This is a genomic window from Streptomyces sp. NPDC029164, from assembly GCF_055563995.1.
Map to the genome: position 1 here is coordinate 18,301 of NZ_JBVHWW010000008.1, position 113,495 is coordinate 131,795.

General features: G+C 71.9%; 89 protein-coding genes, 1 pseudogene and 1 riboswitch. Of the genes and pseudogenes, 64 read left to right on the plus strand and 26 right to left on the minus strand.

Going from position 1 to position 113,495, the window contains the following annotated elements; all coding sequences use genetic code 11:
- Positions 1–112 precede the first annotated feature (112 nt).
- Both ACZ4VT_RS10010 and ACZ4VT_RS10015 read right to left on the minus strand, forming a co-directional pair.
- Positions 113–358, minus strand: a complete 246-nt coding sequence (locus ACZ4VT_RS10010; protein ID WP_467948196.1) for an antitoxin — start codon at positions 356–358, stop codon at positions 113–115.
- A gap of 23 nt (positions 359–381) precedes the next feature.
- The gene (locus ACZ4VT_RS10015; RefSeq protein WP_362801565.1) at positions 382–597 is read right to left on the minus strand and encodes a gliding motility protein; all 216 of its coding nucleotides are present in this window, start codon (positions 595–597) and stop codon (positions 382–384) included.
- Between the two features lie 207 nt (positions 598–804).
- On the opposite strand from ACZ4VT_RS10015, the gene miaA reads away from it, so the two are divergent.
- The 6 genes from miaA (at position 805) to hflX (ending at position 8,727) form a co-directional block, all read left to right on the plus strand.
- Positions 805–1,743 (plus strand): tRNA (adenosine(37)-N6)-dimethylallyltransferase MiaA, encoded by a 939-nt coding sequence (miaA, locus tag ACZ4VT_RS10020; RefSeq protein WP_467948198.1) that lies wholly within the window; start codon positions 805–807, stop codon positions 1,741–1,743.
- Between the two features lie 126 nt (positions 1,744–1,869).
- The gene (locus tag ACZ4VT_RS10025) at positions 1,870–2,388 is read left to right on the plus strand and encodes a hypothetical protein (RefSeq protein ID WP_467948200.1); all 519 of its coding nucleotides are present in this window, start codon (positions 1,870–1,872) and stop codon (positions 2,386–2,388) included.
- Between the two features lie 72 nt (positions 2,389–2,460).
- The gene (gene dapF / locus ACZ4VT_RS10030; RefSeq protein ID WP_467948203.1) at positions 2,461–3,336 is read left to right on the plus strand and encodes a diaminopimelate epimerase; all 876 of its coding nucleotides are present in this window, start codon (positions 2,461–2,463) and stop codon (positions 3,334–3,336) included.
- Positions 3,337–3,476: 140 nt separating this feature from the next.
- Complete coding sequence (locus ACZ4VT_RS10035) at positions 3,477–5,558, plus strand: RelA/SpoT family protein (protein ID WP_467948205.1); 2,082 nt, start codon at positions 3,477–3,479, stop codon at positions 5,556–5,558.
- A gap of 87 nt (positions 5,559–5,645) precedes the next feature.
- Complete coding sequence (locus tag ACZ4VT_RS10040) at positions 5,646–7,094, plus strand: M1 family metallopeptidase (RefSeq protein ID WP_467948403.1); 1,449 nt, start codon at positions 5,646–5,648, stop codon at positions 7,092–7,094.
- Between the two features lie 127 nt (positions 7,095–7,221).
- A complete protein-coding gene (hflX, locus tag ACZ4VT_RS10045) occupies positions 7,222–8,727 on the plus strand; it encodes a GTPase HflX (protein WP_362801581.1) in 1,506 nt (501 codons plus the stop codon).
- Between the two features lie 91 nt (positions 8,728–8,818).
- Here the strand turns inward: hflX and ACZ4VT_RS10050 are convergent, their stop codons facing one another.
- The gene (locus ACZ4VT_RS10050; RefSeq protein ID WP_467948207.1) at positions 8,819–9,988 is read right to left on the minus strand and encodes a trypsin-like serine peptidase; all 1,170 of its coding nucleotides are present in this window, start codon (positions 9,986–9,988) and stop codon (positions 8,819–8,821) included.
- A gap of 241 nt (positions 9,989–10,229) precedes the next feature.
- On the opposite strand from ACZ4VT_RS10050, the gene ACZ4VT_RS10055 reads away from it, so the two are divergent.
- From ACZ4VT_RS10055 to ACZ4VT_RS10075, 5 genes are all read left to right on the plus strand, one after another.
- On the plus strand, positions 10,230–11,636 hold the full coding sequence (locus tag ACZ4VT_RS10055) for a diaminobutyrate--2-oxoglutarate transaminase family protein (RefSeq protein ID WP_467948209.1): 1,407 nt from the start codon (positions 10,230–10,232) through the stop codon (positions 11,634–11,636).
- An 828-nt stretch (positions 11,637–12,464) separates the two neighbouring features.
- Entirely contained in the window at positions 12,465–14,594 is a 2,130-nt protein-coding gene (locus tag ACZ4VT_RS10060) for an IucA/IucC family protein (protein WP_467948404.1), read from the plus strand.
- A gap of 32 nt (positions 14,595–14,626) precedes the next feature.
- On the plus strand, positions 14,627–15,325 hold the full coding sequence (locus tag ACZ4VT_RS10065; RefSeq protein ID WP_467948210.1) for a GNAT family N-acetyltransferase: 699 nt from the start codon (positions 14,627–14,629) through the stop codon (positions 15,323–15,325).
- A 98-nt stretch (positions 15,326–15,423) separates the two neighbouring features.
- The gene (locus ACZ4VT_RS10070) at positions 15,424–17,370 is read left to right on the plus strand and encodes an IucA/IucC family protein (protein WP_467948212.1); all 1,947 of its coding nucleotides are present in this window, start codon (positions 15,424–15,426) and stop codon (positions 17,368–17,370) included.
- A gap of 52 nt (positions 17,371–17,422) precedes the next feature.
- Positions 17,423–19,393, plus strand: coding sequence for an ATP-dependent DNA helicase (locus ACZ4VT_RS10075; RefSeq protein WP_467948214.1), 1,971 nt, complete (start codon positions 17,423–17,425; stop codon positions 19,391–19,393).
- A gap of 61 nt (positions 19,394–19,454) precedes the next feature.
- On the opposite strand, the gene lexA is transcribed toward ACZ4VT_RS10075, so the two are convergent.
- A complete protein-coding gene (lexA, locus tag ACZ4VT_RS10080; protein WP_030709636.1) occupies positions 19,455–20,249 on the minus strand; it encodes a transcriptional repressor LexA in 795 nt (264 codons plus the stop codon).
- Between the two features lie 468 nt (positions 20,250–20,717).
- Here lexA and nrdR point away from each other — a divergent pair, with 468 nt between their 5' ends.
- The 3 genes from nrdR (at position 20,718) to ACZ4VT_RS10095 (ending at position 25,269) form a co-directional block, all read left to right on the plus strand.
- Positions 20,718–21,230, plus strand: coding sequence for a transcriptional regulator NrdR (gene nrdR / locus ACZ4VT_RS10085; protein ID WP_319728931.1), 513 nt, complete (start codon positions 20,718–20,720; stop codon positions 21,228–21,230).
- A gap of 169 nt (positions 21,231–21,399) precedes the next feature.
- Positions 21,400–24,285 carry a vitamin B12-dependent ribonucleotide reductase gene (locus ACZ4VT_RS10090; RefSeq protein WP_467948216.1) on the plus strand — a complete coding sequence of 962 codons (2,886 nt, stop codon included), beginning with the start codon at positions 21,400–21,402 and terminating at the stop codon, positions 24,283–24,285.
- A gap of 243 nt (positions 24,286–24,528) precedes the next feature.
- Positions 24,529–25,269, plus strand: a complete 741-nt coding sequence (locus tag ACZ4VT_RS10095; RefSeq protein ID WP_467948218.1) for a class I SAM-dependent methyltransferase — start codon at positions 24,529–24,531, stop codon at positions 25,267–25,269.
- A gap of 81 nt (positions 25,270–25,350) precedes the next feature.
- Here the strand turns inward: ACZ4VT_RS10095 and ACZ4VT_RS10100 are convergent, their stop codons facing one another.
- Positions 25,351–26,310 carry a DUF1152 domain-containing protein gene (locus ACZ4VT_RS10100; protein ID WP_467948219.1) on the minus strand — a complete coding sequence of 320 codons (960 nt, stop codon included), beginning with the start codon at positions 26,308–26,310 and terminating at the stop codon, positions 25,351–25,353.
- Positions 26,311–26,418: 108 nt separating this feature from the next.
- On the opposite strand from ACZ4VT_RS10100, the gene ACZ4VT_RS10105 reads away from it, so the two are divergent.
- The 5 genes from ACZ4VT_RS10105 (at position 26,419) to ACZ4VT_RS10125 (ending at position 31,629) form a co-directional block, all read left to right on the plus strand.
- Positions 26,419–27,258, plus strand: a complete 840-nt coding sequence (locus tag ACZ4VT_RS10105; RefSeq protein WP_467948220.1) for an arylamine N-acetyltransferase family protein — start codon at positions 26,419–26,421, stop codon at positions 27,256–27,258.
- Positions 27,259–27,290: 32 nt separating this feature from the next.
- Positions 27,291–27,896 (plus strand): YdbC family protein, encoded by a 606-nt coding sequence (locus tag ACZ4VT_RS10110; protein ID WP_319728923.1) that lies wholly within the window; start codon positions 27,291–27,293, stop codon positions 27,894–27,896.
- 73 nt (positions 27,897–27,969) lie between these two features.
- Positions 27,970–28,629, plus strand: coding sequence for a histidine phosphatase family protein (locus tag ACZ4VT_RS10115; RefSeq protein WP_467948221.1), 660 nt, complete (start codon positions 27,970–27,972; stop codon positions 28,627–28,629).
- Between the two features lie 11 nt (positions 28,630–28,640).
- Positions 28,641–29,558, plus strand: coding sequence for an ADP-ribosylglycohydrolase family protein (locus ACZ4VT_RS10120; RefSeq protein WP_467948222.1), 918 nt, complete (start codon positions 28,641–28,643; stop codon positions 29,556–29,558).
- Positions 29,559–29,724: 166 nt separating this feature from the next.
- On the plus strand, positions 29,725–31,629 hold the full coding sequence (locus ACZ4VT_RS10125; RefSeq protein WP_467948224.1) for a DUF4153 domain-containing protein: 1,905 nt from the start codon (positions 29,725–29,727) through the stop codon (positions 31,627–31,629).
- Between the two features lie 80 nt (positions 31,630–31,709).
- Here the strand turns inward: ACZ4VT_RS10125 and ACZ4VT_RS10130 are convergent, their stop codons facing one another.
- Positions 31,710–33,263, minus strand: coding sequence for an MFS transporter (locus tag ACZ4VT_RS10130; RefSeq protein ID WP_467948226.1), 1,554 nt, complete (start codon positions 33,261–33,263; stop codon positions 31,710–31,712).
- A 140-nt stretch (positions 33,264–33,403) separates the two neighbouring features.
- Between ACZ4VT_RS10130 and ACZ4VT_RS10135 the strand changes: the two genes are divergently transcribed.
- The 3 genes from ACZ4VT_RS10135 to ACZ4VT_RS10145 all read left to right on the plus strand — a co-directional run bounded on the left by ACZ4VT_RS10135 (position 33,404) and on the right by ACZ4VT_RS10145 (position 35,561).
- Positions 33,404–34,006: a TetR/AcrR family transcriptional regulator gene (locus tag ACZ4VT_RS10135; RefSeq protein WP_467948227.1), complete on the plus strand. Its 603-nt coding sequence runs from the start codon at positions 33,404–33,406 to the stop codon at positions 34,004–34,006.
- Positions 34,007–34,122: 116 nt separating this feature from the next.
- Positions 34,123–34,833 carry a ribonuclease HII gene (locus tag ACZ4VT_RS10140; RefSeq protein ID WP_467948229.1) on the plus strand — a complete coding sequence of 237 codons (711 nt, stop codon included), beginning with the start codon at positions 34,123–34,125 and terminating at the stop codon, positions 34,831–34,833.
- Positions 34,834–34,892: 59 nt separating this feature from the next.
- Positions 34,893–35,561, plus strand: a complete 669-nt coding sequence (locus tag ACZ4VT_RS10145; RefSeq protein WP_467948231.1) for a hypothetical protein — start codon at positions 34,893–34,895, stop codon at positions 35,559–35,561.
- Between the two features lie 261 nt (positions 35,562–35,822).
- Here ACZ4VT_RS10145 and ACZ4VT_RS10150 read toward each other — a convergent pair whose 3' ends face one another.
- Both ACZ4VT_RS10150 and ACZ4VT_RS10155 read right to left on the minus strand, forming a co-directional pair.
- Positions 35,823–36,452 (minus strand): hypothetical protein, encoded by a 630-nt coding sequence (locus ACZ4VT_RS10150; protein WP_467948232.1) that lies wholly within the window; start codon positions 36,450–36,452, stop codon positions 35,823–35,825.
- Between the two features lie 215 nt (positions 36,453–36,667).
- Positions 36,668–38,827, minus strand: a complete 2,160-nt coding sequence (locus tag ACZ4VT_RS10155; protein WP_467948233.1) for a RecQ family ATP-dependent DNA helicase — start codon at positions 38,825–38,827, stop codon at positions 36,668–36,670.
- Positions 38,828–38,949: 122 nt separating this feature from the next.
- Between ACZ4VT_RS10155 and ACZ4VT_RS10160 the strand changes: the two genes are divergently transcribed.
- The 7 genes from ACZ4VT_RS10160 to ACZ4VT_RS10190 all read left to right on the plus strand — a co-directional run bounded on the left by ACZ4VT_RS10160 (position 38,950) and on the right by ACZ4VT_RS10190 (position 49,363).
- On the plus strand, positions 38,950–40,215 hold the full coding sequence (locus ACZ4VT_RS10160) for a DUF4192 domain-containing protein (protein ID WP_467948235.1): 1,266 nt from the start codon (positions 38,950–38,952) through the stop codon (positions 40,213–40,215).
- A 251-nt stretch (positions 40,216–40,466) separates the two neighbouring features.
- Complete coding sequence (locus ACZ4VT_RS10165) at positions 40,467–42,455, plus strand: glycogen debranching N-terminal domain-containing protein (protein WP_467948237.1); 1,989 nt, start codon at positions 40,467–40,469, stop codon at positions 42,453–42,455.
- A gap of 117 nt (positions 42,456–42,572) precedes the next feature.
- Positions 42,573–43,319 (plus strand): NUDIX hydrolase, encoded by a 747-nt coding sequence (locus ACZ4VT_RS10170; RefSeq protein ID WP_351597784.1) that lies wholly within the window; start codon positions 42,573–42,575, stop codon positions 43,317–43,319.
- Between the two features lie 182 nt (positions 43,320–43,501).
- A complete protein-coding gene (locus ACZ4VT_RS10175; protein WP_467948239.1) occupies positions 43,502–45,292 on the plus strand; it encodes an ATP-binding cassette domain-containing protein in 1,791 nt (596 codons plus the stop codon).
- Positions 45,293–45,429: 137 nt separating this feature from the next.
- Positions 45,430–46,371 carry a FadR/GntR family transcriptional regulator gene (locus ACZ4VT_RS10180; protein WP_467948241.1) on the plus strand — a complete coding sequence of 314 codons (942 nt, stop codon included), beginning with the start codon at positions 45,430–45,432 and terminating at the stop codon, positions 46,369–46,371.
- Positions 46,372–46,739: 368 nt separating this feature from the next.
- Positions 46,740–48,338 carry an RNA polymerase sigma factor gene (locus ACZ4VT_RS10185; RefSeq protein WP_467948243.1) on the plus strand — a complete coding sequence of 533 codons (1,599 nt, stop codon included), beginning with the start codon at positions 46,740–46,742 and terminating at the stop codon, positions 48,336–48,338.
- A 98-nt stretch (positions 48,339–48,436) separates the two neighbouring features.
- Positions 48,437–49,363, plus strand: a complete 927-nt coding sequence (locus ACZ4VT_RS10190) for a serine protease (protein WP_467948244.1) — start codon at positions 48,437–48,439, stop codon at positions 49,361–49,363.
- Between the two features lie 136 nt (positions 49,364–49,499).
- Here the strand turns inward: ACZ4VT_RS10190 and ACZ4VT_RS10195 are convergent, their stop codons facing one another.
- Entirely contained in the window at positions 49,500–49,733 is a 234-nt protein-coding gene (locus ACZ4VT_RS10195; RefSeq protein WP_030016583.1) for a DUF7455 domain-containing protein, read from the minus strand.
- A 448-nt stretch (positions 49,734–50,181) separates the two neighbouring features.
- Here ACZ4VT_RS10195 and ACZ4VT_RS10200 point away from each other — a divergent pair, with 448 nt between their 5' ends.
- From ACZ4VT_RS10200 to ACZ4VT_RS10210, 3 genes are all read left to right on the plus strand, one after another.
- Entirely contained in the window at positions 50,182–52,302 is a 2,121-nt protein-coding gene (locus ACZ4VT_RS10200) for a DNA gyrase/topoisomerase IV subunit B (protein ID WP_467948246.1), read from the plus strand.
- 188 nt (positions 52,303–52,490) lie between these two features.
- Positions 52,491–52,976, plus strand: a complete 486-nt coding sequence (locus ACZ4VT_RS10205; protein WP_467948248.1) for a DUF485 domain-containing protein — start codon at positions 52,491–52,493, stop codon at positions 52,974–52,976.
- Positions 52,973–54,565, plus strand: a complete 1,593-nt coding sequence (locus ACZ4VT_RS10210) for a solute symporter family protein (protein ID WP_467948250.1) — start codon at positions 52,973–52,975, stop codon at positions 54,563–54,565. The genes ACZ4VT_RS10205 and ACZ4VT_RS10210 overlap by 4 nt, the downstream gene beginning before the upstream one ends.
- A gap of 6 nt (positions 54,566–54,571) precedes the next feature.
- On the opposite strand, the gene ACZ4VT_RS10215 is transcribed toward ACZ4VT_RS10210, so the two are convergent.
- The 3 genes from ACZ4VT_RS10215 to ACZ4VT_RS10225 all read right to left on the minus strand — a co-directional run bounded on the left by ACZ4VT_RS10215 (position 54,572) and on the right by ACZ4VT_RS10225 (position 58,251).
- Positions 54,572–55,285 (minus strand): response regulator, encoded by a 714-nt coding sequence (locus tag ACZ4VT_RS10215; protein ID WP_467948251.1) that lies wholly within the window; start codon positions 55,283–55,285, stop codon positions 54,572–54,574.
- Positions 55,282–56,883 (minus strand): sensor histidine kinase, encoded by a 1,602-nt coding sequence (locus ACZ4VT_RS10220; RefSeq protein WP_467948253.1) that lies wholly within the window; start codon positions 56,881–56,883, stop codon positions 55,282–55,284. The genes ACZ4VT_RS10215 and ACZ4VT_RS10220 overlap by 4 nt, the downstream gene beginning before the upstream one ends.
- Positions 56,884–57,015: 132 nt before the next feature.
- The gene (locus tag ACZ4VT_RS10225; protein WP_467948255.1) at positions 57,016–58,251 is read right to left on the minus strand and encodes a citrate synthase; all 1,236 of its coding nucleotides are present in this window, start codon (positions 58,249–58,251) and stop codon (positions 57,016–57,018) included.
- 80 nt (positions 58,252–58,331) lie between these two features.
- On the opposite strand from ACZ4VT_RS10225, the gene ACZ4VT_RS10230 reads away from it, so the two are divergent.
- On the plus strand, positions 58,332–59,492 hold the full coding sequence (locus ACZ4VT_RS10230; protein ID WP_467948256.1) for a citrate synthase/methylcitrate synthase: 1,161 nt from the start codon (positions 58,332–58,334) through the stop codon (positions 59,490–59,492).
- 32 nt (positions 59,493–59,524) lie between these two features.
- Positions 59,525–60,688: a CobW family GTP-binding protein gene (locus ACZ4VT_RS10235; RefSeq protein WP_467948258.1), complete on the plus strand. Its 1,164-nt coding sequence runs from the start codon at positions 59,525–59,527 to the stop codon at positions 60,686–60,688.
- A 51-nt stretch (positions 60,689–60,739) separates the two neighbouring features.
- Here ACZ4VT_RS10235 and ACZ4VT_RS10240 read toward each other — a convergent pair whose 3' ends face one another.
- The 3 genes from ACZ4VT_RS10240 to ACZ4VT_RS10250 form a co-directional block, all read right to left on the minus strand.
- A complete protein-coding gene (locus tag ACZ4VT_RS10240; RefSeq protein WP_467948260.1) occupies positions 60,740–61,504 on the minus strand; it encodes an alpha/beta fold hydrolase in 765 nt (254 codons plus the stop codon).
- A 10-nt stretch (positions 61,505–61,514) separates the two neighbouring features.
- Positions 61,515–63,557 (minus strand): restriction endonuclease, encoded by a 2,043-nt coding sequence (locus tag ACZ4VT_RS10245; protein ID WP_467948262.1) that lies wholly within the window; start codon positions 63,555–63,557, stop codon positions 61,515–61,517.
- Between the two features lie 107 nt (positions 63,558–63,664).
- Positions 63,665–66,121 (minus strand): DNA gyrase/topoisomerase IV subunit A, encoded by a 2,457-nt coding sequence (locus ACZ4VT_RS10250; protein ID WP_467948264.1) that lies wholly within the window; start codon positions 66,119–66,121, stop codon positions 63,665–63,667.
- 263 nt (positions 66,122–66,384) lie between these two features.
- On the opposite strand from ACZ4VT_RS10250, the gene ACZ4VT_RS10255 reads away from it, so the two are divergent.
- From ACZ4VT_RS10255 to ACZ4VT_RS10270, 4 genes are all read left to right on the plus strand, one after another.
- Positions 66,385–67,734, plus strand: coding sequence for a M16 family metallopeptidase (locus tag ACZ4VT_RS10255; RefSeq protein WP_467948406.1), 1,350 nt, complete (start codon positions 66,385–66,387; stop codon positions 67,732–67,734).
- Between the two features lie 20 nt (positions 67,735–67,754).
- Entirely contained in the window at positions 67,755–69,122 is a 1,368-nt protein-coding gene (locus ACZ4VT_RS10260; RefSeq protein WP_467948408.1) for a M16 family metallopeptidase, read from the plus strand.
- 217 nt (positions 69,123–69,339) lie between these two features.
- A riboswitch (cyclic di-AMP (ydaO/yuaA leader) is annotated at positions 69,340–69,498 on the plus strand.
- Between the two features lie 13 nt (positions 69,499–69,511).
- Positions 69,512–70,312 carry a M23 family metallopeptidase gene (locus tag ACZ4VT_RS10265; protein WP_467948266.1) on the plus strand — a complete coding sequence of 267 codons (801 nt, stop codon included), beginning with the start codon at positions 69,512–69,514 and terminating at the stop codon, positions 70,310–70,312.
- Positions 70,313–70,496: 184 nt separating this feature from the next.
- Positions 70,497–71,174: a GntR family transcriptional regulator gene (locus tag ACZ4VT_RS10270; protein ID WP_467948267.1), complete on the plus strand. Its 678-nt coding sequence runs from the start codon at positions 70,497–70,499 to the stop codon at positions 71,172–71,174.
- Between the two features lie 276 nt (positions 71,175–71,450).
- On the opposite strand, the gene ACZ4VT_RS10275 is transcribed toward ACZ4VT_RS10270, so the two are convergent.
- Positions 71,451–71,732, minus strand: a complete 282-nt coding sequence (locus ACZ4VT_RS10275; RefSeq protein WP_030012489.1) for an HPr family phosphocarrier protein — start codon at positions 71,730–71,732, stop codon at positions 71,451–71,453.
- 184 nt (positions 71,733–71,916) lie between these two features.
- On the opposite strand from ACZ4VT_RS10275, the gene ACZ4VT_RS10280 reads away from it, so the two are divergent.
- The 4 genes from ACZ4VT_RS10280 (at position 71,917) to ACZ4VT_RS10295 (ending at position 77,285) form a co-directional block, all read left to right on the plus strand.
- Positions 71,917–74,712 (plus strand): bifunctional acetate--CoA ligase family protein/GNAT family N-acetyltransferase, encoded by a 2,796-nt coding sequence (locus tag ACZ4VT_RS10280; RefSeq protein WP_467948269.1) that lies wholly within the window; start codon positions 71,917–71,919, stop codon positions 74,710–74,712.
- A gap of 50 nt (positions 74,713–74,762) precedes the next feature.
- Positions 74,763–75,365 (plus strand): DUF5998 family protein, encoded by a 603-nt coding sequence (locus ACZ4VT_RS10285; protein WP_030385644.1) that lies wholly within the window; start codon positions 74,763–74,765, stop codon positions 75,363–75,365.
- Positions 75,365–76,567, plus strand: a complete 1,203-nt coding sequence (locus ACZ4VT_RS10290; RefSeq protein WP_467948271.1) for an alkaline phosphatase family protein — start codon at positions 75,365–75,367, stop codon at positions 76,565–76,567. The genes ACZ4VT_RS10285 and ACZ4VT_RS10290 overlap by 1 nt, the downstream gene beginning before the upstream one ends.
- A gap of 67 nt (positions 76,568–76,634) precedes the next feature.
- Positions 76,635–77,285 carry a thymidine kinase gene (locus ACZ4VT_RS10295; RefSeq protein ID WP_467948273.1) on the plus strand — a complete coding sequence of 217 codons (651 nt, stop codon included), beginning with the start codon at positions 76,635–76,637 and terminating at the stop codon, positions 77,283–77,285.
- Between the two features lie 228 nt (positions 77,286–77,513).
- Here the strand turns inward: ACZ4VT_RS10295 and ACZ4VT_RS10300 are convergent, their stop codons facing one another.
- Together ACZ4VT_RS10300 and ACZ4VT_RS10305 are read right to left on the minus strand one after the other, a co-directional pair.
- The gene (locus ACZ4VT_RS10300; protein WP_467948275.1) at positions 77,514–77,717 is read right to left on the minus strand and encodes a hypothetical protein; all 204 of its coding nucleotides are present in this window, start codon (positions 77,715–77,717) and stop codon (positions 77,514–77,516) included.
- The gene (locus ACZ4VT_RS10305; RefSeq protein ID WP_467948277.1) at positions 77,714–79,120 is read right to left on the minus strand and encodes an 8-oxoguanine deaminase; all 1,407 of its coding nucleotides are present in this window, start codon (positions 79,118–79,120) and stop codon (positions 77,714–77,716) included. Before ACZ4VT_RS10305 ends, ACZ4VT_RS10300 begins: the two co-directional genes overlap by 4 nt.
- 549 nt (positions 79,121–79,669) lie before the next feature.
- Here ACZ4VT_RS10305 and ACZ4VT_RS10310 point away from each other — a divergent pair.
- The 5 genes from ACZ4VT_RS10310 to ACZ4VT_RS10330 all read left to right on the plus strand — a co-directional run bounded on the left by ACZ4VT_RS10310 (position 79,670) and on the right by ACZ4VT_RS10330 (position 86,596).
- Positions 79,670–80,863: an IS701 family transposase gene (locus ACZ4VT_RS10310; RefSeq protein WP_467948409.1), complete on the plus strand. Its 1,194-nt coding sequence runs from the start codon at positions 79,670–79,672 to the stop codon at positions 80,861–80,863.
- A 119-nt stretch (positions 80,864–80,982) separates the two neighbouring features.
- Entirely contained in the window at positions 80,983–81,525 is a 543-nt protein-coding gene (locus ACZ4VT_RS10315; RefSeq protein ID WP_467948279.1) for an SRPBCC family protein, read from the plus strand.
- 44 nt (positions 81,526–81,569) lie between these two features.
- The gene (locus tag ACZ4VT_RS10320) at positions 81,570–83,177 is read left to right on the plus strand and encodes a class I adenylate-forming enzyme family protein (protein WP_467948281.1); all 1,608 of its coding nucleotides are present in this window, start codon (positions 81,570–81,572) and stop codon (positions 83,175–83,177) included.
- A gap of 21 nt (positions 83,178–83,198) precedes the next feature.
- The gene (locus ACZ4VT_RS10325; protein WP_467948283.1) at positions 83,199–85,172 is read left to right on the plus strand and encodes an FAD/NAD(P)-binding protein; all 1,974 of its coding nucleotides are present in this window, start codon (positions 83,199–83,201) and stop codon (positions 85,170–85,172) included.
- Complete coding sequence (locus tag ACZ4VT_RS10330; RefSeq protein WP_467948285.1) at positions 85,169–86,596, plus strand: nitrosuccinate lyase; 1,428 nt, start codon at positions 85,169–85,171, stop codon at positions 86,594–86,596. The genes ACZ4VT_RS10325 and ACZ4VT_RS10330 overlap by 4 nt, the downstream gene beginning before the upstream one ends.
- A gap of 89 nt (positions 86,597–86,685) precedes the next feature.
- On the opposite strand, the gene ACZ4VT_RS10335 is transcribed toward ACZ4VT_RS10330, so the two are convergent.
- The 3 genes from ACZ4VT_RS10335 to ACZ4VT_RS10345 are packed head-to-tail and all read right to left on the minus strand — an operon-like array spanning position 86,686 to position 89,105.
- Positions 86,686–87,228: a carboxymuconolactone decarboxylase family protein gene (locus ACZ4VT_RS10335; protein WP_467948287.1), complete on the minus strand. Its 543-nt coding sequence runs from the start codon at positions 87,226–87,228 to the stop codon at positions 86,686–86,688.
- Positions 87,229–87,254: 26 nt separating this feature from the next.
- Positions 87,255–88,061, minus strand: coding sequence for an arylamine N-acetyltransferase family protein (locus tag ACZ4VT_RS10340; protein ID WP_467948289.1), 807 nt, complete (start codon positions 88,059–88,061; stop codon positions 87,255–87,257).
- 33 nt (positions 88,062–88,094) lie between these two features.
- A complete protein-coding gene (locus ACZ4VT_RS10345; RefSeq protein ID WP_467948411.1) occupies positions 88,095–89,105 on the minus strand; it encodes a 3-oxoacyl-ACP synthase III family protein in 1,011 nt (336 codons plus the stop codon).
- 181 nt (positions 89,106–89,286) lie between these two features.
- Here ACZ4VT_RS10345 and ACZ4VT_RS10350 point away from each other — a divergent pair, with 181 nt between their 5' ends.
- The 5 genes from ACZ4VT_RS10350 (at position 89,287) to ACZ4VT_RS10370 (ending at position 95,158) form a co-directional block, all read left to right on the plus strand.
- The gene (locus tag ACZ4VT_RS10350) at positions 89,287–90,267 is read left to right on the plus strand and encodes an NADPH:quinone reductase (RefSeq protein ID WP_467948291.1); all 981 of its coding nucleotides are present in this window, start codon (positions 89,287–89,289) and stop codon (positions 90,265–90,267) included.
- Between the two features lie 41 nt (positions 90,268–90,308).
- Positions 90,309–91,709: an FAD-dependent oxidoreductase gene (locus ACZ4VT_RS10355; RefSeq protein WP_467948293.1), complete on the plus strand. Its 1,401-nt coding sequence runs from the start codon at positions 90,309–90,311 to the stop codon at positions 91,707–91,709.
- A gap of 45 nt (positions 91,710–91,754) precedes the next feature.
- Complete coding sequence (locus ACZ4VT_RS10360; RefSeq protein ID WP_467948294.1) at positions 91,755–93,215, plus strand: MFS transporter; 1,461 nt, start codon at positions 91,755–91,757, stop codon at positions 93,213–93,215.
- Positions 93,216–93,258: 43 nt separating this feature from the next.
- The gene (locus tag ACZ4VT_RS10365) at positions 93,259–94,119 is read left to right on the plus strand and encodes a N5-glutamine methyltransferase family protein (protein WP_467948296.1); all 861 of its coding nucleotides are present in this window, start codon (positions 93,259–93,261) and stop codon (positions 94,117–94,119) included.
- A 64-nt stretch (positions 94,120–94,183) separates the two neighbouring features.
- Complete coding sequence (locus ACZ4VT_RS10370) at positions 94,184–95,158, plus strand: amidohydrolase family protein (protein WP_467948298.1); 975 nt, start codon at positions 94,184–94,186, stop codon at positions 95,156–95,158.
- A gap of 73 nt (positions 95,159–95,231) precedes the next feature.
- Here ACZ4VT_RS10370 and ACZ4VT_RS10375 read toward each other — a convergent pair whose 3' ends face one another.
- Complete coding sequence (locus ACZ4VT_RS10375; protein WP_467948299.1) at positions 95,232–96,266, minus strand: SMP-30/gluconolactonase/LRE family protein; 1,035 nt, start codon at positions 96,264–96,266, stop codon at positions 95,232–95,234.
- Positions 96,267–96,571: 305 nt separating this feature from the next.
- Between ACZ4VT_RS10375 and ACZ4VT_RS10380 the strand changes: the two genes are divergently transcribed.
- The 8 genes and pseudogenes from ACZ4VT_RS10380 to ACZ4VT_RS10415 form a co-directional block, all read left to right on the plus strand.
- The gene (locus tag ACZ4VT_RS10380) at positions 96,572–98,086 is read left to right on the plus strand and encodes a vanadium-dependent haloperoxidase (protein ID WP_467948301.1); all 1,515 of its coding nucleotides are present in this window, start codon (positions 96,572–96,574) and stop codon (positions 98,084–98,086) included.
- Positions 98,087–98,252: 166 nt separating this feature from the next.
- Complete coding sequence (locus tag ACZ4VT_RS10385; RefSeq protein ID WP_467948303.1) at positions 98,253–99,023, plus strand: 2,3-dihydro-2,3-dihydroxybenzoate dehydrogenase; 771 nt, start codon at positions 98,253–98,255, stop codon at positions 99,021–99,023.
- A gap of 64 nt (positions 99,024–99,087) precedes the next feature.
- Positions 99,088–99,765, plus strand: coding sequence for an isochorismatase family protein (locus ACZ4VT_RS10390; protein WP_467948305.1), 678 nt, complete (start codon positions 99,088–99,090; stop codon positions 99,763–99,765).
- Positions 99,762–101,639, plus strand: a complete 1,878-nt coding sequence (locus tag ACZ4VT_RS10395) for a chorismate-binding protein (RefSeq protein WP_467948307.1) — start codon at positions 99,762–99,764, stop codon at positions 101,637–101,639. The genes ACZ4VT_RS10390 and ACZ4VT_RS10395 overlap by 4 nt, the downstream gene beginning before the upstream one ends.
- Entirely contained in the window at positions 101,636–102,166 is a 531-nt protein-coding gene (locus ACZ4VT_RS10400) for a DoxX family protein (protein ID WP_467948309.1), read from the plus strand. The genes ACZ4VT_RS10395 and ACZ4VT_RS10400 overlap by 4 nt, the downstream gene beginning before the upstream one ends.
- Positions 102,167–102,169: 3 nt before the next feature.
- On the plus strand, positions 102,170–103,360 hold the full coding sequence (locus tag ACZ4VT_RS10405; protein WP_467948311.1) for a 3-hydroxybenzoate 6-monooxygenase: 1,191 nt from the start codon (positions 102,170–102,172) through the stop codon (positions 103,358–103,360).
- A 19-nt stretch (positions 103,361–103,379) separates the two neighbouring features.
- Positions 103,380–103,994 carry an NAD(P)H:quinone oxidoreductase gene (wrbA, locus tag ACZ4VT_RS10410; protein WP_467948313.1) on the plus strand — a complete coding sequence of 205 codons (615 nt, stop codon included), beginning with the start codon at positions 103,380–103,382 and terminating at the stop codon, positions 103,992–103,994.
- A 100-nt stretch (positions 103,995–104,094) separates the two neighbouring features.
- Positions 104,095–104,399 (plus strand): annotated as a pseudogene (locus ACZ4VT_RS10415) (hypothetical protein); the annotation flags it as partial.
- On the opposite strand, the gene ACZ4VT_RS10420 reads toward ACZ4VT_RS10415, so the two are convergent.
- The gene (locus ACZ4VT_RS10420) at positions 104,374–105,159 is read right to left on the minus strand and encodes a VOC family protein (RefSeq protein WP_467948314.1); all 786 of its coding nucleotides are present in this window, start codon (positions 105,157–105,159) and stop codon (positions 104,374–104,376) included. The pseudogene ACZ4VT_RS10415 and the gene ACZ4VT_RS10420 overlap by 26 nt on opposite strands.
- Positions 105,160–105,334: 175 nt before the next feature.
- Between ACZ4VT_RS10420 and ACZ4VT_RS10425 the strand changes: the two genes are divergently transcribed.
- Entirely contained in the window at positions 105,335–106,180 is an 846-nt protein-coding gene (locus tag ACZ4VT_RS10425; protein ID WP_467948316.1) for a sulfurtransferase, read from the plus strand.
- Positions 106,181–106,234: 54 nt separating this feature from the next.
- Here ACZ4VT_RS10425 and sepH read toward each other — a convergent pair whose 3' ends face one another.
- Entirely contained in the window at positions 106,235–107,293 is a 1,059-nt protein-coding gene (gene sepH, locus ACZ4VT_RS10430; protein ID WP_362855553.1) for a septation protein SepH, read from the minus strand.
- A gap of 487 nt (positions 107,294–107,780) precedes the next feature.
- On the opposite strand from sepH, the gene ACZ4VT_RS10435 reads away from it, so the two are divergent.
- Entirely contained in the window at positions 107,781–108,605 is an 825-nt protein-coding gene (locus ACZ4VT_RS10435; RefSeq protein WP_467948318.1) for a hypothetical protein, read from the plus strand.
- A gap of 33 nt (positions 108,606–108,638) precedes the next feature.
- Here the strand turns inward: ACZ4VT_RS10435 and ACZ4VT_RS10440 are convergent, their stop codons facing one another.
- Complete coding sequence (locus tag ACZ4VT_RS10440) at positions 108,639–109,976, minus strand: D-arabinono-1,4-lactone oxidase (protein ID WP_467948320.1); 1,338 nt, start codon at positions 109,974–109,976, stop codon at positions 108,639–108,641.
- Positions 109,918–111,183, minus strand: a complete 1,266-nt coding sequence (locus ACZ4VT_RS10445) for an MFS transporter (RefSeq protein WP_467948321.1) — start codon at positions 111,181–111,183, stop codon at positions 109,918–109,920. The genes ACZ4VT_RS10440 and ACZ4VT_RS10445 overlap by 59 nt, the downstream gene beginning before the upstream one ends.
- A gap of 170 nt (positions 111,184–111,353) precedes the next feature.
- Here ACZ4VT_RS10445 and ACZ4VT_RS10450 point away from each other — a divergent pair, with 170 nt between their 5' ends.
- Both ACZ4VT_RS10450 and ACZ4VT_RS10455 read left to right on the plus strand, forming a co-directional pair.
- The gene (locus tag ACZ4VT_RS10450; RefSeq protein WP_467948323.1) at positions 111,354–112,508 is read left to right on the plus strand and encodes a ferrochelatase; all 1,155 of its coding nucleotides are present in this window, start codon (positions 111,354–111,356) and stop codon (positions 112,506–112,508) included.
- A gap of 11 nt (positions 112,509–112,519) precedes the next feature.
- Positions 112,520–113,323 carry an inositol monophosphatase family protein gene (locus ACZ4VT_RS10455; protein ID WP_467948324.1) on the plus strand — a complete coding sequence of 268 codons (804 nt, stop codon included), beginning with the start codon at positions 112,520–112,522 and terminating at the stop codon, positions 113,321–113,323.
- Positions 113,324–113,495 lie beyond the last annotated feature (172 nt).

The window sequence follows — 113,495 nt, forward strand, 5'->3', positions numbered from 1 at the left end:
GTTACCCCCTCCCCCCCCTCGTCTGCTCCTCCACCCCCAACAGGAAACAGACCCCCCCCCCCCCCCCCCCCCCCCCCCCCCCCCCCCCCCCCCCCCCCCTTCGGGGACCGCGTCAGGAAGTGGCCGGCGGCGTCGTACCGCCGGGGGTGTCCTTGTGCGCGATCTTGCCCAGGGCGTCCTTCGCCTTGCCCGTACCGCTCGTGATCCGGTCGCTGTACTTGCCGTGGGTCTTGGAGTCCACGGCCTTGGCCACCTTGTCCAAGCCCTCGGCGATCCTGCCCTCGTTCTTCTGGGCGAGGTCGCCGACCTTGTCCTTCGCCGGGCCGAGCTTGGCCTTCAGATTGTCCAGCAGGCCCATGGGTCACCTTCCGTTGGCGGTCGCTACGTGCGGGCGCCCTCGCCGGCTTCGCTGTCCGCGGCCACCTCGGCCGACTGCTGCTTCGGGATCTCCACGGCTTCCGCCGCCGGAGCCTCCGCAACGGCCGGCTCGGCCTCGGCCTCTTCGGCCGCACCGGACTCCGCCGTCATGGCCTCGGCCGCGACCTCCTCGGTCGCGGCCTCGTCCTTACGACGAAAAAACCAGTCAAAAACGCCCATGTCTCCTCCTATAACGTTACTCGTGTGAGTGAAGTTCCGCCGTGGCCGAACCGGCCCCCACAAGGCGTACGCCGGGCATGCGCAAGGGGTACGCACGGCGCACACCGGGCCGGAACCTCGCCAGGGCAACGACCCCGCCCCCACCCCGTCACGTAACTCGATCGGGTACATGGCCGGGTCTTGACCAGGGGCTGCGAGACTGGGGCGGTGAGGAAAGCAGCCCCCGCCCCGCGGGTCATCGCCGTCGTCGGTCCCACCGCGGCAGGAAAGTCCGACCTTGGCGTCGCCCTGGCCCGCCGATTCGACGGCGAGGTCGTCAACGCCGACTCCATGCAGCTGTACCGGGGGATGGACATCGGCACCGCCAAGCTGACGACCGAGGAGCGCGGCGGTGTCCCGCACCACCTCCTCGACATCTGGGACATCACCGACACCGCGAACGTGGCCGAATACCAGCGCCTGGCCCGCGTGGAGATCGACAAACTGCTCGCCGAGGGCCGTACGCCCGTCCTCGTCGGCGGCTCCGGCCTGTACGTCCGCGGCGCCCTGGACGTCATGGAGTTCCCCGGCACCGACCCCGAGGTCCGCGCCCGGCTGGAGGACGAGCTCACCCTGCGCGGCTCCGGCGCCCTGCACGCCCGCCTCGCCGCCGCCGACCCGGCCGCCGCCCAGGCCATCCTGCCCAGCAACGGCCGCCGCATCGTGCGCGCGCTGGAGGTCATCGAGATCACCGGACGCCCCTTCACGGCCAATCTGCCCGGCCACGAGTCCGTCTACGACACCGTGCAGATCGGCGTCGACGTCGCCCGGCCGGAGCTCGACGAACGGATCGCGCTGCGCGTGGACCGGATGTGGGAGGACGGCCTGGTCGACGAGGTCCGTGCGCTGGAGGCCCGCGGGCTGCGCGACGGAATCACCGCTTCCAGGGCGCTCGGCTACCAGCAGGTGCTCGCCGCGCTCGCCGGGGAGTGCACCGAGGACGAGGCCAGGGCGGAGACCGTCCGGGCGACCAAGCGGTTCGCCCGCCGCCAGGACTCCTGGTTCCGCCGCGACCCGCGCGTGCACTGGCTCAGCGGAGCCGCCGCCGACCGGGGGGAACTCCCCGGACTCGCGCAGTCGTTGGTCGAACGAGCGGTCACAGCCTGATCACGTGATGGCATCGGGACGCCCCGGGCGCCGGTTGCGGGGCCGGGGGCGTGCCATCATCAAACTCCTGCGGGTGCGGTCACCTGCGGTGAATGGCGGCGCACTGAGTCCGAGTGGGGAGGGCGCGTGGCGATGGAGGCCGGCCCTCGCGACACCGGGCGGGACGACACCCGGCGGGAAGCGGATCCGACGCTTCTCGACGGGACGGACGAGCCCGCAGGCCTCGGGCTGCCCGCGGACCCCGCGCGGCTGACCCCCGACGGCCCGGACGCCCCGGACACCGCCGAGGCCGAAGCGGCCGCCGTCCCCGAGTTCGAGGTCGAGCTGCGCCCGCAGCGCCGCCTGCGCCTGTGGCAGATCGCCCCCATCGCGATGCTCGCCGCCGCCGGCTCCCTGATGTTCGCCTTCCCGCTCGCGTTCGAATTCGGCGACGGCGGAGCCGTGGTCGCCATGCTCGGCTTCCTGATCAGCTGCTGCGCCGGAGGCTGGGGGATGATGGCCGCCCGACGGGTCGGCTACACGTGGCCCGGGCTCCCGGTCCGGGGGAGCGGCCGCCGCCCCGACTGGCGCATGGTCGCTCTGTACGCCGTGATCGCCCTCGCCGTCGTGTCCCTCGCCGTGTACCGGGTCGCCCGGCTCCGCTGACCGGCCCTCCCGCACCGGTCCGCGTACTGGACCGCGCGGCACCGCTGAGCTGCGCCTCGATACCATGGGCGGGTGACGCAGCGCACCCTCTCCTTCCTCAAGGGCCACGGCACCGAGAACGACTTCGTGATCGTCCCGGACCCGGACAACGCCATCGAGCTGCCCGCGTCCGCGGTCGCGAAGCTGTGCGACCGACGGGCCGGGATCGGCGCGGACGGCGTCCTGCACGCCGTCCGGTCCGCCGCCCACCCCGAGGCGGCCCACCTCGCCGGCGAGGCGGAGTGGTTCATGGACTACCGCAACAGCGACGGCTCCATCGCCGAGATGTGCGGCAACGGTGTGCGCGTCTTCGCCCGCTACCTCCAGTACGCCGGCCACGTCGAGCCCGGGGATCTGGCCATCGCCACCCGCGGCGGGATCAAGCGCGTCCACCTGGACAAGACCGGCGACGTCACCGTCTCCATGGGCCGCGCCGAACTCCCCGAGGGCGAGGTCACGGTCAGCGTCGGCTCCCGGAGCTGGCCCGCGCGCAACGTGAACATGGGGAACCCGCACGCCGTGGCCTTCGTTGAAAGCCTCGACGACGCCGGGACCCTGTACACCGCCCCGCCGTTCAGCCCGGCGTCCGCCTACCCGACGGGTGTCAACGTCGAGTTCGTCGTCGACCGCGGCCCCCGCCACGTCGCCATGCGCGTCCACGAGCGCGGTTCCGGCGAGACCCGCTCCTGCGGCACCGGCGCCTGCGCCGTCGCCGTGGCCACCATCCGCCGCGACGGCGTCGACCCGGCCGTCACCGGCGCACCGGTCACGTACACCGTCGACCTCCCGGGCGGAACCCTGCTCATCACCGAACACCCCGACGGGCAGATCGACATGACCGGACCGGCCGTGATCGTGGCCGCGGGCGAGTTCGACGAGGCCTGGCTCACCGAAACGGCCTTCGCGTGAAGCTTCCCTCTAATGGGTGATCCGTTTCACGCTGAGCGAGAGGTGGACTGCGCCACGTGGTGGGGTCGGTAACATCAGGCACCGGCCCTGAGGGCTCACCCCATGCCCGCCACCGCCGGTCGAAGCCGCCGGAGGTGCCCATGAGTGCAGAGGCCACGAACCCCGAAGCACACCCCGAAGCGCGCCCTGAGCTCCGCAGACGGGGCCGGACCAGGCTCGATCTGCGCCGGCTCGGGCGCGCGGCCCTGCTCGGGCCGACGTCCCGGGACCGGCTCCCGGACGCCATCGGCCACGTGGCAGAGGCCCACCGTGCCCACCATCCGGACGCCGATCTGTCCCTTCTGCGAAGGGCGTATCTCCTCGCGGAGACCTCTCACCGGGGTCAGATGCGAAAAAGTGGTGAGCCGTACATCACACATCCGCTCGCCGTCACCCTGATCCTCGCCGAACTCGGCGCCGAGACCACCACCCTGACGGCCTCTCTGCTCCACGACACCGTCGAGGACACCGAGGTGACCCTCGATCAGGTCCGCGCCGAATTCGGCGACGAGGTCTGCTTCATCGTCGACGGCGTCACCAAGGTGGAGAAGATCGACTACGGCGCCGCCGCCGAGCCCGAGACCTTCCGCAAGATGCTCGTCGCCACCGGCAACGACGTCCGCGTCATGTCCATCAAACTCGCCGACCGACTGCACAACATGCGCACCCTCGGCGTGATGCGCCCCGAGAAACAGGCCCGCATCGCCAAGGTCACCCGCGACGTCCTCATCCCGCTCGCCGAACGGCTCGGCGTCCAGGCCCTGAAGACCGAGCTGGAAGACCTCGTCTTCGCGATCCTGCACCCCGAGGAGTACGAGAGCACCCGCGCGCTCATCGCGGCCCACGCCGGGGAACGCGACCCGCTGCCCGGCATCGCCGACTCCGTACGGGCCGTCCTGCGCGACGCCGGCATCGCCGCCGAGGTGCAGGTCAGGCCGCGGCACTTCGTCTCCGTGCACCGGATCGCCCGCACGCGCGGCGAGCTGCGCGGCTCCGACTTCGGCCGGATCCTCGTCCTCGTCGGCGAGAACGCCGACTGTTACGCGGTCCTGGGCGAGCTGCACACCTGCTTCACCCCGGTCGTCTCGGAGTTCAAGGACTTCATCGCCACCCCGAAGTTCAACCTCTACCAGTCGCTGCACACCGCCGTCGCCACACCCGAGGGCTACGTGGCCGAGGTCATCGTGCGGACCCGGCAGATGCACCGCGTCGCCGAGGCCGGCGTGGTGGCGCTCGGCAACCCGTACGCCACCGCGACGCCCGACTCCGCCGCCGACCCCGACGAGGAGCGCGTGGACCCCACGCGGCCCGGCTGGCTGTCCCGCCTGCTCGACTGGCAGCAGTCCGCACCCGACCCCGACACCTTCTGGAGCGTGCTGCGCGCGGAGCTGGCCCAGGACCGGGAGATCACCGTGTTCAGGGCCGACGGGGGCACGCTGGGCCTGCCGGCCGGGGCGAGCTGTATCGACGCCGCCTACGCCCAGCACGGCGAGGCGGCCCACGGCTGTATCGGCGCCCGCGTCAACGGGCGCCTCGCCTCGCTGTCCTCCCCGCTGTCCGACGGGGACACCGTGCAGCTGCTGCTCGCGCAGGACGCCTCCTCGGGCCCGGCCGCCGAATGGCTGGACCACGCGCGGACCCCGGCCGCCCGGATCGCCATCAGCAGCTGGCTCGACTCCCATCCCGACCGGGCGATGTCCACCACCTCCGCCGCGCGGGCGCCGCTGTCGGTGGTCGGCGCCCGGGGCGGCGGGGGCAACGCCGTCGCCGACCTGCCGGACGCCACCGTGCGGCTGGCCGGGTGCTGCACCCCGGTGCCGCCCGACGCCGTCGCCGGCTTCCTGGTCCGCGGCGGGGCCGTCACGGTCCACCGCATCCACTGCGCGGCGGTGGCCCAGATGCGCGCCGTGGGGCGTACCTCCGTCGCCGTGCACTGGCGGGCCACGGCCGACTGCCGGGTCACCCTGCTCGCTGAATCGTTCGGGCGCCCGCACCTGCTGGCCGACCTCACCGAGGCCATCGCCCGCGAGGGGGTCGAAGTGGTCTCCGCGACCGTGGAACCCCCGGTCGAACAGCGGGTCCGGCACACCTACACCCTCCAGCTGCCGGACGCGACCGGGCTGCCCGCACTCATGCGGGCGATGCGGGACGTGCCGGGCGTGTACGACGTCAGCCGGGCGTAGGCCGGGACGGCCCCGTAGGTCCCCGTTCGGGTGGATCCGTCGCGCGCCGTACGCGGCCGTGTGGCGGGCACTGGTAAGCGGTGGTGGATGCAGCTCTCCTCGCCCCGCCTGCGCGCCGCCCTGCTCGCCGCGGCCTCCCTGACCCTCGTCGCCGCCGTACTGCCCCCGCCGAAGCCGCTGGGCATCGGCGACACGCTGTTCCCCGAGCTCGGGAACCCCGGGTACGACGTGCTCTCGTACGACCTGTCCTTCGCGTACAAGGACAACCGGAGCCCGCTCGACGCGGTCACCGTCATCGAAGCCCGCGCGCTGGAGCCGCTGGAGCGGATCAACCTGGACTTCACCCACGGCAAGGTGGCGTCCGCCGAGGTCAACGGGGAGCCGGCCCGGTTCGAAACGGTGGGGGAGGACCTCGTACTGACCCCCGCGCGGGCGGTGGTGGACAACGGGCCCCTGCACATCACCGTCCGGCACACCAGCGATCCGCGCGGACGCGGGGACGGCGGCTGGGTGCCCACCGAGGACGGCCTGGCCATGGCCAACCAGGCGGACGCCGCCCACCGCGTCTTCCCCTGCAACGACCACCCCGCCGACAAGGCGTTCTTCACCTTCCGGATCACCGCCCCGGCCGGGCTCACGGCCGTCGCCAACGGGGTGCAGGCGGTCCCCACCCTGCGCTTCGGCCCCTCGACGACGTGGACGTACCGCACCAAGCACCCCATGGCCACCGAACTGGCCCAGGTGTCCGTCGGCAAGTCCGCGGTCGTGCACGGCACCGGCCCCCACGGGCTGCCGCTGCGCGATGTGGTGCCCGCCGCGGACCGGGAGCGGCTGGACCCCTGGCTGAAGAAGACCGCGGGGCACATCGCGTGGATGGAGGAGCGCGTCGGCCGCTACCCCTTCGAGAACTACGGGGTCCTGATCGCGCGGGCGACGACCGGCTTCGAGCTGGAGACGCAGACCCTCTCGCTCTTCGAGCACAGCCTCTTCGCCGGCGAGGGCTACCCCGAGTGGTACGTGGAGTCCGTGATGGTCCACGAGCTCGCCCACCAGTGGTTCGGCGACAGCGTCACCCCGCTGACCTGGTCCGACCTGTGGCTCAACGAGGGACACGCCACCTGGTACGAGGCCCTGTACGCGGACGGGCTCGGCAAGTACTCCCTGGAGCGGCGCATGCGCGAGGCGTACCAGCGCTCCGACCAGTGGCGAGCGGCGGGCGGCCCGCCGGCCGCCCCGAAGCCCGCCCCGCCCGGCGAGAAGATCGGGCTCTTCCGGCCGGTGGTCTACGACGGCGCCGCGCTGATCCTCTACGCGCTGCGGCAGGAGATCGGCACCGAGGCCTTCGACAGGCTGGAGCGCCGCTGGGTCGCGCAGTACCGGGACGGGGTCGCGGGCACGGCGGACTTCCTACGCATGGCCTCGCAGGAGGCCGGCCGGGACCTCGGGGCCTTCCTGGAGCCGTGGCTGTACGGCAAGACGACCCCGGCGATGCCCGGGCACCCGGAGTGGAGCAGCCCGGCCTCGTCCGCCAAATAAAGCGTGTGACCGGTGAGGAACGGGCATGTCACCATCGACGAGGCCGTTCGGGGAATCCCCCGGCGGTGTGACACGTTGGACGTGACAGTTAACGTGCCACTGCTATTCGAATCGACGTAAGGATCCAATGACCTCCTCTTCTTCCCCTTCCCAGGACGCGCGGGACGCACAGGACGTGCCGGACTCGCAGAGCTTCACCGAGAGCCTTCGGGCCGATGCCCTGATGGAAGAGGACGTCGCCTGGAGCCACGAGATCGACGGAGACCGGGACGGCGAGCAGTTCGAACGCTCCGAGCGCGCGGCCCTGCGCCGCGTGGCCGGCCTCTCCACCGAGCTCGAAGACGTCACCGAGGTCGAGTACCGGCAGCTGCGCCTGGAGCGCGTCGTTCTCGTCGGTGTCTGGACCTCCGGCACGGTGAACGACGCGGAGAACTCCCTCGCGGAGCTCGCCGCCCTCGCCGAGACCGCGGGTGCTCTCGTACTCGACGGTGTGATCCAGCGCCGCGACAAGCCGGACCCGGCCACCTTCATCGGTTCGGGCAAGGCGCGCGAGCTGCGTGACATCGTCATGGAGAGCGGTGCCGACACCGTCGTCTGTGACGGCGAGCTCAGCCCCGGTCAGCTCATCGCCCTCGAAGACGTCGTCAAGGTGAAGGTGGTCGACCGGACCGCCCTCATCCTCGACATCTTCGCCCAGCACGCCAAGTCCCGAGAGGGCAAGGCACAGGTCGCTCTCGCGCAGATGCAGTACATGCTGCCGCGACTGCGCGGCTGGGGTGCCTCGCTGTCCCGCCAGATGGGTGGCGGCGGCGGTGGCGGCATGGCCACCCGAGGCCCCGGTGAGACCAAGATCGAGACCGACCGGCGACGGATCCGCGAGAAGATGGCGAAGATGCGCCGGGAGATCGCGGATATGAAGACCGGCCGCGACATCAAGCGGCAGGAACGGCGCCGCAACAAGGTGCCCTCGGTCGCCATCGCCGGCTACACCAACGCAGGCAAGTCCTCGCTGCTCAACCGCCTCACGGGCGCGGGCGTCCTGGTGGAGAACGCACTGTTCGCCACCCTCGACCCGACCGTGCGCCGGGCCGAGACGCCCAGCGGCCGGATCTACACCCTGGCCGACACGGTCGGCTTCGTCCGGCACCTGCCGCACCACCTCGTCGAGGCGTTCCGCTCCACGATGGAGGAGGTCGGTGACTCCGACCTGATCCTGCACATCGTGGACGGCTCGCACCCGGCGCCGGAGGAGCAGCTGGCGGCGGTGCGCGAGGTCATCCGCGAGGTCGGCGCGGTCAACGTGCCCGAGATCGTGGTGATCAACAAGGCGGACGCCGCGGATCCGCTCGTCCTGCAGCGGCTGCTGCGGATCGAGCGGCACTCGATCGCCGTATCGGCGCGGACGGGGATGGGCATCGAGGAACTCCTCGCGCTCATCGACTCCGAGCTGCCGCGGCCCGAGGTCGAGGTGGAGGCCATGGTGCCGTACACGCGCGGCTCGCTCGTCGCCAAGGCGCACGCCGAGGGCGAGGTGATCTCCGAGGAGCACACCCCGGACGGCACCCTGCTCAAGGCGCGGGTCCACCAGGAGCTCGCGGCGGACCTGGCTCCGTACGCGCTCGCGAAGCAGTAGGCAGACCGGACGGCCGCAGGGTCGGACGGCTTGACGGGCGAGGGCCCCCTGCACACCGTGCAGGGGGCCCTCGCCCGTTCGCGGTCCTGACCTACTTGAACTTGCGGCTGACGGCCTCGAAGACGCCCTTCGCCTCCGGACCCAGCCGGGGTCCGGCCAGCCAGCCCGCCTTGGCCGGTCCGATCGAGGTGTTCGACACCAGCGCCGGCTTGCCGTCGGCGCCCGCCGCGACCCAGCCGCCACCGGAGGAACCGCCGGTCATGGTGCAGCCGATGCGGTACATCGCCGGGTCGGTCGCGTTCAGGGACAGCCGGCCCGGCTTGTCCGTGCACTGGAAGGCCTTCTGGCCGTCGAACGGAGCCGCCGCCGGGTAACCGGTCGCCGTGATGCTCGCGACCTTCGGCACGGCCGGCGCGGCGAACTCCACCGGGAGCGCCGAACCGACGGTCTCCTCCAGGGACTTGCCGCTGCCCTTCTCGGGCGTCACGTGCAGCACCGCGAAGTCGAACGGGGCACCCGCGCCACCGGTCGGACCACCCGTCGCGATCCACTGGTCCGAGGTCTGCGCCCAGTCGCTCCACCAGACGCCGTACGGGGCCACCTGCTCGCGCGGCGCGCCCTTGAGCTGCGCCGACGGCTTGCCCGCGTTGTTGTAGGACGGGACGAACGCGATGTTGCGGTACCAGCCGCCGGACTTGCCCGCGTGCACGCAGTGCCCCGCGGTCCAGACCATGTTCGACTTGCCGGGGTGCGCCGGGTCCTTGACCACGGTCGCGGAGCAGACCATCGAGCCCTCGGGGCCGTCGAAGAAGACCTTGCCGGACTCCGGAACGCTCTGGTGGTAGGGCGTGTTCGCCGGCTTGGCCGCCACCGGGGCGGGAGCGGGGTCGGTGACGCCCTGGTCCTTGCCCGCGTCCGGGTCGACGGCCGGACGCTGCGGCTGCTCGGCGTCGCGCATGCGGTCCGGGTCCCACAGGCCCTCGATGATCGGGTTGACGTAGTCGCCCGCCTCGCGGAGCCAGTCCTCCTTCTTCCAGTTCTTCCACTCACCCCCCTTCCACTTCTCCAGGTCGATACCGTGTTCCTTGAGCTTCTCCTTGAGCTGGTCCGGGATCTTGATCCCGTCCGGGGCCGGGAGGCTCGCCGCCACGGTCGGCTTGGCGTCGCCGCCGGCCTCCTCGTCGCCGGGGCCGCAGGCAGCTGCGGTCAGCGCGAGCGCGGCCGCGCACAGGATCGCGGTGACCGGTCGGTTCGGTCGCATGTCGTTCGTCCCCCTGGTGGTTTCGAGGCGTGGAGTGCAGCCCCCCACTATGCCGCTGCCGCCCAGGACGACACAGCCCGGGGCCGTGGTTCCTGTCGCTCGCCCCCTGCACGCCAAGGATCTTGGGGCCACCCGTGATCCGTCGGCGTCACCGTCGTTGGTACGTACGGGGGATGGGGGAGCAGCGTTGGTGTTCGAGGGGCAATCCGGAAGAGCGTTCAGTTCGGGAGGACCGACACTCGTGGCTTTGACCGAGCCGGCCGCGGCGGCGGCCGCGACACAGATCCCGCCGCAGGAGCCTCAAGTGCCGCCGCAGGGCGGGCGGGTGCAGGGGCGCGGCGGTCGCGGCGGCTCCGTCGCCGCCGACGGAATCCTGCGCAGGCAGGCGCAGCGGGAGTCCGCCGCCCGGACGTATGCGCGCTCCCTGCCCATCGTCCCGGTGCGCGCCCGCGGGCTGACCATCGAGGGCGCCGATGGCAGGCGCTACCTCGACTGCCTCTCCGGTGCCGGCACCCTCGCCCTCGGACACAACCACCCGGTGGTGCTCGAAGCCGTCCGGGGAGTCCTCGACTCCGGGGCCCCGCTGCACGTCCTCGACCTCGCGACCCCGGTCAAAGACGCCTTCACCACCGAACTGTTCACCAACCTGCCGCCGGCGCTGGCCGCCGACGCGCGGATCCAGTTCTGCGGGCCGGCCGGTACGGACGCCGTGGAGGCCGCCCTCAAACTGGTGCGCACCGCCACCGGGCGCTCGGGGCTGCTCGCCTTCACCGGGGCCTACCACGGCATGACCGCAGGGGCACTGGACGCCTCGGGCGGCGCCCCGGACGTACGGGTGACCCGGCTGCCGTACCCGCAGGACTTCCGCTGCCCGTTCGGAGTCGGCGGCGCCGAGGGCGCCGAACTCGCCGCGCGCTGGACGGAGAACCTGCTCGACGACCCCAAGGGCGGGGTGCCCGCCCCGGCCGGACTGATCGTCGAACCCGTGCAGGGCGAGGGCGGGGTCCTCCCCGCCCCGGACGCCTGGCTGCGCCGGATGCGCGAGATCACCGCCACGAGGGGCATCCCGCTGATCGCGGACGAGGTGCAGACGGGCGTCGGCCGCACCGGCGCCTTCTGGGGCGTCGACCACGCCGGGGTGGTGCCCGACGTGATGGTCCTGTCCAAGGCGATCGGTGGCAGCCTGCCGCTCGCCGTGATCGTGTACCGGTCCGGCCTGGACGTCTGGGCCCCCGGGGCCCATGCCGGAACCTTCCGCGGCAACCAGCTGGCCATGGCCGCCGGAACCGCCACGCTCGCCTTCGTACGAGAGAACCGCCTCGCCGAGCGCGCTGCCGTCCTCGGCGAGCGGATGCTGACGGCCCTGCGCGGGCTGGCCGCCGACCACCCCTGCATGGGGGACGTCCGGGGCCGGGGCCTGATGATCGGCGTCGAACTCGTCGATCCCGAGACCGGGGCCGCCGCACCGGCCCTCGCCGCGGCCGTCCGCCAGGAGTGCCTGGACCGCGGCCTGATCGTCGAACTCGGCGGCCGCCACGGCGCCGTAGTCCGCCTGCTCCCCCCGCTGACCGTGACCGACGAGCAGGCCGCGGCGGTCCTGGACCGCCTGGCCGACGCCATCCCGGCCGCCGCCCGCCGCACCCACTGACCCGCACCCCGAGGACCCGCGATGCCAGACCCGCACCAGTCCACCCCGACCCCCCACCAGCCGCTCCCGGCACCGGCTCCGTCGGACACCGCCCCCACCGAGCCGCTGCCCCCCACACCAGCCCCGAGCCCACTGGAGAACCGCCAGCCACGACCGCCCTCGGCAACGTCTCCCGACGCCGCCACCCCGGGCCCGTCCGCGAGCCCGCTGGCCGGCTCGACGGAGAGCCGACAGCCGTGGCCACCCTCAGAGCCGTCTCCCGCCACCCCCGGACGACCAACGAGCCCATCGGCCATCCCCGCCGAGGCCCGCCAGGCGTGTCCGCCCTCGGCAGCATCTCCCGACGCCACCTCGGCCCCGTCCGTGAGCCGGCTGGCCGGCTCGACGGAGACCCGGCAGCCGCCGCCGCCCTCCGCGGTGTCTCCCGACCCCGCCGCCCCGAGCCCGGCAGCGAGCCTGTCGCCCAACCCTGCCGGAGGCCGGCAGCCACGACCGCCCTCCGCGGCATCTCCCGACGCCACTACTCCCGGCCCCACCGTGCGCCCGTCGGCCAGTGCGACCGAGGGCCGGCCCCCGTGGTCGCCCTCGACGGCGTCTCCCGACGCCGCCACACCGAGCCCCGCCGTGAGCCCATCGGCCAGCGCTACCGACGGCCGGCAGCCGTGGGCGGCTTCTGCAGCGTCTCCCGACGTCGCTGCCCCCGGCCGGGCCGTGAGCCCGTCAGGCGGTGCTGCCGAGGGCCGATACCCGTGGTCGCCCTCCGAGGCGTCTCCCGACGCCGTCGCCCCGGGGTCGTCCGTGAGCTCGGCTGACGGAGGGCAGCCGTGGGTGGGTGCGGTGGCGTCTCCCGACGCCGTCGCCACCCCCGGCCCGGTCACGGCGCCTGCCGGTTCCGCCGACGGCGATCCGGCGGCAGTGGCTCCCGCCGTCCCGCTGGGTGCCGAAGGCGAGCAGGCGGCCGGGGCCGGCAGACCGGACGGGGCCGCCGCCGACCCGGATGCCGGGCCCCGTCCCGGTGCGTCGGACCAGGCCGGCGGGGGCGGTTCGGGGCACCCGGGCGAGGGTTCGGCAGGCACTCCCGCTGCCCCACGCGAGGCTGAGGGAGGGCCGCTCCCCGCGGCGGCCGCCGGGGCGACGGCCACCGTGCCCCGGCAGAAGGACGGCACCCCCAGAGCCCGTTCCGGCTGGGCAGGCCCCATCTGGCCGGAGCCGGCCGCGCTGCCCGACCTGCTGAACCACCCGGACCCGGCCCTCGCCGCCGAGGCCGCGGGGGTGGAGAACCTGCTCCGGTGCTGGGTCCGCGAATCCGGGATCGGCCGCCCCGACGGCCCCGCCGGAACCCCTCTCCGCATCCCCCTCCCCGCCTCGGGCACCGCCGCGCTCGTCGCCGTCCGCTACTGGTCCCAGACCGGCTGGCACCGATTCGGCCCGGCCCGGCTCGAAGGCGCCCCCGCCGGCGCACCCTGCCTGGACGCCGTCACCTTCGCCTCCCTCATCGCCCGTGAGGGCACCGGCGGCGGCCGCGGCAGCGCCGACCTCGTGGGCCGGGTCGCCGACTCGGTGCGCCGTACCACCGAGTTCATCGCCGACCGACGCGAACGCCCCACCGCCCCGGCCCCCGTGGGCGGGGACCGCTTCCTCACCGCCGAACAGTCCCTCCTCCTCGGTCACCCCCTCCAGCCCGACCCGAAGAGCCGCGAAGGACTCTCCGAGGCCGAGGCACGTCAGTACTCACCCGAACTCCACGGCTCCTTCCCCCTGCACTGGTTCGCGGTCGACACCTCCGTCCTCGCCACCGAATCCGCCTGGACCGAGCGCGGCCGCCCCGTGTCCGCGCCCCAGCTCCTCGGCCGACTCGCCCCCGGGCTCCCGCTGCCCGACGGTGCCACCCCCCTTCCCCTGCACCCCTGGCAGGCCCGCGACCTGCTCCAGCGCCCCGCCGTCACCGCCCTCCGCGACGCAGGACTTCTGCACGACCTGGGCCCGCACGGCGAGCCCTGGTACCCCACCTCCTCCGTCCGCACCGTCCACCGACCCGGCGACCCCGCGATGCTCAAGCTCTCCCTGGGCCTGCGCATCACCAACTCCCGCCGCGAGAACCTCCGCAAGGAACTGCACCGAGGCGTCGAGGTCCACCGGCTGCTCCGCACCGGCCTCGCCGAGCAGTGGCAGGCGGGCCACCCCGGCTTCGACATCGTCCGCGACCCCGCCTGGGTCGCCGTCGACGCCCCGGACGGAACTCCAGTTGCCGGACTCGACGCCCTACTGCGCCACAACCCCTTCCGCTCGGGCGACGACGCCGTCTGCATCGCCGCACTGACCTCTCCCCGCCCATGGCCCGGCCGGCCCACCATGAGCTCCCGCCTCGCCGAACTCGTCTCGCGCCTCGCCGCCGCCACCGGACGCAGCACGTCCGCCGTCGCCGCCGAGTGGTTCCTGAGGTACCTCGACCACGTGGTGCTGCCGGTCCTCGCCTTCGACGCGCTCGCCGGCATCGCCCTCGAAGCGCACCAGCAGAACACCCTGGTCCTCCTCGACGCGGCCGGCTGGCCGGCCGGCGGCCGCTACCGCGACAACCAGGGCTACTACTTCCGCGCATCCCGCCGCGCGGAACTGGAGCAGCGGCTACCCGGCATCGGCAGCGCCAGCGACACCTTCGTCTCCGACGCCGTCACCGACGAACGCTTCGCCTACTACCTCGGCATCAACAACGTGCTCGGACTCATCGGCGCCTTCGGATCCCAGCGGCTCGCCGACGAGCGCGTGCTCCTCGCCGCCTTCCGCCGCTTCCTCGCCAAGGCCGCGGGCCTCGGCCCGCTCCCCACACGGCTGCTCGACTCGCCCACCCTGCGCTGCAAGGCGAATCTGCTCACCCGCCTGGGAGGTCTCGACGAGCTGGTCGGCCCCGTCGACACCCAGTCCGTCTACGTCACCATCACCAACCCCCTTCACGATTGACGCGTCGGCACCGACGCGGAGAAGAGCCCCCGATGCGCTCCACCGACACACCCGCCCACTCCGCCGGATCCGCCACCGACGCCCACGGCGCCATCGAGGTGGTGGAGCACACCGTCGAACCACGGCTCCATTCCGGCCTGTTGCCCCTGCTCGCCGAAGCCGACCTGCTCGACTCACCGGCCATCTGGGGCAGCGCCGCCACACCCGCCGGAGCCTTCCGCCTCGAACCCGTACGGCCGGGCCGGGACCTGGAGCTCCTCACCGGCTGGATGAACGATCCCGAGGTGGCCGCCTATTGGGAACTCGCCGGCCCCGCCGCGGTCACCGCCGCCCACCTGCGGGCCCAGCTCGACGGCGACGGCCGCAGCATCCCCTGCCTCGGCCTCCTCGACGGCACGCCGATGAGCTACTGGGAGATCTACCGGGCCGACCTCGACCCGCTCGCCCGCCACTACCCGGCGCGCCCCCACGACACCGGTATCCACCTGCTCATCGGAGACGGCACGAACCGCGGCCGCGGCCTGGGAACAACCCTGCTGCGCGCCGTCGCCGACATGGTCCTCGGCAACCGCCCCCGCTGCACTCGTGTGATCGCGGAACCCGACATCCGCAACACCCCCTCCGTATCTGCCTTCCTGAGCTCCGGTTTCCGCTGCTCCGCGGAAATCGACCTTCCCGAGAAGCGTGCCGCCCTGATGATCCGGGAGCGGGCGCTGCGCAATCTCCTCTGAGTGCCGCCCCGCAAGCCCTGACCGTCGTCGCCGCTTCGCACCTCTCCCTTAGAAAACTCTGCGTCGCGCAGCAAAGTTCCCGATCTTCGAGGAGTCCCGTGCCGAATTTCCACGCAGCCCCCGACGCGGCGGAACCCACCGTGCCCCCGTCGCCCCAGCACCCCTGCACACCGCCCGAACTCAACCGCTCGACCTGGGACTTCGCCGCCCGCCGGATGCTCGCCAAGATGCTCGCCGAATTCGCCTACGAGGAGATCATCAGCCCCGTCCCCGCCCCGGCGGCCGCCGGCGACGCATGGACCCTGACCCTCGACGACGGCAGCAGCCTCGGCTTCCGGGCCCGCCGCCGCTCATACGGCAGCTGGCACGTAGCCCCCGACACCATCACCCTCACCCCTCCGCCGGCCTCCCCCCAGGCACCGACCCCGGCCGGGAACCCGACCCCGGCCGGGAACCCGACCCCGGCCGGGAACCCGACCCCGGCCGGGAACCCGACCCCGGCCGGGAACCCGACCGCCTTCGGGGACCCGTACGCCTTTCTCATCCGCGCCCGCACCCTCCTCGGGGTCGACGGCCCCACCCTCGGCCACCTCGTCCGCGAGCTCAGCGCCACCCTCGCCGCCGACGCCCGGATCGACCACACCGCCCTCACCGCCGACATCCTCGCCGACCTCGACTACGCGGCCCTCGAAGGGCACCAGACCGGCCACCCCTGGCTCGTCCTCAACAAGGGCCGTATCGGACTCTCCGCCTCCGACACCGCCGCCTGGGCCCCCGAGGCCCGCACCCGCCAGCGCCTGCCCTGGCTCGCCGCCCACACCTCGCTCGCCGCCTACCGCGGCACCGCCGGACTGGAGGACCCCGCCCGCCTCTACTCCGCCGAGCTCGACCCCGTCACCCGCGCCGCCTTCGACCAGACCCTGCGCGACCGCGGCCTCGACCCGCTCCACTACCTCTACCTACCGCTCCACCCCTGGCAGTGGGACGAGGTCGTCCTCCCTCTCTTCGCCCCGGCGCTCGCCTCCGGCACCCTCGTACCGCTCCCGGCCGATCCCGACCTGCGCCTGCCCCAGCAGTCGATCCGCACCTTCCTCAACCTCAGCCGCCCCGACCGGCACAGCGTCAAACTCCCGCTCTCCGTCTTCAACACCATGGTCTGGCGCGGCCTGCCCTCCGACCTCGCCCTCGCCGCACCCGCCGTCACCGCCTGGATCCACTCCCTCCGCGACACCGACCCCTTCCTGCGTGACGAGTGCCAGGTCGTCCTCCTCGGCGAAGTCGCCTCCGTCACCGTCCGACACCCCGTCTACGAAGAGCTCCCCGAGGTCCCGTACCAGTACAAGGAGCTCCTCGGCGCGATCTGGCGCGAGCCCCTCACCGGCCTCCTCGCCCCCGGCGAGCGCGCCCGCACCCTCGCCTCCCTCCTCCACACCGACCCGCGCGGCCGGTCCTTCACCGCCGAGCTCGTGGCCCGCTCCGGGCTCACCCCCACCGTCTGGCTGCAGCGCCTCTTCGCCGCCCTCCTGCCCCCGCTGCTGCACTTCCTCTACCGCTACGGCACCGTCTTCTCCCCGCACGGCGAGAACGCGATCGTGATCTTCGACGAGCACGACGTCCCGGTCCGGCTCGGGGTCAAGGACTTCGTGGACGACATCAACATCACCGACGAGCCGCTGCCCGAGCTGGCCTCCCTGCCCGACGAGGTCCGGACGGCCCTGCTCACCGAGCCCGCCGACTTCCTGCCCCAGTTCATCCACTCCGGGCTGTTCGTCGGCGTCTTCCGCTACCTCTCGGCCCTGTGCGAGGACCGCCTCGGCGTCCCGGAGGACGAGTTCTGGTCCCTCGTACGGGCGGAGATCCTGCGCCACCAGGCCCGTTTCCCGGAACTCAAGGACCGCTACGAGCTCTTCGACCTGCTCGGCGAGCGCATCGGCCGGCTCTGCCTCAACCGGAACCGGCTCTACGAGGACGGCTACCGCGACCGCCCCGACCGCCCGCACGCCGTGCAGCACGGCACCGTGCCCAACCCCTTGTACCGGCCATGATTCCTCGTCGGTGCGCTCGCTGTCGGTGGGGCCCCGTAGGGTTGGCAGTGCTATGACGAAGCCCTCCCTCCCCGACCTGCTGCACGCCGCCGTCTCCGCCGTCGGCGGCACGGAGCGCCCCGGCCAGGTGGCCATGGCCGAAGCCGTCGCCGAAGCGATCGACGACAACTCCCACCGGCTCATCCAGGCCGGTACCGGCACCGGCAAGTCCCTCGGCTACCTGGTGCCGGCCCTCGCCCACGGCGAGCGCGTGGTCGTGGCCACCGCGACCCTCGCCCTCCAGCGGCAGCTCGTCGAGCGCGACCTGCCCCGGACGGTGGAGGCACTGCATCCGCAGCTGCGCCGCCGCCCGCAGTTCGCCATGCTCAAGGGCCGGTCCAACTATCTGTGCCTGCACCGCCTGCACGAGGGCGCTCCGCAGGACGAGGAGGAGGGCCTCTTCGACCAGTTCGAGGCGGCCACCCCCACCAGCAAGCTCGGCAAGGACCTGCTGCGCCTGCGCGACTGGGCGGACGAGACGGAGACCGGCGACCGCGACGACCTCACCCCGGGCGTCTCGGACAAGGCCTGGTCGCAGATCTCGGTCTCCTCGCGCGAATGCCTGGGCGCGACGAAGTGCGCGTACGGAGCCGAGTGCTTCGCGGAGGCCGCCCGTGAGCGGGCCAAGCTCGCGGACGTGGTCGTCACCAACCACGCGCTGCTCGCCATCGACGCCATCGAAGGCGCCCCGGTGCTGCCGCAGCACGAGGTACTGATCGTCGACGAGGCGCACGAGCTGGTCTCCCGGGTCACCGGTGTCGCCACCGGCGAGCTCACCCCAGGGCAGGTCAACCGGGCCGTGAAGCGTGCGGCCAAGCTGGTCGACGAGAAGACCGCGGACGCCCTGCAGACCGCGTCCGAGTCCTTCGAGCGGGTCATGGAGCTGGCGCTCCCGGGCCGCCTGGAGGAGATCCCCGAAGACCTCGGCTACGCGCTGATGTCCCTGCGCGATGCCGCGCGCAACGTGATCTCCGGGATCGGCGCGACCCGCGACAAGTCCGTCCACGACGAGGACGCGGTCCGCAAGCAGGCCCTGGCCGCGGTGGAGAGCATCCACGGAGTGGCGGAGCGGATCACCACCGGCTCCGAGTACGACGTCGTCTGGTACGAGCGCCACGACCGCTTCGGCGCCACCCTCCGGGTCGCCCCGCTGTCGGTGTCCGGCCTGCTGCGGGAGAAGCTGTTCGAGGACCGCTCGGTGGTCCTGACCTCGGCCACCCTCAAGCTGGGCGGCGACTTCAACGGCGTCGCGGCCTCCCTGGGCCTGTCTCCCGAGGGGGTCGAGGGGGACGACGTCCCCGCCTGGCGGGGCCTCGACGTCGGCTCGCCCTTCGACTACCCGAAGCAGGGCATCCTCTACGTCGCCAAGCACCTGGCCACGCCGGGCCGCGAGGGGACCCGCGGCGACATGATGGACGAGCTCGCCGAGCTGATCGAGGCGGCCGGCGGCCGTACCCTCGGCCTCTTCTCCTCCATGCGCGGCGCCAAGGCGGCCGCCGAGGAGCTGCGCGGCCGGCTCGACCACCCGATCCTGCTCCAGGGCGAGGAGACGCTCGGCGAGCTGATCAAGGCCTTCGCCGCGGACCCGAAGACCTGCCTGTTCGGGACCCTGTCGCTCTGGCAGGGCGTTGACGTGCCGGGCCCCAGCTGCCAGCTCGTGGTCATGGACCGGATCCCCTTCCCGCGTCCTGACGACCCTCTGATGAGCGCCCGCCAGAAGTCGGTGGAGGAGCACGGGGGCAACGGCTTCATGGCCGTCGCGGCCACGCATGCCGCCCTGCTGATGGCGCAGGGCGCGGGTCGTCTCGTACGGGCCACGGGAGACCGGGGCGTCGTCGCGGTGCTCGACCCCCGGCTGGCCACGGCCCGGTACGGGAGCTTCCTGCGGGCCACGCTGCCGGACTTCTGGTACACCACGGACCGCAACCAGGTCCGCCGCTCCCTCGCCGCGATCGACGCGACGGCCGAGGCGGACGGCAAGTAGCAGGCGAGAGCCCCCGGGACCGGCGCAGTGGATCCCGGGGGCCGGATGGAGGCGGCGGGCGTCAGACCCGGCGCAGTACCGCGACGACCTTGCCGAGGATGGTCGCGTCGTCGCCGGGGATCGGCTGGTAGGCGGCGTTGTGCGGGAGGAGCCAGACATGCCCATCCTCGCGCTTGAAGCGCTTGACGGTGGCCTCGCCGTCGAGCATCGCCGCGACGATGTCGCCGTTCTCGGCGACGGGCTGGCGACGGACCGTGACCCAGTCACCGTCACAGATGGCGGCCTCGATCATCGAGTCGCCGACGACCTTCAGGACGAAGAGCTCGCCGTCGCCGACGAGCTGGCGGGGGAGCGGGAACACGTCCTCGACCGACTCCTCGGCGAGGATCGGGCCGCCGGCCGCGATCCGGCCGACCAGGGGAACGTAGGAGGCGGCGGGCTTGCCGGTGGTGTCCGTGGGCTGCGAGCTGGGCTGGTCGGATCCGCGCACCTCGTAGGCGCGGGGGCGGTGCGGGTCGCGGCGCAGGAAGCCCTTCCGCTCCAGGGCCATCAGCTGGTGGGCGACCGACGACGTGCTGGACAGGCCGACCGCCTGGCCGATCTCCCGCATGGACGGCGGGTAACCCCGGCGCTGCACGGAGTCGCGAATGACCTCGATGACCCTCCGCTGCCGGTCCGTGAGTCCGGAGCTGTCGGCGCGGATGCCTGGAGGTCGACCTGGCAGCGAGCGTGCGGGGCGTACTACGGGCTCCGCATCCGGGTTCAGGTTTGCGTCGTTCATGGCATGCACCGGCTCGAGTCGGCTCTGGGAGCGGTTCTGGGCAGTGATGGTGGCACTGTCTGCGGTGGTGGTCACGTCGGCCCCTCTCGAAATGTTCTCCCTAGCTGGACAACGGTAGTAGCTTTCGAAAGGTTGCGCCAAACACACGTTCGAGTGAAAAAACGCGGATCGTCCGGCGTGGGCGTATCAAGGGGTGTATGGACGATCGGTCCACCGAACGCTGGTTCGATCCGACGTCCGTTGCTTACGGTACCCTTCCCGGTCGGATCGCCGCCGTCCGGGCCTGTGTCCAGTGTGGCATCGAGGGGCCTCGTGACCGCCTGACGGACACCGCGACACGCACAGCCACGAAAATCCACTCCAACCCAAGATCTAGTGGTTGGATGAGCGCTGCCGCCCAGAAGTAGTGGTCCTGGAGTCTGCTGAGGCTCCTGGGATCGCATATGCTGGGGGCTGCTCCACGAGCCCCCGGCAGAGCTTGTCTCCGCCGTTGAGGGGCATGTGGGGTGATTCTGTCGTGCCAAGAGGGAGGGTAAGGGAACCGTGCACTGCCCCTTCTGCAGGCACCCCGACAGTCGTGTCGTCGACAGCCGCACCACGGACGACGGCACGTCGATCCGCAGGCGCCGTCAGTGCCCCGACTGCTCCCGTCGCTTCACGACGGTGGAGACGGCCTCGCTGATGGTGATCAAGCGCAGCGGGGTGACGGAACCCTTCAGCCGTACCAAGGTCATCTCCGGCGTGCGCAAGGCGTGCCAGGGGCGACCGGTCACCGAGGACGCCCTCGCCAAGCTCGGCCAGCGGGTCGAGGAGGCGGTGCGCGCCACCGGGAGTGCCGAGCTGACCACCCATGACGTGGGTCTGGCCATTCTCGGCCCGTTGCAGGAGCTCGACCTGGTCGCCTACCTGCGCTTCGCGTCCGTCTACAAAGCGTTCGACACCCTTGAAGACTTCGAGACCGCGATCGCGGAACTGCGCGAGCCGCGGCCTCACCCCCACGAGTGCGAGCCCGGAGGGACCGCTTCGGTCCCCGTGCCCGCCTCCGCCTCCGGCTGACCGGACGGCCCGCGCCGCGATGCGCACGCACCGTGACGCGGCCGCTCGGCCCGGAGGTCCTCCCGGCGGGAGCCGGGGGAGAAAAACGTAGAAACAGACACACAGCACCGTGCCGCGGAATAGCGCTGGCACTTTAGGGCGTTTTTGCCCGCATATGGGAGGAAGCGGCATGACAGAGACGGCGAGCGGCTCGGCACGTGGTTCCCGCGCCAAGGGGACCAAGGCTGCCAAGGGCGGCCTGCGTATCGAGCGCATCCACACCACCCCGGGCGTGCACCCCTACGACGAGGTGAGCTGGGAGCGCCGTGACGTCGTCATGACCAACTGGCGCGACGGCTCGGTCAACTTCGAGCAGCGTGGCGTCGAGTTCCCCGACTTCTGGTCGGTGAACGCGGTCAACATCGTCACCAGCAAGTACTTCCGCGGCGCGGTCGGCACCCCGCAGCGCGAGACCGGCCTGAAGCAGCTGATCGACCGGATCGTGAAGACGTACACGAAGGCCGGCGAGGACTTCGACTACTTCGCGTCGCCAGCCGACGTGGAGATCTTCGAGCACGAGCTGACCTACGCCCTCCTGCACCAGATCTTCAGCTTCAACTCTCCGGTGTGGTTCAACGTCGGGACGGCCCAGCCGCAGCAGGTCTCCGCCTGCTTCATCCTGTCCGTCGACGACTCCATGGAGTCGATCCTCGACTGGTACAAGGAAGAAGGCATGATCTTCAAGGGCGGCTCCGGCGCCGGCCTGAACCTCTCCCGCATCCGCTCCTCCAAGGAGCTCCTCTCCTCCGGCGGCAACGCCTCCGGTCCGGTCTCCTTCATGCGCGGCGCCGACGCGTCCGCAGGAACGATCAAGTCGGGCGGTGCCACCCGCCGCGCGGCCAAGATGGTCGTCCTGGACGTGGACCACCCGGACGTCGAGGCCTTCATCGAGACCAAGGTGAAGGAAGAGGAGAAGATCCGCGCCCTGCGCGACGCGGGCTTCGACATGGACCTGGGCGGCGACGACATCACGTCCGTCCAGTACCAGAACGCCAACAACTCCGTCCGCGTGAACGACGAGTTCATGACGGCCGTCGAGAACGGCACCGAGTTCGCCCTGCGCGCCCGCATGACCGGCGAGGTCATCGAGAAGGTCGACGCCAAGGCGCTCTTCCGCAAGCTCGCCGAGGCCGCGTGGGCCTGCGCCGACCCGGGCATCCAGTACGACGGTGTGATCAACAACTGGCACACCTGCCCCGAGTCCGGCCGCATCACCGCGTCCAACCCCTGCAGCGAGTACATGCACCTGGACAACACGTCCTGCAACCTCGCCTCGCTCAACCTGATGAAGTTCCTCAACGACGACGGCAAGGGCAACCAGTCGTTCGACGCCGAGCGCTTCGCCAAGGTCGTGGAGCTCGTCATCACCGCGATGGACATCTCCATCTGTTTCGCGGACTTCCCGACGCAGAAGATCGGCGAGAACACCCGCGCCTTCCGCCAGCTGGGCATCGGCTACGCCAACCTCGGCGCCCTGCTGATGGCCACCGGCCACGCGTACGACTCGGACGGCGGCCGCACCCTCGCCGCCTCGATCACCTCGCTGATGACCGGTACGGCGTACAAGCGTTCCGCCGAGCTGGCCGCGATCGTCGGCCCGTACGACGGCTACGCCCGCAACGCCGACGCCCACAAGCGCGTCATGAAGCAGCACGCCGACGCCAACGCCGTCGCGCCGCGCACCGAGGACCTCGACAACGTCATCTGGGCCGCGGCCACCGAGGCCTGGCAGGACGTCCTGCGCCTCGGCGAGAAGAACGGCTTCCGCAACTCCCAGGCCTCCGTCCTCGCGCCCACCGGCACCATCGGTCTCGCGATGTCCTGCGACACCACCGGTGTCGAGCCGGACCTGGCCCTGGTCAAGTTCAAGAAGCTCGTCGGCGGCGGCTCGATGCAGATCGTCAACGGCACCGTCCCGCAGGCCCTGCGCCGCCTGGGTTACCAGGAGGAGCAGATCGAGGCGATCGTCTCCCACATCGCCGAGCACGGCGTGGTCGTCGACGCCCCGGGCCTGAAGACCGAGCACTACTCGGTGTTCGACTGCGCCATGGGCGAGCGTTCCATCTCCGCGATGGGCCACGTCCGCATGATGGCCGCGATCCAGCCCTGGATCTCCGGCGCGATCTCGAAGACGGTCAACATGCCGGAGACGGCGACCGTCGAAGAGATCGAGGAGATCTACTTCGAGGCGTGGAAGATGGGCGTCAAGGCGCTCGCGATCTACCGCGACAACTGCAAGGTCGGCCAGCCCCTCTCCGCGAAGAAGAAGGAAGAGGAGAAGGAGGAGGTCACCGCCAAGGCGGAGGAGACCATCCGCGCGACCGTTGAGAAGGTCATCGAGTACCGCCCCGTCCGCAAGCGCCTCCCGAAGGGCCGCCCGGGCATCACCACCTCCTTCACGGTCGGTGGCGCCGAGGGCTACATGACGGCGAACTCCTACCCGGACGACGGTCTCGGCGAGGTCTTCCTGAAGATGTCCAAGCAGGGCTCGACCCTCGCGGGCATGATGGACGCCTTCTCGATCGCCGTCTCGGTCGGTCTGCAGTACGGCGTGCCGCTGGAGACCTACGTATCGAAGTTCACCAACATGCGCTTCGAGCCGGCCGGCATGACGGACGACCCGGACGTGCGGATGGCGCAGTCGATCGTCGACTACATCTTCCGTCGCCTGGCGCTCGACTTCCTGCCGTTCGAGACCCGCTCGGCCCTCGGCATCCACACCGCAGACGAGCGTCAGCGCCACCTCGACACGGGCTCCTATGAGCCCCTCGAGGACGAGCTGGACACCGAGTCGCTGACCCAGTCCGTCCCGCTGGCCGCGGTGCCGTCGGCGCCGAAGCCGGCGACCGTCCCGGTCCCGGCTCCGAAGACGGCGCACAGCAACGCCGAACTGGTCGAGATGCAGCTCGGCGTCTCCGCCGACGCACCGCTCTGCTTCTCCTGCGGTACGAAGATGCAGCGCGCCGGCTCCTGCTACATCTGCGAGGGCTGCGGCTCCACCAGCGGCTGCAGCTGACACCGGGCGTAGCCCGGACGGGTAGCTGACCAGCGGCTCACCGCTCACGAAGGGGACCGGCCTCAGGCCGGTCCCCTTCGTCGTGCGCCCGTACGGTGAGCCGGGACGAGGGTCGCTTTTTCGTTGGTTCCGCCAAGTACGACGGTCTGTCAGGTTGGGAGAGACTGCCCGCCAGAGGCCAAGGCGCACCCCGGGACAGGGGCGTCCCGCGGCCGAGGAGCCGATGAGCCATGGGGGAGAACTGTGAGCACGCAGCAGTACGACGAGATCGGTGAAGCGTACGAAGGCTTCAAGTCCCTGCCGCTGGAGCAGTACGTGGTGGTGCCGGGCTTCCTTGCCCTGGTCGGGGACGTACGGGGCAAGTCGCTCCTCGACCTGGCCTGCGGCACCGGTTTCTACAGCAGGGAGTTCAGGCGGCGCGGAGCCTCGGAGGTGCTCGGAATCGACATCTCCGGTGAGATGGTCGCCGTGGCGCAGCAGTTGGAGGAGCGCGATCCGCTGGGGGTGCGCTACGAGGTGGGTGACGTGGCCGAACTGCGGCCCCTCGGGCAGGCTTTCGACGTCGTCCTGGGAGTCCAGCTGCTCAACTACGCGCACGACATCGCCACCACCGAGCGGATGTGCCGCAACGTGCACCGGAGCCTCAAGCCCGGCGGCGAGTTCTTCCTGCTCAACCAGTCGCCCGACTTCCGCTTCGACGGGCCCACCCCGGAAAGGTACGGCTTCCGCAGCGTGCTCACCGGGGAAGAGGGCGAGACCGGGCCGCAGGTCCGCACCACGGCGCTGCTCGACCCGCCGGTCTCGTTCGTCGCCAACCTTCCGCGCCGCGAGGTCTACGAGAAGTGCCTGCCCGCGGCCGGGTTCAGCGAGCTGACCTGGGTCCCGCTGGAGGTGTCCGACGGGGCGGTGCGCGAGTTCGGTGAGGAGTTCTGGGCGGACTTCCGGGCCAATCCGCCGCTGGAGATGCTGCGCTGCCGCGCCTGACGGCCGACCGGGGATCCGGCTGACGTCGTGAACCGCCGAGGCGGGCAGGTCTTCCCGGAGACCTGCCCGCCTCCGCCGGGCTCAGTGGGGGATGCTGCGGGTCGGGCGGGTGACGAGGTCCTCGCGGAATTCCGCGATCCGGGAATGGACCTGCCGGATCAGGTGGGTGTCCTCGATGCGGTCCAGGTAGAGGCAGTGCGCGGCCAGTCCCGGCAGGTCGAAGGCGAAGCACAGCGACATCAGCGGGTTCACGAAGAGCTCGCTGCCCTGGGTGCGGGTGGTGAACTGCACGTCGCCGAAGGAGCCCCGGACGGCCGCCGCGATCGATCCGTTGACGATGCTGGGGCGCTCGGGGTTGTGCTCCTGGGCATGGGCCACCGCGTCCAGGAAGAGCGCGCCCTCACGGGTGGCGCGCGGGACGGAGAACGCGCCGAGGTACGCTCCCGCGCGCTCCAGCGCCGCGATGTTCTCCAGCACCAGGGCGTGGCTCACCCCGTGGTACGCGTCCACGCCGAAGCCGACCGACACGACGAGGCGCTCCGGTATCTCGTCCAGCGCGGCCAGCGCCGCCACGCTGGTCAGGTCCTCCTCGGGGGTGCCGAGGCCGGCTTCGTCGCCCCGCATCAGAATGTCCGTACCGCCGTCGACCAGGACGATCGCGTCGATGCGGTGGAGGTCGATCAGCTCGCGGTAGGCGGCGCGCAGCGGCTGCACGCCGGTCTGCGGGAAGGCGTACACGCGCGCCGGGTAGCCGTGCAGCCGGAGCCACTGGGCCAGCGTCCGCTCGGGGAAGTACGCCTGGTGCGGCGCGGAGTCGGGGGTGATGACGGCGAGGTCGGGGGCGGCCCACTCCTCGACGGGCAGTCCGGCGAGGGAGCTGAAGGAAAGGTTCGCCAGGTGGACCTCCTTGCCCTGGTGCAGGAGGGAGAGGGCGATGGGGAGCCCGGCGTAGATGTCGAAGCCGCCGCCCGCGCCGGCGACCAGGACGCGTTCGGAGTCGGCGAGGCGGGCGAAGAGCGGGTTGGTGTGCAGGGCCGTCATGGCGATCATTGTGCGGGGTTCGGCGAACGGACGCCCCGGGATTTACGGCGGTGCGATACCGCGGACACGGACACGGACACGGACACGGGGACGGGGAAGCGGGGAGTCATGTGGAGCGGTGAAGAGCTGGACCTGGACGCGTACCTGGCGAGGATCGGACTTCAGGAGAACGCGGCGGACGGCCGGGAACTCCGGCCGGACCTCGCCACGTTGTACGCAGTGCACAGGGCCCACACCACGGCCATCCCCTTCGAGAGCCTGGACGTCCTGCTCGGCCGCCCCGTCGCGCTGGACGTCAAGTCGATCGAGGACAAGCTCGTGCACGCCGGCCGCGGCGGCTACTGCTACGAGCAGAACTCCCTGCTGGCCGCTGCCCTGGAGCGGCTCGGCTTCGAGGTCTCCGGGCGCGGTGCCCGCAACCGCACCCGCGGGGACTCCCTGATGCCCGTGACGCACGCCGTCCTCGTCGTCACGGTCGAGGGGGAACCGTGGCTGTGCGACGTGGGGTTCGGCCACCAGGGCCCCCGTGAGCCGGTCCCGCTGGGGCGCCCCGGCGTCGCGGCGGAGCAGGGGGAGTGGACGTACCGCGTCCGCGAGGAGGAGGACGGCATCCTCGTGCTGTGCCTCCTGCGCGGCGGCACCTGGCGGGACCTGTACGCCTTCTCCCCGCAGCGCTACCACCCCGTCGACTACGTCCTGCTCAACCACTACAGCTCCGGTCACCCCCGCTCCTCCTTCGTGGGGCGGCTCGTCGTCCACCACCCGGGGGACGCCGTCCGCAAGGCGCTCGTCGGGCGGGAGTTCACCCTGCTGTACCCCGACGGGCGGACCGAACGGCGGGACGTCGGCCCGGACGAGCTGCTCGCCGTACTCGACCATGAGTTCGGGCTTCGCCTGCCCGAGCGGGATGCGGCGGAACTGGTGCGGATCCACCGCGCCGAGGACTGACCCGGGCCGCGCCGGGCCCGTACGATGGCGCAGTGCTGGTCAAGTGGATTCGCTGCACGGTGACGGACCGACGCGGGTTCGAGCGCGGGCAGCGAAAATGGGCGGGGCTGCCGGGCGAGCCGGGCTTCCGGGGGCAGGGCGGCGGCTGGAGCCGGGGCCGGCAGGGGGTCGCGCATGTCTTCGCGTTCTGGGAGAGCCGATCCTTCTACGACTCCTTCATGGCCCGCTCGCACGACCGGCTGGCCGCCGCGCAGAACGGCACCTACACCGATCTGAGGGTCACCCTCTTCGATCACCGCTTCGACGTGAAGACCGGCTTCGAGCCGCGCTTCACCGACGCCGACGTGGTACGGGTCGCGCACACCCGCGTCCGTGAGGGGCGGGTCGACCACTTCGCCCTCATGCAGGAGAAGGTATGGAATCCGGCCATGGCGGGCTCGCCCGGCATGATCCGCGGCCTCTTCGGGGAGGCCCCGGGGCGGGAGTTCCTGGTGCTGTCGATGTGGCACGCCGCCGCCGAGCACGGCAAGTACCGGCAGGAGCGGGTCGAGCGCCTCTCCCTGCGCGCCCAGATCCAGGCCGATGTCGAGGCGCTCACCGGTGACGTCGTCGACCTCGAACCGTCCTGGACGGTATGACCGTACGACTGCCCGCCAGGCCGATCGGCGTGCCCGGTGCGCTGGTCGGCCGATGGCCGAATAGGGTCGTGGGATGGCTCGACCACGGCGCATCGTCCTTGTCCGGCACGGGGAATCGGAGGGGAACGCCGACGACTCGGTGTACGAACGCGAGCCCGACCATGCCCTGCGGCTGACCCGGAACGGGCGCGAGCAGGCGGCGGCGGCCGGGCTGCGGCTGCGCGAGCTCTTCGGCGAGGAGACGATCAGCGCGTACGTCTCCCCCTACCGCCGGACCCTGCAGACCTTCCGCGAACTGCGGCTGGACCCGACGCGGGTCCGGATGCGCGAGGAGCCGAGACTGCGCGAGCAGGACTGGGGGAACTGGCAGGACCGGGCCGACGTACGGCTGCAGAAGGCGTACCGGGACGCGTACGGGCACTTCTTCTACCGGTTCGCGCAGGGCGAGTCCGGGGCCGACGTGTACGACAGGGTCGGGTCCTTCCTGGAAAGCCTCTACCGCAGCTTCGAGGCCCCGGACCACCCCGAGAACGTCCTCCTGGTGACCCACGGGCTGACGATGAGGCTGTTCTGCATGCGCTGGTTCCACTGGTCGGTGGCCGAATTCGAGGCCCTGTCCAATCCCGGCAACGGTGAATTCCGGGTGCTCCTGCGCGGCCCTGACGGCCGGTACCGGATGGACCGCCCGTTTGAGCGGTGGACCACACCCGAGCCTTATGACCTGGACGGCTAGAGTGACCCGCGATGACGCCTGATTCCACTCCCGAACGGCGCTACGCACGCGCCATGTCCAGCCTCCGCGGGCTGGCCCTGGGTGACGCCCTGGGCTCCCAGTACTTCGTCCCCGTGAACTACCCCCTGCTCAAACGACGCGAGCTGCCCGCCGGCAGCGGGACGTGGCAGTGGACCGACGACACCGAGATGGCCTGCTCGGTCGTGGCGGTGCTGGCCGAGCACGGACGGATCGACCAGGACGCGCTCGCGCGCTCCTTCGCCCACCACCACGACGTCGACCGGGGCTACGGGCCCGCGGTGAACCGGATGCTGCGGTTGGTGCGCGAGGGTGAGGACTGGCGCACGCTGGCCGCGGAACTGTTCAACGGGCAGGGCTCGTGGGGCAACGGCGCCGCCATGCGGATCGCGCCGCTGGGCGCCTGGTACGCCGACGACCCGGAGCAGGCCACCCACCAGGCGGAGATCTCCGCCTACACCACCCACCAGCACCGCGAGGCCGTGTGCGGGGCGATGGCCGTCGCCGCGGCGGCCGCGCTGGCCGCCGCTCCCGCCGGTCCGCCGAAGGCTTCCGACCTGCTGGACGGGGTGATCGCGCTGGTGCCGCGCAGCGCCGTGGGCGCCGGGCTGCGGCGGGCGCGGGACATGCTGGACTATGGCGACGCGACCACGGTCGCGGCCGTTCTGGGCTGCGGGCGGCGCACGAGCGCCCATGACACGGTGCCCTTCGCGCTGTGGTCCGCGGCGCGTGCGCTGGACGACTACGAGCGGGCCTTCTGGACCACCGCGCAGGTGGGCGGAGACGTCGACACGACCTGCGCGATCGTCGGCGGGGTACTGGGGGCCCGCGGGGACGCGGTGCTGCCGGCCGCGTGGCTGGCGCGCACCGAGGCTCTGCCGGCTTGGCTGCCGGAGACGGCGACGCGCTGACGGATCGCCGCTCCGGGCTTCCGGCGCAGGTGACACGCGTTCTTCCGATTGTCACGGTCCTGCCACAGGCTCTTTTGATCCTGTTCAAAACCGCCTCCCACCGGCCTACTCTGTCCGCTGCGCCGCCCCCCGGAACGACGGGGCGGCCGACAGGGGAGGGAACCCGATGTCAGAGAACACCGGCGGGGCGGACGCAGCCCGGTCCGAGGACCCGCAGGACCCAGGGGCCTCGAAGGACCCCAAGGGCACGGTCAACGCAGGGGCCGCGGCCGGGGACTCATCCGCGAGGCCGGCCCCGGGTGCTCCGAAGGCCTCGGGTGCTCCAGTGGCCTCGGGTGCTCCAGTGGCCGCAGCAGCACCTGCCGTCGCATCAGCACCGGCCGCAGGAGCACCTGCCGTCGCGTCAGCACCGGCCGATGCAGCGCCGGCCGCCGCGTCTCCACCCGCGGCTCCTGCCGGGGGCGCGCCCACCGGCCCGGCCGGTCCACCGCCGGGCGGGCCCGCCGACGCCGCCGCGTGGCAGGCCTGGCAGGTGCACCAGTACCAGCAGCGCCAATGGGCCGCCGCCCAAGCGAAGTCCGCCTCGCCCTCGTGGGTCACGCTCGTGCGCCCCGCCGAGGCAGCCCCCATCGCGACCGCGACCCTCCTCGCCGCCCTCGCCACCGGCCTCGCCGCCGCACTGTTCCTCGGCGACGGCATGGGCCCCGGCCTGCTGCTCGCGGTGGTGCCCGCCGTCGCCGCCGCGTACGTCGCCGCCCGCACGGCACGGCGTAACGCCCGACCCTGGACGGTGGTCTGGGCGCTCGGCTGCCTCGCCCTCCTCGCCGTACCGGCCCTGCGCGACTCCGCCTGGCCGTCCACGCTCGCGATCCTGTCCGCCGTCCTGCTGGGCGCGCTGGCCCTGCACGGCAGCCGCAGCTGGCCCGGCGTCGTGCTCAGCCCGCTCGGCTTCTTCGACTCGGCGGTGTCCGGGCTCGCCTGGGCCCTGGTCGGACTGCGGTCACGAGGCGGGGTCAGCAAGGACCGCTGGCTGCCCATCGCCAAGGCGACCGCCGTGGCCGTGGCCCTACTGGTGGTCTTCGGCGCGCTGTTCGCCTCCGCCGACGCCGCGTTCGCCCGCCTCCTCGGCGGTCTGATCCCCGACGTGTCGACCGAGAACGGGCCCATCCGGTTCCTGCTCTTCCTCCTCGGCACGCTCCTCGCGCTCGCCGCCGCCCGCACCGCCGCGGCCCCGCTGCGCTGGGACCGGATCAGGGTGGCCCCGGGCAAGCCGCGCTCCCGGGTCGAATGGGCCCTTCCGCTCGTCGTGCTCAACCTGCTCTTCGCCGGCTTCAACGCCGTCCAGCTGGCCGTCCTGTTCGGCGGCTACGACAAGGTCCTGGAGAGCACCGGTCTCAGCCACGCCGAGTACGCCCGCCAGGGCTTCTGGCAGCTGCTCTGGGCCACCCTGTTCACGCTCGTCGTGATCGCGCTCGCCCTGCGCTGGTCCCCGCGCTCCGGGCCGGGCGACCGCCGCTTCGTCCGCATCGTCCTCGGCGTGCTGTGCACGCTGACCCTGGTCGTGGTCGCCGCCGCGCTGCGCCGCATGGACCTCTACGTGGACGCGTACGGGCTGACCACGCTGCGCGTGTCGGTCGCCGCGATGGAGCTGTGGCTCGGGCTGGTCATCGTACTGATCATGGCGGCCGGGGTGTTCGGCGCACGCTGGCTGCCGCGCGCGGTCGCGGGCAGTGCCGCGGCCGCCGTCCTGGCCTTCGGTCTGCTGTCCCCGGACGGGATGGTCGCCGAGAGCAACGTCGCCCGCTTCGAGACCACCAAGAAGATCGACCTGGCCTACTTCCAGTCCCTGTCGGCGGACGCCGCGCCCGCCCTGGACCGGCTGCCCGAGCCCCAGAGGTCCTGCGCCCTGCGCGGGATCAACGACGAGATGTCCAGGGCCGGAGACGTGCCGTGGTACGCCATGAGCCTGGGCGAGTACCGGGCCCGGCAGATCCTGCGCGAGCGCCCGGTGACGGCCTCGTACGAGGTCTGCTCGCGCCTGGGCACCTTCGGCAGCCGCGTGGAGTATTAGGGCGCGCCGCCGGGTGAGCCCGTACGAGGGCCCGGGCGCGGGGACCGTTCCCCGCGCCCGGGCCTTCGTACGGGAGGAGCTCAGGCGGCCGGGCCGCCCTGCGCGGCCGCGCCGGCCAGGGCCTCCAGGTCGCTCTTGCGCACCCGGATCACCAGCAGGGCGGTGGCCAGGGCGAGGCCCGCCATCGCCACGGCGGCGAAGAACGAGGTGGAGATGCCCTGGGCGAGGACGAGGTCCCCCCACGGGTCGGGCAGCCGGTGGGTCTCCTGGAAAGCGGCCAGCTGATCGGGATTCGCCTGCGCCATGAAGGCCGGGACCTGCTTCTCGGCCTCGCCGCGGCTGGCCGTGCCGAAGACGGTGACCAGGATGGACAGGCCCAGCGAGCCGCCCACCTGCTGGCTGGCGTTGAGCAGCCCGGAGGCCGCGCCCGCCTCCTTCGGCGCCACCCCGGAGACGGCGGTGAGGGTGAGGGTCACGAAGTTGAGGCCCATGCCGAAGCCGAAGAGCAGCATCGGGCCGAGCACGCCGGAGACGTACGAGCTGTCGGTCCGCAGGAAGGTCAGCCAGGTCAGCCCGGATCCGGTGAGCGCGGACCCGATGACCATGAAGGGCTTGGGGCCGAAGCGCGGCAGGAACCGCTGCGAGAGACCGGCCGCGGTGACGATGGCGACGGTCACGGGCAGGAAGCCGAGCCCGGACTGGATCGGGGAGAAGCCCAGCACGTTCTGTACGAACTGGACGATGAAGAAGAACATCCCGAACATCGCGGCCGCGAGGCCGAGCATGATCACGTAGGTGCCGGTGCGGTTGCGGTCGGCGAACATGCGCAGCGGGACGATCGGCTCGCGGGCCCGCGACTCGATCACGACGAAGAGCGCGAGCAGGACGAGGGCCGCGGCGAAGGAGCCGATGGTGAACGAGTCGCGCCAGCCGTCCTCCGAGGCGCGGATGAACCCATACACGAGCGAGGCCATGCCACCCGTGGAGGTGAGGGCTCCGGCGATGTCGAAGCGGCCGGGGTGGCGCTCGGACTCGGTGATGTAGAGCGGGGTGAGGACCGCGATCAGCACGCCGATCGGGACGTTGACGAAGAGCACCCAGCGCCAGTCGAGCCACTCGGTCAGCATGCCTCCGGCCAGCAGGCCGATGGCGCCGCCGCCCGCGGAGACGGCCGCGAACACCCCGAACGCCCGGTTCCGTTCGGGGCCTTCGGGAAAGGTCGTGGTGATCAGGGCGAGCGAGGTCGGAGAGGCGATCGCGCCGCCCACCCCTTGCAGGGCACGGGCCGCGAGCAGCTGCCAGGGCTCCTGGGCGAATCCGCCGAGGAGGGAGGCCAGGGTGAAGAGCAGGATGCCGGCCAGGAACACGCGGCGCCGGCCCAGGATGTCTCCGGCGCGGCCGCCGAGCAGCAGCAGGCCTCCGAAGGTGAGGGTGTAGGCGCTGAGCACCCACGAGAGGTCGGTGGTGCTGAAGCTGAGGGCGTCCTGGATGTGCGGGAGCGCGATGTTCACGATCGTGGCGTCGAGGACGACCATGAGCTGGCATGCGGCGATGACGGCGAGGGCCACTCCGGGGCGCCCCTCGCGGCGCGCCGCCCCCGGTATCCGGGGTGTGGCGAGTTGAGAGCTTGTCACTGAGGATCCCCCCAAAGTGAAATAGTGAACGCATTCGTTCACTACGGGGCTACGGTAGGAGCCGATCCTTAGGGAACGCAAGCGTTCTCTAAGGCCGAAAATACTTGCGTCGGGCACGGGGCCGGCCGGGAGGTGGGGAGATGGTGGGTTCGCGCTGGTCGGCGGCGTCGCCGGGGCGCAGGCGGGGTCCCGAACTCGAACGGGCGATTCTCGACGCCGCGTTGGAGCAGCTGAGCACGGTCGGCTGGAACGCGCTCACCATGGAGGGCGTCGCGGCCGGCGCGCACACCGGCAAGGCCTCGCTCTACCGGCGCTGGCCGTCGAAGGCGGACCTGGTGGCCGACGCGCTGCGGACCGGCCTGCCGCAGATAGGGGAGATTCCCGACGGCGGGTCGATCCGCGAGGACCTCCATCTGCTGTGCGTGCGCACGCGGGACGTCATGCACTCCCGTGCCGGGCAGGCCCTGCGGTCCGTGCTTCACGAATGCGATCACAAGCATGCCGACCGGTTCCACGGGGTCATCTGGTCGGGGCTGCACGAGCCGGCCCAGCGGCTGATCAAGGAGCTTGTGCGGCGGGGAATCGCGCGGGGTGACGTACGGCCGGACGCGACGGGTCCGTTTGTCGTGGATGTCATTCCGGCGATGCTGATGTACCGCACGAAGGTGTGCGGTAGCGAATGGGGTGATGCGGAGATCGCGGAGCTGATCGACGAGGTGATGGTGCCGCTGCTGCGGGCCTGAGGCGCGGCGGGGTGCCGCGCGGGGTGCGCGGAGCGGTGTCCGTGCCGGATCGGGCGGGCGTCGGACCCGGGCGGGGGTGTGCAGTCGGCTCGGGGCGGCGTACCCTTGCTGGCGCCATGCCGTACGAAGCACCCACCCACACCGTCGAACGCTCCCTCCGTGCAACCACCGGCGCCAAGGTCATCGCCGGGGTCGACGAAGTCGGACGGGGGGCCTGGGCCGGTCCCGTCACCGTGTGCGCGGCGATCACCGGCCTGCGCCGGCCGCCCGCCGGGCTCACCGACTCCAAACTGCTCACCGCCAAGCGACGCGACGCCCTGCTCGGTGTCCTGGAGCGCTGGGTCACCGCGTACGCCCTCGGGCACGCCTCGCCCGAGGAGATCGACGAGCTGGGGATGACGGCCGCCCTGAGGCTCGCCGCGGAGCGCGCCCTGGAGGCGCTGCCGGTCCGGCCCGACGCGGTGATCCTCGACGGCAAGCACGACTACCTCGGCGAACCCTGGCGGGTCCGTACGGTGATCAAAGGCGACCAGTCCTGCGTCGCCGTCGCCGCGGCTTCGGTCATAGCGAAGGTCACCCGCGACCGGATGATGGCCGAACTGGGCGAATCGGGCGGCGGAATCGAGGACTTCGCCTTCGCCGCCAACGCCGGATACCCCTCGCCCGTACACCGGGCGGCGCTGGAGGAACTGGGGCCCACCCCCTATCACCGGCTCTCGTGGTCGTACCTCGACGGGCTGCCCCGGTGGCGCCACCTCAAGAAGGTGCGCCGCAGCGAGGAGGCGATGGAGCTGGAAAACGGAGGCCAACTCGGCTTCGATTTCTGATCGCACCCATGTGCCACCGGCCGGTACGTTTCGTACCGGTGTTTGATAGACATCAACTCATGCCTCTCACCCCCGCCATCGAGGAGCCTCAGATTCACGAGAGTGCCCAGGGTCCCCGCGTCACGCCGGCCGCGAGCCGCACCGCGCAGACCCCCCGCCCTGTACCTGGTCCGCGTCCCGCCGCCGTCCCCCGGCCCGGACGCCCCGGTCCCTCCCCCGCAGCGGCAAGCCGCACGGGTGGTGCCCCCCGGCCCGTACCGCCCGCGCAGCGTGCGCCGCAGGCCTCCTCCGGACCCGTTCCCGCAGCCCCCGCCACCGCACCGTCCGTCTCCGCGGCGGTGCCCCAGATCCAGCTGATCCCGGCTTCCGTCGAGGGTGCGCTGGACGCGGCCGAAGAGGCCGTCGACCTGCTGCTCGACACCGGGCGCGCCCCCGGCGACATCCTGGTGCTCACCACCGGCGACCCGCACCCGTGGGCCGCTCACGAACTGTCCTTCGGCGAGGCCGCGTACTGGGCCCTGCACGACGCCGGGGACGACGTCTTCTACGCGGACGCGGCGCAGGTCCAGCGCGCCGCGGGCCGTCCCGTCGTGGTCTTCGCGGTCAACGGCGGAACGGTCGAGAGCGTTGCCGGCGCCCTGCCGGTCGCGCTCACCCGGGCCGGTGCGCTGCTGATCGTGTGCGGTGACGCGCAGCAGATCAACTCCGTTCTGGGTGCGGGCGTCTGACGCCCTGTACCCCGGCACGGGCGAGGGGCGGGGCGGGCCTTGGGCCGGCCCCGCTGAAGCCCTGGCCGAGGTCCGGGGCGACGCCCGGGCCATGTCCGTTGTGAGGTCCGAGCCGAAGCTCGGGCTGCAGTCCGAGGCCTGATCCGCCGTACGCCCGGTTCCGGGTGTACGGCCGTGAGGCCTGCCCGCGGACCTCCGGTCCCTCCGCGGAGGCCGGTACGCCGGCTGTCCGCCGCCTGCCGCCTGTCGCCCGTACGAGGGTCAGCGCGCGGCGGTCCGGCGCAGGGCCTCGACCGCGCCGCCGCCGGTGTGCAGGGCGCGCGGGGCGAACTCGGCCACGGTGTCGCCGAGGCGCTGGGGACGCGAGTCCGAGCTGGGCTGACGGCCGCCACGGCCCTCGCCCAGCACCTGCCAACCGCCGCGGGTCAGCGTGATGTACGCGCCGCAGCGCAGCCCGTGCAGGGTGCAGGCGTCCCGCAGCCCCCACATCCACGCCCCGTCCTCTTCGGTCCATCGCTCGTCGCCCTCGCGGCAGTAGAGCAGGACCGCCGTCCGCACCGGGGTCCGCCGCCGCAGGTCGTGCGGGAGGACCCGGCGCAGCCGGGACAGCAGGGCGTTGCGGTACTCCCAGCCGTCCGCCGAGGCCGACCGCTGTACGAAGGAGGCGCTCGCCACGAGCCGTTCCTCCGGCCCGAGGACGGCGATCACCGCGGTCGAGGGCGCCGGACTGTGGCGGGAGTGCAGGCCGCTGACGACCTCTCGGGGATTGCGGAGGAGGGGGATGCCCGCCGCCGTCCACTCTGATGGTTCCAGCAGCCTGCCGTGCCGGCTGGCGGCGCCGGTGGCCGATGTCAGGGACGTGGTCGAAGGCGGCGCGAATCCGAAGGTCACGGTCCTCCCTTCGGGTACACGCCCGCGGACGGGCACGGCTGGAGTCAGGGCGCGCCGCGGCGCGGCCCAGGAGAGTGCCGAGGAGCCGAGCGGGAGCACTCCAATTCTCGCGTGGCTCCTGAGCATGCGGCAACGAGCAATTGGCGCCGCCGACCGGAATTCGCCGGTATGCCGTTCATATCCTTGCCCCGCCACGCCGAAGATGACGCATTCGGCTACCCCTGGAGCGCCAGCACCAGCGGGAACACCTCTTTCGCGCCTGCCCGCCGAAGCAGCCGGGCGGCCACCGCGAGGGTCCACCCGCTCTCCGAGCGGTCGTCCACGAGGAGCACCGGACCCGAGGCCTCAGCGAGCGCCGCGGCGAGGTCTGGGGGCACGGTCAGGGCCTGGTGGAGCCCCCGCACCCGCTGGGCGCTGTTCGAGACCGCAACCCCGAACTCCGGAGCCTGATCCGTGTAGGCGACCGAACCGAGCAGGGGCATCCGGCCGACCTCCGCGATCCGCGCGGCCAGCGAACCGACCAGCTGGGGGCGGCCGCGCGAGGGCAGGGCGACCACGCCCACCGGCCGGGCCGGGGCGTCCGGGGCCCCGGACGCCCAGCCGCCTGGGCCCCGGGCCCAGTCGGCGAGCACCGCGACCACGGCCTGGGTCACGTCATCCGGGACCGGCTGGTCCGGAGCCTGCGGGGCGAGCATCGGGCGCAGCCGGTTGCCCCAGCCGATGTCGGACAGCCGGCCCAGCGCCCGGCCCGTCGAGGCCTGCTCCCCGGCGGGGATGCGCCCCTTGAGGTCGACGCCGACCGCCGCGAGCCCGGTCGGCCACATCTTGCGCGGTTCCAGCTCCACGCCCGGGCGGCCGAGCTCGCCGCGGGCGGTGTCCAGGGCGGTGGTGGAGACCTCGGCGGTGAACCGGGCACCGGCGCAGTTGTCGCAGCGGCCGCAGGGCGCGGCCTCCTCGTCGTCGAGCTGGCGGCGCAGGAACTCCATCCGGCACTCGGTGGCCGCGGCGTAGTCCCGCATGGCCTGCTGCTCGGCCGCCCGCTGCCGGGCCACCCAGGCGTAGCGCTCGGCGTCGTAGGCCCACGGCTCGCCGGTCGAGGTCCAGCCGCCCTTGACGCGGTGCACGGCGCCGTCGACGTCAAGGACCTTGAGCATGGTCTCCAGGCGGGTGCGACGCAGGTCCACCAGCGGCTCCAGGGCGGGCAGCGACAGCGGCCGGCCGGCCTGGGCCAGAACGTCGAGCGTGCGGCGCACCTGCTCCTCGGGCGGGAACGCCACCGAGGCGAAGTACTGCCAGATCGCCTCGTCCTCGCGGCCGGGGAGCAGCAGCACCTCGGCGTGCTCCACACCACGGCCGGCGCGGCCGACCTGCTGGTAGTAGGCGATGGGGGAGGAGGGAGAGCCGAGGTGCACGACGAAGCCCAGGTCCGGCTTGTCGAAGCCCATGCCGAGGGCGGAGGTGGCCACCAGCGCCTTGACCCGGTTCGCCTGGAGGTCGTCCTCGGCCTGCTGGCGGTCCGCGTTCTCCGTCTTGCCGGTGTACGAGGACACCGTGTGCCCGCGGTGGCGCAGGTACGCGGTGACCTCCTCGGCCGCGGCCACCGTCAGCGTGTAGATGATCCCGGAGCCGGGCAGGTCGCCGAGGTGGTCGGCGAGCCAGGCCAGCCGGTGCGCCGCGTCGGGCAGGGTCAGCACCGCCAGGCTCAGGCTCTCGCGGTCCAGCGGGCCGCGCAGCACCAAGGCGTCCGTGCCGGCTCCGGTGCCCAGCTGTTCCGCGACGTCGGCGGTCACGCGGGCGTTGGCCGTGGCGGTGGTTGCGAGGACCGGGACGCCGGGCGGCAGGTCGGCCAGCATGGTGCGCAGCCGGCGGTAGTCGGGGCGGAAGTCGTGTCCCCAGTCGGAGATGCAGTGGGCCTCGTCCACCACGAGCAGACCCGTCGCGGCGGAGAGCTTGGGGAGGACCTGGTCGCGGAAGTCGGGGTTGTTCAGCCGCTCCGGGCTCACCAGCAGGACGTCGACCTCACCGGCGGCGACCTCGGCCTGGATGCCCTCCCACTCCTCCGGATTGGCGGAGTTGATGGTGCGGGCGCGGATCCCGGCCCGGGCCGCGGCTTCGACCTGATTGCGCATCAGCGCGAGGAGCGGGGAGACGATCACGGTCGGGCCGGCGCCGCTCGCCCGCAACAGCGAGGTGGCGACGAAGTACACCGCTGACTTGCCCCAGCCCGTGCGCTGGACCACCAGCGCCCGTCGCTTGTGCGCGACGAGGGCCTCGATCGCCCGCCACTGGTCCTCACGCAGCCGGGCGGTGCCCGTGGGGTCACCCACGAGACGGGCTAGTACGGAGTCGGCCGAGGACCTCAGGTCTGCGTTCATGCCCCCATGCAACCCGATGCCTGTGACATCGCGCCAATGCCGCTCTGGACCTGTGGACATTGAAGCGTCAACAGTTATCCACAGGGCTTTCCGGATCGGATCAGGCACGGGACCTTCGTGCCATGACGAACAACCACGAATCACGCAGCCCGTCCGACCGCCCCTCGTTCAGCCCGGCCGGAGCAGCCACCGGCCCCCAGATCACCCTGCGCAGCCCGGCCGAACTGGCCGACGCGCTGCCCTACATGCTCGGGTTCCACCCGAGCGACTCCCTCGTCCTGGTCGCCGTGCACGGGGAGGGCGGCCGCTTCGGCGGCCGGCTCCGGGTCGGCATCCCCACCGCGTCCGCGGAATGGGAGGACACCGCCCGGCAGGTCGCCGACTGCCTGATCCGGGGCAGCGAACGGCGCGGCGGCAAGCCCGACGGCATCGTCGTCTACCTCTGCCAGGAACCGCGTGGGGAGGAGAGCGGCCGGCGGGTGATGACCCGGCTGCGGCCGCTCGCCCAGCGGATCCGGCTGGCCTGCGGCGCGCTGGACGTGCCGGTGCTGGAGGCCCTGTGCCTCTCCGAGGGCCGATTCTGGTCCTACGTCTGCCCGGACGAGCGGTGCTGCCCGGCCGAGGGCACCCGGCTGGCCGCGGTCGGCACCTCGGTGATGGCCGCGGCGGCCACCTTCGCCGGGCTCCAGGTCCGGGGCTCCCTCGAGGAGATCGAGGGCCGGCTCGCACCGCTGCGCGGGTCCGTGGCCGCGGAGGCCGAGAGGGCCCTGGACCGGGCGGCCGCGGCCCTGATGCCGAGGATCCTCGACGGGGCCACCCGGGAGGAGGTCGGGGCCGAGACGATCTCCCTCGCGCGGGACCTGATGCGGCGCATGACCCTGGCCCCGCCGGTCGACGGCGGCACCCACGCCGACGACTGGGACGACGCCCTCCTGGGCCACGACGAGGCCGCCTCGCTGATCCTGGGCCTCCAGGACCGCGAGATCCGGGACATCGCGGCCGAGTGGATGGAGGACGGGGAGGCTGCCCCTGCCCTGCGGCTGTGGCGGGCCCTCGCCCGGCGCTGCGTCGGGGCCTACGGCGAGCATGCCGCGGCCCCGCTCACCCTCGCCGGCTGGGTCTCCTGGTCCACCGGGGACGAGCCGACGGCCCGGATCGCCTTCGGCCTGGCCCTGCGGGCGGACGCCGAGTACCGCTTCGCCCAGCTGCTCCACCACGCGTGCAACGAGGGGATCGATCCCGAGGGACTGCGGGAGTGTTTGCGGGAGGAGCGCCGCCGCCGCGAGCCCCGGCGGGCGCGCTCCTCGGCCGGTACGCGTCCTCCCGGGAGGCGGGGCCGGACCACGCCCCGGCGCGCGTCCCGCCGCACCGCGGGGAGCGACCAGTGAAGGCGCGCCGGCCCTGGCGCGGTGGTCCGGTGCGGCTGCTCCGGAGTGCCCTGGGCCTGACCGGGTGGCGCAGGATCCGCCCCGGGCGTGCGCGGCCGGGCCCATCGGTCCTGTCGCGTCCGGAGTCCGTGCCACGGACGGGGCAGGAGGCCGTGACCCGGGCGGGGGTGGGGGCGTTCAGATGTGGGGTGGTGGGGGCCCGGCCACGCCGCCGCCCAGCTGAACCGACCGGAGCGCAGACAAGGCGACACATGTCTCACCCCGCACCTCCCCGCCCATCCGGCGTGCCCGGGACCCGCAGGCCCGAACTGCCGCCCGTGCACGGCGCCGTGATCTGCGTCGCCGCGCCCTGTCTGGTCATCTCCCCGGAACACGGGCAGCTGACCGGGCGGGGGATCGACGGGATCTACCGCTCCGGGCGCAGGCTGCTCTCCCGTTGCGTGCTGCGGGTCGGCGGCCGGGACCCGGTCGCCGTCCAAGGCCGCAGCCTCGGCGCCGACAGGGCCGCCTTCACCGCGACCGTCCGCACCGGTGCCGAGCCCGGCCCCGACCCGGACATCGGTGTGGAACGGGTCCGGCACGCGGACGGCACCGAGCGGATCACCCTGCGCAGCTTCACGGCCCGGCCGGTACGCCTGCCCGTGGAGGTCCTGCTCGGCACCGACCTGGCGGAGCTGGCCGCCGTGGCCGCCGGCCGGGCCGGGCCGGAGCTGCCCGCCGGGGTGCATGCCGCCGGGCTGCGCTGGAGCACCGGCGAGGCGCAGGCGGTCACCGCGGCCGAGCCGCCGCCGGACGACGCGCTGGCCTCGGCGGGGCTGCTGCGCTGGCAGCTCGAACTGGGCCCCGGCGAATCCCGCACCATCGAGCTGCGCACCACCCAGGACCGGGTCGCCCGGGCCCCCGCCGGGCAGGTGGCGAACCCGCTGGCCGACGCCCGGGCCGAGGGGGACGACCCGAGGGTCGAGGCGTGGTTCCGCAGCAGCGTCGAGGACATGGGCGCGCTCCTCCTGAGGGATCCCGAGGCGCCGGGCGACGCCTTCGCGGCAGCCGGGGCGCCCTGGCGGCTGGGCCTCGCCCCGGCCGAGTCATTGTGGGCCGCGCGGATGGCACTGCCCCTCGGGACCGGGCTCGCCGCGGCCACCCTGCGCATCCTGGCCCGGACCCAGAGCGAGGGGCGCGGGCCCGACGCCGGGAAGATCCCGGGGCCGCTGCGCGGAGCGGGCCCACAGCTGCCGCCAGGGTGCACCGGTACGGAGGCGACCCTGGCCTTCCCCGCGGTGCTGGCCGAAGCCCGGCTCTGGGGCATGCCGGAAGAGGAGGTGGCCCGGCTGCTCCCGGCCGCCGAGCGGTGCCTCGACTGGCTGCGCGCGGCTCTGGGGAAGGACGGCCTGCTGGCCGATCCCGACCCCGGTCCGCGGCGCTGTGAAACCCAGGCCCACGCCCACCGGGCCGCCGTGCTCGGCGCGGACCTCCTCGCCGGATGCGGGCGGCCCGGAGCCGAGGAGTGGCTGGAGCGGGCCGCCGCGCTGCGGGAGCGGTTCCGGGCGGGGTTCTGGATCGACGGCCCGGACGGCGGCCGGCCCGCTTCGGCCCTGCATCCCGACGGGCGGCCACTGCCACGGCTGACGGGAGCCGCCGCCCACCTGCTCGACACCGGACTGCTCAGCGGCGGCCGGCCGGCACCGGGGCTCCTCGACCGCGTGCGCTCGGAGCAGCTGGCCCGGCTGCTCGGAGCCCCCGCCATGGATTCCGGATGGGGACTGCGGAGCATGGCCACCAGGGAGCCGGGGCACAACCCGTTCGGCCACCGCTCGGGCGCGGTGCGGGCGTACGAGAGTGCGGTGGCGGTGGCGGGCCTGGCCCAGGCGGGCTTCGAGAAGGAGGCCGCGGGCCTGCTGCGGGGCCTGCTGGACGCGGCGGAAGCGTTCGGGTACCGGCTGCCGGAGATGTTCGCGGCCGAGCAGCGCACTGCCGGCAGTGCCCCCGTCCCGCACCCGGCGGCCTGCCGTCCGGCCGCCGTGGCCGCGGCGGCCGGGATCCACGCGCTGACCGCCCTCGCCGGGATCCGCCCCGACGCCCCCGCGGGCACGGTCGCCCTCGCCCCGCTCCCCGGCGCCCCCCTCGGCGCGCTCCGGCTCTCGGGCCTGCGGGTGTCGGGGGAGCCCTTCGCCGTCCGGATCAGCCGGCTCGGCCTCGGCATGGTGGAGGAGGCCGCGGATGCGCTCCAGCTGGGCGGCTAGTGCCGTGGCCGATCGCGGCGGGCAGCAGGACGAGCCGTCGGCCTCCCGCGTCCGGAACAGTCTCTTCAAGGTCACCAAAGAGCTGTTTATCGTCAGGCAGACGACTATGATCGCGGCATGTCGCCCTACGACCCGTCGGCCTTCCCGCCCTTTGCCGTCACCGTCGACCTGGTCGTGCTCACCGTGCGGCGCCACGCGCTCTGCGCGCTGGTCGTCCGCCGGGGTGAGCAGCCGTTCCAGGGGCGCTGGGCGCTGCCCGGCGGATTCGTCCGCGGGGACGAGGACCTGGCCGGTGCCGCCGCGCGGGAGCTCTCCGAGGAGACCGGCCTGTGCGCCCACGATCCCGCCCTGCCCGGCGCGGGCAACGGTGCGCACCTCGAACAGCTGGCCACGTACGGCGATCCGAAGCGGGATCCGCGGATGCGTGTCGTCAGCGTGGCGCACCTGGTGCTGGCTCCGGACCTTCCGGCGCCGCGTGCCGGAGGCGATGCCAACAGCGCGCGCTGGGCCCCCGTGGACGAGCTGCTGGCCGCCCACGACGAGGCGGCCACGGCGCTCGCGTTCGACCACGCCCGGATCCTCGCCGACGGCGTGGAGCGGGCCCGCTCGAAGATCGAGTACTCCTCGCTGGCCACCGCCTTCTGCCCGCCCGAGTTCACCGTCGGCGAGCTGCGCCGGGTCTACGAGGCCGTCTGGGGCGTGGCCCTGGACCCGCGCAACTTCCACCGCAAGGTCACCGGGACCCCCGGATTCCTGGTGCCGGCCGGAGGGACGACGACCCGTCAGGGCGGGCGCCCGGCCCAGCTGTTCCGCGCCGGCGGGGCCACACTGCTCAACCCGCCGATGCTCCGCCCCGAGGTCTGACGCCGTACCCCGTGCGCCGGCGGGGCGGGCGGCGCGGGGACCGGGCCCGGCGCTCGTACCGAGTCCGGCGGCAATACCGGCATCCCATCGGACCGGTTGCGCAGAAAATCGGACATATCGCGTTATCTTGCTTGCGGTACTCACCCTGCCGCAGAGCGGTCTCACCCCCCGCGAGAGAAGCGATGCTCCAGGCCATCGGACTCACCAGCAAACACCGCCCCGACGCCCCGCCCCTCGTGGACGACCTCACCTTCGAGGCCCGCCCGGGGCATGTGACCGCCCTGCTCGGAGAGCCGGGATCGGGCAAGACCACCGCGCTGCGGCTCATGCTCGAACTCGAACCGGGCCGCGGCGTCACCTACTTCCGCGGCCGCCCGCTGCACCGGCTCCCGTACCCCGGCCGTGAGGTCGGGGTGCTACTGGGCGACGTTCCCGGCAACCCCGCACGGACCGTCCGCAACCAGCTGCGGATGCTCTGCGCCGCCGCCGGGGTGCCGGCCTCCCGGGCCGACACCATGCTGGAGGTCGTCGGCATCGCCGGCCTCCGGGACCAGCGGCTCGGTTCGCTCTCGCTCGGCATGGAGCGCAGGGTCGCACTGGCCTCGGCGCTGCTCGCCGATCCGTGCACCCTGCTCCTGGACGAGCCCGGCGCCGGACTCTCCCCCCGCGAGCGCGGCTGGCTGCACGGGCTGCTGCGCGGCCATGCCTCCCTCGGCGGGGCCGTGCTCTTCACCACCGACGACGCGAAGGAAGCCGCCCGCAGCGCCGACCGGGTCGTCAGCATCGAGGCGGGCCGGCTCGTCGCCGACCAGGACGCCGCCGAGTTCGCCCGGACCCGGCTGCGGCCGCGGGTCGCCGTGCGCACCCCGCACGCCGCCCGGCTGGCCGACGTACTGGGCCGGGAGGCCCGGGCCGCCCAGCGCTCGGTGGAGATCGTGGCGGAGAGCGGCAGCCGCCTCTCGGTGTACGGCAGCAACTGCGCCGAGGTCGGCGAAGCCGCGTTCCGGCACGGCGTCCTGGTCCACCAGCTCGCGGACGAGACGGGTGACGCCGGCTCGCCGACGGCGCCCGTCCCGCACGCCCGCGCCTCCGCCTCTGCCTGCGCGAGCCCGCCGGAGCCCGCAGAGGCCGGCAACGGGGACTCCGGCCGGCGCCCCCGGCACGACCGCCCCCGGCGGCCCGCCTCGACCGTGCGCCGCGTGGGCGGGCCGCTGCGGCCGCTGCGCTACGAGCTGCTCCGGGTCTTCGGCACCGCCACGCCCGTGCTCACCGCCGCCCTCGTCGTCGCCGTCTCCGTCCTCACCTCCCTGGTGCTGGCCCGGGCCGGGCAGACCCCGCAGAACCGGCTGCTCGCCGCCTGGCCCGAGCTGCTGCCGCTGCCGCCCGCCGCTCTCGGCGCGGGACTGCTCGGCGCGCTGGCTTTCGGCGAGGAGTACCGCTACCCCGCGCTCGCCGCCGACCGTGGCACCGTGCCCCGCCGGATGGGGCTGCTCACCGCAAAGCTCGGCGTCTGCGCGGCCCTCGCCCTGCTGCTGGGCGCCCTGGCCGTGGCGGCCGACGCCGCCGCGCTCGCGCTCGTCTTCGACAGCGGCCCGCTGCGCACCCCGGTGGAGTGGCTGTCCCCGGCCGCGAGTTGGGCCGGGCTGCTCATCGGCTGCGCCTGGGCCGGCGTACTGGCCTCCGGAGTCTTCCGGTCCGCCACCGCAGGGCTGGCCGCGGTGCTCGCCGTACCGGTGATGGTGGTGCCGCTGGTGCGCAAGGCCCTGGAGGGTTCGTCCGCGTACCCGGTCACCGGGCTCGGGCCCCGGCTGCGGGGCCTGAGCTGGGTGCAGTGGCCGCCGGAGGCGGACCGCCTGCTCGTGGGGGCCCTGCGGGTGATGGCCCAACCCGTCGGGACCGCGCTGGTGTTGTCGCTGATGGTCCTGTTGTGCGCCTATGGGTTCACCGGACTGCGCAGCCGGGTCCGTTGGTGATCGTTCCGGTGCCGGAGAAGTCACGGACGGGACCGTTGCCGTCCGTGTCGCGTCAAGCGGACCGCAACTCCCCGCAAAGGGCCCGTTTCTTTACGATAAGTCGTCAATTGCGTAGGTGGCACCGATCACCCTTTCGTGTGCTTTTCACCAAAGACCTCAAGGGTCGTGGAGGCACGGCCGACAAAGGATTCGTGAGTACCCTTGCGCACACCATGATGACCGCCGCCCGCCACGCCGACTCCGGCCTCGCCGGCCCGGGCGAACTCGACCGCTACCCCTACGCGGAGGCCCCCGGGTCCGACCGCGTCGGAGCGCCCCACTGGGACGGCGCCGACGTCGAGTTGAGCCGGGTCGGCCGCCGCGCGGCAGGCAGCCGCGGCCGCGGACTGCACGGCCAACTCGTCCAGCAGCTCGGCCAGATGATCGTTTCCGGTGACCTCGGAGCGGACCGCCCCCTGGTCCCCGAGGAGATCGGCCAGCGCTTCGAGGTCTCCCGCACGGTCGTCCGCGAATCGCTGCGGGTCCTGGAGGCCAAGGGCCTCGTCAGCGCCCGTCCCAACGTCGGCACCCGGGTCCGCCCCGTCGCCGACTGGAACCTGCTCGACCCCGACATCATCGAGTGGCGCGCCTTCGGCCCCCAGCGCGACGACCAGCGCCGCGAGCTGGGCGAGCTCCGCTGGACCATCGAACCGCTCGCCGCCCGCCTCGCCGCCGGCCACGGCCGTCCGGACATCCAGCAGCGCCTCGCCGACATGGTCGAGATCATGGGCCACGCCCTCGGCCAGGGCGACTCGATCACCTTCGCGCGCGCCGACAACGAGTTCCACGCGCTCCTCATCCAGGTCGCCGGCAACCGCATGCTGGAGCACCTCTCCGGCATCGTCTCCGCCGCCCTCCAGGTCTCCGGCAGCCCGATCACCGCCTGCGACCGGCCGAGCGAGACCTGTGTGGCCCACCACGCGCGGATGGTCGAGGCCATCGCCGCGGGTGACGCGACCGGTGCCGAGAACGCCATGCGCCAGCTCCTGACGGTGCATCCGGAGGTCGAGCGCGTGGTCCCCGCCCCGCGCGAGCACTGACGGGCGGACGCGCGGGGGCGTGGGGGTGTGCAGGACGTGTCGCCGGGCCCGGTCGGGTCCGGCGACACCCGCGTGGGGCCCTCCGCGCGGAGGCCGGGCCCCGTCCGGACCACCGTGACGACCCCCTGACCGGCGTCCGTCCGTACGGGGTGTGACTCGGGCCACGAAGATTGGGCGTAACACTCTGCGAGGTCACGCGATGACCTAAGAGGTGATGGCCGACGGAGGGAAGACAGCAGCCCTTGGGGGTGCTGTGCAGCTCCCCGGCCCCTGCCCGCGCCGCCGGCCCATCCCCGGTCAGTGGTCGTCGGCTCCGGTCCAGCACCACCAGGCCCGGCGTCGGAAGCCGTTCCCATCGTTCCGAGAGGTTGTTCGTGTCGGCCAGCACATCCCGTACGCTCCCGCCGGAGATCGCCGATTCCGAGTCTGTGATGGCGCTCATCGAGCGGGGCAAGGCCGAGGGGCAGATCGCCGGCGATGACGTGCGTCGGGCCTTCGAGGCTGACCAGATTCCTGCGACCCAGTGGAAGAATGTTCTGCGCAGCCTCAACCAGATCCTCGAGGAAGAGGGTGTGACGCTGATGGTCAGTGCCGCGGAGTCGCCCAAGCGCACCACCCGCAAGAGCGTCGCAGCGAAGAGCCCGGCCAAGCGGACGGCCACCGAGCCCGTCAGGAAGACGGAGGCCGGGACGACGGCAGCGCAGCCCGCGGCCACCGCGCCCACCGCGGCCCCGGCAGCCGGGACGGCGGACCCGGAGACCGCGGACCTCCTCGCGGAGGAGTCCGGAACCGAGCCCGCGGCCAAGAAGACGGCGGCGAAGAAGACCGCCGCGAAGAAGGCCGCGCCCGCCAAGAAGACCGCGGCCAAGAAGACGGCGGCGAAGAAGACCGCAGCCAAGAAGGACGCCGACGAGGGCGGCGAGGACGAGACCCCCGACGAGGGTCCCGACGCCGCGAAGACCGAGGGCGACGAAGAGGAGGAGGGCGGCGAGAACAAGGGCTTCGTCATCTCCGACGACGAGGACGACGCCCCCGCCCAGCAGGTCGTGGTCGCCGGTGCCACCGCCGACCCGGTCAAGGACTACCTCAAGCAGATCGGCAAGGTCCCCCTCCTCAACGCCGAGCAGGAGGTGGAACTCGCCAAGCGCATCGAGGCCGGCCTGTTCGCCGAGGACAAGCTGGCGAACTCCGACAAGCTGGCGCCCAAGCTCAAGCGCGAGCTGGAGATCATCGCCGAGGACGGCCGGCGCGCGAAGAACCACCTGCTGGAGGCCAACCTCCGCCTCGTGGTCTCCCTCGCCAAGCGGTACACCGGCCGCGGCATGCTCTTCCTGGACCTGATCCAGGAGGGCAACCTGGGCCTGATCCGCGCGGTCGAGAAGTTCGACTACACCAAGGGCTACAAGTTCTCCACGTACGCGACCTGGTGGATCCGGCAGGCGATCACGCGCGCCATGGCCGACCAGGCCCGCACCATCCGCATCCCGGTGCACATGGTCGAGGTCATCAACAAGCTCGCCCGCGTGCAGCGCCAGATGCTCCAGGACCTGGGCCGCGAGCCCACTCCGGAGGAGCTGGCCAAGGAACTCGACATGACCCCCGAGAAGGTCATCGAGGTCCAGAAGTACGGCCGCGAGCCGATCTCCCTGCACACGCCGCTCGGTGAGGACGGCGACAGCGAGTTCGGTGACCTCATCGAGGACTCCGAGGCGGTCGTCCCGGCCGACGCCGTGAGCTTCACGCTCCTGCAGGAGCAGCTGCACTCGGTCCTCGACACGCTGAGCGAGCGCGAGGCCGGCGTGGTCTCGATGCGCTTCGGTCTCACGGACGGGCAGCCCAAGACCCTCGACGAGATCGGCAAGGTCTACGGGGTCACGCGTGAGCGGATCCGCCAGATCGAGTCGAAGACGATGTCGAAGCTGCGGCACCCGTCCCGCTCGCAGGTGCTGCGCGACTACCTGGACTGACCGGTACGGGGACGGCGGCGGGTGGCCGCGCGGGTGCGCCCGGCCACCGGGCATCCCACTCTGGGTGGAGTCATGCACACTCGGAGTCAGGAGGCCTCATGCGTCGTCCCTTTGCCCGTGCTCTGGCGGGAGCGCTGACCCTGGCGGCGGGAGCGGCCGCGGCGCCGCTCGCCCAGGTGCCGCAGGCGGCCGCCGACAGCGTGGTGATCGGCGGGAAGCCGGTCAGGGTGGCCGACAGCCCCTGGGTCGTGGCGCTGGCCAGCCGTGACCGGTTCGGGGGTACGCGGGGCGGGCAGTTCTGCGGGGGAGTCGTCGTGGCGCCGACCCGGGTGGTGACCGCGGCCCACTGCCTGGGCAGCCAGGTGCTGGGCGGCCCGGTCGAATCCGTGTCCGACTTCCGGGTGATCGTCGGGCGTACGGAGCTGACGGCGGCCGACGGCCGGGAGATCCCGGTGCGCGGGGCCCGGGTGAACCCGGCCTACGACCCGCAGAGCAACGCGGGGGACCTCGCCGTCCTGGAACTGGCCGAGGCCGTGCCGGCCCTCCACGTGCTGCCCCTGGCGGAGGCGGGGCATTCCGCCTACGGGGCGGGGACGGAGGCGGCCGTCTACGGCTGGGGCGACACGAGCGGCTTCGGTGACTACGCGTACGCGCTCCGGGCCGCGCGGGTGACGGTACTGGCGGACGAGGTGTGCGGGCGGGCCTACCCCGGGGATGCCGACGGGCAGTACCGGGCCGAGTCCATGGTGTGCGCGGGGGACAGCGGGGGCGGCAAGGACGCCTGCCAGGGCGACAGCGGCGGACCGCTGGTCGCGCAGGGGCGGCTCATCGGGCTGGTCTCGTGGGGCCGCGGCTGCGGACGCGCGGACAGCCCGGGGGTGTATACGCGCATCGCCCCCCTCGCCGGCTTCGTGACGGGCCCGGAGACGGGCGCACAGCCCGACCGGGTCCAGGACGCCGCGTGGGAGGCCCGCAGGCGCTCCGTGCCGGGCGCAGGGCCCGTACAGGGGCACCGCACGGGTTAGCGACCGTACGGCCGCCCGGCCCGAGCGCGGGCGGCCGTGGATGTGAGGACGGGCGGCACCCCTGGGTCTCAGGGGTGCCGCCCGTCGACCGGCATCGCCGGTCCTGGCTCGTCGGATGCGAGGTATAGGCCTTGTGTCAGCGGTCCTCGGGTTCGGCATTGGCAGCCGGAGCGGACGTAAGCCGCTCGGTCTCATCCTGTATTTCCGCGGCGATCTTCTTGAGTTCCGGCTCGAACTTGCGACCGTGGTGGGCGCAGAAGAGCAGTTCACCGCCGCTCAGCAGGACGACGCGCAGATATGCCTGGGCGCCGCAACGGTCGCATCGGTCAGCGGCCGTCAGCGGGGTCGCGGGTGTCAGAACAGTAGTCACGTCGCCTCTTCTCTAGCTCGACGAGCTGTCGTACCAGGGTCAACATCCAACCAGGCCGAAAACGTTCCCGCTCGCGGCTTTTCCTCGAAACTTCCTTCCGAAGCTGGCCGGCTGTTGCCGGTTGGCGGCGAAGGAGCCGTATTGCGTTGCTTTACGGTTTCGCGTTGTCAGTCGTGCGCTTGTTGCAGTTCCATCCTCCCCCGGCGTGAGTGCCAGGTTGTTCATGAGGACGTGCCCGAACCCTAAATGGTTCATGCGCGGAAGGGAACGTGATGTTTCCTTCACCCGGCCGGGGGATCGAACGTTCGTACGGATCTGGACTAGGGTGAGGAGCGCGCGAGGGTGGCGTTGCATCGGCTCTACCTGGCCTCGGTACCCTTCGAGCGGCAGCCGAGCCACCCCTGCGCCCGACCGGGCCAGAAAAAGAATTCAGCGAGGAGCGAACTGCGTGACCGCCGACACGTCCGTGCCTTCCAGCGCGCTGCTGTCCGGAGCAGACCGGGACGGTTCCAACTACACCGCGCGGCACCTGCTCGTCCTCGAGGGGCTGGAGGCCGTCCGCAAGCGCCCCGGCATGTATATCGGCTCGACCGACAGCCGGGGCCTGATGCACTGCCTGTGGGAGATCATCGACAATTCCGTCGACGAGGCCCTGGGCGGCTACTGCGACCACATCGAGGTCATCCTCCACGAGGACTCCTCCGTCGAGGTCCGGGACAACGGCCGCGGCATCCCCGTGGACGTCGAGCCCAAGACCGGCCTGTCCGGCGTCGAGGTCGTCATGACCAAGCTGCACGCGGGCGGCAAGTTCGGCGGCGGCTCGTACGCGGCCTCAGGCGGCCTGCACGGCGTCGGCGCCTCCGTGGTCAACGCCCTCTCCGCCCGGCTGGACGTCGAGGTCGACCGCAACAGCGCCACCCACGCCATCAGCTTCCGCCGCGGCGTCCCCGGGATGTTCACCGAGCAGGGTCCCGAAAGTCCGTTCGATCCCGCGAACGGCCTGCGCAAGGTCAAGCGGATCACCAAGGGCAGGACCGGCACCCGGGTCCGCTACTGGGCCGACCGCCAGATCTTCCTCAAGGACGCCCGGCTCAACCTGGAGACGCTCTACCAGCGCGCCCGCCAGACCGCCTTCCTCGTCCCCGGCCTGACCCTCGTCGTCCGCGACGAGCGAGGCATCGACGGGGCCGGCAAGACGGAGGAGCTCTTCCGCTTCGACGGCGGCATCAGCGAGTTCTGCGAGTACCTCGCCCAGGACAAGGCCGTCTGCGACGTGCTGCGCCTGAACGGCACGGGCACCTTCAAGGAGACCGTCCCGGTTCTCGACGACCGCGGCCACATGACGCCCACCGAGGTGACGCGCGAGCTCGGCGTGGACATCGCCCTGCGCTGGGGCACGGGGTACGAGACCAACGTCAAGTCCTTCGTGAACATCATCGCCACCCCCAAGGGCGGCACCCACGTCTCCGGCTTCGAGCGCTCGATCGCCAAGACCGTGAACGAGGTGCTGCGCTCGGCCAAGCTGCTGCGCGTCGCCGAGGACGACGTGGTCAAGGACGACGCGATGGAGGGCATGACCGCCGTCGTCACCGTCCGCCTCGCCGAGCCGCAGTTCGAGGGCCAGACCAAGGAGGTGCTCGGCACCTCCGCGGCCACCCGGATCGTCGCCGCCGTGGTCGCCAAGGAACTCAAGGCCTTCCTGACCTCCACCAAGCGCGACGACAAGCAGCAGGCCCGCGCCGTGATGGAGAAGATCGTCGCGGCCGCCCGGACCCGGATCGCCGCCCGCCAGCACAAGGAGGCGCAGCGCCGCAAGACCGCGCTGGAGACCTCCTCGCTCCCCGCCAAGCTGGCCGACTGCCGCAGCGACGACGTGGAGCGCAGCGAGCTCTTCATCGTCGAGGGCGACTCGGCCCTCGGTACGGCGAAGCTCGCCCGCAACTCGGAATTCCAGGCCCTCCTGCCCATCCGCGGCAAGATCCTCAACGTCCAGAAGTCCTCGATCTCGGACATGCTCAAGAACGCCGAGTGCGGGGCGATCATCCAGGTCATAGGAGCCGGCTCGGGCCGGACCTTCGACATCGACGCCGCCCGCTACGGAAAGATCGTGCTGCTCGTCGACGCCGACGTGGACGGCGCGCACATCCGCTGCCTGCTGCTCACGCTCTTCCAGCGGTACATGCGGCCGATGGTCGAGGCCGGCCGGGTCTTCGCGGCCGTGCCGCCACTGCACCGGATCGAGCTGGTCCAGCCGAAGAAGGGCCAGGACAAGTACGTCTACACGTACTCGGACAACGAGCTGCGCCAGACCCTGCTGGAGTACCAGCGCAAGAACATCCGGTACAAGGACTCGATCCAGCGCTACAAGGGCCTGGGCGAGATGGACGCGGACCAGCTGGCGGAGACCACGATGGACCCCCGCTTCCGCACCCTGCGCCGGATCAACATCGGCGACCTGGACTCGGCCGAGCAGGTCTTCGACCTGCTCATGGGCAACGAGGTGGCACCGCGCAAGGAGTTCATCACGAGCTCCGCGGCGACCCTCGACCGCTCGCGCATCGACGCCTGACCCGTTCGGGGCCGATGGCCGGCGGAGGCCGGCACCAACGGCCCCGGCATGCCTCACGACGGCACACCGGCACTCTTCCCTCCATCACCTGTTGGAGTGAAGAGCGCCGGTACATCAGTCCGGAAAGCGACTATTGAGCACATCCTTGTGGGCACGCGGCCAATGCGGCGGCGGACAAGGAGAGTTCGGTGGACAAGCACGATGGTCGTGATGCCGGAACGATCCGGCTGGACGACCCCTGGTACGACGCGCTGGCCGTCGGCTGGGGCGAAGGTGAGGAAACGTCCCCGCCGCGCCCGACCCCGGGTGACAGCCCCGCGCACGGCGCATCCGACATCTACCTCGAAGTGCAGCGCAGCGCCGCCTTCCAGGAGGTCCGCAGCCGCTACCGCGGGTTCGTCGTCCCCGCGACCGCCGGCTTCTTCCTCTGGTACGTCGCCTACGTGGTCGCCGCCACCGCCGCGCCCGCCCTGATGGCCCGGCCCGTGGTGGGCGCGGTCAACGTGGCCATGCTGGCGGGGCTCGGCCAGTTCCTCACCACCTTCCTGCTGACCTGGGCCTACGCCCGGCACGCGCGACTGCGCCGGGACCGGGCCGCGCTCGATCTGCGCTGGACCGTCTTCGAGCAGGAACGCGGCCAGGAGCGGAGCCGGGCGAGGGGGGCCGGCCGGTGACCACCGAACACCAGACCCTCGCGCTGATCCTGTTCAGCGTCTTCATCGCGGTGACCCTGGGCATCACCACCTGGGTCAGCCGGAACCGGCACGGGTCGGCCGAGGAGTTCTACGCGGGCGGCCGGCTGTTCTCCCCGATGGAGAACGGTTTCGCCATCGCCGGCGACTACATGTCCGCCGCCTCCTTCCTCGGCATCTCCGGCCTGATCGCCCTCTTCGGCTACGACGGCATGCTCTACTCCGTGGGGTTCCTCGTCGCCTGGCTGGTGGTGCTGTTCCTGGTCGCCGAACTGGTGCGCAACTGCGGGCGCTTCACCCTCGCCGACGTGGTCGCCGCCCGGATGAGCGAGCGTCCGGTGCGGATCGCGGCCGGCACCTCCTCGGTCGTCGTCTCGGTGCTCTACCTGGTGGCGCAGATGGTCGGCGCGGGCAGCCTGGTCGGCCTGCTGCTCGGCAGTTCGAGCGCGGCGGCCCGGACCCTGACCGTGATCGGGGTGGGCGCGCTCATGGTCGTCTACGTGTCCTTCGGCGGGATGCGGGCCACCACCTGGATCCAGATCGTGAAGGCCGTCCTGCTGATGGGCGGGGCGATCACCCTGACCGTGCTCGTGCTGCTGCGCTTCCACGGGAACTTCGACCAGCTGCTCACCAGTGCCGCCGACCGCAGCGGGCACGGGTCCAGGTTCCTCGGCCCCGGCCTCAAGTACGGCGGGGACTGGACCGCTCGCGTCGACTTCATGAGCCTCGGTCTCGCGCTGGTCCTCGGGACCGCCGGGCTGCCCCACATCCTGTCGCGCTTCTACACGGTGCCCACCGCGCGGGCGGCGCGCCGCTCCGTGGTGTGGGCGATCGCGCTCATCGGCGGCTTCTACCTGATGACCATCGTGCTCGGCTTCGGGGCGGCGGCGCTGGTGGGCCCGGACCAGGTGCGGGCCTCCAACGCCTCCGGGAACACGGCCGTTCCACTGCTCGCGGCCTTCCTCGGCGGGGGCGCCGAATCCACCGGCGGCGCCGTGCTGTTCGCCTTCGTGGCGGCCATCGCCTTCGCCACCATCCTGGCCGTGGTCGCCGGCATCACCCTGGCCTCCTCGGCCTCCGTCGCCCACGACCTGTACGCCTCCCTCAAGCGGCGCCGCGCGAGGCAGCGCAGCGAGGTCACCGTGGCCCGGGCCGCGGCCGTCGGCATCGGGGCGGTGGCGATCGCCCTCGGACTGCTCGCCCAGGACCTCAACGTGGCGTTCCTGGTGGGACTGGCCTTCGCGGTGGCGGCCTCGGCGAACCTGCCGGTGCTCCTGTACTCGCTCTTCTGGCGCGGCTTCACGACGCGGGGAGCCGTCTGGTCGGTGTACGGGGGCCTGGTTCCGGCGGTGTTGCTGGTACTGGTCTCGCCGGTGGTGTCGGGCAGCCCGGAATCCCTCTTCCCGGGCGTGGACTTCCAGTACTTCCCGCTGCAGAACCCGGGGATCGTCTCGATCCCGCTCGGCTTCCTGGCGGGCTGGCTGGGCACGGTCACCTCGGACGAGGAGCCGGACGAGGCGAAGCACGCGCAGACGGAGGTCCGCTCCCTGACCGGCGCCGGAGCGGTCTGAGCGCCGTCAGACCGGCCCCTCCGACGGGAGCCAGGTGTAGCGGTGCTCGGGGCGGCCGGTCTCGCCGTAGCGCAGGGCCAGGGTCACGCGGCTGGTGCGTTCGAGCAGCTTCACGTAGCGCTGGGCGGTCTGGCGGCTGATGCCCGCGCGGTCGGCGATCTGCTGGGTGGACAGCGGGCCCTGTGCGGAGCGCAGGACCTGACGGACCAGTTCCGCGGTGGTCGGGGAGTGGCCCTTGGGGAGCTCGTTCGCGGGCCCCGCGGCGGCGAGGGCGCCGAAGATCCGGTCCACCTCGGCCTGTTCGGCCTCGCCACCCGTCTCCAGGGTGCGGCGCAGGGCCCCGTACGCCTCCAGCCGGGTGCGCAGCCCGGCGAAGGTGAAGGGTTTGACCAGGTACTGGAGGGCGCCCAGGCGCATCGCGGCCTGCACGGTGGCGAGGTCGCGGGCGGCCGTGACCATGATCACGTCGGTGTGGTGGCCGAGCTGGCGCAGGCGCCGGACCAGGTCCAGGCCGTTCTCGTCGGGGAGGTAGTGGTCCAGGAGGACCAGGTCGACCGCCCGGGAGGTGAGGAACTCCAGGGCCTCGGCCGCCGAATGGGCCTGGGCAGTCACCCGGAAACCGGGAACCTTCGCCACGTACGCCGCGTTGATCCGGGCAACACGCATGTCGTCGTCGACGACCAATACGTGGATCGGGGTCCCGTTCACCGCCTCGTTCATCGCAGGGCCTCCGGGAGTACGACGGAGAATGCCGCCCCTCCGTCCGCTGCTTCACCGGCCCGGGCGCTGCCACCCTGCCGCTCCGCGAGGCGGCGTACGAGGGCGAGGCCTAGCCCCCGCTCGCGAAGGGCGCTGGGCTGCTTGGTCGACCAGCCCTCGGTGAAGATCTGCTCGCGGCGCGCGGCGGGCACTCCGGGGCCGCTGTCGCGCACCCGGAGCACGGCGGTACGGCCCTCCGCGCGCAGCTCCACCTCGACCAGGGGCGCCGTCGAACCGGCGGCGGCGTCCAGGGCGTTGTCCACCAGGTTGCCCACGATCGTGACGAGGCCGCCCGGGTCCACCAGGCGGTCGGGGAGGAGGGTGGTCTCGGCCAGCCGCAAGGGGACGCCGCGTTCGGCCGCGACGGTCGCCTTGCCCACGAGAAGGGCGGCCAGCAGCGGGTCGTGGACCTTCTCGGTGACCTGTTCGGCGGTCGTGCGGTGCACGTCGGCGACCTCGGTGACGAACGCCACCGCCTCCTCGTGCAGGCCCAGTTCCAGCAGGCCGAGGAGGCTGTGGAGGCGGTTGGCGTGCTCGTGGTCCTGGGCGCGCAAGGCGTCGATGAGGCCGCGGGTGGAGTCGAGTTCGCGGCCGAGGCGTTCCAGCTCGGTGCGGTCGCGCAGGGTGGCGACGGCGCCGCCGTCCTCGGTGGGCATGCGGTTGGCGACCAGCACACGGGGGCCCTGGACGGTGAGCAGGTCGCGGCCGGTGACGCGGCCCGACAGCACGTCGGCGGTGCGGCCGGCGCCGAGTACGTCGTCCAGGGGGCGTCCCGCCAGGGTGCCGGCGGAGTCCGGGGCGAGACCCAGCAGCCGGGCGGCCTCGTCGTTCACGAGCCGGACCCGGCCCTCGCGGTCGAGGGCGATGACGCCCTCGCGGATGGAGTGCAGCATCGCCTCGCGTTCGGCGAGCAGGCCGGAGATGTCGGAGAAGGCCAGGTCGCGGGTCTGGCGCTGGATCCGGCGGGAGAGGAGACAGGCGGCCAGGGCGCCCGCGGCCAGTGCGCCGCCCGCGTAGGCGAGCAGGCCCGGGATGGCGCCGAGCAGCCGGTCGCGGACGCTGTCGTAGGCGATGCCCACCGAGACGGCGCCGACGATCTCGCCGTCGGCGGCGACCAGCGGGACCTTGCCGCGCGCGGAGCGTCCCAGGGTGCCGTCGTCGATCTCCATGACCTCGCGGCCCGCCAGCGCGGCGCTCGGGTCGGTGGAGACGGGCAGCCCGATCCGGTCGGCGCTCGGGTGCGAGCGGCGGATGCCGTCCAGGCCGAGGACGACCACGTACTCGGCCCCGGTGGCCCGGCGGATCCGCTCGGCGGAGGACTGTACGGGGCTGTCCGGCGAGATTCCGGTGTCCAGGAGGTCGGCGGCCAGCGAGGGATCGGCCGCGGCGCTCTGCGCGATCGCGAGGGCGCGCCGCATGGCCTGGTCGTCGAGCTGAGCGCTCAGCGGTGCCAGGAAGAGTCCGGTCGCCAGGACGGCGACCCCGGCGGCGATGGCCAGCTGGGTCAGCAGGATCTGGGAGACGGCCCGTCTGGGCAGCCCGAGGCGCCGAGCGCTCATGAGGGGGAACCGCATGGGCAGCAACGGTAGGTCGGGCCCGGCAGGAGCGGAACGTCTACGGCGAGCTTGTCGGGTTCGCCACTTCCGTCATGTTCGGACCGTGGCGCACGGCTCACCGCGGGTGAAGAGGCGTCACGGCATCGGCTGGGGCGGGCGGGGCCCGTGGTACTGCCCGCTCGGCCGCATCCGCAGCGGCCGCTCCTGGTACTCCTCCAGGGCGTGTGCCATCCAGCCCGCCGTGCGGGCCACGGCGAAGACCGTCTCCCCGGCCTCCGCCGCCATCCCGCACGACACGGTCAGCACCGCCAGCGCCAGGTCCACATTGGCGTGCAGTCCGCCCTGCCGGGCCATCACCGCGGCCACCTCGCGCGCCGCGCCCAGGGCGGGAGCGGCCTGTTCCAGTCCCTCCAGCCGGGTGAACAGCGCCCGCGCGCGCGGGTCCTCGCCCTGGTACAGGCGGTGTCCGAGCCCCGGGACCCGGCGCCCGGCCCGCAGGTACTCCGCCACCACCGGCGCCGCCCCGCCCTGTTCCAGCACCTCCACCAGCATCCGGTGCGCGAGCCGCCCGGCCGCGCCGTGCAGGGGCCCTTCGAGCGCGCCGAGCCCGGCGGACACCGCCGCGTACGGATGGGCCCGCGCCGAGGCGGCCACCCGTACGGCCAGGGTGGAGGCGGCCAGGTCGTGGTCGACCAGCAGCGCCAGCGCCAGGTCGAGCACGGCCAGGGCGTCCGGGTCCGGCTCCTCGGCCGTCAGCCGGGACCACAGCTGCCGCGCGATCCGGCCGTCGCCGGCCCACTGGGCCGCGCCCACCACGGGGAGCGCGCCGACCAGCGTGGGAATCAGGCAGCGTACGGAGCCGAGTACCGCCTCCTCGGACAGGTCGAAGCGCAGCGGGTCCGCCACCGCGGCTGCGGCCACCGCCACCCGCAGCCGGTCGATGGGGCCGCCGTGGGCCGGCAGCGCGGCCACGGCCCGCCGGGCCGCCGCCAGGGCCTCCGGGGGAGCGGTGAACCGTGCCCCCCGCGCGACGGTCCCGGTCCAGAGCCACTCGGCGACCTCCTCGTATCGGTACTCCGAGGCCAGTGCCACGGCGTCCACGCCCCGGAAGTAGTACCGGTCCGGCTCGATGAGGGTGAGGGCCGTACGGACGGAGAGCTCTCCGGCGGGAGCCGCCGCCTCGCGCCGGCTCCGCCGGGCCAGGGCCTCCACCTCGGCCGCGTCGAAGCTGCTGCCCCGGCCGGCCGGATCGCGGCGGCTGCTGAGCTGGCCCCGGCTGACGTACGCGTACACCGTCGCCGGTTTCACTCCGAGTACCCGCGCCGCCTCCTGTGTGCTGAGCCTGCGCCCGCCGTCCCTCTCGTCGCTCATGACGAACACCCTACAGATGGATTGCTGTATTGATTCAATCAACATTGACAAGGATTCAATCCATCATGGATGGTCGATCCATGAACACCACCGACAGCACCATCGAAGGACCGCGCGGCCTCGCGGGGGTCGTGGTCACCGAAACCGAGCTGGGAGACGTCCGGGGCCGCGAGGGCTTCTACCACTACCGGCAGTACTCGGCCGTCGAGCTCGCCGCCCGCCGCAGCTTCGAGGACGTCTGGCACCTGATGTTCCGCGGCACACTGCCCGCCGACGCCGCCGAGCGGGCCGCCTTCGCCGCCGAGACCGCCGCACTGCGCCCGCTGCCCGGGGAGGTACGGGACGCCCTGCCCGGCCTGGCCCGGGCCACCCGGCTCTCCGGCCCGCTGGCCGGACTGCGCACCGCCCTCTCACTGCTCGGCGCCTCCGCCGGCTTCCGCCCGGTGTACGACCTGGACCCCGCCCGCCGGGCCGCCGACGCCCTGGCCGCCTGCGCCGCCGTACCGACCCTGCTGACCGCGTTGCACCGGCTCGGGCAGGGGCTGGAGCCCGTCGAGCCGCGCGAGGACCTCCCGTACGCCGCCAACTACCTCTACATGCTGACCGGCCGGCAGCCCGGCCCGGTCGAGACCCGCGCGGTCGAGCGGTACCTGATATCCACCGTCGACCACGGCTTCAACGCCTCGACCTTCACCGCGCGCGTCATCGCCTCCACCGGCGCCGACGTCGCCGCCTGCCTCACCGGGGCGATCGGCGCGCTCTCCGGCCCGCTGCACGGCGGCGCGCCCAGCCGCGCCCTGGACACCCTCGATGCCATCGGCACCGTGGACCGGATCGGGCCGTGGATCCGCGAACGGGTCCTGGCGGGCGACCGGATCATGGGCTTCGGCCATCCCGTCTACCGCACCGAGGACCCCCGCTCGCGCATGCTGCGCGAGATCGCCCTCCAGTTCGGCGGGCCCCTCGTGGACTTCGCCGTCGAGGTCGAGCGTCAGGTCGAGGAGATCCTCGCCGAGCTCAAGCCCGGCCGCGAGCTGCACACCAACGTGGAGTTCTACGCGGGCGTGGTCATGGAGCTGTGCGGACTGCCGCGCGAGATGTTCACCCCGACCTTCTGCGCGGCCCGCGTGGTCGGCTGGAGTGCGAACATCCTCGAACAGGCCGCCGATTCGAAGATCATCCGCCCCGCCGCCCGGTACAGCGGTCCCACCCCGCCCCAGCCCGTGCCGTTGATCGACTGATCGACAGGCGGAGCCTGGATACGATCGACAGGGTGAACAGCAGGCAGCCCATCCCCGTCATCGTCCTCGCCGGTTTCCTCGGATCCGGCAAGACCACCGTGCTGAACCACCTCCTCGCCGACCGCGGGGGCACCCGGATCGGGGTCGTCGTCAACGACTTCGGATCGATCGAGATCGACGCGATGTCGGTGGCCGGACAGGTCGGGGACTCGATGGTCTCCCTCGGCGGCGGCTGCCTGTGCTGCGCCGTCGACGGCAGCGAGCTGGACGCGTACCTGGAGAAGCTCTCCGCGCCCGTCCACCGCATCGACGTGATCGTCATCGAGGCGAGCGGACTGGCCGAGCCCCAGGAGATGATCCGGATGCTCATGGCCAGCGAGAACCCCGCCATCCGCTACGGCGGGCTGGTGCAGGTCGTGGACGCGGCCGAATTCGACGCGACGCGGGACGCGCACCCCGAGACCGACCGCCACCTCGCCGTCGCGGACCTGGTGGTGCTCAACAAGACCGACCGCGTCGACGCCGGCGAACGGGCCCGGATCGAGAGGGAACTCGACGCGCTCTGCGCCCCCGGCACCCCGGTCGTGGGCGCCGACCACGGGCGGATCGACCCGGAACTGCTCTTCGACCGGCGCCCCTGGACCGAGACCCGGGGGCAGCTCTCCTTCGAGGACCTCCTCGCGGAGGCCGAGGGCCACGACCACTGCGCCCACGCGCACGCCGTTTACGAGAGTACGGAGTTCGTCTCCGACCAGGCACTCTCCCCGCGCCGGTTCATCGACTTCCTCGACCGGCGGCCGGCCGGGCTCTACCGGATCAAGGGCTACGTGTGGTTCGGGGTCCCGGGCCACGAGGAGAAGTACGAGGTCCACGCGGTCGGCCGGTTCCTCCGCTTCGCCCCGCAGCCCTGGGGACGGGGCGAGGCCAGGCTGACGCAGCTGGTCCTGATCGGCGCCGGCACCGACGGCCCGGGGCTGGTACGGGAGTTGGAGGCCTGCCGAGAGGAGGCCCCGCAGGACGCGTCACCCGAGAGCATGTGGGGCGTGCTGCGGTACGTCGCCGAGCCCCGGCCCGCGGCCGGTCCGGAAACCGAAGCCGGTCCGGAAACCGAAGCCGGTCCGGAAACCGAAGCCGAGCCGGAAGCCGAAGCCGAGCCGGAGTCCGGGCTCGGCGCGGAGGTCCAGGACGTCCGGTGACCTGACCGGGACACCGACAGGGCCGCCGACCGGGCCGCCGGGCCATCCCGCTCAGACCGCGAGAACCGTCTCGCGCAGGAAGCCGATCAGCAGGTCCGTCACCGCGGCGGGCCGCTCCAGGCTGGGGAGATGGCCGGCCCAGGGCAGTTCGACGTGCCGGGTGTCGCCGAGCAGACCCGGCAGCCGAGCCGCGATCTGCCGGAAGTCCGCCAGGTCGAGGCCGCCCGAAAGCGCCAGACCGGGTGCCTTGACCGCTGACAGTTCGATGTCCACGTTCTTCCGGCCGGCCCCCTCGGGGGCGGCCAGTTGCACCTCGAAGGCACGCCGCTGCATCGCGCGCACCTCGTCCCGGACCGCTTCCCCGGCGTCCGGCCCCAGGAAGGTGTCCACGTTCAGCTCCACGGCCCCCTCGATGTCACCCGCCTCGATCAGCGCGTCCTCGCGCTCGCCGAACGCGCGCAGCTCATCGCCCGGTTCGTGCCCGGGCAGCCCGGAGCACAACAACGCCATGGCGGACACCCGCTCCGGACGGCGTGCGGCGATCTCCACGGCAACGCGCCCGCCGTACGAGGAGGCGATCAGCGCCGCCTGCTCGATACCGAGGGAGTCCAGCAGGTCCAGTACGTCCTCCGCGTCGTTGTGTCGCCGAGCCGGCAAGGGGCTCTGGCCGAAGCCCCGGAAGTCGCAACGCACCACCCGATATCCGGCATCGACCAGGGCCGGCCACTGCGGGTCCCACATTCGTCGGTCACAAACGGCGGAGTGCAGCAGCACCACCGCGGGGCCGTCTCCGGCTGCGTCGTAGGCAAGAGTCATGCGGCAGACCCTAGGCGACCTCGACGCCGTACTCGCGCAGCAGGTCCCCCAGGCCGCCCCGGTAGCCCTTGCCGCCGATCACGAAGTCCCAGTCGCCGTTCGGCCGGCGCCGGAACGAGCCGAGCACCAGCGCCGTCTCGCCGGCGCGCCCGTCGGAGACCTCCAGCCGGCCCAGTTCCTCCCCGCCGGCCGACAGCAGGCGGATGTGGGCGTCGGTGAACCCGGCGAGGTCGGCGTGCGGATCGACCTCCGGATCGATCGCGGCCACCAGGACCAGGCGGTCGGCCTGCGAGGGCAGGGAGTCGAAGGAGACCTCGAGGGCGGCCTTGTCGGGCCCCGCGTGCGCGCGGGCCCGTACCGAACCGTCCGGGGTCCGCGGGTTGTTGAAGAAGACGAAGTGGTCCTCGCTGAGCACCCGGTTGCCCGTGCAGACGAGCGCGCACACGTCGAGGGCGACCGCACTCGACCAGGACATGCCGAGCACGTTGTGATCCGCCGAAGGAGCGGGCTCGGGCGTCCGCTGCGACGCCTGACCACCCCCGAGACGGCCGCGCAACCCGTACTGGTGCAGCAGTTCCACGAGCTGGACGCCGGAAACCAGCTCCAGCGGCTTGCCGTTGGCGAAGGTGTACGACCCGGGACCGAAGGAAGCGGTGGTGACCAGCACCCCCTTGTTCGCCCCCTTGTCCTGGACCGTGCCGTACAGGTCGCGTACCGCCGTGGGCGGCACGGTGTTGCGGTAGCGCTTGACCTGCACCACGATCTGCCCGCCCCGGATCGGTGCCGGGTCCCTCGCCTCGACGTCGACTCCGCCGTCGCCCGACCGCTGGGTGGTCACCGCCTCCATGCCCATCGCCCGGAACAGCTCCGCCACCAGGTTCTCGAAGGCGATCGGGTCCATCTCGAAGAGGTCGGGCTCGTCCTCGTCGCCGTTCGCGTGCCCGCCGTGGCTGACGACACCGCCCACCTCGCCGGGACGACGCCCGGGGCGCACTGCGGTCAGCTGGTCGGGCCGTGCAGAGAGCTGCCCGCGCAACCCGTCGACCAGGCAGTCCACGGCGCTGACCTGCTCAAGCCGCAACCCTGCGAAGGCGGACCGGGCCGCCGACATCGAGGCGAGCACGATCCGCGCCTCCTGCCCCGTCACCGGATCGTGGTCGTCCACGAAGCCGTTGACCACGACCGACTCCAGTACGCCGAACTCGTCCGCGGCGTACAGGTCGCGGACCACCAGCAGTACGCACTGCGCCAGCAGGTCCCGGTACAGCGCCCGCCGCTGTGTGACCGGGCGGGCCGTCTCCTTGTCCTGGTCCGTGCTCTGCACGTACCGCACCGACTTGGCCGCGGGTATCACCGCGTACCCCGGCAGCTCCCAGTCCAGCACGAGCTGGCGCGCACCCGGGTCGTACGCGGCCGCGAGCTGCCTCGGCAGCGACTCGGGCCACGCGGTGGAGGCGTAGAGGGCGGCGGAGAAGTACTCCACCACGGCCTCGGCGTCGCCCGCGCGCAGGGACCCCGCCAGCTCGGTGAGGCCGCTGTTGTGCGCCCGGATCCCGGCGAGCTGCTCCGCCGCCCACCGGTCGTACTGCTGCCGGTACGCCGCCAGCTGCTGCTGGCGCTGCGTCTCCGCGGCGTGCGCCGACTGCCAGGCCTGCGTGTACCGGGCGTGTGCCTCGCGCTCGGCCTGCACGCGCCGGTTCGAGCCGAGCGTCCAGCCCGTGCTCTGCTGCTGGAACTGGTGCAGCTGCGGCATCGGCACGGGGTGGGCCAGCGTGCCCGGATTGAAGGGTTCGAGCTGCTCGGGCCGGACCAGCCCGGCCATGCGGAACGCCGGTGCCCCACACCCGGCGGCCAGCAAGCCCTGCAGTACGGCGACTTCCGCCTCGATGCGTTCCGTACGCCGCCGTGCCTCGGCGTCGCGGTACTGCCTGTCGGCGGTGCGCTGGCTCTGCCTCCGGCGTTCCGCCTCGCGGTGCTGGATCTGCTGCGTCTGCTGCATGCGGCGCTGGGCCTCGGCCCAGTCCCCGATCACTCCACCCGACCGACGACTCATCAGCTCTGTGTTCTCCCGCCCCACCCGACAGTGCCAAGAGGGAAAACACTAGTCGCCATTCGGGTGGTACGTCCCCCGGACGTACCACCCGAATGACCGCGTACTTCCTACAGCGCGGACCCCGCCAGCGCCGCGACGGACGCGGGCAGCGCCGCGCCCGAGCCGTCCCGGCGCGGGTCCACGGCCGGCAGCTCCGCCGGAGTGCCGTTCGCCGCGGCCGCGCGGACGGGGGAGCCGCCCGCCCAGGCCAGCACGAGCACGTCCTCGCCCTTCAGGAACCGCTGGCAGCGCACACCACCGGTGGCCCGGCCCTTGCGCGGGTACTGGTCGAAGGGGGTCAGCTTCCCGGACAGCAACGAGTCGTCCAGCGTGCCCTGCGCGCCCGCCACGGTGAACACCACGGCGTCCCGGCCGGGGTCGACCGCCGAGAAGTGGATCACCTTGGCGTTCTCGGCGAGCTTGATGCCCGCCATGCCGCCCGCCGGACGGCCCTGCGGGCGCACCTGGCCCGCCGGGTAGCGCAGCAGCTGGGCGTCGTCGGTGATGAAGACCAGGTCCTCCTCGCCCGTGCGCAGTTCCACCGCGCCGACGATCCGGTCACCGTCCTTGAGGGTGATGACCTCCAGCTCTTCCTTGTTGGCCGGGTAGTCCGGCACGACGCGCTTGACCACGCCCTGCTCGGTGCCCAGCGCCAGGCCCTGGGAGGACTCGTTCAGCGAGATCAGGCAGATCACCTTCTCGTCGGCCTCCAGCCCGGAGAGGAACTCCGAGACCGGGGCGCCACCCGCCAGGTTGGGCGCGGCATGGGTGTCCGGCAGCTGCGGCAGGTCGATCACCGAGAGCCGCAGCAGCCGCCCGTACGAGGTGACCGCGCCGACCTCGGCCCGGGCGGTAGCGGTGACCTGCGAGACGATCAGGTCGTGCTTGGCCCGGGCGCCGCCTTCCGCCTCGGGCAGGGGTTCGCCGGTCACGGTGCGCGCCAGCAGGCCCGTCGAGGACAGCAGCACGCGACACGGGTCGTCCGCGACCTCCAGCGGAACCGCCCCGACCGCCGTGCCCGCCGACTCCAGCAGGACCGTACGGCGCTCGGTGCCGAACTTCTTCGCGACCGCGGCCAGTTCCGTGGAGACCAGCTTGCGCAGCTCGGTGTCGGAGTCCAGGATCCCGGTGAGCTCGTCGATCTCGCCGGTCAGCCGGTCGCGCTCGGACTCCAGCTCCAGCCGGTCGAACTTGGTGAGCCGGCGCAGCGGGGTGTCCAGGATGTACTGCGTCTGGATCTCGCTCAGCGAGAACCGCTCGATCAGCCGGGCCTTGGCCTGCGCGGAGTTCTCGCTGTCCCGGATGAGGCGGATGACCTCGTCGATGTCGATGAGCGCCACCAGCAGGCCCTCGACCAGGTGCAGCCGGTCCCGGCGCTTGGTGCGGCGGAACTCGCTGCGGCGCCGGACGACCTCGAAGCGGTGGTCGAGATAGACCTCCAGCAGCTCCTTGAGGCCCAGCGTCAGCGGCTGCCCGTCCACCAGCGCCACGTTGTTGATGCCGAAGGACTCCTCCATCGGCGTCAGCTTGTAGAGCTGCTCCAGCACGGCCTCCGGGTGGAAGCCGTTCTTGATCTCGATGACCAGGCGCAGACCGTGCGCGCGGTCGGTGAGGTCCTTGACGTCGGCGATGCCCTGGAGCTTCTTCGAGCCGACCAGGTCCTTGATCTTGGCGATGACCTTCTCGGGACCGACCGTGAAGGGCAGTTCCGTGACGACCAGGCCCTTGCGGCGCGCCGTCACGTTCTCCACGGCCACCGTCGCGCGGATCTTGAAGGTGCCGCGGCCGTTCTCGTACGCGTCCTTGATCCCGGACAGGCCCACGATCCGGCCGCCGGTGGGCAGGTCGGGACCCGGCACGAAGCGCATCAGCGCCTCCAGGTCCGCCTGCGGGTGGCGGATCAGGTGGCGGGCGGCCGCGATGACCTCGCCGAGGTTGTGCGGGGGCATGTTGGTGGCCATGCCGACCGCGATCCCGGACGCGCCGTTGACCAGCAGGTTCGGGTACGCGGCGGGCAGTGCGACCGGCTCCCGCTCCTGGCCGTCGTAGTTGGCGGTGAAGTCGACGGTGTCCTCGTCGATCGACTCCGTCATCAGCGACGTGGCGTCGGCCATCTTGCACTCGGTGTACCGCATGGCGGCCGGCGGGTCGTCGTTGCCGAGCGAGCCGAAGTTGCCGTGGCCGTCGACCAGCGGCAGCCGCATGGAGAACGGCTGGGCCATGCGGACGAGCGCGTCGTAGATCGAGGCGTCACCGTGCGGGTGGAGCTTGCCCATGACCTCCCCGACGACACGGGCGCACTTCACGTAGCCGCGGTCGGGGCGCAGCCCCATCTCGTTCATCTGGTAGACGATGCGGCGGTGCACCGGCTTCATGCCGTCCCGGGCGTCGGGCAGGGCGCGGGAGTAGATCACCGAGTACGCGTACTCGAGGAAGGAGCCCTGCATTTCGTCGACGACGTCGATGTCGAGGATCTTCTCCTCGAAATCCTCCGGCGGCGGGGTCTTCGTGCTGCGGCGGGCCATCGCTGCGCGGCTCCTTAACCAAGAATGGGGTGTGCTGGGTGTCTGGCGGGACTGCTGGGGTCTGGCTGGGTCTGGCCGGTCTTGCCGGGTCGGGCGGGTGTCCGGACGGGGTACGACGCGGACCATTGTGGCCCGAGGCACCGACAACGCCGACTCCGACCCCGGGGGAGTGACCCGGGAACTTATCCGGCGGCCGACGCGCTTGCATACAGTGGCAGGTCTGACAGAAATCTCTGCATCGCGATCGAAGGGACCACATGCCCATGGGTCACACGGCCACAGCCCAGGCCGGCTCCGGCGGCCTGACAGCGACCGAGCACCGGCTGGCCAACGGCCTGCGCGTGGTGCTCTCCGAGGACCACCTGACCCCGGTCGCCGCGGTCTGCCTCTGGTACGACGTCGGTTCGCGCCACGAAGTCAAGGGGCGTACCGGCCTTGCTCACCTCTTCGAGCACCTGATGTTCCAGGGTTCGGCGAGCGTACCGGGCAACGGCCACTTCGAGCTGGTCCAGGGAGCCGGCGGCTCCCTCAACGGCACCACCAGTTTCGAGCGCACCAACTACTTCGAGACGATGCCGACCCACCAGCTGGAGCTGGCGCTCTGGCTGGAAGCGGACCGGATGGGGTCCCTGCTGGCCGCCTTGGACGACGAGTCCATGGAGAACCAGCGCGACGTCGTCAAGAACGAGCGCCGCCAGCGGTACGACAACGTCCCGTACGGCACGGCCTTCGAGAAGCTGACGGCCCTGGCGTACCCCGAGGGCCACCCGTACCACCACACCCCCATCGGCTCCATGGCCGACCTGGACGCCGCCTCCCTGGAGGACGCGCGCAGCTTCTTCCGTACGTACTACGCGCCCAACAACGCGGTGCTCTCGGTCGTCGGTGACATCGACCCCGAGCAGACGCTCGCCTGGGTCGAGAAGTACTTCGGCACCATCCCCGCGCACGACGGCAAGCAGCCGCCCCGCGACGGCTCCCTGCCCGACATCATCGGGGAGCAGCTGCGCGAGGAGATCGTCGAGGAGGTGCCGGCGCGGGCGCTGATGGCCGCCTACCGGCTGCCGCACGACGGTTCCCGCGAGTGCGACGCCGCCGACGTGGCGCTGACGATCCTGGGCGGCGGGGAGTCCTCGCTGCTGCACAACCGGCTGGTACGCCGTGACCAGACGGCCGTCGCGGCCGGCTTCGGCATGCTGCGCCTGGCCGGCGCGCCCTCGCTGGGCTGGCTGGACGTCAAGACCTCCAGCGGCGTGGAGATCCCCGCCATCGAGGCGGCCGTGGACGAGGAGCTCGCGCGGTTCGCCGCCGAGGGCCCGACGGCCGAGGAGATGGAGCGGGCCCAGGCGCAGCTGGAGCGCGAGTGGCTGGACCGGCTGAGCACGGTGGCCGGCCGCGCCGACGAACTGTGCCGCTTCGCGGTGCTCTTCGGCGACCCGCAGCTGGCGCTGACCGCCGTCCAGCGCGTCCTCGACATCACCGCCGAGGAGGTGCAGGCCGTGGCCGCGGCCCGACTGCGCCCGGACAACCGCGCGGTGCTCGTCTACGAGCCGATCGCGGCAGACGACGACGAGAACGACGAGTCCGACGAGAACGAGGGGGCGGAGCAGTGAGCGACACCGCAGCCGTCACGATGACCTTCCACCCGCGCCCGCAGGCCGGCGAGCCGCAGCCGTGGGCCTTCCCGGCCCCCGACCGCGGGGAACTGTCCAACGGGCTGACCCTGCTGCGCTGCCACCGGCCGGGCCAGCAGGTGATCGCGGTCGAGGTCAATCTCGCCGCCCCGCTCGACGCCGAGCCCGCGGGCCTGGACGGCGTGGCGACCATCATGGCGCGGGCGCTCTCCGAGGGCACCGACAAGCACTCCGCCGAGGAGTTCTCGGCCGAGCTGGAGCGCTGCGGCGCCACCCTCGACGCGCACGCCGACCACCCGGGCATCCGGGTCTCCCTGGAGGTCCCGGCCTCCCGGCTGGCCAAGGCGCTGGGCCTGCTCGCCGAGGCGCTGCGCGCCCCCGCGTTCGCCGACGCCGAGGTGGACCGCCTGGTCCGCAACCGGCTCGACGAGATCCCGCACGAGCTCGCGAACCCCCAGCGGCGCGCCGCCAAGCAGCTCTCCAAGGAGCTGTTCCCGGCGTCCCTGCGGATGTCCCGGCCGCGCCAGGGCACCGAGGAGACCGTCGCCCGGATCGACTCCGCCGCCGTGCGCGCCTTCTACGAGGCCCACGTACGCCCCGCCACCGCCACCGCGGTGGTCGTCGGCGACCTGACCGGCATCGACCTGGACGCCGTACTGGCGGACACCCTGGGCGCGTGGACGGGCAACACCGCCGCGGCCCTCCCGGTGCCGCCGGTGACCGCCGACGACACCGGCCGCGTGGTCATCGTGGACCGGCCCGGAGCGGTCCAGACGCAGCTGCTGATCGGCCGGATCGGGCCGGACCGCCACGACCAGGTCTGGGCGGCCCAGGTGCTGGGCACGTACTGCCTGGGCGGCACCCTCACCTCGCGCCTGGACAAGGTGCTGCGCGAGGAGAAGGGGTACACCTACGGCGTGCGCGCCTTCGGCCAGGTGCTGCGCTCCACCGCGGACGGCAAGGGCGCCTCGATGCTGGCCATCAGCGGCTCGGTGGACACCCCGAACACCGGTCCGGCACTGGAGGACCTCTGGAAGGTGCTGCGCACCCTCGCGGAGGGCGGTCTGACCGACGCCGAACGCGATGTGGCCGTACAGAACTTGGTGGGCGTGGCCCCGCTGAAGTTCGAGACGGCGGCCTCGGTCGCCGGCACCCTCGCCGACCAGGTCGAGCAGGAGCTGCCGGACGACTACCAGGCGCAGTTGTACGCGCGGCTGGCCGAAACGGGCACGGTGGAGGCGACTTCGGCGGCCGTGAAGGCCTTCCCGGCGGACCGCCTGGTCACGGTCCTGGTGGGCGACGCGGCAGTGATCGAGGAGCCGGTGCGCGCCCTCGGGATCGGGGACGTCACGGTCGTCACCAACTGACCTGTCGGTGATGGCCGGCTGACGGCCGACCGACGGATCGCGCAGGGGCTCTGGCAAGCTTATCCGCCGGAGCCCCTTTTGTCCGTTTGGTGGCTAGGTTGCTTGTATGCGGTGTGGCGTACGCAACAAAAAGGCGCGTCTGTTTGGCGATTGACTGATGATCCGCCTAGCGTCGGCCGTGCTGTCCGTCAGTTGTGCCCGCCGCATCCGCGGCACCGGACAGCGATCGCCGAGTCCCCGTCAGGCGCGAGCCTGGGGAGCCGGGGACCCACATGTGTCCCTGGGGTGAATCGGACCCCCTCGCAAGAGGAGGCCCGTAGGAGACCTTCCTGCTCCGAACCCGTCAGCTAACCCGGTAGGCGAGAAGGAAGGAAAGGATCAAACCCTTCATGGCGTTTGGCAGTCGTCCCGCTGGTACCGGTAAGCACCGTGGCTCCAGCCGTCTGAGCAAGAAGACCGCCGGTTACGCCGGTATCGCCGCGATCGCCACCACGGGTGTCGTCGGCTCCCTCGCCGCCCCGGCCTTCGCCGCGGACAACCACAGCAGCTCCGCCCCCGAGAACGGGCTGGGCGCCGTGGTCGTCGCCGAGGACCTCGCGGGTGACATCGCCGACCAGGCCGATTCCCAGCAGCGCGCCGCCGAGCACGCCGCCGCCAAGGCGCAGGCGGAGGCCGAGGCCAAGCAGAAGGCCGCCGAGTCCAAGCGCCTCGCCGAGGCCAAGGCGAAGGCCGAGCGCGACGCCGCCGAGCGTGCGGCCCGCGAGGAGGAGCGCAAGCGCCTCAACACCTTCGTCGCCCCCGTCGACGGCTCGTACGTCAGCACGCAGTACCACGCGGGCGGCGGCATGTGGTCCTCCGGCAGCCACACCGGCATCGACTTCCACGCGGCTTCCGGCAGCTCGGTCCACGCGGTGGGCTTCGGCACCGTCGTCGAGGCCGGCTGGGGCGGCGCCTACGGCAACAACGTCGTCATCAAGCACAACGACGGCACCTACACCCAGTACGGGCACATGACCTCGCTGAACGTCTCCGTCGGCGAGCAGGTCACCCCCGGCCAGCAGATCGGCCTGTCGGGCTCCACCGGCAACTCCAGCGGCCCGCACCTGCACTTCGAGGCCCGCACGGGCTCGCAGTACGGCTCGGACATCGACCCGATCGCGTACCTGCGCTCGCACGGCGTCAGCCTCTGACTCCGTCCCGCACCTTTTCCGAAGGCCCCGGCTCCCCGAGCCGGGGCCTTCGTGTTGCGTCTCTGTGCAAATGTTTCGCATTTCCGGGCGCTCTCGGAAATTATCGTGTGTTGCAATAGAGTCGCAGCACGCGCATGCGTGCGTGCAATGACGCTGGCAGTCGGAAATAGGCGGAGGTCCGGTCTTGCGTATTCCTGCGCACGCGGTATGCACAGCAATCCGCGACGACATCGTCTCCGGGGTGTTCGAGCCGGGCAGCCGGCTGACCGAGGAGGTGCTGGCCCGCCGGTACGGGGTCTCGCGCGTCCCGGTCCGCGAGGCGCTGCGGACCCTGGAGTCCGAGGGCTTCGTGACGACGCGGCGCCACGCGGGGGCCTGTGTGGCCGAACCGACCGAGCAGGAGGCCGGGGACCTCCTGGAGGTACGGATGCTCCTGGAGCCCCTGGCGGCCGCCCGGGCCGCCCGGCGGCGCACCGAGGCGCACCTCAAGGTGCTGCGCGGGCTGGTCAGGCTGGGGCAGGAGCGGGCCAGGCGGGGCCAGGGGGAGGATCTGCGGTCCCTGGGCGGCTGGTTCCACGAGACGCTCGCCCAGGCCTCCGGCAGCCCCGGGCTGGTCGCGCTGCTCACGCAGATGCGGCACAAGGTGGCGTGGATGTACGTGGTGGAGGCGCCGGCGCGGCCGGTGGAGTCCTGGGCGGAGCACGGGGCGATCGTGGACGCGGTGGCGCGCGGGGACGCGGAGCGGGCGCGGGCGCTGACCGCGCTGCACGCCGACCGCGCGGCGGGGGCGCACCGGCTGCGGCTCCGTCCGGCGGTGAGTACTTCGCAACCTGCCGTAAACATGTCGAGCGGCCGGCATTAACAGGAGCCGTATACAAAGGGTGGCATCGCGTGAATTCGCCGTGCAGGGGTGGGGCGAATTTATGGCGTGAATTCGCCCTGCCGCTGTGCGGTGATTCCTGCGGGGCTGAATTCCGGTGCGCCGGTATTCGGGCGGGACTGTTTCCCCGCCGCGGGGCTCCGATTCCCGTGCGAACGACGAAGCCGCGGCTCCCGGAGGATGGGGGCCGCGGCTTCGCCGTGGGTGACGCATGTGGTGCGTGGTGCGCGTGGTGTGCGCGGGGTCGAACCCGAAGGGTCACACGGTCTCGGGGAGCTCCTCGAGACCCTCGGCGACCAGCTTCGCGAGGCGGTCCAGTGCGGCGTCCGCACCCTCGGCCTCGGAGGCGAGGACGATCTCCTCGCCGCCCTGGGCGCCCAGGCCCAGGACCGCCAGCATGGAGGCGGCGTTGACGGGGTCGCCGCCGGACTTCGCGATGGTCACCGGGACGCCGGAAGCGGTCGTCGCACGGACGAAGATCGAGGCGGGACGAGCGTGCAGGCCCTCGGCCCAGCCGACGTTGACGCGGCGCTCTGCCATGGTGATGCCCTTCAGGTTCTTACGGTTGTCTAGACCAGTCTCTCACGACGCCCGGAATGCTCCGACCGGCCTTCGGCACGGATCTGCCGCCGTTCGACCTTCCCCAGCTTGCACTTGTTTGTCCCGGGTTGCCTCATGCGCCGCGCGGGGGCTGCGCGGCCCCTCCCGGCCTTAAGGTGGCCCCATGACCATCGAGTCGGATCCCTCGTACCCGGCCCACTGGGAAGCCGATGTCGTCCTCCGTGACGGCGGCACCGCCCGGATCAGGCCCATCACCACCGAGGACGCGGGCCGGCTCGTCAGCTTCTACGAGCAGGTCTCCGACGAGTCGAAGTACTACCGGTTCTTCGCCCCCTACCCCCGGCTCTCCGACCGCGACGTGCGCCGCTTCACCCACCACGACTACGTGGACCGGGTCGGCCTCGCCGCGACCATCGGCGGGGAGTTCATCGGCACCGTCCGCTACGACCGCATCGGCCCCGACGGCCGGCCCGCCTCCGCACCCGCCGACGAGGCCGAGGTCGCCTTCCTCGTCCAGGACGCCCACCAGGGCCGCGGAGTCGCCTCAGCCCTCCTCGAACACATCGGAGCGGTGGCCCGGGAGCGCGGCATCCGCCGGTTCGCCGCCGAGGTGCTGCCCGCCAACACCAAGATGATCAAGGTGTTCACGGACGTCGGCTACCAGCAGAAGCGCAGCTTCGAGGACGGCTCCGTCCACCTCACCCTCGACCTCGAACCCACCGCCGAGTCCCTCGCCGTGCAGCGCGCCCGCGAACAGCGCGCCGAGGCCCGCTCGGCGCAGCGGCTGCTGGCCCCCGGCTCGGTCGCCGTCATCGGGGTCAGCCGCTCCGGCGCCGGCGTGGGCGCGGCCGCGCTCCGCAACCTGCGCGACAGCGGCTTCCACGGCCACCTCTACGCCGTCAACGAGGCCGTCACGCGCGATCTGCTCGACGGCGTACGGGCCTACCGCACCGTCGGGGCCATCGAGGCCCCCGTCGACCTCGCCGTGATCGCCGTACCCGCCGAGCGGGTTCCCGACGCCGTGGCCGCCTGCGGCGAGCACGGGGTGCAGGGGCTCGTCGTCCTGTCCGCCGGATACGGGGAGAGCGGCCCCGACGGACTCGCCCGCCAGCGCGAACTCGTGCGGCAGGTGCGCTCGTACGGGATGCGGCTGATCGGACCGAACGCCTACGGGGTGATCAACACCGCGCCCGAGGTGGAGCTCAACGCCTCGCTGACGCCCGCGCCCATGCCGATGCGGGGCCGGATCGGCCTCTTCACGCAGTCCGGGGCGATCGGCATCGCCCTGCTCTCCGCGCTGCTGCGGCGCGGCGAGGGCCTGTCCTCCTTCGTCTCCGCGGGGAACCGGGCCGACGTCTCCGGCAACGACATCCTCCAGTACTGGTACGACGACGAGGCCACCGACGTCGCCCTCCTGTACCTCGAAACCCTGGGCAACCCGAGGAAGTTCACCCGCCTCGCCCGCCGGACGGCCGCGGTCAAGCCGGTGGTCGTCGCCAAGGGCGGCCGCCACACCCCGGCCGGACACGTCGTCCCCGACACCAGGCTGCCGGAGGCGACCGTGTCCGCCCTGCTGCGGCAGGCCGGCGTCATCCGGGTCGACACGGTCACGGAGCTGGTGGACGTCGGCCTCCTGCTGGCCGCGCAGCCGCTGCCCGCCGGGCCGCGGGTCGCCATCCTCGGGAACTCCGAGTCCCTCGGGGTGCTGACCTACGACGCCTGCCTGGCCCAGGGACTGCGGCCGTTGCCGCCGCTGGACCTGACGACGGCCGCCGCGCCGGAGGACTTCCGGGCCGCCCTGGCCGCCGCCCTCGCCTCCGACGACTGCGACGCGGTCGTGGTCACGGCCATTCCCTGGGTGAGCGAGCACGCCCTGGCCGACGACCTGGCCGACGCGCTGCGGGAGGCCGTGGCCGAGGTCCCGGGCAAGCCCGTGGCGGTGGTGCACGTGGAGCTCGGCGCGCTCGTCGAAGCCCTGTCCGCCACACGGGGCCTGCCCCACCCGGCGCCGCCCGGGAACGGGGACTCCGCCCCGGACCCCGCCCCCCAAGAGCCGGCGCGGCCGGTTCCGGCCCGCCCGGCGTCCGAGGACCGGATCCCCAGCTATCCCGCCGCCGAGCGGGCCGTGCGGGCCCTCGCCGAAGCCGTCCGGTACGGGCAGTGGCGCCGCGGCCTCGCCGAGGGCGGGTACGTCCCCGAGTTCGAGGACGTGGACGAGGCCGGGGCGGCGGCCCAGCTGGCCGGGCTGCTGGCCGCCGTCGACGACGGAGCCGTGCTGACCCTGGCGGAGTGGGACGCCCGCGAGCTGCTCGCCCGGTACGGGATCACCGTCCGCTCCGCCCTGCCCGCGCCCAGCGCCGACGCGGCGGTCCGGGCCGCCGCGATCCTGGGCTACCCGGTGGCCCTCAAGACCACCGCCCCGCACCTGCGCCACCGCGCCGACCTGGGCGGCGTACGGCTCGACCTCGCGAACGAGGCCGGGCTGCGGCGCTCGTACGAGGAGCTCACCGACCTGCTGGGCAAGCCGGCCGAGCTCCAGCCGGTGGTCCAGGCCATGGTGCCGCGGGGGGTCGACACCGTCGTCCGCTCCGTCATCGACCCGGCCGCGGGAGCCGTCCTCTCCTTCGGACTCGCCGGCGTCGCCTCCGAGCTGCTCGGCGACACCGCCCACCGGCTGGTTCCGGCCACCGACCGGGACGCCGCCGGACTGATCCGTTCCATCCGGGCCGCACCCCTCCTCTTCGGCTGGCGCGGCAGCGACCCCGTGGACACCGCCGCCCTGGAGGAACTGCTCCTGCGGCTGTCGCGCCTGGTGGACGACCACCCCGAGGTGATCGGGGTCTCCCTGGAGCCCGTCGTGGTCGCGGCCGAGGGCCTCTCCGTCCTCAGCGCCACCGTCCGCGTCGCGCACCCGCCCGCCCGCGGCGATCTCGGCCCGCGCACCCTCCCCAGTTACTGAGCGAGTACGACGCGGCCTGGGGGCCCCGTACGGGCCTTAGGATGGACCTCATGGCGAAATCCGGTACGACGACCCAGGGGCTGCGCACGGCGATCGAGCGCAGCGGCTACTACCCGGCCCTCGTGGCCGAGGCCGTGGAGGCCGCGGTGGGCGGCGAGCCGATCTCGTCATACCTGGTCCACCAGGAGACGACCTTCGACTCCAACGAGGTGCGCCGCCACGTCACCGTGCTGGTCCTCACCGGCAACCGGTTCATCGTCAGCCACACCGACGAGCAGGCCGCCGACGCCGGGTCCCCGTCCCCGTACGCGACCACCTCCACCGAGTCGGTCAAGCTGTCCAGCATCTCCTCCGTGGTGCTGAGCCGTGTCGTCGCCAACCCGGAGTCCTACACCCCGGGCACGCTGCCCCGCGAGGTCGTCCTGACCATCGGCTGGGGCGCGGTCTCGCGGATCGACCTGGAGCCGGCCGCCTGCGGCGACCCGAACTGCGACTCCGACCACGGCTACACCGGCAACTCCACCGCCGACGACCTCAGCCTGCGGGTCAGCGAGGCCGGTGACGGCCCCGAGGCGGTGCGCCAGACCCTGGTCTTCGCCCAGGCACTCTCCGAGGCCACGGCGGCGACGTCCACCTCCACCCCCGCCCGCTGATGGCGTACTCCGCCGCGCAGGACTGGCCCGAGCCGGAGCTGCTGGACCTGGCCGGTGCCCCGGTCCCGGAGTACGGCACCGGGTCCCTCGCCGACCTGCTGCCCACGCTCGTGGCCGGCCAGGGCGTCCCCGGTTTCACCGCCGCCATCTCCGAGCTGACCCCGGCCGACCGGAACTGTGTGTTCCTGGTCGACGGCATGGGCTGGGAGCAGATCAAGGCCCACCCGGACGAGGCCCCGTACCTCACCGCCCTCCTCGGCAGCTCGCGCGGCGGCACCGGCCGCCCGATCACCGCGGGCTTCCCGGCGACCACCGCCACCTCGCTGGCCTCCGTCGGTACCGGCCTGCCGCCCGCCCGGCACGGCCTGCCCGGCTACGCCGTGCGCAACCCCGCCACCGGCGAGCTGATGAACCAGCTCCGCTGGCACCCGTGGACCTCGCCCAAGCCCTGGCAGCCGTACCCGACGGTCTTCCAGCTGGCCGACAAGGCCGGTGTGGCGACCGCCCAGGTGTCCTCGCCCACCTTCCAGACCACCCCGCTCACCAAGGTCGCGCTGAGCGGCGGCACCTTCCTCGGCCGGATGACCGGCGAGGAGCGGATGGACGTGGCGGCCGACCGCCTCGCGGCCGGTGACCGCTCGCTCGTGTACACGTACTACAGCGAGCTCGACGGGGCCGGCCACCGCCACGGCGTGGACTCCGACGCCTGGCGCGGCCAGCTGATGCTGGTGGACCGGCTCGTGCAGCGGCTCGCCGAGCAGCTGCCGCCGCGCACCGCCCTGTACGTGACCGCGGACCACGGCATGGTCGACGTCCCGCTCGACGAGGACGCGCGGATCGACTTCGACGAGGACTGGGAGCTCGGCGCCGGTGTGGCGCTGCTGGGCGGCGAGGGCCGGGCCCGGCACGTGTACGCGGTGCCGGGCGCGCAGAACGACGTACTGACCGTGTGGCGTGAGGTGCTCGGCGACCGGTTCTGGGTCGCCAGCCGCGAAGAGGCCCTGGAACTGGGCTGGTTCGGGGCGCCGGGGGAGTGCGACGAGCGCGTCCTCGGACGCATCGGCGACGTGGTCGCGGCCGCCCAGGCCGACGTCGCGATCACCGCCTCGCGCAACGAGCCGAACGAGTCCGCCCTCGTCGGCATGCACGGCTCCATGACCGCGGCGGAGCAGCTGGTCCCGCTGCTCGAGATCCGCTCCTGACCCTCCGCCCCTTCCTCCCCTCCCGCCCCACCCGTCCCGACCCGACCCGAAAGGTCACGTACTCCCCATGCCCGAGCTGGTGTTCTTCTCCGGAACGATGGACTGCGGAAAGAGCACGCTGGCTCTGCAAATCACCCACAACCGTTCGGCACGCGGCCTGGTGGGCGTCATCTTCACGCGCGACGACCGGGCGGGCGAGGGCAAGCTCTCCTCCCGGCTCGGCCTGGTGACGGAGGCGGTCGAGGCGGGCGAGGGCATGGACCTGTACGCGTACCTGGTCGCCGAGCTGTCCAAGGGCGGCAGGGCGGACTACGTGATCGTCGACGAGGCCCAGTTCCTCGCCCCGGACCAGATCGACCAGCTGGCCCGCATCGTCGACGAACTGGACATGGACGTCTTCGCCTTCGGCATCACGACGGACTTCCGCACGAAGCTCTTCCCGGGTTCGCAGCGCTTGATCGAACTGGCGGACCGCCTGGAACAGCTGCAGGTCGAGGCCCTGTGCTGGTGCGGGGCCCGCGCCACGCACAACGCCCGCACGATAGACGGTGAGATGGTCGTCGAGGGCGCCCAGGTCGTCGTCGGCGACGTGAACCGCCCGGCGGGGGAAGTCGGTTACGAGGTCCTCTGCCGCCGTCACCACCGCCGGCGCATGACCTCGGCCGCCGCCCACGCGGGCGCCCTCTCCCCGGACGTCCTCCCGGTCAATCACGCCTGACAGCCCGCCGCATGATCGTTCCCGGGGTGGTGCGCGCCGCCGGGGACGGCGACCTGTGACCAAGTGCTGAGAAGGCACCTGATGTGTGCCGGGACCGCCCTGGGGTCTGGCTGCACCCCTTCCGGTTCCGGTCGAGAGCCTGGAGCCGCTCGCGGCCCCCGAGCTGACCTGCGTAGTCGCAGGTCCCGGGGCTTGGGACGGGAGCCCCGGGATGGCGCGCTGCCTCGGTCAGCCGGTCACGCAGGTGGCGGCATCACCGTAGGCCATGCCGAAGAGATGCCGAGCTCCGTCATCGTCCTCGCCCACGAAGCGAACGCCGTGGGGACGGTGATCGATCTCGACGAGCCGGACGACCACCACGCTTCCGTCCACGGTGGTCAGTTCGACCCTGTGGTCCGTCGTCAGATCCTCGGCGCGGACGACGGATGTCATCGGCTCTGCGTGAGGCCCGCGCGGACCGCGATGGTGTGCGAGGCCTTGGCGATGTTCTTGGCCACCGCGTCCTCGTCCATGGTCGTGAGGTGGTTGTTCTCGACGACCACCTGGCCGTTGACGAACAGCGCGGTCAGCGGCATCGCGGCACCGAGTACGAGGGCCGCGATCTTGTCCGCGATGCCCGCGTGCATGATGCTGTCCGCCCTCCACAGTGCCAGGTCGGCCAGCTTGCCGGGCTCCAGGGAGCCGATCTCCTGGTCGCGGCCCAGGACCCGGGCGCCGCCCATGGTGCCGAGGCGCAGGGTCTGGCGGGCGTTCAGCGCGGCAGGACCCTTGGCGAGGCGGTTGATCAGGAGCGCGTTGCGCAGCTCGGTGCCCAGCTCGCCGGACTCGTTGGAGGCGGTGCCGTCCACGCCCAAGCCCACACGTACGCCGGCGGCGAGCATGTCGGGGACGCGGGCGATGCCCGCGGCCAGGCGAGCGTTGGAGGAAGGACAGTGGGCGACGCCCGTGCCGGTCTCGGCGAACTTCTTGATGTCGGAGTCGTTCATGTGGACGCAGTGGGCCATCCACACGTCTTCGCCCAGCCAGCCGACCGATTCGAGGTAGTCGGTCGGCCCCATGCCGAACAGCTCGTGGCAGAACTTCTCCTCCTCCACCGTCTCGCTGCCGTGGGTGTGCAGGCGGACCCCCTTGCGGCGGGCCAGTTCGGCGGAGCGGCGCAGCAGCTCCGAGGTCACGGAGAACGGGGAGGTGGGGGCGGCGGTGATGCGCAGCATCGAGTCGAAGGAGGCGTCGTGCCACCTGTCGATGGCGGCCTCCATCGCCGAGAGGGCGTCGTCGGTGTCCTCGACGCAGTTGTCCGGGGGCAGGCCGCCGTCCTTCTTGCCGCGGTCCATCGCGCCACGGGTGGGCTGGAAGCGGATGCCCATCTCGCGGGCTGCGGTGATCTCGGCGCCCAGGATGTCGCCCGCACCCCTGGGGAAGACGTATGAGTGATCCATGGCCGTGGTGCAGCCCGACTTCAGCAGCGCGGCGATCGAGCCCTGGGCCGCCGGATAGACGGTCTCCTCGTCGATGGTGCCCCACACCTCGTAGAGGGAGGTCAGCCAGTTGAAGAGGTTGTGCTCGGTGGCCAGACCACGGGTGATCCACTGGTAGAAGTGGTGGTGGGTGTTGACGAGCCCCGGCGTGATCAGGTGCCCGTCGGCGTTGATCCGGCGCACCACGTCCTCGACTGCGGGGGCGGGACCCGCCCCGACGGATTCGATGCGGTTGCCGTTGATCACGATGTGGCCCGAGGGGATCTCCGTGTCGTGCGCATCGACGGTGGCGACGTAGGCGTTCTCGATGACGATTCGGCCCACGGGGAGTGCACCGGTAAGAGGACTGGGCAACATGGCTCCTTGATCACGACTTCCCCTGCGGGTAAGCGCTCAGTTCAGATTCGTGATCAATCCTGCGGGAGTTCGGCACGTATCGGAACGGGATGATCAAACGTGATCGATCCTTCCTTTCGTTCCACCTTTCGTAGGAACCTATTGGAGGTGCCGTACGAGTTGACAGACTATCGGCGGCCGGGAACTGAATAGCTCATTCCGGTTATCTCGTCCGCTGGGGTCGAGGTCTCCAATGAGTGTGAAAATTCAAGGAGTTGGCAGTCCGGATGCTGGTATCGAAGTTGACTGATGGGGAGGTGGAGGTGAGGATCGATTGATCCTGATCTCGCCTCGGGGGGCTTTTCGAACTCGGACTGCCTGGGCGACGGAGGGTGCGGGGGATTTCCCTGGTGTCGCTGACGCCAGGTTGCTGGTCATTTCTTTGCGCTGCTGCTTGACCGAGGTGCGGCGTGTTCATGCTGCCCGTGAGCTGATCCCCCGGAAGTGAAAACTGATCTGCAACGGGGAGATTGTGTGTCCTCCAAAGACGTACCCAGACCTGGCTACTCGGTGGGAGAGGCAAGCCGGGCGCCGCGGGGGGCCGAAGCGGCCCGCGGTGTCCCGGACGACGTACTTCAGGAACTCGCGCCCGCGCTCTTCTCGACACTGCGCAGGAAGGACCAGCGGGCCAAGGGGGAGAGCTACCTCCGCGGTCTCCTGTCCGCCAGCGGGCGCAAATCCATTCGCAACATCGCGGCGCACAGCGGCAGGCGGGCCGCGGAGCAGAGCCTGCACCACTTCATCGCCAGTTCCACCTGGGACTGGGAGCCCATGCGGGCCGAACTGGCCTCGTATCTCGAACGGATCAGCCCCCCGGACGCGTGGGTGGTTCACCCGATGCCGATCCCGAAGGCAGGCGATCAGTCGGTGGGTGTGGACCAGCGGTTCGACCCCGGACTGGGGCACAAGCACCGGGGGCAGCTCGCGTACGGCGTCTGGTCGGCCTCCCGGTCGATGACCGCGCCCATCGACTGGCGTCTGTACCTCCCGGAGATGTGGGTGGAGGACAGGGAGAAGCGTGCCCTCGCCGAACTACCCGAAGAGATCGAGTGGGAGACCCTCGACGAGTGCGCCGCCGCCGTGGTGCTGGAGACGGTACGTCACTGGGGGCTGTCGCCCCGACCGGTGGTGACCGATCTGCGGAGGAGTGTTCCCTGGGCGACCTTCGACAGGTTCGGTGCGGCGGGGATCTCGGTTCTCGCCAGGATCGACTCGACCACACGGGTCGATGTGGTGGACCCGGCCATGCCGGGCTTCGGTGCGGAGCTCCTGCCGGCCCGCAGCGTTCTCGAGGCCGTCAAAGGGCTGCGGCGGCCCGTCGTATGGGCTGATCCCACAGGGCCCTCCAGTACGCGGAGTTCGCTCGTCGCCGCGGTGAAGGTGACCCTGTCCGGTGCCGCGCCCGGCGATCACAGGCCGCTCCTGCTGATGGGCGAGTGGCATCACCCGCATCGGCCGCCGGTGCAAGTGTGGCTCACCGATCTGGACGGCCGACGGCTGAGTGAGCTGCTGCAGCTGACGCGGCTGCTGCGGAAGGTGGAGCACGATTTGGCTCATGTGGGAGTAGAGGCGGGTCTGCGTGACTTCGCGGGTCGCTCATTCGGCGGCTGGCACCGGCATGTCACCCTCGCCTCGGCGGCGCACGTGGCGACTGTGCTGACCAATGGCACGTGGGCCGACCGGGGGGCTCTCGTCTCGGCCTGATGTACGCGCGGATTCCCTCCTGACCGGTGCGGTGAACAGGCCGAGGCAGGTCCGACGACCTGACACAGCTGATCGGAACCCATTGACCGGTCAGGGTGGGAATCTGCAACATTCGAGTCATGACTGAATCTTTCTCGGAGAGCTCGCCCCTCTTCGACATAAGCGCCAGAATTCATGTCGCCGCCCCCGCTGACATCGTTTATGAAACGGTGAGTGATCTGGGTCGAAGCGGGGAATGGAGCCCGGAATGTACCGGCGGTGAGTGGATCGAAGGCGAGCCCTCCGCCGTGGGCTCTGTTTTCCGCGGCGACAACTTCCGTACCGTCGACGTCGTGGCCTGGGCTCCGGTCATTAGAGGTCAGTGGTTCACCGAGTCCCAGGTGGTCGAGGCCGAGCAGGGGCGGGCCTTCCGCTGGGTGATCCGCGACGGCTCTGGGCGTCCCCAGCAGAGCCAGTGGAGTTTCGGGATCGAGCCGCACCCGGAGGGCGGCGTCACCCTCGTCCACGGATATCGGATGGGAAAGCCGACCGAGGGATTCATCGGAATCACCGGCGCAATGTCCGAGACGGAGAAGAAGCAGTTCTTCGCCGACTGGGGCGCGAAACTGGAAGCCGACCTCGCCGTCACACTGCAGCGGATCAAGGAAGTCATCGAGCAGTAGGCGACCCGTCCGCATTAGCGTCCATAAAGCCCGGAGTCTTCACCATGCTTCTTCAGCGCATCAGAAACCGAGGGTTCCGGCTGGGGACGCTCTTCGAGCGCGCCGCGTCCCGCTACCCCGCCGGTGTCGTGATCCTCGACCACGACCTCGACATCGCTCCGGACCTGGGGCGCCGACTGGTCTACGCGGAGCTGGCGGACCTTGTGGACGACTATGCTTCCCGGCTCTGGGCAGCCGGGGTCCGGCCCGGCCGTCGGGTGGTCGTCCACAAGACCGACGGTTTCGACATCACGCTCCTGGCGTGCGCGGTCGCCCGGATCGGCGCCGTTCCGGTGATGCTCTCGCCGAAGCTGGCGGGCGCTACGGTGGCCGAGCTGCTGCGCCGGGCCGCGAGGGTCGTCGGAAAGCCCGGCGGAAAGCCCTTTCTCGTCACGGATGAGATCAAGCTCAGGACCGAGCTGCCCCCATCGGTACTCTCCCTGTCCGAAGCGGTCCTTCTCACCTCCGGCAGCCATCCCGATGCCGTCCCGCTGCCCGAGCTCGCTGCTGCGGAACGCGTCGCCCCGGTCACGATGGCGGCGGACCACCCGGCCCTGATCACCCACACCTCGGGCACCACGGATGTCCCCAAGCTGGCCGTGCACACCGGCCACAGCCTTCAGGCCCGGTACCGGCCGCAGGCGGTCCTGTCCGCGCCTGTGCTGCGCTCGTGGGAAACCGTCGCCATGCACGTGTCGTTCGTCCACTCGCGGATGTTCGTCGCGCTGGCCCTGACGCTGCCCCGCGGTTGCCCTCTGCTCGTCATCGCCGATCCCGCCCCGGAACACGTCGCCGGCCTCTTCGCCCGGCTGCGTCCAGGAGTGATCGAGGCCCACCCCAACTCGTTCGTCGAGTGGGAGGAGCTGGCCGACGACCCGCGCCGGCCCCTCGCCTCGGTGAAGCTCTTCAGCAGCACCTTCGACGCCATCCATCCCCGGACGATGCGCCGCATGCTGGGCGCGTCGCGCCGCAGGGCACCGTTGTTCGGGCAGCTGTACGGGCAGAGCGAAGTGGGGCCGGTGGTCGGACGGGCGTACACGAGGCGGCGCTCCGCGGATGCGGACGGGCGGTGCGTCGGAATGCCCTTTCCCGGAATGACCGATATCAGGGTCGTGCCGCGGGGCGGCAGGGCGCCCTCGCCGGCCCATCCCGGGCACATTGAAGTGCGCAGTGACGGACGCGTGTTGACGTACCTCGGAGAACAGGATCGCTACGAGGGCCAGCTCACCGCCGACGGCTGGTGGCGCATGGGTGATGTGGGCTACCGGACGAAGTGGGGCTGCGTCCATCTGCTCGACCGCGAGGTCGACTTGATCGAGGGCTTCGGCAGCACGCTGAGCGTGGAGGATCACCTCCTCACCCGGATGGATTCCCTCACCGAGGTCGTCATCGTCCCCGGTGAGGACGGCCGCAGCGCCATCCCCGTGGTGTGCACCCGCGGCGATGTGCCGCTGGACCCGGCGGCCTGGAAGGCCGCCACCGCGGACCTGCCGGCCATGGCGCCGCCCGTGCAGTGGCACCAGAAGGACCTGCCGCAGACCGCCACCACCAAGATCAAAAGACTCGAGCTGGCTCGCCTGCTGGCATCAGGAGCCCAGGCCGCGAGCGACTGATCCCGAGAACGGACGGACCGTATGAGCACCAGCCAATCCAAGGTCTGCATCGTCGGCGCGGGGCCGCGCGGACTGTCGGTGCTGGAACGCCTCTGCGCCAACGAACGGCAGCAGCCCTCGCAGGACCGGGTCGTGATCCACGTCGTGGATCCGGCCCCGCCGGGACCCGGCGCCGTCTGGCGCCCCGACCAGTCCCGTCATCTTCTGATGAACACGGTGGCCGCGCAGATCAGCGTCTACACCGATGACAGCGCGGAGATCGAGGGGCCTGTTGAATCCGGTCCCAGTCTGTACGACTGGGCCGAGTCCCTCCGCTCGCACGGTCCCGGAATGCACGACGAGGCGACGCGGGCCGAAGCGGCGTCACTGGGCCCCGACTCGTACCCCACGCGCGCCTTCTACGGCAGCTACCTCGCCGAGTCCTTCCGTCGCATCGTGGCGAACGCCCCGTCACATGTCACCGTGCACGTTCACCGCTCCCGGGCGGTGGCCATGGCCGACACCCACGGAACACCCACCGGCCCCCAGGGCGTACGGCTCGAAGACGGCACCCGGCTGCACCAGCTGGATGCCGTGGTCCTGGCGCAGGGCCACGTACCCGCCCGACTGGAAGCGCGTGAGGCCCGTACCGCCAGCCTGGCCCGTATCCACCGGCTCACCTACATCCCGCCTGCCAATCCGGCCGATGTCGACCTCTCCGGCATCGCACCGGGAGAACCCGTGCTGGTGCGTGGGCTCGGGCTGAACTTCTTCGACCACATGGCCCTGTTCACCGCGGGCCGGGGCGGGGTGTTCACGCGGGACGGTGAGCGGTCGGTCTACCTTCCGTCCGGTAACGAGCCCGTGCTGTACGCGAGTTCCCGCCGCGGGATCCCGTACCACGCCCGAGGTGAGAACGAGAAGGGCGTCAACGGCAGGCACCGGCCGGCCCTGCTCACCACCGCGTTCCTCATGGGGCTCCGCCGTCGGGCGGCAGCCGGGAAGCCCGTCCGGTTTCGCACCGAGCTGTGGCCGCCGATCAGCCGCGAGGTCGAAAGCGTCTACTACGGAACCCTGCTGGAGACCCGCGGCCGCGGCGGCGAGCGCGCGTCGTTCACGGAGCGGTTCCTGCGGGCGGAGGAGGGTGCCCAGGCATCGGTGCTCTACAGGTACGGCATCGCCGATGCGGACCGCTGGGACTGGGAACGGCTCGCCCGCCCGTGCGGTGGGAGGGCCTTCGCCGACCGGGAGGAGTTCCGGGACTGGCTCCTGCGCTATCTGCACCAGGACGTCCGGGAGGCCAGGGCCGGCAACGTGAGCAGCCCCCTCAAGGCGGCGCTGGACGTGCTGCGGGACCTGCGCAACGAGATACGGATCGCCGTGGACCACGGCGGTCTGGACGGGGAGTCCCACCGGGACGAGCTGGAGGGCTGGTACACCCCGCTCAACGCGTTCCTCTCCATCGGCCCGCCGGTCTCCCGCATCGAGGAGATGATCGCCCTGATCGAGGCAGGCGTCCTGGAGATCACCGGTCCGGACACGCGGATCCGTCTCGACCCCGAGGCGCCCGCGTTCGTCGCCGAGTCCGCACGGGTCCCCGGTACTCCCGTACGGGCCACGGCGCTCATCGAGGCCCGGCTGCCCAAGCCCGACCTCCGGCTCACCACGGATCCGCTGATGCTGCACCTGCTGCAGACCGAGCAGATCGCGTCGTACCGGATTCCGGAGCGGACCGGAGCAGGCTACGAGACCGGGGGACTCGCGGTGTCGCAACGGCCCTATCACCTCCTGGACCGTCATCAGCGGCCACATCCCAGACGGTTCGCCTACGGCGTGCCCACCGAGTCGGTGCACTGGGTGACCGCCGCCGGCATTCGGCCGGGGGTGGGGTCCGTGACCTTGAGCGACTCCGACGCCATCGCACGGGCGGTTCTCGCCCTGCCCCGCGCCACCCGGCCCGCTCCCGCCCCCGGTGCGGGAACACACCGGGACGCATTCTCCGAGGTGATCGTATGACCGACAACGCCATGCCGAGCGAGCTCGACGCCGGGCTGCTGTCTCCCGTCCGCGCCGGCACCCCAGTCGAGGCGGCCGTGTCGGACCGGGCCTGGCTGCAGGCCATGCTGGACGCCGAGGCGGCCCTCGCCAGGGCACAGGCCCGGCTCGGCACGGTTCCCCCGCAGGCCGCCGCGGTCATCACCGAGGCCGCCCGGGCCGAACTGTTCGACCTGCGGGGCCTTGCCCTGGCCGCACGGGAGAACGCCAATCCGGTCGTGGCCACCGTGCGGGCGTTCACCCGTATCGTGGCCGACCGGAGCCCCGCCGCGGCGGAGTACGTCCACCGCGGTTCGACCAGCCAGGACATCTTCGACACCGGGGTCATGCTGGTCGGCGCCCGTGCGCTGCGGATCATCCGCGCCGACCTCGCGCGTGCGGTGGCCGCGCTGGGATCGCTGGCCCGGCAGCACCGGGACACCCCGATGCCCGGACGCACCCTCGCGCTTCAGGCCGTACCCACCACCTTCGGGCTCAAAGCCGCCGGCTGGCGTCAGCTGCTCCTCGATGCCGACAGGCGGCTGGCGCAGGTCGCCGGAAGCGGGCTGCCGGTAGCCCTGGGCGGGGCCGCTGGGACACTCGCCGGATACCTTGAATACGCGGCCGTCGACAGCGGGGCGCTTGAGCAGGGCGGGCGGCCGGAGTTGGGGACGTACCTCGACCAGCTCGTCGACGCCTTTGCCGCCGAGACGGGACTGGCCCGGCCCGTACTGCCCTGGCATGTGCTGCGCACCCCGATCGCCGACCTCGCCGCGGCGTTGGCGTTCACGGCCGGTGCGCTCGGGAAGATCGCCGTCGATGTACAGACCCTCACCCGGACCGAGGTGGGCGAGGTCACGGAACCGTCGACGGCCGGCCGCGGCGCCTCCTCCGCCATGCCGCACAAGCGGAATCCGGTGCTGGCGACCCTGATCCGCAGCGCGGCGATCCAGGTCCCCGTGATGGCGGCCGGACTGACCCAGTGCCTCGTCTCCGAGGACGAACGTTCCGGCGGCGCCTGGCACGCCGAGTGGCAGCTGCTGCGCGAGTGCCTGCGGCTGTCCGGTGGAGCCGCACACACGGCGGTGGAGCTCACCGAGGGACTGCAGGTCCGCCCGGCCCGGATGCGGGAGAACCTGGCGCTCACCGGCAGCCAGGTCGTCTCGGAGCGGATCGCGGCCGTACTCACGCCGCGGCTGGGCAAGGCGGCCGCCCGGCAGCTGCTGACCGAGGCGTCGGCGCTCGCACAGGACTCCGGGCGGTCGCTGTACGACGTACTGGCCGATGGGCCCGCGCTGGCCGGACGAATGGGGCCCGACGAACTGGAGCGGCTCTGTGACCCGGCCGGCTATACGGGCGCCGCCGGAGAGCTGGTGGACCGGGCCCTGTCCGAAGCGCCGCGCTGATCCTTGCCCGATCCCCTGCGTGCGGCGCCCGTGCCCCGGCACTCGGATGCTCGAGGGGCCGGGGCACGGGCGTGAGGGCCGGGGCCTGGTCAGCCGTTTGCGAAGGGGTGCACTGCCGGTGCGTCGAACTCGGCATCGGTGATGTTGGCGAAGTAGTTGACCAGGACGTTGTACGAGATGTGGGCCGTGACCTCGGCGATCTCACCATCACCGAAACCGGCCGCTCGCACGGCCGCGAGCTGCTCGTCCGTCACGGCGCCGCGACTGCTGAGCACCGCGTGGGTGAAGTCGAGGACCGCCTGGGCCTCAGGCTCCGCGGAAGTGCCGCGGCGGGCCGCGAGGATTTCGCTCTCCGGCAGGCCGGCCACCTCCGAGGACACGTACGTGTGGACGGAGAGGCAGTAGGCGCACCGGTTGAACTCGGCGACCGCCAGGGCGATCCGTTCGGCCAACGGGAAGGCCAGGACTCCCTCCTTGAGGAGGGAGTCGTACAGGCCCAGGCAGCCCTTGAGCGCGGCCGGCCCGACTGCCATCGCCTTCATCAGGTTCGGTACGCGCTGGAAGGTCTGCCGGATCGAGTCGAAGAGCTCCTCGTTTTCGTCGGTGGGCTCGGCTGCGGAGAATCTGGTCATGGCGTCGGATGTCCCTCGTGGGTGGGTCAGGCGGTCGGAATGCCGGTGGTCTCGGAGGTGTCGGCCAGTGGCGGCGGCGGGACGCGGTCGAGCGTGATGCCGAAGTGCTCCTTGTAGGCGGTCAGGACGGCAGCGTCGTCCGGGAGGTCCTCAACGGTGCGGCTGTCGCCCTCGACCAGGGTCAGCCGGCTGCCCTTGAGGGTTACGCGCCCGTTCTCCGTGCGGACCGTGCAGAACAGGTCCTGAAGGAACGGCGAGTCGTCCGCCGTGCGGTACCACCACAGGGTCGGCTGGAAGTCCTCCGGGCTGCACGGCCGGTCGTCCAGCACGTAGACCGGCTTTCCGTCGAGATGCACCTCCGTGCCCCCGCCGGGGAAGGGCAGCAACCGGTACGTGCCGTGGGCGTCCGGCTGCGGATCCGTCGTGTCCTCCAGCAGCGGGCGGCGGCTGTTGCGGCCGAAGGCCGTGTCGACCAGCCAGGTCGTGCTGTCAACCTCCACCCGCAGGGCCAGATGGCACAGTGCCGGGCCGAGTCCGTCGGGTCCGTACACACGGCCGGGATGGATGCTCACGGTGAAGCCGAGAGCATCCAGCAAGTAGAAGAACGCGAGATTGACCTCGTAGCAGCCACCGCCGCGGTTTTCCAGGACGATCTTGTCGAGCACCCGCTCGTTGAGATGGATGGGCTCCTGGAGGTGATAGTCGATGTTCTCGAAGGGCACGGACAGGACATGGCGCTCCTGGAGACGGTGCAGGGACTCGACATCCGGGCGCGCCGGGCGTTCCGCATTGATGCGTGCCAGGTAGGCATTCACCAGATTTTCGTTCAGCATCGGTCACAATCTCCTTCTCGACGGACTGCGCGCCTACCAATGGATCAGCGCCAGCCCCAAGGTCATTCCGCCGCCGAATCCGGCGAGCAGCACGAGATCTCCCGCCGCGAGTTCCCCGGAACGGGCCGCGGCGTCCAGCGTGAGGGGGATGGAAGCGGCACCGGTGTTGCCCAGGTGCTCGTACGTCGTACGTGTAGAGCCGACGGGAACGCCCAACGTGTCGGCGAGGGCGTCCAGCATCCGCCCGTTGGCCTGATGGGGTACGAAGTGGGCGAGGTCCCCGGCCTTGACGCCGGCGTCGGTCAGGAACTCGGAAATGGCCGCGCTCACCCGCTCGTCGACGAAATCACGCACCGCGCGCCCGTCCATGGAGAAGTGGTGCAGCCCGTCCCGAAGGGACTCCGGCGAGGCCGGAATACGGCTCCCGCCCGCCGGGACCCGGATCAGGTCTCGCTCGGCGGCGAACGCGGCAAGCCGGCCGGCGAGCAACTGAGGGGTGTCCGACGGCCCCAGCACGACCGCACCGGCGCCGTCCCCGAAGAGGATCGCCGTCCTGCGGTCGGCCCGGTCGATGATCCGTGAGTACACATCGGCGCCGATGACCAGGGCATGACCGGGGTCCGCACCCCGCATCAACTGGTGGGCCGTGTTCAGGGCGTAGACGAAACCGCTGCAGACCGCGTTGATGTCGAAGGCGGCCGTGCCGTCGAGAGCGCCGAGCCGGTCGGCCACCACGCAGGCGGTGGGCGGCTGGGGGGAGTCCGGAGTGGACGTCGCCACGATGACCAGCGAGAGGTCGCGGGCCGCGATGCCGGCCCGCTCTAGGGCCGCGCGACCCGCGGCCACCGCAAGATCCGACGTGGCCTCCTGCGGCTGCGCCCATCTGCGGGTGATGATTCCCGTCTTGCGGTGAATCCATTCGGCATCCACCCCCGCGAGTTCGCCGGCCTCCGCATTGGTCACCAGGCGCGCCGGTACGAACGAGCCCGTAGACGAAATCCTTGCGTGGGATGAGGAGCTGTCGGCCCTCGGTCCCGTGGTCATCATCCCCATAAACCGGATGCTCACGTGCTCCGCAGATCCCGACAAGGCCGGTCCGGCGAGAGTGTCAGGTGGTCGTCAATGCGTCAGGTCGGGGCGCCGAAACAGCCGTGTGTGCCGATGACTTGACGCAAATGAATTTCCGGCCTGTACCTCTGCGGACGACGTGTCAGAGTTCCTTTCCATGCGTGCCGCCTTCATCGAACAACTCGGCTCCCCCGACGTAATTCAGTACGCCGAGCTGCCGGACCCGGTCCCCGGGCCGAGCGACGTACTGGTCGAGGTCACCGCCACCACGGTCAACCCGGTGGACACCTTCGTCCGCTCCGGGGCCTTCCCCACCCCGGTCCACCACCCCTTCGTGATCAGCCGGGACCTGGTCGGCACGGTCGTGGCGGCCGGGCCCGGTGCGGCGGGCTTCCGCCCCGGCGATCCAGTGTGGAGCAACAGCCTCGGGCACGGCGGCCGCCAAGGGGCCGCCGCCGAACTGGCCGTCGTACCGGCCGATCGCCTCTACCACCTGCCCCCGGGCGTGGATCCGGTCACCGCGGTGGCGGTGGCTCACCCGGCTGCCACCGCGTATCTGGCGCTCTTCACACACGGCCGGATACGGCCCGGCGAGACCGTGCTCGTGGCGGGAGCGGCCGGCAACGTCGGCAGTGCGCTGGTGGTCATGGCCGCCGCCGCCGGAGCCAGGGTCATCGCCACGGCCCGGACGGACGACGTGACGTACTGCCGCTCACTGGGTGCCGACGAGGTGTTCGACTACCGGGACACCGGCCTGGCCGCAGGCGTCCGTGCCGCATGCCCGGACGGTGTCGACCTGCATCTCGACACCTCGGGCGAAAACGACCTGCCCACCTCGGTCGGCCTGCTGGCCACCCGGGGCCGCATCGTCGTGCTCGCAGGGACGCAGGCCCGCCCGGTACTGCCGGCCGGCCCCCTGTTCACCCACGACCGGTCCGTCATCGGCTTCGTCATCTCCCGCGCCACGACGGCTGAACTCTCCGAAGCCGCACAGGCGATCAACCATCTGCTGACCGGCGGGCTGCTGCGCCCCCGCACCCTGGAGACCCTCCCGCTCTCCGAAGCGGCAGAGGTCCACCGCCGTCTGGAGCGTGGCGAGCTGCACGGGCGGCGAGTCGTCCTGCGGCCCGGCCGCTGACCAGGTCCGTTCCCGTTCACCGAAGGAGTTCCCACCCCGTCATGTCCACCACCCCAGGCCACGGCCGAAGCCGTACCGCGGCCGGCCGGCACGCAGTCGTCATCGGAGGCTCGATAGCAGGACTCGCCGCGGCCCGTGTCCTGTCCGAACGATTCGACCAGGTCACCGTCCTGGACCGCGACGTCCTCCCCTCCGATGTGGTGGGGCGGCGCGCGGTCCCGCAGGGCAGCCACGCCCACGCCCTGCTGATCCGAGGCCGGATGGCCCTCGACCAACTCTTCCCGGGCTTCTCGGAGGAGCTGATCGCAGGCGGGGCCGTCTCCTTCGACCCGGGCCACCAGCTGCTGTTCTTCCAGCTGGGTGCGCAACGGGCCACCTTCACCAGCGGGAAGCTGGGCATCAGTCTCAGCCGCGCCTACCTCGAAGTGGGGATGCGCTACAGGGTCCTGCGGCTGCCCAACGTAGAGGTGCGCGAAGGGACCACCGTGAGCGGACTCACCGCCGAGGAGGGCCGGGTGACCGGAGTCATCCTCGAGAGCGACGAGACTCTCGTGGCCGACCTGGTCGTCAACGCGATGGGTCGCAGCGGCGGCCGCGCGGACGCGTGGCTGAAGCCGACAGGCTGTCCGGAACCGGTGACCGACACCGTCAAGGTCGATGTCTCGTACACCACCCGGCTGCTGCGCCGAGCTCCTGGAGACCTGCCCGACGGCGGCCTGTTCTTCGTGATGGCGGGCAGCCCGCCCGACAAGCGGGCGGCAGCCGTCACCGCCATCGAGGGCGACCGCTGGATGGTCACCCTGAGCGGCTGGCACGGCACCAAGGCCCCACAGGACGCGGCAGGGTTCACAGCATTCGCCGGCGATCTCCCCGCCCCGCACGTGGCCGCCCTGCTGGAACGGGCGGAGCTGCTCCCCGATGACAAGGGGGAGACGTTCCACTCGCCGACGGCACGGCGCCGGTACTTCGAGAGGCTGCGCGTGCTCCCGGCCGGCTACGTGGCCATCGGCGACGCGATCTGCAGCTTCAACCCGCTGTACGGGCAGGGCATGACCGTCGCGATCCTGGAGGCGCAGGCCCTCGGCCGCGCCCTCGACCGCCACCGCAGTACCTCCGAGGCCATGGCCCGTACGTACTACCGCGCGGCCGCCAAGGCCATTGACCCGCCCTGGCGGATGGCCACCGGCGCCGACTTCATGTTCCCCGAGACCCGAGGCCCGAGGCCCAAGAGCAACGCGCTGCTCGACTGGTACACGTACCAGGTCATGCTGGCCAGCCACGTGTCGCCCGAAGCACACCGGGTGCTCCTCGAGATCCAGCACCTGATCGTGCCGCCGAGGAGGCTGCTGCGCCCGGCGATCGTGCTGCGGTCGCTGCTCGCGGCCAGACGTTCGCCGGTCCGCGCCCGTGTCGAGCCCCGGCCCGAGGTCCGGGTGGGCTGATCCGGCCCCGTCGCACCGTCCCCGTTCAAGGAGCACACCACAGCCATGACCGCAGACCCTGAGCCGAGTCCGCCCGCCCGCGATGGAGGCCCGCGCCCCGGCTGGACCCTTGCCCTGCTCGCCCTCGCCAATCTGATCATTTCCCTCGACCTGACCATCGTGTACGTGGCGCTGCCGGACATCGGGGACGAGCTCGGCTTCTCCGCGCAGTCGCTGCAGTGGGTGGTCAGTGGATACGCCGTCACGCTCGGCGGATCGCTGCTGCTCGGCGGCCGCCTCTCCGACGTTCTCGGGCGCCGCCGGCTCTTCATCGCCGGCCTGGTGCTGTTCGCGGTGTCCTCGCTCGTCGGCGCACTGGCCTGGTCCGGTGAGGTGCTCATCGCGGCCCGGGTGGTCCAGGGCCTGGGCGCCGCGGCACTCTTCCCGGCCAGCCTGTCCCTCGTCAACACGCTCTTTCCGGAGGGCAGGGAGCGCAACCGCGCGCTTGCCGTGTGGAGTGGAGTGGGCTCCAGTGGTCTGGCGCTGGGCGCGCTCTTCGGCGGCCTGCTCACGGGCGGGTTCGGCTGGGAAGCGGTCTTCTTCGTCAACGTGCCGCTCGCCGGGCTGGTCCTGCTCTTCACGCCACGGCACATCCCCGCCGATCCGGTGCGGACCCGTGGCCAGTTCGACCTGCCCGGTGCCGTGACCGTCACCGGGGGCGCGGCCCTGCTGGTGTACGCCCTGGGGAGGGGCGCGGAGCTGGGCTGGGGATCCGCCGCCATCCTGCTCCCGGCCGGACTCGGTCTTGTCCTCATCGCGGCTTTCGTCCACATCGAGGCGCGCAGTGGGAACCCGCTGATGCCGTTGCGCCTCTTCCGCAACCGCAGCCTGGTAACGGCCATGGCCGTCACCTTCCTGCACAGCGGGACCTTCCTGGCCATCTCCTTCTTCCTCACGATCTACTTCCAGGAGGTTCTGGGACATACGCCGCTCCAGGCGGGTCTCGCGTTCCTGCCCATGGCCGTGGGCATCTTCGCCGGCACCCAGGCCGGCGAGCGGATCGCCTCCCGCCTGGGCACCAGGCCGACCATGACCACAGGTCTGCTCCTCGGCGCGGCGGGCGCGGGCGCCATGGGCCTCACTCTGGCCCACGCCGCCTCGTACGGAGCGCTGGTCGGCGGGATCACCGTGCTGTCCCTGGGGCTCGGGACCTGCTGGACCGGCATGTGGATCGCTGCGTCGGCCGGTGTACCCGCAGAGGACCAAGGGGTGGCCGGAGGCATGACGGGCACCGCGCTCGACGTCGGCGGCGCCGTCGGCCTCGCGGCGCTCTCCTCCGCGGCCGGGGCGCAAGGGCACGGCCTCGCTGCGGCGGCGCTGCGTACGCAGCTCACCGAGGGACTGCAGAGCGCTTCCTTCATCGCGGCCGGCGCCCTGCTGCTCGCGGCGCTGGTCGCGCTCGTGCTGCCCGGCAGGCGCACGGCACGGCACGAACAGTCGCCACAACCGGCTGCACAGACCTCGTAGAACCCCCTTCGTGCCACGTGAGAACGAGAGAAAGGACCCCACGATGAACCGAGCCCCTCTGGGCCTGCTCCTGGCCGAGGCCGAGAAGACCTTGGCCGACGCGGGAGTGTGGAGCCCCCGACAGGACGCCGAGGTGCTGGCGGCGTACGTCCTGCCCATCGCCGCGACCGACCAGGGGGCGGAGGTGGCGCCGGAGGAGGCGGACGAGTTCCGCCGGCTCGTGAGCCTGCGGGCCGGCCGCGTCCCGCTGGAGTACATCACCGGCCGGGCCACCCTCGGAGGCATCGAAGTCGCGGTGGGCCCCGGGGTGTTCATTCCCCAGCCGGCGAGCGAGCTGTTGCTCGAGCTGAGTCTCGACGCCGTGCGCGACATCGAACGCCCGACCGTGGTCGAACTGTGCGTCGGTTCCGGTGCGCTGGCCCTCGCGCTCGCGCACGCCAGGCCCGACGCCGTCGTCCACGCCGTGGAGCTGGACCGGGCGGCCCTGGATTTCGCCCGGCGCAACGCCTCGGCCCGGGCGGAGGCGGGCGACACCCCGGTCTTCGTACACGCCGGTGACGTCTCGGACGCAGGCCTGCTCGCGGAGCTGGTCGGCACCTTCGACCTCGTCATAGCCAATCCGCCGTATGTGCCCGTCGGTACCGTCCTGCCACCCGAATGGGGGGAACACCACCCGCGTGGCGCCGTGTTCGGCGGTGACGACGGTCTGGAAGTGACCAGTCACTGCGTCGAACGGGCCTCGGCACTGCTGAAGGCCGGCGGCCGACTGGTCCTCGAACACGGCAGCTCCCAGCACGCCCTGATCGCCTCGATCCTGCGGGCAGCCGGTGGCTTCACCTCTGTCGAGGGCCACAGCGGCCCCGCGGACCACGCCGGTTACTCGACCGCGGTCCGTCCCCGCTGAATCACGGACCCTGCCGCCTCCCGAACTCCACCGCAACTCCCAGAACGCAGCCGAAGGGACACCCATGGACAACCAGCCCGGACTGATCGACGTACATCACCACGCACTTCCGCCCGTCTACATGAAGACACTGGGCGAAGGCGTGGCGATACCAGGCGTCGACTACCCGGTGTGGACACCGGACATCAGCCTGGACGTGATGGACCGCAACGGCATCGCCGCATCCGTGCTGTCGATCACGGCGCCCGGACTGAGCATGCTCGACCCGCACACCAGCCGTCGGCTCGCCCGCCAGGTGAACGAGTACTTCGCCGAGCAGGTCAGCGAGCACCCCACGCGCTTCGGCGCCTTCGCCACCCTCCCCCTGCCGGACGTCGCGGCGGCCAAGGACGAACTCGCCTACGCCATCGACGAACTGGGCCTGGACGGTGTCGGTCTGCTGACCGCCTACCACGGTCGCTACCTCTGTGATCCCGAGTTCGAGCCGCTGCTCGCGGAGATCGCCGACAGGGGGCTCGCACTGCACGTACATCCGGGCATCCCCCCGTCCCAGGACCTGGCCACCTTCGACCTGCCGCCCTCGCTGTACGAGTACACCTTCGAGACGACGCGTACGGCAGTCGGCCTGCTCTACAGCGGAGCGCTGGACAGGTTGCCGCACCTCAAACTGATCCTGTCGCACGCGGGCGGCACCCTGCCGTTCCTGGCCAAGCGGCTCACCTACGGGCCGACCATCGGCAACCACCTGACCGAGCGGGCCCCCGCCGACGTCATCGGCTCCCTGCGCCGGCTCTACTACGACATCGCGATGTCGGCCAACGAGTACGCGCTGCCCGCTCTGAGCACCCTCGCCGACCCGGCCCACATCCTGTTCGGCAGTGACTTCCCCTTCATGCCCGCCGATCAGACGGCCGCGAGCGTCGAGGCCTTCACCCGGTACGACGGGTGGACGGCCGAGCAGCGGGTCGCCGTCGCCAGGACCAACGCCTTGGCGATCTTCCCCGCGCTGGCCGGCCGGATCGGGTCCGACGCCGCCTGACGCGGAACCACTGTACGTACGCGGGCCGCCCCCTCCGGCTGGGAGGGGGCGGCCCGCGTACGTGCAGGTGCGATCAGATGCCGTGGACGGCCGCGATGGTGAAGGGGGTCTCGGGCGTTCCCGGGCCCAGCGGACCACCCTTGTCGAACTGTGAGCGGACGACGAGGAGCCGGTCGCCCTGGCGGATGAGCGAGGTCGGGGCCTGGAGCCGGTCATCGGTGAGCGTGCGCTCCAGCCGGGCCGAACCACCGTCCGAGGAGACCCGCCACCGGGTGAGGGTGTTGTCGAGGTTCTGTGCCGCCCAGAGCCGGCCGTTCTTCAGCTCGAGGCCGTCGCCGTGCACCAGACGCGGACCGTCGAGTTCGACACGGCGGATGGCACCGCTGGCGATGTCGAGCCGGTACAGGTCGCCGCCCGTGTAGTCGACGGTGAGGAGGTAACGGCCCGACGGATCGGCCACGATCCCGTTCACGGTGAACGAACCCGCGGGATGCGGCGCGAGGTCGTCCGTCAGATCGAAGCGGATGTCGAGCTGTCCGGTTCCGCCGGCCTGCTCCACCTGACGCAGCTGCTCCGGCGTGACCCCGTACACGAGGGCGCCCGCGGTGTCCGTGATGTACGCCGTGCCATCCGGGGCGATGGCGATCTCGTTGAGGAAGGACGCCCCCTGGCGCGGCGAGTGCAGGCGGGCGATCCTGCTGCCGCCGCGGGTGTCGTACACGGTCACCCCGGCCGGGTCGGCCACCCACAGCCGGCCTGCCGCGTCCACCTTGACTCCGGTGGCGAGGTACCTGCCGTCCGCACCCGAGGGCAGGAAGGGCACCGCGTTGCGACGGCCCGCGGGGATGCGCAGGATGCTCCCGTCACCGAACGAGGACACGTACAGGTCGCCGGTGCGGGCATCGGCGGCGAGCCCCTCGGGGTAGACCTTGTCGCCCGGCAGGACATGGGCCGTGTGGATGGCCTGCCAGGACTGGGCCTCTGTGCGGACCCGTGCTTCGCCGGTGGCGGACACGGATGCGGCTTCGGCGGTGGAGACGAGGCTCAGCGCGAGCGCGGCCGCGAGCCCTGCGGTGGTCACGGCGCGAAGCCGGAAAGCACGGGACATCTGACTCTCTTTCCATAGTGGCTGATTCACGCCGGAGCATCTGCCTCGTCGGACGCGTATTCCACTGCCTCTGCCGAAATGTGTCATGTGCGAGGGCAGTCCATCAGATCTCACCTCTGAATTCGGCCGTGACCTGACACAAGCGAGGCCGGTCGGTTCCGGAGCCCTGATGTCGTGGATAACGTCTGGGGCATCGGAACGCCTCGTCCGACCGAACTCGAATGGTCCGGTTCTGTGTGCGCCCCTCTTCTTGGCGGTGGCGTCGGCGTGGTTTCGCATTTCCCTTCCCGTTTCAAGGAGAAGAAGTGAAAGCCAGCATTTCTGGTGCCCCCGCAAAGCGTGTCAGCCGCCGTACCGCGCTGATCGCCACCGGCCTGCTGCTGGCCACGGCCGTCGGCACCGGCACCGCCGGCGCCGATCCCCAGGATGCGCAGACCGCCGAGACCCGGGCGACCTCCGCCTCGGTCGAGCGGGAAAGCGTCGTCATCAAGTGGAACAAGGCGACGTACGACGCGACGGCGGCCACGGCCGTCAACGGTCAGACCCCGCCCGCCGTGGGTGCCCGTACCTTCGCCATCGTCCACGAGGCCGTCTTCAACGCGTGGGCCCCCTACACCGCCTCCGCGCGCGGCACCCAGCTCGGCGACGACCTGCGCCAGCCCCGCTGGCAGCGCACCGAGCGCAACAAGAACAAGGCCATCTCCTACGCCGCGTACCGCGCTCTGGTCGACCTGATGCCCACCCAGAAGCCGCGCTTCGACCAGCTGATGGCGGACCTGGGCTACAACCCCGGGGACGCGAGCACCAGCCCGTACACCGCGGTCGGCGTCGGTAACACCGTGGCCGCCAAGCTGCTCGAAGTCCGGCGTGCGGACGGGGCGAACCAGCAGGGCAACTACGCCCAGCCGGCGGACCACTGGTACAAGCCCGTCAACCCGCCGCAGAAGCTCGGCGCCTTCGACAAGTCGACGGTCGTGGACCCCAACCGCTGGGTGCCGTGGACCATCGGCCCCAACACGCAGGTGTTCCAGACGCCCCACTTCGGTGAGATCACGCCGTTCGTCCTGTCCAAGGAGAAGCTGAAGTCCTTCCGTCCGGGTCCGCCGCCGGCCTACGGCTCCGCCGAGTCCAACGCGGACATCCAGAAGCTGATGGACATCAACGCGAATCTGACCGACCGGCAGAAGATGATCACGGAGTACTGGCTCGAGACGGCCGAGTCCCCGACCGGTCACCAGAACCAGTGGGCACAGTTCGTCTCCCGTCGTGACGGGAACTCGCTCGACGAGGACGTGAAGATGTTCTTCACGCTCAACATGGCGATGGGCGACGCGGGCATCGTGGTCCGCGACACCAAGGCGACCTACGACTACGCGCGGCCGCAGAGCATGATCTCCTACGCCATGGCGGGCCGACAGGTCCAGGGCTACGGCGGCCCGGGCAAGGGCACCGTCACCCTCGACGGTGCCAACTGGTACCCGTACCGCGGCATCCCGCCCTTCGCGGCCTACGTCTCCGGCCACGCGACCTGGGGTGCGACCGCGGCCGAGGTCATGAAGCTGTGGACCGGCAGCGACACGTTCGGCGACGGTGTCACCCTCAAGGCCGGCTCCTCCAAGTTCGAGCCCAACATCACGCCGAAGCAGGACGTGACACTCAAGTGGAACACCTTCACCGAGGCGTCGAAGGAGGACAGCATCTCCCGCCTGTACGCGGGCGCGCACTGGACGTTCGACGTCGAGGTGGGCGAGGAGATCGGCCGCAAGGTCGCACGTGACGCCTTCAACGTGGCCGTCGAGAAGTACATCAACGGTTCCTGATCCAGGGAATATCTGGACTGACGTGTGGGGCCGGTGCAGACCCCCGCCCGGCCCCGCACGTGAACCATCCGAATTCCCCAGTGCCGGAATTCGATGTTTCAACATGGGGGAATTGTGTTCCCCCCTGAGGGGAATCCGCGAGCCTGAAAGAGAGGACTCGATCACCATGCGAGGCAGAACCGCACTGGTTACCGGTGCGGCCGGCGGCATCGGCGAGGCAGTGGTCCGCACGCTCGCCGCACGTGGAGCGCAGGTCGCCGCCGTCGACCACGATGCGGAACGCCTGCGGCTGACCGTCAAGGCCGCCGTCGCGGAGGGGCTCACCGTCGAGGCGTTCCATGGCGATGTGACCGTGAGCGCGGAGGTCGAGACCCTCGTCGCAGACGTGGAGGCCCGGCTCGGCCCGGTCGACCTCCTCGTGAACACGGCCGGGGTGCTCCGGCTTGGCGAGGCCCGCAGTCTCAGCGACGAGGACTGGACGGCCACCTTCGCCGTGAACACCACCGGCGCCTTCTACGTCTCCCGCGCCGTCGTCAACCGCATGGTGCCGCGGCGGCACGGCGCCATCGTGACCGTGGCATCCAACGCCGCAGGCACCGCTCGCGTGGGAATGTCCGCGTATGCCGCGTCGAAGGCCGCCGTCACGATGTTCACCAAGTGCCTGGGCCTCGAGGTCGCCCGGTACGGAATCCGCGCCAACCTCGTCGCTCCCGGCTCCACCGACACCCCGATGCTGACCTCGATGTGGCAGGACGAGAGTGGCGAGAAGGCCTCGATCGACGGGGTCCCCGAGCAGTACCGCGTCGGCATACCCCTCGGCAAGCTGGCCCGCCCCGCCGACGTGGCCGAGGCGGTGGCCTTCCTCCTCTCCGACCAGGCCGGGCAGGTCACCATGCACAGCCTCACGGTGGACGGCGGCGCCGCGCTCGGTCTGTGAGCCCTGCCGCCCCGGTCCGTCTTCCGACTCCACCCGCGCCCCCCACCAGCCGAGGAGACCGTCCGTGTCAGGAATCCCCAGCATCAGCCCCTACCCCATGCCCGTGGCGGGCGCCCTTCCCTCCAACACCGTCTCCTGGAGAGTCGATCCGGACCGGGCGGTCCTCCTCGTCCACGATCTGCAGAAGTACTTCCTGGCCCCCTTCCCGGCCGGCGAGCAGCCCGTGGTGGACCTGGTGCGCAATGCCGCGGCGCTGCGCCACGCTTGCGCCGCCCACGGGATGCCCATCGCGTACACCGCCCAGCCCGGCAGCATGACACCGCAACAGCGGGGTCTGCTGCGGGACTTCTGGGGCCCGGGGATGACGGCCACCCCCGCAGACCGTGCGGTCGTCGACCCGGTCGCGCCCGCCGAGGGCGACTGGATGCTCACCAAGTGGAGGTACAGCGCCTTCTTCAAGACCGAGCTCCTGGAGCGCATGCGGTCCTCCGGACGGGACCAGCTCGTCGTCTGCGGCGTGTACGCCCATGTCGGCATCCTCGGCACGGCGCTGGAAGCCTTCGGCAACGACATCGAGACCTTCCTCGTCGCCGACGCCGTCGCCGACTTCACGTGGGCCGACCATCTGATGGCGCTGGAGTACGCGGCAGCTCGCTGCGCTCACGTCACCACCACGAAAGAGATCCTGTCGGCCCTGCCGACCCGCCACGAGGACAACAACGCTCAGGAAGGCCGATCATGACCGTGGATCCGCTCGACCGCGTCCTGGTGGACCGGCCGCCGCCCTTCGCGCTGATCAGCCGCCCTGGCACCACCGACGCCGACCGCCTCGACCTGCTACTGGGCGACGTGGTGGCGGTGCCGGATCTGGCCTCCGTACCGCTCGATCCCCCGCTGCCGGCGGCCGGGACACGGCAGGACGTGCTCGTGCTTGTGCCCTACCGGCAGATCGCGGAGCGCGGGTACGACGCACCCGACGACGGCACGCCACTGCTGGCCATGCGGATCACCGATCAGGCGGTGCTCTCGCTGGAGGACGTACGCAGGCGCATCTCCGACGCACCCGTGCCGCTCGCCGAGGGCGCCGACTTCGACGTCGACGACGACGCGTACGCCGATACTGTCCGCCGGGTCGTAGCGGATGAGATCGGCACCGGCCAAGGCGCCAACTTCGTGATCCGCCGTTCCTTCATCGCCGACATCACGGACTACTCGGTCGGCGTCGCCCTGCGTTTCTTCCGCCGTCTGCTGGAGCGGGAGACGGGCGCCTACTGGACTTTCATCGTGCACACCGGAGACCGCACTCTCGTCGGAGCCTCGCCGGAACGCCACGTCAGCGCCATGGGCGGCGATGTCGTCATGAACCCCATCAGTGGCACCTACCGCTACCCGGCCGACGGTCCCGACCTCGCCGGAGTCCTCGCGTTCCTTGACGACGCCAAGGAGCGGGACGAGCTCTACATGGTCGTTGACGAGGAACTCAAGATGATGGCCCGGATCTGCGACGGCGGAGTGCGCGCAGTCGGCCCCCGCCTCAAGGAGATGGCCCACGTCGCGCACACCGAGTACTTCATCGAGGGCCGCTCCTCCCGCGACCCGCGCGAGATCCTCCACGAGACCCTGTTCGCCCCCACCGTCACCGGTTCCCCACTGGAGAACGCCTGCCGTGTGATCCGGCGGTACGAGCCGGCCGGCCGCGGCTACTACAGCGGCGTCCTGGCCCTCATCGGCCGGGACGAACTCGCAGGACGCACCCTCGACTCCGCCATCCTCATCCGCACCGCCGACATCGACGACGGCGGCCGGGTGCGGATCGGTGTCGGCGCCACCCTGGTGCGCCAGTCCGACCCGGAGTCGGAGGTTGCCGAGACCCGGGCCAAGGCCGCAGGCCTGCTTGCCGTGCTCGGTGACACCGGACCCCGCCGCTTTGCGGCCCACACGGAGGTACGTGCGGCACTTGCCAGGCGCAACGAGTCCGTCGCCGGCTTCTGGCTGGCCGGTGAGAGCGACCGCACGCGTGCGGTTCCCGGGGTCACGGGGCGCGAGGTGCTCGTGGTCGACGCGGAAGACACGTTCACGGCCATGCTCGGCCACCAGCTGCGGGCCATGGGCGCGAAGGTGACGGTGCGCCGCTTCGACGAACCGTACGCGTTCGACCCGTACGACCTCGTGGTGCTCGGCCCCGGACCCGGTGATCCGCGCGACCGCGAGCACCCCAAGATCGCGCACCTGGGGCGGGCGGTCGACACTCTGCTCGCCGAACAGCGGCCGTTCCTTGCCGTCTGCCTCAGCCACCAGGTGCTCGCCGCCCGGCTCGGCTTCCCGCTGATCCGGCGGCGCATCCCCAGCCAGGGGCTGCAGCGTGAGATCGACCTGTTCGGGCGGCGTGAGCGAGTCGGCTTCTACAACACGTTCGCCGGCCACAGTGCCGAAGACAAGGCCGATACCCCCTTCGGAGTCGTCGAGATCAGCCGGGATCCGGCCAACGGGGAGATGCACGCCCTGCGCGGACCGGGCTTCCGGTCCATGCAGTTCCACGCCGAGTCGGTGCTCACCGAGGACGGAGTACGCATCGTGGGCGACGCGCTCACCGGACTGCTGAAGGAGCGGGCGTGAAGGCGAGGTTGCGCCGATGGGCCGCTGCCTACCAGCGGCACAGCCCGGCGGTGCTGCGGGCCAGTGTGGGACTGCTGTACGTGTGGTTCGGAGTGCTGAAGTTCGTGCCCGGCATGAGCCCGGCGGAGGGCATGGCCACCGAGTGCATGTCCCGTATGACGTCCGGAACCGTACCTGCCGAAGTGTCGGGGCCGTTGCTCGCGCTGATGGAAGTGCTGATCGGGGCAGGCCTGGTCACCGGGCTGCTGCCACGCCTGACCATGGGGGCCTTCCTCGTTCACATGGGCGGGGTATTCGCCGCGCTGGCGATCATGGCTGACGCCGTATGGGTGCACGCCCCCTTCGCACCCACGATGGAGGGCCAGTACATCCTCAAGAACATCGTGCTGATCGCAGCCTGCCTCGCGGTCGCCACCCGCCCGTCCGGGGGCAGCCGGATCGCAGCAGGAGGAAAGCCCCTGGACCCGGGGACGCCCCGTGCGCCGGACCTGCCCGCCTTGCACCACATGACGTCGAAGGGTCCTTGAGCCGTGGTGGACACACTGATCGCCGGTGGTGGCATCGGTGGCCTCGCCGCCGCCGTGTCCCTCGCCGACCGCGGGCGCGAGGTCACCGTGCTCGAGCGCCGGGACACCTTCACCGAGCTCGGTGCCGGAATCCAGATGGCCTCCAACGCCTTCCACGCCCTGGACCGGCTCGGAGTGGGCGAGCGCGTGCGCGAGCGGGCCGTCCACATCGACGAACTGCGCTTCATGGACGGCACCACGGGGGAGAAGGTGGCCGCCCTGCCGCTCGGCGCCGCATATGAGAACCGCTTCGGCGGCCCGTACGCCGTCGTACACCGGGCCGACCTGTACGAGCCGCTGCTCGATGCCTGCCGGGCCCACCCGCGGATCACACTGCGCACCGGCGCTGACGTCGTCGCATACGAGCAGGGCGCCGGCACGGCGACCGCCGTCCTGCGCGGCGGGGAACGTGTCCGAGGCGTGGCCCTGATCGGAGCGGACGGCATTCGCTCCGCGATCCGGGGCCAACTCGTCGGGGACGGCGAGCCCAGGGTGTCCGGTCACACCATCTACCGCTCCGTGATCCCCATGGAGGAGGTGCCAAGTGACCTCCGCTGGAACAGCGTGACCTTGTGGGCGGGCTCCAAGTGGCACTTCGTCCACTACGCGATCCGGGAGGGCCGGTACCTCAACCTTGCCGCGACCCGGGACGACGGCGCTCGCGACCCCGTCTCCGGCAGGCCGACACAACACGCGGACGTTCTCGCCGAGTTCCCGGAGACGGTCGGGGTCCCGCGTCGGCTCCTGGAGCTGGGACGGGACTGGAAAACCTGGGTCCTGTGCGACCGCGACCCGGTCGACGGGTGGACCGACGGGCGCGTCACCCTGCTCGGCGACGCCGCCCACCCCATGTTGCAGTACGCCGCCCAGGGCGCCTGCCAGGCCCTTGAAGACGCCGTCGCCATAGGGGAATTCCTGGACCGCCCCGACGGGGACGTGCAGCAGGGCTTGGAGGAGTACGGCGCGTCTCGCCGAGAGCGCACGGCCCGGGTCCAGCTCGCGGCCCGCTTCATGGGCACACACATGTATCACCCGGCGGGCACGGCGGCGGCGGAGCGCAACGCGCTGCTGGCGTCGTTGTCGGCCGAGGACCTCTACGACCGGCTTGCCTGGCTGCACGGCGTGGCGTACCCGACCACGTCCGCCACCACTTGAGAACGGGAGCACCCACCTCATGACCAACGTCGCCGTCATCTACTACTCGTCGACCGGCAATGTCCACAGGATGGCCGAGGCGGCGGCCGCGGCCGCCGAGAAGGCCGGGGGCTCGGTGCGGCTGCGCCGGGTGGCGGAGCTCGCTCCCGCCGAGGCGATCGCCGAGAACCAGAGCTGGGCCGACCACCTGGCTGCCACGGAGCACGTCCCCGAGGCGGTCCTGGACGACCTGGCGTGGGCCGACGTGATCCTCTTCGGCACACCGACCCGCTTCGGCCTGCCGGCGGCCCAGCTCAAGCAGTTCATCGACACCGCGGGCGGCCTCTGGTTCCAGGGCAAGCTGGCGAACAAGGTCGCCTCGTCCTTCACGTCGACCTCGGCGGCCCACGCGGGGCAGGAGGCCACGCTGCTCGCCCTGAACAACACCTTCTACCACTGGGGTGCGGTGATCGTGCCGCCCGGTTTCGCCGACCCGGTGCAGTTCGGCGAGCTGAACGGCAACCCGTACGGCGCGAGCAGCGTCTCGGGCAACGCCCCCGACAACGTGGCGGAGGACAATCTCGCCGCCGTCGAGTTCCAGGCACGTCGGGCCGTGGAGATCGCGGCTGCGCTGAAGCGTGGCCTGGCGGCCTGAGCCGACCGTGTGTGGCCCAGGCCTCCGGCGCGGGTTGGTGGGTGGTCAAGCAAGAGCACGCCGGCTCTCCGGAATCGGCCACAACCGGTCCGCTCGTGGGCTCCAGGTCGAGGCGATGTGCTGGTGCGGGGCCCGTGCCACGCACAACGCCCGCACGGTGGGTGGCGAGATGTCGTGGAGGGCGAGCAGGTCGCCGTCGGCGACGTCAACCGTTCCTCGGAGGAGATCGGCTATGAGGTCCTCTGCCGCCACCACCGCAAGCGGACGACCTCGGCCGCCGCCCACGCGGGCGCCCTCTCCCCGGACGTCCTCCCGGTCAACCACTCCCGGGCCGTCTCTTTCGGATCTTGCCTAACCGGCCAGATCCACAAGAGACGACCTAGCCCGGCGACCCGACGAGGGTGAAGACCGCGCCCTCCGGGTCCGCGACCGTGGCCTGGCGGCCGCGCAGGCCCTCGCGGGGCGGGTCGATGACGCGGCCGCCGAGGTCGGCGACGCGGGCCGTGGCCGCGTCGGTGTCCGCCACCTCGAAGTACGCCATCCAGTGCGGGCCGCGGTCGTGCGGCAGCGAGCGGCCCACGCCGTGCACCGCGGCCACCGGCCGGCCCTCCAGGTTGAGGGTCAGGTAGTCGAAGTCCTCGGTGGCCGTGCTGTGCGCAAGCGCCTCGTGGCCGAAGACGTGCTCGTAGAACTTGCCGACCGTCGAGGTGTCCTGGGTGACCAGCTCGTTCCAGATGGGGGTGCCCGGTCCGCCGGGCAGCCGGGTGCCCATGCGGCTCTGCGCCTGCCACAGCCCGAAGATCGCGCCCAGCGGGTCGGAGCAGATCGCCACCCGCCCCGCGATGCCCGCGTCCAGCGGGCCCACCGCGACCGTGCCGCCGCACGAACGCACCGACTCGGCGGTCGCGTCGGCGTCGTCCGTGGCGAGGTACGTCGTCCAGGCCACCGGAAGATGCCGGTCCGGCGGCATCTCGCCGATCCCGGCCACCTCCCGGCCGTTCAGCACGGCGCGTACGTACGGGCCGAGCTGCTCGGGTCCCGGTACGTACTCCCAGCCGAACAGGTCGGCGTAGAAGTCCTCGGTGGTTCCGAGCCCGTGCACCATGAGGCTCACCCAGCACGGGGTACCGGGCGTGCGCCGGGTTGCTTCCGCTGCCTCGGTCATGTCAGCCGTCTCCTCCGTCGTGCCGCTTACCGGTGCTGATGCTTCCACTCCGGAGGACCCCGCGCGCCCCGACCGCGCCGCATCGCGGGGTCCTGGCGCGGAGTTGACCGGATCGGTGCGCCCGCCGATGACGGGCTTGTTACGCCGGTTCCGGGCGGGGAGGAAGATGGCCGGCATGACTGCGACACATGCGATCCTCTCCGCCGCCGAGCTGAGGAACGAGCTGGCGGGCTCCCGGCCGCCGGTGCTGCTGGACGTCCGCTGGCAGCTCGGCGGCCCCGACCAGCGGCCCGCCTACGAGGAAGGACACCTGCCCGGCGCGGTGTACGTCGACCTCGACCGCGAACTGGCAGGTCCGCCGGGGGCCGGCGGGCGCCACCCGCTGCCGGACCCGGAGGCCTTCGGGGCGGTGATGCGGCGGGTCGGCGTCTGCGCGGACGTGCCCGTCGTTGTGTACGACGGCGGCCAGGGCTGGGCGGCCGCCCGGGCGTGGTGGCTGCTGCGCTGGACGGGTCACCCGAACGTGCGGGTCCTGGACGGGGGATTGGCGGCGTGGACGGCGGCCGGAGGTGGGGTGACGGCCGATCGGGTGACTCCCGAGGAGGGTGATTTCAAGCCAACTCCGGGTGCGGTCGGGCTGCTGGACGCGGATGCGGCGGCCGTACGGGCGCGCGAAGGGGTACTCCTCGACGCCCGGGCGGGGGAGCGGTACCGCGGCGAGGTCGAGCCGATCGACCCGGTCGGCGGCCACATCCCGGGCGCGCTGTCGGCGCCGACCACGGAGAACGTGGGCGCGGACGGGCGCTTCCTGCCCGCGGACGCGCTGCGTGCCCGGTTCGAGGGCCTCGGGGCCTCCGAGGGCGGCCCGGTGGGCGTGTACTGCGGCTCGGGGGTCTCCGGAGCCCACGAGGTCCTCGCGCTGGAGGTGGCCGGCATCGCGTCCGACCTCTACGCGGGCAGCTGGTCGGAGTGGTCCTCGGACCCGGCCCGCCCGGTGGCCACGGGACCCGACCCCCAGTAGGGGGCCTGCCGGCAGGCGAGGCGTACCGCCGCCGGGTCGTCCCCGGCGGCGGTGCTACTCCTGCTTCTTGCGGCGGGTGCCGAAGACGATCTCGTCCCAGCTCGGCACCGCCGCGCGCCGCCCGGGGCGGACCCCGTCGGCCTCGGCCTGGCGGTCGGTGGTGCCCGTCAGGCGGTCGCGGTGGCCCGCCACCGTACGGGGCATCAGGACGTCGGCGTACGCCGAGCCCGCGCCCGCCGAGGCGGCCGGGGCCGGCGGCTCCTCCGCCTCCGGTTCCGTCGCCGGGGCGTCGGTGCGCTCGGGGACCACCATGTCGCCGCGGAAGCTCGGGACCGCCTCCAGCAGGCTCGTCAGCGTGTCCCGCTCCTCCTCCGGGTCCGGCGCGGGCGCCGGCCTGTTGTCCGGCCGCTCCAGCTGCCGGTCCAGGGCGCGGTCCAGCGGACGGTCGCGCGGCAGCCGCGCGATCCTCGGCACGAAGGGGAAGCTCGGCTCCGGCGTCGCCGGCAGGTCCTCCGACTCGCCGATCAGGGAACGGGCCTCGTCGTCCACGGCCACGACCAGCCGGCGGGGCGGGTCGTAGGTCCAGCTCGCCGAGTGCGGCTCGCCCGCGACCCGGTAGACGAGGAGGACCTCCCAGGTGCCGTCGTCGCGGCGCCAGGAGTCCCACTGCACGGATTCCTTCTCGGCCCCGCGCAGGGTCAGCCGCTCCTGCACGGCCTCGCCGAGCTGCGGCCCCGTGTTCTCGCCGGGACGGCGCACCGGGGTCTTGCGGGCCCGCTCGGCCATGAAGGCGCGCTCGGCGAGCACGGGGCCCTCGAAGCGGCGTACGCGGTCGACGGGGATGCCGGCGAGTTGAGCGACCTCCTCCGCGGAGGCACCGGCCCGTATGCGGGCCTGGATGTCGCGGGGGCGGAGGTGGCTCTCGACCTCGATCTCGATCTGGTTCAGGCGCGCGCGGTCGTTGCGCACGGCAGCCCGCAGCCGTTCGTCGATCGGAAGCGTGTACTCCGTGCTGTCCCCAGCCTTGAGCACCAGTCGTGTGCCGTCATTTGAGACGGCCACGACACGCAGTTCGGGCATGGGGACCTCCCGGGTGGTGCCTGCCGACGTCACGTGCGTCGCTGCTTCCGCTAGTCGAGTGTGGCCTGCCCGGGTGCAGCCTGCCACAACCTTGCCGAGTTAAACCGGCGTGTCGGGCATGCGCCCTTGATCGCCGTTATGGCACGGTTACCTGTTGGGCACGCACAGTGACCGAACGGTTACTGTGCGCAGCAGGAGCCCGTGCAATACCGCGGCATCACCGGTCTTGAGTGCCGTTCTCCATCAGTCGGCCCCCTCTCCCGAGTCCGGACATCCGAAAGGAAGGACGGCCCCAGGGCTCGCCACAGTACTCCATTCGGGCCACCTGGGTGGACCGCCGCGCCGCCGAACTTCTCCCGGACGGCGGGAGTTGGGCTGCCCTCCGCCGGGTCCTGCCTGCACCCCCGTCCGATTTCGGGTGTCTTGCTTCACACAATCACCAGAAACGGAACTATCTGCTTCGCTCAGCGGTCGGTAACTGCTGGAAGAGGAGAAGCGTGAGAGGCGGGACACACACGGGATGCCGAAGGGTCAGAAGACGACGCAGGACGCCGGGGACGCACCGGAGAAGAAGAAGCTCGACCTGAGCGCGGCCCAGGTCGCGGGCTCCTCCCTCGCCACCGTGGCGGCCGCCCTGCTCGCCTCGAAGATGGGCGTCTACGGGACCATCCTCGGGGCCGGCGTGGTCAGCGTCGTCGCCACCGCGGGCGGACCCGTCATCCAGCACTTCTTCCGGCGCACCGGCGACCAGCTGCGCGAGAGCTCCCGGACCGGGGCCCGCCGGGTGCCGCCGCCCCGCGCGGAGCGGGAGCCCGCCCGTGCCATGACGGCACCACCCACGGCCGCGCCCGCAGGGGAGTCCGGCGAGGAGTCCGGCGAGGAGTTCGGCGAGGCCACCGTGCACGGCGCCCGGGTACGGGGCTGGAAGCGCACCGCGGTGGCCTCCGGAGCGGCCTTCGCCCTCGCCATCGGCGGCCTCGGCACCTACGAGGCGATGGCCGGCACCTCCGTCAGCAGCGGCGGCGGCACCCTCTTCTCCGGCGGCACCCACAAGGCCGGCCAGGACCGGCCCACGACGCCCCGGGAGGAGCCGGCGGGCGGCGGGAAGGGCGGCAGGACCCCCGGGTCGGGCGCCACTCCCGGCTCCCCGCCCGCGCCCGGCGGCCCGAGCCCGAGCCACGACGCGAGCGGGAGTCCACGTCCCGACCCCAGCCCCTCCGGTTCCGGGGGCCCGACGCCCGGCCCCTCCCCCTCGAAGGAGACGCCGGCGCCGACACCTCCGTCGCCGACCCCGCCCCCGAGTCCTGACGCGTCGACACCGGCCGCGCGGCAGGGCACTCCCTGACGCCACGTGATGCCGGGCGGCCCCGGCCGGACCTCAGTCGCCCAGGACGCGCCGCAGGTAGTCGTTGCCGAAGACCCGGCCCGGGTCGAGCCGGTCGCGCAGCGCGGTGAACTCGCCGAACCGCGGATAGACCCGCGCGAAGTACTCCGCGTCCCGCGTGTGCACCTTGCCCCAGTGCGGCCGGCCGCCGTGCGCGGTGAAGATGCGCTCGGCCGCGGTGAAGTAGGCCTGGTACGGGGTGCCCCTGTACATGTGCACCGCGACGTACGCCGTCTCTCGCCCCGAGGCCGTCGACAGCGTGATGTCGTCCGCCGGAGCCGTCCGCACCTCCACCGGGAAGCTGATCCGTAGCCTTGAGCGGTCGACCATCGCGCGCAGCTCCCGCAGCGCCTCGACCACCCGCTCGCGCGGAAGGGCGTACTCCATCTCCACGAACCGCACCCGCCGCGGGCTGGTGAACACCTTGTACGGGATGTCCGTGTAGGTGCGCGCCGACAGGGCGCGGCTGGCCACGCGGGCGATGGAGGGGATGGTGGCGGGCACCGCGCGGCCCAGCGAGTTCACGACCTGGAAGAGGCCGTTGGAGAGGAGCTCGTCCTCGACCCAGGCGCTCACCGGTCCGGGCGGGGCGGCGGGGCCCTGGCTGCGGTTGTTCCGCTTGGTGTTGCAATTCCCGGTGTGCGGGAACCAGTAGAACTCGAAGTGCTCGTTCTCCGCGAAGTGCTCCTCGAACTCCGAGGTCACCCGGTCGAAGCCCATGGGCTCCTCACGGGCGGTCAGGAAGAAGACCGGCTCGACGGCGAAGGTGATCGCGGTGACGATGCCGAGCGCGCCGATGCCGATCCGGGCCGCCGCGAAGACCTCGGCATTCTCCTTCTCCGAGCAGACGAGCAGCCGGCCGTCGGCGGTGACCAGCTCCAGGCCGCGGATCTGGGCGGCGATGGACGCCGAGTCGCGGCCGGTGCCGTGGGTGCCGGTGCTGGTGGCGCCGGAGACCGTCTGCTCCATGATGTCGCCCATGTTGGTCAGCGACAGGCCCTCCCGGGCCAGGGCCCGGTTCAGATCCCTGAGGACCGTGCCCGCCTCCACCGTGACGGTGCCGGCGGCCCGGTCGATGGCCCGGATCCCGGCCAGGGCCTGGGGGCGTACGAGCACCCCGTCGGTCGCGGCGGCCGCGGTGAAGGAGTGGCCGCTGCCGACCGCCTTCACCCGCAGTCCCTCTTCGGCGGCCCGGCGGACCGCCTCCTGGAGCTCCCCGACCGAGGCCGGGGTCACCACGCGGGCGGGCGTGGCGGTGACGTTGCCCGCCCAGTTATGCCACGTGGTGCCCGGCCTGCTGTTCCCTGCTGTCCCCGCTGTCGCCGTCGCCATCGCTAGAGGGCTCCTCCCCTTGCGCCGGCCTCGTCAGCCGGCGGTATCCCGCGAACGCCACCGCCGCCGCGGCCACCCCCGCCGAGATGGAGACGACGTACCCGGTCCGCGCGTCGGCCGCGTCCACGACCCAGCCGGTCACGGAGGACCCGAGCGCGATGCCGACCGCGAGGCCGGTGCTGATCCAGGTCATGCCCTCGGTCAGCTTCGCGTGGGGTACGTGCGCCTCGATCAGGGCCATCGTGGTGATCATCGTGGGAGCGATGGCGAGGCCCGAGACGAAGAGCGCCACGGCCAGAAACGGAAGGTTCCCGGCCAGTAGGAGGGGGATCATACTCACGGCCATCGCACATACGCCCAGTACCCAACGGAGTTCCGTCCGGCCTTTGAGATGCAGCAGGCCGAAGACGATGCCGGCCAGGCAGGAGCCGAGGGCCCAGACGGCCAGGATGAAGCTCGCCGAGGACTTGCTGCCCTGCTCCTCCGCGAAGGCCAGGGTGGCCACGTCGATGGAGCCGAAGATCGCGCCGGTCGCCACGAAGGTCGCGGTCAGCACCTGCAGGCCCGGCGAGCGCAGGGCCGAGGTGCGTTCCACGCTCTTGTCGCGCGGGTGCGGGGCGGGCTCGGTCGAGGTCTGGGCGGTGAGCAGCCAGACGCCGACCATCAGGCAGACGGCGGCGATCAGCGGCCCGGCCTCCGGGAACCAGGTGGTGGACAGTCCGATGGCGAGGATCGGGCCGAAGATGAAGCAGACCTCGTCCACCACCGACTCGAAGGAGTACGCGGTGTGCAGCTCGCGCGGGGAGTCCCGGTAGATGACGGTCCAGCGGGCGCGGATCATCGAGCCGACGCTGGGCACGCAGCCCGCGATCGCGGCGCAGACGAAGAGCGTCCAGTCCGGCAGGCCGTACGCGGCGGCCAGCAGCAGCCCGGTGACCGCCGCCACGGAGATCAGGGTCGCGGGCCGCAGGACCCGCCGTTGGCCGTACTGGTCCACGAGCCGGGAGACCTGGGGGCCGATGACCGCGGCGGCGAGCGCCAGCGTGCCGGTGAGCGCGCTGGCCATGGCGTAGCGGCCGGTGATCTCGGAGATCATCGTGAGGATGCCCACGCCGACCATGGAGATCGGCAGCCGGCCTATGAGGCCGGCGGCGCTGAACCCTTTGGTGCCGGGGGCCGCGAAGATGGCGCGATAGGGACTGGGCAAGGGCCCTCCGTAAGGGACGTCGTGGGCCCATACAGGTTACGACCGCCTACCGGGCACCCGCACGGGGAACGTTCCGGACGCGGAACTAAGGTTTACCTTACCTTTGCCGCTCGCCTGCTCCTGGCCGGGCCGCTTCTCCCGCGGGGACGCCGGGTGGCAGGATTCGAGGCATGTCAGACCAGCTCCTCCCGCCCGCCGGCGGGCCCGCCGCCCCGTACGACGCCCTCCTGCTGCTGTCCTTCGGCGGCCCCGAGGGACCCGACGACGTCGTGCCGTTCCTGGAGAACGTCACGCGCGGGCGCGGCATCCCGCGCGAGCGGCTCAAGGAGGTCGGGCAGCACTACTTCGGCTTCGGCGGGGTCAGCCCGATCAACGGGCAGAACCGCGCGCTGCTGGACGCGCTGCGCAAGGACTTCGCCGGGCACGGGCTGGACCTGCCGGTCTACTGGGGCAACCGGAACTGGGCCCCGTACCTCACCGACGTGCTGCGGGAGATGGTCGCCGACGGCCGGCGCCGGATCGCGGTGCTCGCGACCAGCGCGTACGCCTCGTACTCGGGCTGCCGGCAGTACCGCGAGAACCTCGCCGACGCACTGGCCACCCTCGCCGAGGAGGGGCTGGAGCTGCCGCAGGTCGACAAGCTGCGGCACTACTTCAACCACCCCGGCTTCGTGCAGCCCATGATCGACGGGGTGCTGGCCTCGCTCGCCGCGCTGCCCGAGGAGGTCCGGGACGGGGCCCACCTCGCCTTCACCACCCACTCCATCCCGACGGCCGCCGCGGACGCCTCCGGCCCCGTGGAGGACCACACCGGGGGCGGCGAGGGCGGCGCCTACGTCAAGCAGCACCTCGACGTCGCCCGCGTGATCGCGGACGAGGTGGCCGCACGGACCGGGACCGCCCACGCCTGGCAGCTCGTCTACCAGTCCCGCAGCGGCGCCCCGCACATCCCGTGGCTGGAACCGGACATCTGCGACCACCTGGAGGCCCTGCACGCCGAGGGCGCCCCCGCCGTCGTGATGGTGCCCATCGGCTTCGTCTCCGACCACATGGAAGTCCTGTACGACCTGGACACCGAGGCCACCGCCAAGGCCGCCGAACTGGGCCTGCCCGTCGCGCGCTCCGCGACCGTCGGCGCCGATCCGCTGTTCGCCGGGGCCGTACGGGAGCTGGTGCTGGAGCGGGCCGCCAAGGAGCGCGGGGAGCCGGCCGCGGAGTGCTGGGTGGGCACGCTGGGGCAGAGCCACGACCTGTGCGCGGTGGGCTGCTGCCCGGCGCGCAGCCCCCGGCCGGCGGCCGCGGGCGCCGACAGTCCGTACGCCTAGGAAGAGGAACCGTGATCTCCGAAGAGCTGAAGGCAGAGCTGCTGGACGTGGGCCTGGAGGCCGCCCGGCAGGCCGGGGCTCTGCTGCGCGACGGCCGGCCGGCCGATCTGGCGGTGGCGGCGACGAAGACCAGCCCGATCGACGTGGTGACCGAGATGGACATCGCGGCGGAGAAGCTGATCACCGGAATCCTCGCCGAACGGCGGCCCGGGGACGGGCTGCTGGGCGAGGAGGGCGCGGACACGCAGGGGACGAGCGGGGTGCGCTGGGTCGTCGACCCGCTCGACGGCACCGTGAACTACCTCTACGGGCTGCCGAGCTGGGGCGTGTCCATCGCCGCCGAGTACGAGGGCGAGACCGTGGTGGGCGTCGTGGCGGCGCCGATGCGCGGGGAGACGTACCACGCGGTGCTCGGCGGCGGGGCCTGGCTGGGCACGGCGCGCCTCGCGTGCCGGCCGGCGGCGCCGCTGGACCAGGCACTGCTCGGCACGGGCTTCGCGTACGTGCAGACCCGGCGGGCCCGTCAGGCCGGGATCGCGGCCCGGATCATCCCGCTGGTACGGGACATCCGGCGGGGCGGGTCGGCGGCGCTGGACCTGTGCGACGTGGCCGCCGGGCGGCTCGACGGGTACTACGAGCGGGGGCTGAACCCCTGGGACCTGGCCGCCGGCGAGCTGATCGCGCGCGAGGCGGGCGCCCTGACGGGCGGCCGGCCGGGGGAGCGGGCCTCGGGAGAGCTGGCCCTGGCCGCCACCCCCGCCGTGTTCGCCTCGCTGCAGCCGCTGCTGGAGGAGTCCGGGGCCTGGCACGACTGACCGGCCCCCGCGGCCCCCGGGTCCGGTCACGCCGGGCCGGGCCGCCGCAAGCACGCGAACCCCGGGGGGCCCGGGGGGGGGGGGGGGGGGGGGGGTTGGTGGGGGGGGGGGGGGGGGGGGGGGGGGGAGGGGGTGGTGGGGGGGGGGCTTCTTGGGGGGACCACCCAAAACA

Excerpts from the sequence above, each read along its gene's own strand:
- ACZ4VT_RS10145 (WP_467948231.1), top strand. The coding sequence starts at position 34,893 with ATGCCTCTCACCCCCGCCATCGAGGAGCCTCAGATTCACGAGAGTGCC.
- ACZ4VT_RS10115 (WP_467948221.1), top strand. The coding sequence starts at position 27,970 with ATGGCTCGACCACGGCGCATCGTCCTTGTCCGGCACGGGGAATCGGAG.
- ACZ4VT_RS10175 (WP_467948239.1), top strand. The coding sequence starts at position 43,502 with ATGCTCCAGGCCATCGGACTCACCAGCAAACACCGCCCCGACGCCCCG.
- ACZ4VT_RS10320 (WP_467948281.1), top strand. The coding sequence starts at position 81,570 with ATGCTTCTTCAGCGCATCAGAAACCGAGGGTTCCGGCTGGGGACGCTC.
- ACZ4VT_RS10275 (WP_030012489.1), bottom strand. The coding sequence starts at position 71,732 with ATGGCAGAGCGCCGCGTCAACGTCGGCTGGGCCGAGGGCCTGCACGCT.
- ACZ4VT_RS10425 (WP_467948316.1), top strand. The coding sequence starts at position 105,335 with ATGACTGCGACACATGCGATCCTCTCCGCCGCCGAGCTGAGGAACGAG.
- ACZ4VT_RS10230 (WP_467948256.1), top strand. The coding sequence starts at position 58,332 with ATGAACACCACCGACAGCACCATCGAAGGACCGCGCGGCCTCGCGGGG.
- ACZ4VT_RS10105 (WP_467948220.1), top strand. The coding sequence starts at position 26,419 with ATGTGGAGCGGTGAAGAGCTGGACCTGGACGCGTACCTGGCGAGGATC.
- ACZ4VT_RS10350 (WP_467948291.1), top strand. The coding sequence starts at position 89,287 with ATGCGTGCCGCCTTCATCGAACAACTCGGCTCCCCCGACGTAATTCAG.
- ACZ4VT_RS10155 (WP_467948233.1), bottom strand. The coding sequence starts at position 38,827 with ATGAACGCAGACCTGAGGTCCTCGGCCGACTCCGTACTAGCCCGTCTC.
- ACZ4VT_RS10325 (WP_467948283.1), top strand. The coding sequence starts at position 83,199 with ATGAGCACCAGCCAATCCAAGGTCTGCATCGTCGGCGCGGGGCCGCGC.
- ACZ4VT_RS10065 (WP_467948210.1), top strand. The coding sequence starts at position 14,627 with ATGCGCTCCACCGACACACCCGCCCACTCCGCCGGATCCGCCACCGAC.
- ACZ4VT_RS10360 (WP_467948294.1), top strand. The coding sequence starts at position 91,755 with ATGACCGCAGACCCTGAGCCGAGTCCGCCCGCCCGCGATGGAGGCCCG.
- ACZ4VT_RS10355 (WP_467948293.1), top strand. The coding sequence starts at position 90,309 with ATGTCCACCACCCCAGGCCACGGCCGAAGCCGTACCGCGGCCGGCCGG.
- ACZ4VT_RS10300 (WP_467948275.1), bottom strand. The coding sequence starts at position 77,717 with ATGACATCCGTCGTCCGCGCCGAGGATCTGACGACGGACCACAGGGTC.
- ACZ4VT_RS10385 (WP_467948303.1), top strand. The coding sequence starts at position 98,253 with ATGCGAGGCAGAACCGCACTGGTTACCGGTGCGGCCGGCGGCATCGGC.
- ACZ4VT_RS10015 (WP_362801565.1), bottom strand. The coding sequence starts at position 597 with ATGGGCGTTTTTGACTGGTTTTTTCGTCGTAAGGACGAGGCCGCGACC.
- ACZ4VT_RS10420 (WP_467948314.1), bottom strand. The coding sequence starts at position 105,159 with ATGACCGAGGCAGCGGAAGCAACCCGGCGCACGCCCGGTACCCCGTGC.
- ACZ4VT_RS10010 (WP_467948196.1), bottom strand. The coding sequence starts at position 358 with ATGGGCCTGCTGGACAATCTGAAGGCCAAGCTCGGCCCGGCGAAGGAC.
- ACZ4VT_RS10280 (WP_467948269.1), top strand. The coding sequence starts at position 71,917 with ATGACCATCGAGTCGGATCCCTCGTACCCGGCCCACTGGGAAGCCGAT.
- ACZ4VT_RS10395 (WP_467948307.1), top strand. The coding sequence starts at position 99,762 with ATGACCGTGGATCCGCTCGACCGCGTCCTGGTGGACCGGCCGCCGCCC.
- ACZ4VT_RS10340 (WP_467948289.1), bottom strand. The coding sequence starts at position 88,061 with ATGCTGAACGAAAATCTGGTGAATGCCTACCTGGCACGCATCAATGCG.
- ACZ4VT_RS10190 (WP_467948244.1), top strand. The coding sequence starts at position 48,437 with ATGCGTCGTCCCTTTGCCCGTGCTCTGGCGGGAGCGCTGACCCTGGCG.
- ACZ4VT_RS10050 (WP_467948207.1), bottom strand. The coding sequence starts at position 9,988 with ATGCGACCGAACCGACCGGTCACCGCGATCCTGTGCGCGGCCGCGCTC.
- ACZ4VT_RS10035 (WP_467948205.1), top strand. The coding sequence starts at position 3,477 with ATGAGTGCAGAGGCCACGAACCCCGAAGCACACCCCGAAGCGCGCCCT.
- ACZ4VT_RS10215 (WP_467948251.1), bottom strand. The coding sequence starts at position 55,285 with ATGAACGAGGCGGTGAACGGGACCCCGATCCACGTATTGGTCGTCGAC.
- ACZ4VT_RS10440 (WP_467948320.1), bottom strand. The coding sequence starts at position 109,976 with ATGGCGACGGCGACAGCGGGGACAGCAGGGAACAGCAGGCCGGGCACC.
- ACZ4VT_RS10250 (WP_467948264.1), bottom strand. The coding sequence starts at position 66,121 with ATGGCCCGCCGCAGCACGAAGACCCCGCCGCCGGAGGATTTCGAGGAG.
- ACZ4VT_RS10240 (WP_467948260.1), bottom strand. The coding sequence starts at position 61,504 with ATGACTCTTGCCTACGACGCAGCCGGAGACGGCCCCGCGGTGGTGCTG.
- ACZ4VT_RS10135 (WP_467948227.1), top strand. The coding sequence starts at position 33,404 with ATGGTGGGTTCGCGCTGGTCGGCGGCGTCGCCGGGGCGCAGGCGGGGT.
- ACZ4VT_RS10140 (WP_467948229.1), top strand. The coding sequence starts at position 34,123 with ATGCCGTACGAAGCACCCACCCACACCGTCGAACGCTCCCTCCGTGCA.
- ACZ4VT_RS10435 (WP_467948318.1), top strand. The coding sequence starts at position 107,781 with ATGCCGAAGGGTCAGAAGACGACGCAGGACGCCGGGGACGCACCGGAG.
- ACZ4VT_RS10335 (WP_467948287.1), bottom strand. The coding sequence starts at position 87,228 with ATGACCAGATTCTCCGCAGCCGAGCCCACCGACGAAAACGAGGAGCTC.
- wrbA (WP_467948313.1), top strand. The coding sequence starts at position 103,380 with ATGACCAACGTCGCCGTCATCTACTACTCGTCGACCGGCAATGTCCAC.
- ACZ4VT_RS10345 (WP_467948411.1), bottom strand. The coding sequence starts at position 89,105 with ATGACCACGGGACCGAGGGCCGACAGCTCCTCATCCCACGCAAGGATT.
- ACZ4VT_RS10255 (WP_467948406.1), top strand. The coding sequence starts at position 66,385 with ATGGGTCACACGGCCACAGCCCAGGCCGGCTCCGGCGGCCTGACAGCG.
- ACZ4VT_RS10375 (WP_467948299.1), bottom strand. The coding sequence starts at position 96,266 with ATGTCCCGTGCTTTCCGGCTTCGCGCCGTGACCACCGCAGGGCTCGCG.
- ACZ4VT_RS10220 (WP_467948253.1), bottom strand. The coding sequence starts at position 56,883 with ATGAGCGCTCGGCGCCTCGGGCTGCCCAGACGGGCCGTCTCCCAGATC.
- ACZ4VT_RS10295 (WP_467948273.1), top strand. The coding sequence starts at position 76,635 with ATGCCCGAGCTGGTGTTCTTCTCCGGAACGATGGACTGCGGAAAGAGC.
- ACZ4VT_RS10365 (WP_467948296.1), top strand. The coding sequence starts at position 93,259 with ATGAACCGAGCCCCTCTGGGCCTGCTCCTGGCCGAGGCCGAGAAGACC.
- ACZ4VT_RS10040 (WP_467948403.1), top strand. The coding sequence starts at position 5,646 with ATGCAGCTCTCCTCGCCCCGCCTGCGCGCCGCCCTGCTCGCCGCGGCC.
- ACZ4VT_RS10125 (WP_467948224.1), top strand. The coding sequence starts at position 29,725 with ATGTCAGAGAACACCGGCGGGGCGGACGCAGCCCGGTCCGAGGACCCG.
- ACZ4VT_RS10305 (WP_467948277.1), bottom strand. The coding sequence starts at position 79,120 with ATGTTGCCCAGTCCTCTTACCGGTGCACTCCCCGTGGGCCGAATCGTC.
- ACZ4VT_RS10245 (WP_467948262.1), bottom strand. The coding sequence starts at position 63,557 with ATGAGTCGTCGGTCGGGTGGAGTGATCGGGGACTGGGCCGAGGCCCAG.
- ACZ4VT_RS10225 (WP_467948255.1), bottom strand. The coding sequence starts at position 58,251 with ATGAGCGACGAGAGGGACGGCGGGCGCAGGCTCAGCACACAGGAGGCG.
- hflX (WP_362801581.1), top strand. The coding sequence starts at position 7,222 with ATGACCTCCTCTTCTTCCCCTTCCCAGGACGCGCGGGACGCACAGGAC.
- ACZ4VT_RS10285 (WP_030385644.1), top strand. The coding sequence starts at position 74,763 with ATGGCGAAATCCGGTACGACGACCCAGGGGCTGCGCACGGCGATCGAG.
- ACZ4VT_RS10260 (WP_467948408.1), top strand. The coding sequence starts at position 67,755 with ATGACCTTCCACCCGCGCCCGCAGGCCGGCGAGCCGCAGCCGTGGGCC.
- ACZ4VT_RS10290 (WP_467948271.1), top strand. The coding sequence starts at position 75,365 with ATGGCGTACTCCGCCGCGCAGGACTGGCCCGAGCCGGAGCTGCTGGAC.
- ACZ4VT_RS10075 (WP_467948214.1), top strand. The coding sequence starts at position 17,423 with ATGACGAAGCCCTCCCTCCCCGACCTGCTGCACGCCGCCGTCTCCGCC.
- ACZ4VT_RS10090 (WP_467948216.1), top strand. The coding sequence starts at position 21,400 with ATGACAGAGACGGCGAGCGGCTCGGCACGTGGTTCCCGCGCCAAGGGG.
- ACZ4VT_RS10450 (WP_467948323.1), top strand. The coding sequence starts at position 111,354 with ATGTCAGACCAGCTCCTCCCGCCCGCCGGCGGGCCCGCCGCCCCGTAC.
- ACZ4VT_RS10120 (WP_467948222.1), top strand. The coding sequence starts at position 28,641 with ATGACGCCTGATTCCACTCCCGAACGGCGCTACGCACGCGCCATGTCC.
- ACZ4VT_RS10330 (WP_467948285.1), top strand. The coding sequence starts at position 85,169 with ATGACCGACAACGCCATGCCGAGCGAGCTCGACGCCGGGCTGCTGTCT.
- ACZ4VT_RS10170 (WP_351597784.1), top strand. The coding sequence starts at position 42,573 with ATGTCGCCCTACGACCCGTCGGCCTTCCCGCCCTTTGCCGTCACCGTC.
- ACZ4VT_RS10165 (WP_467948237.1), top strand. The coding sequence starts at position 40,467 with ATGTCTCACCCCGCACCTCCCCGCCCATCCGGCGTGCCCGGGACCCGC.
- ACZ4VT_RS10315 (WP_467948279.1), top strand. The coding sequence starts at position 80,983 with ATGACTGAATCTTTCTCGGAGAGCTCGCCCCTCTTCGACATAAGCGCC.
- ACZ4VT_RS10160 (WP_467948235.1), top strand. The coding sequence starts at position 38,950 with ATGACGAACAACCACGAATCACGCAGCCCGTCCGACCGCCCCTCGTTC.
- ACZ4VT_RS10100 (WP_467948219.1), bottom strand. The coding sequence starts at position 26,310 with ATGACGGCCCTGCACACCAACCCGCTCTTCGCCCGCCTCGCCGACTCC.
- ACZ4VT_RS10370 (WP_467948298.1), top strand. The coding sequence starts at position 94,184 with ATGGACAACCAGCCCGGACTGATCGACGTACATCACCACGCACTTCCG.
- ACZ4VT_RS10265 (WP_467948266.1), top strand. The coding sequence starts at position 69,512 with ATGGCGTTTGGCAGTCGTCCCGCTGGTACCGGTAAGCACCGTGGCTCC.